This is a genomic window from Salinivibrio sp. HTSP (assembly GCF_003390965.1).
GTDB lineage: Bacteria > Pseudomonadota > Gammaproteobacteria > Enterobacterales > Vibrionaceae > Salinivibrio > Salinivibrio kushneri.
Genome location: NZ_PXUD01000010.1, coordinates 1 through 115,343, shown reverse-complemented (window position 1 = coordinate 115,343; position 115,343 = coordinate 1). Strand labels below are relative to the sequence as shown.

Annotated in this window: 94 protein-coding genes, 1 tRNA gene and 1 riboswitch (1 of these 96 running past the window's edge); of the genes, 44 read left to right on the top strand and 51 right to left on the bottom strand. The window is 52.3% G+C overall.

The features are described from left to right. Positions 1–1,180, top strand: the 3' portion of a protein-coding gene (locus C7A19_RS02185; RefSeq protein WP_069361652.1) for a methyl-accepting chemotaxis protein. Its footprint begins 452 nt before the window's first position; only the last 1,180 of its 1,632 coding nucleotides appear in the window; its start codon lies beyond the left edge, outside the window; it ends in the stop codon at positions 1,178–1,180. 52 nt (positions 1,181–1,232) lie between these two features. Here the strand turns inward: C7A19_RS02185 and C7A19_RS02180 are convergent, their stop codons facing one another. Together C7A19_RS02180 and C7A19_RS02175 are read right to left on the bottom strand one after the other, a co-directional pair. After that, positions 1,233–1,700, bottom strand: coding sequence for a GNAT family N-acetyltransferase (locus C7A19_RS02180; protein WP_116644036.1), 468 nt, complete (start codon positions 1,698–1,700; stop codon positions 1,233–1,235). A 79-nt stretch (positions 1,701–1,779) separates the two neighbouring features. After that, positions 1,780–3,744 carry a bifunctional 2',3'-cyclic-nucleotide 2'-phosphodiesterase/3'-nucleotidase gene (locus C7A19_RS02175; RefSeq protein WP_116644035.1) on the bottom strand — a complete coding sequence of 655 codons (1,965 nt, stop codon included), beginning with the start codon at positions 3,742–3,744 and terminating at the stop codon, positions 1,780–1,782. A gap of 282 nt (positions 3,745–4,026) precedes the next feature. Here C7A19_RS02175 and cysG point away from each other — a divergent pair, with 282 nt between their 5' ends. From cysG to cysC, 5 genes are read left to right on the top strand one after another with little or no spacing between them, the layout of a single operon-like run. Beyond that, a complete protein-coding gene (gene cysG / locus C7A19_RS02170; protein ID WP_077458102.1) occupies positions 4,027–5,454 on the top strand; it encodes a siroheme synthase CysG in 1,428 nt (475 codons plus the stop codon). A gap of 12 nt (positions 5,455–5,466) precedes the next feature. Continuing rightward, positions 5,467–6,375, top strand: a complete 909-nt coding sequence (cysD, locus tag C7A19_RS02165) for a sulfate adenylyltransferase subunit CysD (RefSeq protein WP_046074308.1) — start codon at positions 5,467–5,469, stop codon at positions 6,373–6,375. 9 nt (positions 6,376–6,384) lie between these two features. After that, entirely contained in the window at positions 6,385–7,809 is a 1,425-nt protein-coding gene (cysN, locus tag C7A19_RS02160) for a sulfate adenylyltransferase subunit CysN (RefSeq protein ID WP_116644034.1), read from the top strand. Between the two features lie 3 nt (positions 7,810–7,812). Further along, the gene (locus C7A19_RS02155) at positions 7,813–9,555 is read left to right on the top strand and encodes an SLC13 family permease (protein ID WP_116644033.1); all 1,743 of its coding nucleotides are present in this window, start codon (positions 7,813–7,815) and stop codon (positions 9,553–9,555) included. Between the two features lie 34 nt (positions 9,556–9,589). After that, positions 9,590–10,216 (top strand): adenylyl-sulfate kinase, encoded by a 627-nt coding sequence (gene cysC / locus C7A19_RS02150; protein ID WP_116644032.1) that lies wholly within the window; start codon positions 9,590–9,592, stop codon positions 10,214–10,216. Here the strand turns inward: cysC and C7A19_RS02145 are convergent. The 6 genes from C7A19_RS02145 to C7A19_RS02115 form a co-directional block, all read right to left on the bottom strand. Continuing rightward, entirely contained in the window at positions 10,213–11,115 is a 903-nt protein-coding gene (locus C7A19_RS02145; protein WP_077659302.1) for a TIGR03899 family protein, read from the bottom strand. The two genes, cysC and C7A19_RS02145, sit on opposite strands and share 4 nt — an antisense overlap. Before the next feature lie 238 nt (positions 11,116–11,353). Then, on the bottom strand, positions 11,354–11,851 hold the full coding sequence (locus tag C7A19_RS02140; RefSeq protein WP_077486432.1) for a DUF3299 domain-containing protein: 498 nt from the start codon (positions 11,849–11,851) through the stop codon (positions 11,354–11,356). Positions 11,852–11,854: 3 nt separating this feature from the next. Further along, a complete protein-coding gene (locus C7A19_RS02135) occupies positions 11,855–13,114 on the bottom strand; it encodes an ABC transporter permease (RefSeq protein WP_116644031.1) in 1,260 nt (419 codons plus the stop codon). After that, entirely contained in the window at positions 13,111–13,806 is a 696-nt protein-coding gene (locus C7A19_RS02130) for an ABC transporter ATP-binding protein (protein ID WP_077600466.1), read from the bottom strand. Before C7A19_RS02130 ends, C7A19_RS02135 begins: the two co-directional genes overlap by 4 nt. 40 nt (positions 13,807–13,846) lie before the next feature. Further along, a complete protein-coding gene (locus C7A19_RS02125) occupies positions 13,847–14,560 on the bottom strand; it encodes a DUF2796 domain-containing protein (protein WP_116644030.1) in 714 nt (237 codons plus the stop codon). Positions 14,561–14,972: 412 nt separating this feature from the next. Continuing rightward, positions 14,973–15,530 carry a YtfJ family protein gene (locus C7A19_RS02115; protein WP_077608634.1) on the bottom strand — a complete coding sequence of 186 codons (558 nt, stop codon included), beginning with the start codon at positions 15,528–15,530 and terminating at the stop codon, positions 14,973–14,975. Positions 15,531–15,902: 372 nt separating this feature from the next. Between C7A19_RS02115 and C7A19_RS02110 the strand changes: the two genes are divergently transcribed. After that, positions 15,903–16,109, top strand: a complete 207-nt coding sequence (locus C7A19_RS02110) for a DUF1107 domain-containing protein (protein ID WP_025673598.1) — start codon at positions 15,903–15,905, stop codon at positions 16,107–16,109. Positions 16,110–16,178: 69 nt separating this feature from the next. On the opposite strand, the gene msrA is transcribed toward C7A19_RS02110, so the two are convergent. Further along, positions 16,179–16,817: a peptide-methionine (S)-S-oxide reductase MsrA gene (gene msrA / locus C7A19_RS02105; protein ID WP_077659331.1), complete on the bottom strand. Its 639-nt coding sequence runs from the start codon at positions 16,815–16,817 to the stop codon at positions 16,179–16,181. 182 nt (positions 16,818–16,999) lie between these two features. Here msrA and C7A19_RS02100 point away from each other — a divergent pair, with 182 nt between their 5' ends. Together C7A19_RS02100 and C7A19_RS02095 are read left to right on the top strand one after the other, a co-directional pair. Then, positions 17,000–18,703, top strand: a complete 1,704-nt coding sequence (locus C7A19_RS02100) for an autotransporter assembly complex family protein (protein WP_235614243.1) — start codon at positions 17,000–17,002, stop codon at positions 18,701–18,703. After that, positions 18,700–22,470, top strand: a complete 3,771-nt coding sequence (locus C7A19_RS02095; RefSeq protein WP_116644028.1) for a translocation/assembly module TamB domain-containing protein — start codon at positions 18,700–18,702, stop codon at positions 22,468–22,470. Before C7A19_RS02100 ends, C7A19_RS02095 begins: the two co-directional genes overlap by 4 nt. A gap of 52 nt (positions 22,471–22,522) precedes the next feature. Here the strand turns inward: C7A19_RS02095 and ppa are convergent, their stop codons facing one another. Together ppa and fbp are read right to left on the bottom strand one after the other, a co-directional pair. After that, complete coding sequence (gene ppa / locus C7A19_RS02090) at positions 22,523–23,050, bottom strand: inorganic diphosphatase (RefSeq protein ID WP_046074295.1); 528 nt, start codon at positions 23,048–23,050, stop codon at positions 22,523–22,525. Between the two features lie 126 nt (positions 23,051–23,176). After that, positions 23,177–24,199 carry a class 1 fructose-bisphosphatase gene (fbp, locus tag C7A19_RS02085; RefSeq protein WP_116644027.1) on the bottom strand — a complete coding sequence of 341 codons (1,023 nt, stop codon included), beginning with the start codon at positions 24,197–24,199 and terminating at the stop codon, positions 23,177–23,179. 256 nt (positions 24,200–24,455) lie between these two features. Here fbp and mpl point away from each other — a divergent pair, with 256 nt between their 5' ends. Together mpl and C7A19_RS02075 are read left to right on the top strand one after the other, a co-directional pair. Continuing rightward, positions 24,456–25,829, top strand: coding sequence for a UDP-N-acetylmuramate:L-alanyl-gamma-D-glutamyl-meso-diaminopimelate ligase (gene mpl, locus C7A19_RS02080; RefSeq protein ID WP_116644026.1), 1,374 nt, complete (start codon positions 24,456–24,458; stop codon positions 25,827–25,829). Beyond that, entirely contained in the window at positions 25,819–26,439 is a 621-nt protein-coding gene (locus C7A19_RS02075) for a flavin prenyltransferase UbiX (protein WP_077608821.1), read from the top strand. Before mpl ends, C7A19_RS02075 begins: the two co-directional genes overlap by 11 nt. Positions 26,440–26,479: 40 nt before the next feature. On the opposite strand, the gene C7A19_RS02070 is transcribed toward C7A19_RS02075, so the two are convergent. The 3 genes from C7A19_RS02070 to argR form a co-directional block, all read right to left on the bottom strand. Beyond that, positions 26,480–26,911, bottom strand: a complete 432-nt coding sequence (locus C7A19_RS02070; RefSeq protein ID WP_077458122.1) for a universal stress protein — start codon at positions 26,909–26,911, stop codon at positions 26,480–26,482. 59 nt (positions 26,912–26,970) lie between these two features. After that, entirely contained in the window at positions 26,971–29,541 is a 2,571-nt protein-coding gene (locus tag C7A19_RS02065; protein WP_077486425.1) for a TRAP transporter permease, read from the bottom strand. A 292-nt stretch (positions 29,542–29,833) separates the two neighbouring features. Beyond that, entirely contained in the window at positions 29,834–30,304 is a 471-nt protein-coding gene (gene argR, locus C7A19_RS02060; protein ID WP_046074289.1) for a transcriptional regulator ArgR, read from the bottom strand. Positions 30,305–30,598: 294 nt separating this feature from the next. Here argR and mdh point away from each other — a divergent pair, with 294 nt between their 5' ends. Next, positions 30,599–31,537, top strand: a complete 939-nt coding sequence (gene mdh, locus C7A19_RS02055) for a malate dehydrogenase (RefSeq protein WP_069361673.1) — start codon at positions 30,599–30,601, stop codon at positions 31,535–31,537. A 74-nt stretch (positions 31,538–31,611) separates the two neighbouring features. Here the strand turns inward: mdh and ispB are convergent, their stop codons facing one another. Then, positions 31,612–32,583, bottom strand: a complete 972-nt coding sequence (ispB, locus tag C7A19_RS02050; RefSeq protein ID WP_116644025.1) for an octaprenyl diphosphate synthase — start codon at positions 32,581–32,583, stop codon at positions 31,612–31,614. A 367-nt stretch (positions 32,584–32,950) separates the two neighbouring features. Here ispB and rplU point away from each other — a divergent pair, with 367 nt between their 5' ends. From rplU to folA, 6 genes are all read left to right on the top strand, one after another. Beyond that, on the top strand, positions 32,951–33,262 hold the full coding sequence (gene rplU, locus C7A19_RS02045; RefSeq protein WP_046074286.1) for a 50S ribosomal protein L21: 312 nt from the start codon (positions 32,951–32,953) through the stop codon (positions 33,260–33,262). Between the two features lie 18 nt (positions 33,263–33,280). Next, entirely contained in the window at positions 33,281–33,538 is a 258-nt protein-coding gene (rpmA, locus tag C7A19_RS02040; RefSeq protein WP_069361675.1) for a 50S ribosomal protein L27, read from the top strand. A gap of 217 nt (positions 33,539–33,755) precedes the next feature. Further along, positions 33,756–34,916, top strand: coding sequence for an Obg family GTPase CgtA (gene cgtA / locus C7A19_RS02035; protein ID WP_069361676.1), 1,161 nt, complete (start codon positions 33,756–33,758; stop codon positions 34,914–34,916). 146 nt (positions 34,917–35,062) lie between these two features. Further along, entirely contained in the window at positions 35,063–35,842 is a 780-nt protein-coding gene (locus C7A19_RS02030) for a threonine/serine exporter family protein (protein ID WP_069361677.1), read from the top strand. Then, positions 35,839–36,303 (top strand): threonine/serine exporter family protein, encoded by a 465-nt coding sequence (locus tag C7A19_RS02025; RefSeq protein ID WP_069361678.1) that lies wholly within the window; start codon positions 35,839–35,841, stop codon positions 36,301–36,303. The genes C7A19_RS02030 and C7A19_RS02025 overlap by 4 nt, the downstream gene beginning before the upstream one ends. A gap of 17 nt (positions 36,304–36,320) precedes the next feature. Further along, on the top strand, positions 36,321–36,803 hold the full coding sequence (folA, locus tag C7A19_RS02020; RefSeq protein WP_069361679.1) for a type 3 dihydrofolate reductase: 483 nt from the start codon (positions 36,321–36,323) through the stop codon (positions 36,801–36,803). Here the strand turns inward: folA and apaH are convergent. Genes apaH through lptD form a run of 6 tightly spaced genes read right to left on the bottom strand, consistent with a single transcriptional unit; the run spans position 36,800 to position 43,494 of the window. Beyond that, a complete protein-coding gene (apaH, locus tag C7A19_RS02015; protein ID WP_116644024.1) occupies positions 36,800–37,627 on the bottom strand; it encodes a bis(5'-nucleosyl)-tetraphosphatase (symmetrical) ApaH in 828 nt (275 codons plus the stop codon). The genes folA and apaH overlap by 4 nt on opposite strands. Positions 37,628–37,644: 17 nt before the next feature. Continuing rightward, positions 37,645–38,028, bottom strand: a complete 384-nt coding sequence (gene apaG, locus C7A19_RS02010; protein WP_069361681.1) for a Co2+/Mg2+ efflux protein ApaG — start codon at positions 38,026–38,028, stop codon at positions 37,645–37,647. A 14-nt stretch (positions 38,029–38,042) separates the two neighbouring features. Then, complete coding sequence (gene rsmA / locus C7A19_RS02005) at positions 38,043–38,849, bottom strand: 16S rRNA (adenine(1518)-N(6)/adenine(1519)-N(6))-dimethyltransferase RsmA (protein WP_069361682.1); 807 nt, start codon at positions 38,847–38,849, stop codon at positions 38,043–38,045. Next, positions 38,839–39,831 (bottom strand): 4-hydroxythreonine-4-phosphate dehydrogenase PdxA, encoded by a 993-nt coding sequence (pdxA, locus tag C7A19_RS02000; RefSeq protein WP_116644023.1) that lies wholly within the window; start codon positions 39,829–39,831, stop codon positions 38,839–38,841. The genes rsmA and pdxA overlap by 11 nt, the downstream gene beginning before the upstream one ends. Continuing rightward, the gene (gene surA / locus C7A19_RS01995) at positions 39,821–41,116 is read right to left on the bottom strand and encodes a peptidylprolyl isomerase SurA (protein ID WP_077599738.1); all 1,296 of its coding nucleotides are present in this window, start codon (positions 41,114–41,116) and stop codon (positions 39,821–39,823) included. The genes pdxA and surA overlap by 11 nt, the downstream gene beginning before the upstream one ends. A 53-nt stretch (positions 41,117–41,169) precedes the next feature. Next, positions 41,170–43,494 carry an LPS assembly protein LptD gene (lptD, locus tag C7A19_RS01990; protein ID WP_069361685.1) on the bottom strand — a complete coding sequence of 775 codons (2,325 nt, stop codon included), beginning with the start codon at positions 43,492–43,494 and terminating at the stop codon, positions 41,170–41,172. A gap of 154 nt (positions 43,495–43,648) precedes the next feature. Between lptD and djlA the strand changes: the two genes are divergently transcribed. Then, a complete protein-coding gene (gene djlA / locus C7A19_RS01985; protein ID WP_069361686.1) occupies positions 43,649–44,470 on the top strand; it encodes a co-chaperone DjlA in 822 nt (273 codons plus the stop codon). A 12-nt stretch (positions 44,471–44,482) separates the two neighbouring features. Here djlA and C7A19_RS01980 read toward each other — a convergent pair whose 3' ends face one another. The 3 genes from C7A19_RS01980 to rapA all read right to left on the bottom strand — a co-directional run bounded on the left by C7A19_RS01980 (position 44,483) and on the right by rapA (position 49,214). Next, positions 44,483–45,454 (bottom strand): D-2-hydroxyacid dehydrogenase, encoded by a 972-nt coding sequence (locus C7A19_RS01980; protein ID WP_116644022.1) that lies wholly within the window; start codon positions 45,452–45,454, stop codon positions 44,483–44,485. A 68-nt stretch (positions 45,455–45,522) separates the two neighbouring features. After that, entirely contained in the window at positions 45,523–46,266 is a 744-nt protein-coding gene (gene rluA, locus C7A19_RS01975) for a bifunctional tRNA pseudouridine(32) synthase/23S rRNA pseudouridine(746) synthase RluA (RefSeq protein ID WP_116644021.1), read from the bottom strand. A gap of 38 nt (positions 46,267–46,304) precedes the next feature. Beyond that, entirely contained in the window at positions 46,305–49,214 is a 2,910-nt protein-coding gene (rapA, locus tag C7A19_RS01970) for an RNA polymerase-associated protein RapA (protein WP_116644020.1), read from the bottom strand. A gap of 316 nt (positions 49,215–49,530) precedes the next feature. Here rapA and C7A19_RS01965 point away from each other — a divergent pair, with 316 nt between their 5' ends. Further along, on the top strand, positions 49,531–50,904 hold the full coding sequence (locus C7A19_RS01965; protein ID WP_077521674.1) for a PhoH family protein: 1,374 nt from the start codon (positions 49,531–49,533) through the stop codon (positions 50,902–50,904). Positions 50,905–50,949: 45 nt separating this feature from the next. Here the strand turns inward: C7A19_RS01965 and C7A19_RS01960 are convergent, their stop codons facing one another. The 9 genes from C7A19_RS01960 to leuA all read right to left on the bottom strand — a co-directional run bounded on the left by C7A19_RS01960 (position 50,950) and on the right by leuA (position 61,146). Further along, complete coding sequence (locus C7A19_RS01960) at positions 50,950–51,954, bottom strand: GGDEF domain-containing protein (RefSeq protein ID WP_116644019.1); 1,005 nt, start codon at positions 51,952–51,954, stop codon at positions 50,950–50,952. 48 nt (positions 51,955–52,002) lie between these two features. Then, positions 52,003–52,725 (bottom strand): thiamine ABC transporter ATP-binding protein, encoded by a 723-nt coding sequence (gene thiQ, locus C7A19_RS01955; RefSeq protein ID WP_077599744.1) that lies wholly within the window; start codon positions 52,723–52,725, stop codon positions 52,003–52,005. Next, positions 52,719–54,308, bottom strand: a complete 1,590-nt coding sequence (gene thiP / locus C7A19_RS01950) for a thiamine/thiamine pyrophosphate ABC transporter permease (RefSeq protein ID WP_116644018.1) — start codon at positions 54,306–54,308, stop codon at positions 52,719–52,721. The genes thiQ and thiP overlap by 7 nt, the downstream gene beginning before the upstream one ends. 5 nt (positions 54,309–54,313) lie before the next feature. Continuing rightward, positions 54,314–55,309 (bottom strand): thiamine ABC transporter substrate binding subunit, encoded by a 996-nt coding sequence (thiB, locus tag C7A19_RS01945; RefSeq protein WP_069361694.1) that lies wholly within the window; start codon positions 55,307–55,309, stop codon positions 54,314–54,316. 43 nt (positions 55,310–55,352) lie between these two features. Then, positions 55,353–55,454, bottom strand: a riboswitch (TPP riboswitch). Between the two features lie 38 nt (positions 55,455–55,492). Then, entirely contained in the window at positions 55,493–56,284 is a 792-nt protein-coding gene (locus tag C7A19_RS01940; protein ID WP_116644017.1) for a DUF547 domain-containing protein, read from the bottom strand. Positions 56,285–56,431: 147 nt separating this feature from the next. After that, positions 56,432–57,034, bottom strand: a complete 603-nt coding sequence (gene leuD, locus C7A19_RS01935) for a 3-isopropylmalate dehydratase small subunit (RefSeq protein ID WP_069361696.1) — start codon at positions 57,032–57,034, stop codon at positions 56,432–56,434. Positions 57,035–57,043: 9 nt separating this feature from the next. After that, complete coding sequence (gene leuC, locus C7A19_RS01930) at positions 57,044–58,465, bottom strand: 3-isopropylmalate dehydratase large subunit (protein WP_116644016.1); 1,422 nt, start codon at positions 58,463–58,465, stop codon at positions 57,044–57,046. A gap of 21 nt (positions 58,466–58,486) precedes the next feature. Next, positions 58,487–59,581: a 3-isopropylmalate dehydrogenase gene (gene leuB, locus C7A19_RS01925; RefSeq protein ID WP_077486408.1), complete on the bottom strand. Its 1,095-nt coding sequence runs from the start codon at positions 59,579–59,581 to the stop codon at positions 58,487–58,489. Positions 59,582–59,583: 2 nt separating this feature from the next. After that, the gene (gene leuA, locus C7A19_RS01920) at positions 59,584–61,146 is read right to left on the bottom strand and encodes a 2-isopropylmalate synthase (protein ID WP_116644015.1); all 1,563 of its coding nucleotides are present in this window, start codon (positions 61,144–61,146) and stop codon (positions 59,584–59,586) included. Positions 61,147–61,669: 523 nt separating this feature from the next. On the opposite strand from leuA, the gene C7A19_RS01915 reads away from it, so the two are divergent. The 5 genes from C7A19_RS01915 to ilvN all read left to right on the top strand — a co-directional run bounded on the left by C7A19_RS01915 (position 61,670) and on the right by ilvN (position 67,927). Beyond that, entirely contained in the window at positions 61,670–62,206 is a 537-nt protein-coding gene (locus tag C7A19_RS01915) for a phosphatase PAP2 family protein (protein WP_077521680.1), read from the top strand. Further along, positions 62,206–63,333 (top strand): MJ1255/VC2487 family glycosyltransferase, encoded by a 1,128-nt coding sequence (locus tag C7A19_RS01910; protein WP_077650648.1) that lies wholly within the window; start codon positions 62,206–62,208, stop codon positions 63,331–63,333. The genes C7A19_RS01915 and C7A19_RS01910 overlap by 1 nt, the downstream gene beginning before the upstream one ends. Positions 63,334–63,486: 153 nt before the next feature. Continuing rightward, positions 63,487–65,295, top strand: a complete 1,809-nt coding sequence (locus C7A19_RS01905) for a long-chain fatty acid--CoA ligase (protein ID WP_116644040.1) — start codon at positions 63,487–63,489, stop codon at positions 65,293–65,295. A gap of 416 nt (positions 65,296–65,711) precedes the next feature. Continuing rightward, entirely contained in the window at positions 65,712–67,430 is a 1,719-nt protein-coding gene (locus tag C7A19_RS01900; protein WP_116644014.1) for an acetolactate synthase 3 large subunit, read from the top strand. Then, entirely contained in the window at positions 67,430–67,927 is a 498-nt protein-coding gene (gene ilvN / locus C7A19_RS01895; RefSeq protein WP_021023377.1) for an acetolactate synthase small subunit, read from the top strand. Before C7A19_RS01900 ends, ilvN begins: the two co-directional genes overlap by 1 nt. A gap of 58 nt (positions 67,928–67,985) precedes the next feature. Here ilvN and treC read toward each other — a convergent pair whose 3' ends face one another. The 5 genes from treC to pykF all read right to left on the bottom strand — a co-directional run bounded on the left by treC (position 67,986) and on the right by pykF (position 74,711). Next, positions 67,986–69,650, bottom strand: coding sequence for an alpha,alpha-phosphotrehalase (gene treC / locus C7A19_RS01890; protein ID WP_116644013.1), 1,665 nt, complete (start codon positions 69,648–69,650; stop codon positions 67,986–67,988). A 61-nt stretch (positions 69,651–69,711) separates the two neighbouring features. Continuing rightward, entirely contained in the window at positions 69,712–71,130 is a 1,419-nt protein-coding gene (gene treB / locus C7A19_RS01885; protein ID WP_077458159.1) for a PTS trehalose transporter subunit IIBC, read from the bottom strand. Positions 71,131–71,281: 151 nt separating this feature from the next. Continuing rightward, positions 71,282–72,238: a trehalose operon repressor TreR gene (gene treR, locus C7A19_RS01880; RefSeq protein WP_116644012.1), complete on the bottom strand. Its 957-nt coding sequence runs from the start codon at positions 72,236–72,238 to the stop codon at positions 71,282–71,284. A 283-nt stretch (positions 72,239–72,521) separates the two neighbouring features. Beyond that, on the bottom strand, positions 72,522–73,199 hold the full coding sequence (locus C7A19_RS01875) for a hypothetical protein (protein ID WP_116644011.1): 678 nt from the start codon (positions 73,197–73,199) through the stop codon (positions 72,522–72,524). 99 nt (positions 73,200–73,298) lie between these two features. Then, on the bottom strand, positions 73,299–74,711 hold the full coding sequence (gene pykF, locus C7A19_RS01870) for a pyruvate kinase PykF (protein WP_069361707.1): 1,413 nt from the start codon (positions 74,709–74,711) through the stop codon (positions 73,299–73,301). A gap of 631 nt (positions 74,712–75,342) precedes the next feature. Between pykF and C7A19_RS01865 the strand changes: the two genes are divergently transcribed. The 4 genes from C7A19_RS01865 (at position 75,343) to C7A19_RS01850 (ending at position 82,153) form a co-directional block, all read left to right on the top strand. Further along, the gene (locus C7A19_RS01865) at positions 75,343–76,734 is read left to right on the top strand and encodes a sensor domain-containing diguanylate cyclase (RefSeq protein WP_162300227.1); all 1,392 of its coding nucleotides are present in this window, start codon (positions 75,343–75,345) and stop codon (positions 76,732–76,734) included. 247 nt (positions 76,735–76,981) lie between these two features. After that, the gene (gene imuA, locus C7A19_RS01860; RefSeq protein WP_162300226.1) at positions 76,982–77,674 is read left to right on the top strand and encodes a translesion DNA synthesis-associated protein ImuA; all 693 of its coding nucleotides are present in this window, start codon (positions 76,982–76,984) and stop codon (positions 77,672–77,674) included. Further along, positions 77,674–79,077 (top strand): DNA polymerase Y family protein, encoded by a 1,404-nt coding sequence (locus C7A19_RS01855; RefSeq protein WP_077487074.1) that lies wholly within the window; start codon positions 77,674–77,676, stop codon positions 79,075–79,077. Before imuA ends, C7A19_RS01855 begins: the two co-directional genes overlap by 1 nt. Positions 79,078–79,087: 10 nt before the next feature. Next, on the top strand, positions 79,088–82,153 hold the full coding sequence (locus C7A19_RS01850; RefSeq protein WP_116644008.1) for an error-prone DNA polymerase: 3,066 nt from the start codon (positions 79,088–79,090) through the stop codon (positions 82,151–82,153). Here the strand turns inward: C7A19_RS01850 and C7A19_RS01845 are convergent. From C7A19_RS01845 to C7A19_RS01830, 4 genes are all read right to left on the bottom strand, one after another. Further along, positions 82,150–83,400: a multifunctional CCA addition/repair protein gene (locus C7A19_RS01845; RefSeq protein WP_116644007.1), complete on the bottom strand. Its 1,251-nt coding sequence runs from the start codon at positions 83,398–83,400 to the stop codon at positions 82,150–82,152. The two genes, C7A19_RS01850 and C7A19_RS01845, sit on opposite strands and share 4 nt — an antisense overlap. Before the next feature lie 153 nt (positions 83,401–83,553). After that, positions 83,554–84,186, bottom strand: coding sequence for a TIGR04211 family SH3 domain-containing protein (locus tag C7A19_RS01840; protein WP_176719640.1), 633 nt, complete (start codon positions 84,184–84,186; stop codon positions 83,554–83,556). Positions 84,187–84,296: 110 nt separating this feature from the next. Next, positions 84,297–85,553: an inorganic phosphate transporter gene (locus C7A19_RS01835; RefSeq protein WP_077458177.1), complete on the bottom strand. Its 1,257-nt coding sequence runs from the start codon at positions 85,551–85,553 to the stop codon at positions 84,297–84,299. Between the two features lie 28 nt (positions 85,554–85,581). Then, positions 85,582–86,262: a TIGR00153 family protein gene (locus tag C7A19_RS01830; RefSeq protein ID WP_116644006.1), complete on the bottom strand. Its 681-nt coding sequence runs from the start codon at positions 86,260–86,262 to the stop codon at positions 85,582–85,584. A 223-nt stretch (positions 86,263–86,485) separates the two neighbouring features. Here C7A19_RS01830 and C7A19_RS01825 point away from each other — a divergent pair, with 223 nt between their 5' ends. The 3 genes from C7A19_RS01825 to glnE all read left to right on the top strand — a co-directional run bounded on the left by C7A19_RS01825 (position 86,486) and on the right by glnE (position 92,897). After that, positions 86,486–88,009, top strand: coding sequence for an inorganic triphosphatase (locus C7A19_RS01825; protein WP_116644005.1), 1,524 nt, complete (start codon positions 86,486–86,488; stop codon positions 88,007–88,009). A gap of 341 nt (positions 88,010–88,350) precedes the next feature. Then, a complete protein-coding gene (locus C7A19_RS01820) occupies positions 88,351–89,952 on the top strand; it encodes a methyl-accepting chemotaxis protein (protein ID WP_116644004.1) in 1,602 nt (533 codons plus the stop codon). Positions 89,953–90,050: 98 nt separating this feature from the next. After that, the gene (glnE, locus tag C7A19_RS01815) at positions 90,051–92,897 is read left to right on the top strand and encodes a bifunctional [glutamate--ammonia ligase]-adenylyl-L-tyrosine phosphorylase/[glutamate--ammonia-ligase] adenylyltransferase (protein ID WP_116644003.1); all 2,847 of its coding nucleotides are present in this window, start codon (positions 90,051–90,053) and stop codon (positions 92,895–92,897) included. A 56-nt stretch (positions 92,898–92,953) separates the two neighbouring features. Here glnE and lpxL read toward each other — a convergent pair whose 3' ends face one another. Further along, on the bottom strand, positions 92,954–93,883 hold the full coding sequence (lpxL, locus tag C7A19_RS01810; RefSeq protein WP_116644002.1) for an LpxL/LpxP family Kdo(2)-lipid IV(A) lauroyl/palmitoleoyl acyltransferase: 930 nt from the start codon (positions 93,881–93,883) through the stop codon (positions 92,954–92,956). A gap of 195 nt (positions 93,884–94,078) precedes the next feature. On the opposite strand from lpxL, the gene hldE reads away from it, so the two are divergent. After that, positions 94,079–95,506, top strand: a complete 1,428-nt coding sequence (hldE, locus tag C7A19_RS01805) for a bifunctional D-glycero-beta-D-manno-heptose-7-phosphate kinase/D-glycero-beta-D-manno-heptose 1-phosphate adenylyltransferase HldE (protein WP_069361720.1) — start codon at positions 94,079–94,081, stop codon at positions 95,504–95,506. Positions 95,507–95,586: 80 nt separating this feature from the next. On the opposite strand, the gene tolC is transcribed toward hldE, so the two are convergent. Beyond that, entirely contained in the window at positions 95,587–96,900 is a 1,314-nt protein-coding gene (tolC, locus tag C7A19_RS01800) for an outer membrane channel protein TolC (RefSeq protein ID WP_116644001.1), read from the bottom strand. A gap of 273 nt (positions 96,901–97,173) precedes the next feature. On the opposite strand from tolC, the gene nudF reads away from it, so the two are divergent. The 8 genes from nudF to idi all read left to right on the top strand — a co-directional run bounded on the left by nudF (position 97,174) and on the right by idi (position 105,457). Next, positions 97,174–97,812 (top strand): ADP-ribose diphosphatase, encoded by a 639-nt coding sequence (gene nudF / locus C7A19_RS01795; protein WP_116644000.1) that lies wholly within the window; start codon positions 97,174–97,176, stop codon positions 97,810–97,812. Between the two features lie 13 nt (positions 97,813–97,825). Next, positions 97,826–98,272, top strand: coding sequence for a DUF1249 family protein (locus C7A19_RS01790; RefSeq protein ID WP_077459426.1), 447 nt, complete (start codon positions 97,826–97,828; stop codon positions 98,270–98,272). Between the two features lie 22 nt (positions 98,273–98,294). Next, positions 98,295–99,119: a 3',5'-cyclic-AMP phosphodiesterase gene (cpdA, locus tag C7A19_RS01785; protein WP_077650655.1), complete on the top strand. Its 825-nt coding sequence runs from the start codon at positions 98,295–98,297 to the stop codon at positions 99,117–99,119. Continuing rightward, positions 99,113–99,700 carry an esterase YqiA gene (gene yqiA / locus C7A19_RS01780; RefSeq protein WP_162300230.1) on the top strand — a complete coding sequence of 196 codons (588 nt, stop codon included), beginning with the start codon at positions 99,113–99,115 and terminating at the stop codon, positions 99,698–99,700. Before cpdA ends, yqiA begins: the two co-directional genes overlap by 7 nt. Before the next feature lie 194 nt (positions 99,701–99,894). Continuing rightward, the gene (parE, locus tag C7A19_RS01775) at positions 99,895–101,787 is read left to right on the top strand and encodes a DNA topoisomerase IV subunit B (protein WP_116644039.1); all 1,893 of its coding nucleotides are present in this window, start codon (positions 99,895–99,897) and stop codon (positions 101,785–101,787) included. A 25-nt stretch (positions 101,788–101,812) separates the two neighbouring features. After that, entirely contained in the window at positions 101,813–104,062 is a 2,250-nt protein-coding gene (gene parC / locus C7A19_RS01770) for a DNA topoisomerase IV subunit A (RefSeq protein ID WP_116643998.1), read from the top strand. Positions 104,063–104,159: 97 nt separating this feature from the next. After that, positions 104,160–104,894: a 1-acylglycerol-3-phosphate O-acyltransferase gene (locus C7A19_RS01765; protein WP_069361726.1), complete on the top strand. Its 735-nt coding sequence runs from the start codon at positions 104,160–104,162 to the stop codon at positions 104,892–104,894. Positions 104,895–104,908: 14 nt separating this feature from the next. Next, complete coding sequence (gene idi, locus C7A19_RS01760; RefSeq protein ID WP_069361727.1) at positions 104,909–105,457, top strand: isopentenyl-diphosphate Delta-isomerase; 549 nt, start codon at positions 104,909–104,911, stop codon at positions 105,455–105,457. Between the two features lie 120 nt (positions 105,458–105,577). On the opposite strand, the gene C7A19_RS01755 is transcribed toward idi, so the two are convergent. From C7A19_RS01755 to C7A19_RS01725, 7 genes are all read right to left on the bottom strand, one after another. Further along, on the bottom strand, positions 105,578–105,970 hold the full coding sequence (locus C7A19_RS01755) for a RidA family protein (protein WP_069361728.1): 393 nt from the start codon (positions 105,968–105,970) through the stop codon (positions 105,578–105,580). A gap of 68 nt (positions 105,971–106,038) precedes the next feature. Beyond that, positions 106,039–106,527 carry an arginine repressor gene (locus C7A19_RS01750; protein WP_077521713.1) on the bottom strand — a complete coding sequence of 163 codons (489 nt, stop codon included), beginning with the start codon at positions 106,525–106,527 and terminating at the stop codon, positions 106,039–106,041. A gap of 175 nt (positions 106,528–106,702) precedes the next feature. Continuing rightward, complete coding sequence (argF, locus tag C7A19_RS01745) at positions 106,703–107,707, bottom strand: ornithine carbamoyltransferase (RefSeq protein ID WP_077459420.1); 1,005 nt, start codon at positions 107,705–107,707, stop codon at positions 106,703–106,705. Positions 107,708–107,734: 27 nt separating this feature from the next. Beyond that, entirely contained in the window at positions 107,735–108,697 is a 963-nt protein-coding gene (arcC, locus tag C7A19_RS01740; protein WP_116643997.1) for a carbamate kinase, read from the bottom strand. A gap of 56 nt (positions 108,698–108,753) precedes the next feature. Next, positions 108,754–109,974 (bottom strand): arginine deiminase, encoded by a 1,221-nt coding sequence (gene arcA, locus C7A19_RS01735; RefSeq protein WP_116643996.1) that lies wholly within the window; start codon positions 109,972–109,974, stop codon positions 108,754–108,756. Positions 109,975–110,514: 540 nt separating this feature from the next. Continuing rightward, entirely contained in the window at positions 110,515–111,957 is a 1,443-nt protein-coding gene (locus tag C7A19_RS01730) for a YfcC family protein (RefSeq protein ID WP_116643995.1), read from the bottom strand. Positions 111,958–112,467: 510 nt separating this feature from the next. Further along, positions 112,468–112,959, bottom strand: coding sequence for an RDD family protein (locus tag C7A19_RS01725; protein WP_077459654.1), 492 nt, complete (start codon positions 112,957–112,959; stop codon positions 112,468–112,470). Positions 112,960–113,176: 217 nt separating this feature from the next. Between C7A19_RS01725 and C7A19_RS01720 the strand changes: the two genes are divergently transcribed. From C7A19_RS01720 to C7A19_RS01710, 3 genes are all read left to right on the top strand, one after another. Next, a tRNA-Leu gene (locus tag C7A19_RS01720) sits at positions 113,177–113,263 on the top strand. Between the two features lie 158 nt (positions 113,264–113,421). Beyond that, entirely contained in the window at positions 113,422–114,879 is a 1,458-nt protein-coding gene (locus tag C7A19_RS01715; protein WP_235614244.1) for a PLP-dependent aminotransferase family protein, read from the top strand. Positions 114,880–114,950: 71 nt separating this feature from the next. Continuing rightward, entirely contained in the window at positions 114,951–115,169 is a 219-nt protein-coding gene (locus C7A19_RS01710; protein WP_069361744.1) for a hypothetical protein, read from the top strand. Positions 115,170–115,343: the final 174 nt, after the last annotated feature.

The window sequence follows — 115,343 nt, the reverse complement described above, 5'->3', positions numbered from 1 at the left end:
TGGCACCTTTGGCCAGTTGGATAAATCGCTTAAAGAAATGTCTGAGCTGACCCAAGGTTTTATTACCTCAAACCGCACCTCCATGCTGAATCAAGTGTCGACAGTGAGCATGACCATTATCGGGGTACTGCTTGCGGTGATCGCCTTTATGATTGTGGTAGCGGTGGTCTTCACCCGCGCGATCATTAATCCGCTACGTATGGTGATGGAGCAATCGTCTGCGATTGCCAAGGGCGACCTGACTTACCAGTTAGATCGTAGCCAGATTGGCAATGATGAAATGGGTAAATTGGCCGATTCCAGTATCGCTATGCAAGACAGCCTGCGCAGCTTAATCGAAGAAGTAATTGCCGCGGTAACCCAGCTAAGCAGTGCGGTCGAAGAAGTGAGTGCGGTATCGAGCCAAACCTCGACGGGGATGCAAAATCAGCAACATGAAGTGTCGCAAGTGGCGACCGCGATGGCGCAAATGAAAGCCACCGTGGCGGATGTGGCGCAGAACACCGAGAGCTCATCCACCGCGGCCAATGAAGCGAGTGAGCAGTCTCGCATGGGCGCACAAGACATTGACGGTATGGTAGCTTCGATTCGTAAAGTTGCCGAGGATATGCGTCAAACCGGCGATACCGTGAGTGAGCTCGATCAGCAGTCGAAACAAATCAACATGGTGGTGGATGTGATTCGTGATATCGCAGAGCAAACCAACTTGTTGGCCTTGAACGCGGCAATTGAGGCGGCGCGTGCGGGTGAGTCTGGTCGTGGCTTTGCGGTGGTCGCGGATGAAGTGCGCACCCTGGCGGGCCGGACGCAAGACTCGACCGGTGAAATCACCACCATCATTGAGAAACTGCAGCAGTTTGCAACTCAGGCTAGCAATGCTACCACCCAAAGTTGTGAGAGCATCGAGCAATGTGTGGAGCAGGGCGATCAGGCGCAGCAATTGGTGCGTGGGATTGAAACCTCAGTGGAAAATATTGCTGATATGGGCATGCAGATCGCCAGTGCTTGTGGTGAGCAAGACTCGGTAGCGGATGAGCTAAGCCGCAATATCGAGCGCATCAATGACTCAGCCCAAGAAGTGGCGGGTGGCGCCGATCAAACCGCGCAAGCCTGTAGCGAACTGAGCCAATTGGCGCAATCACTGCAAAGCACTATGCAGCGTTTCCGTCTAACTAAATAGGTCGAACCGCCAATAGATGAAAAAATCCCGCTGATTCAGCGGGATTTTTTGCTTAAACGGCAGACGTCTCACTGACCGCTAAACGCATATCGATATGGGGGATACCATCTTCTAAGTAAACGTCGGAAAACGCGACAAAACCGTGTTTTTGGTAAAAGCGTTGTAAGTGTGCTTGAGCGCCTATTTCGATATTCTGCTCGGGCCATTGTTGTTGGCATACTTGAATGGCTTGGCGGACCAGCTGATGACCCCATTGCCCGTTGCGATGAGTGGGCGCAATAATCACGCGACCAATACTGCTCCCTAAGTAACTTACCCCAGGGGCGAGAATGCGGGCATAGGCGGCAAGCTCGCCGTTTAGCCAGCCCATTAAATGCACAGTATCTGACGCGGTATCGTGCGTGTCCAGCTCTGGATAGGCGCAGGCTTGCTCGACCACAAACACATCGACACGCAATTTCATCAGTGTGAATAAGGTGCGGGTATCCAGCGCATCAAAGGTTGCCTGTTGCCATTCCATGTCATTTCCTCTTGATTGAACATAAAAAATACCGCAGACAGGCTGCGGTATTCAAAGGCTATTTATCTTTCTGTGTTAATTACTGGCGAGGTTGGCCTAAATCAACATGATAAACGGCAAATCCGACCGCATCTTTCCCTTCTCGCGTCATCGACCAGTGGCCTTTTTGCTCGATAAACTGCGCCGCTTGCGCACTCGGGGAGGTTTCAAAGCGCACCACGGCCTCTCCCTTAATCGGGGCAATCGACCAGTTATTGTCAGCGCTAACGGTCACCTCACCTTCCTCTTCACTCACGCGACTGATGTAGTTAGCGACCACGGTACGGTTTTCATCCGGCGCGGCAAAGGCAATATGATCGCTGCCGGTGCCAGGGAACTTACCACTGTAGGCACGGTAGTTATTTGTCGCCACCAAGAAGGTTTGCTCGGGGTCAACCGGCTCGCCTTGATAGGTGAGGTTGACGATCCGTGATGCGTCTGGGTTCACTTCATTACAATCGCCGTCGTAACGCGCGGGCTGGGTGATATCAATTTGGTATTCCACCCCATCAATCACATCAAAGTTATAGGTGCGGAAACCGTCCCAGTTGATCAGCGATTGCGGCTGCGCTGCGTTTGGTTCGATTTGATTAAACTGGCCGGCGCTACACTCCAGCCATTGGGTGAGTTCGGCGCCAGAGACTTTCAGCGCCACCAAGGTATTGGGGTACAAATACAAGTCGGCGGCGTTGCGGAAGGTGAGCTGACCGGCTTCTACTTCGGTAAAGTTGGTCGGATCGTTCTTGCGTCCACCGGCCTTAAAGGGCGCAGCGGCAGAGACAACCGGAAGATCAGCCAAATCCGGATCGCCTTGGATCATGCGCTCGACATAGTCTTGCTGAGCAAGGTTAACAATCTGCACGGTCGGATCATCTTGGAGCAATGCTAAGTAGGAGTACATCACATCATTGGCTTTGCCGATCGGTTGATTCACAAAATCTTGTGTCGCTTTATGATCGGCCTCTACCGCGTCAAGCATCGCCTCATCGGCTTCAATCAATGCTTTATTGTTGGCGCGGTCAAAAATCGGCCGCGCATGTGCGTTGCTATCAGTGACTTGCCATTGGCCGTCCACTTGCTCGAGGGCGAGATCAATCACCCCCACGTGGCTCCCCCAGCGGCCGGCCATTACACTGGCCACACCGTTGATGGTGCCTTTTTCAATATCGGCACCAGGAATATTGGCAAAGTCGTCACTTGGGAATACGGCGTGTGAGTGACCAAAGGCAATGGCATCAATGCCATCGACATCGGTGAGGTAATACACGGAATCTTCGGCCATTGCTTTATACGGCGCTTGGGAGATACCAGAGTGTGGGATAGCCACCACCACGTCTGCCCCCTTAGCTTTCATCTCTGGGACGAGTTTTTCAGCAGTTTGTTTAATGTCTTTGGCGATGACCTTACCTTCAAGGTTGGCTTTATCCCAAGTCATGATCTGTGGCGGGACAAAGCCAATGTAACCGACTTTGATGGTGTGGGCATCACCGTCTTCGTCTTTGAGTTGGTATTCTTTAATTAAATACGGGTCAAAGTAGTGTGCGCCAGTTTCCGCATCAAATACGTTGGCGTTGATATACGGGAAGTTGGCGTCGTTAATCGACTCTTTTAAGAACGCTAAGCCGTAGTTGAACTCATGGTTACCGATGTTACCTACTTCATAATTGAGCAAGTTCATCGCTTTGTACACTGGGTGTACTTCGCCAGGCTTGATGCCTTTGCTGGCCATATAATCGCCCATTGGGCTGCCTTGAATAAGGTCACCGTTATCCACCAATAGCGCGTTTTGTGCTTCATCGCGGGCTTGTTTGACCACGGTGGCGGCGCGAACCAAGCCGATTTTTTGTGACGGTTTGTTTTTGTAGTAGTCGTAATCCATCACATTAGTGTGAATGTCGGTAGTTTCAATCACACGCAGGTTAATGGTGTCGGCAAACGCCGTACCAGAGGCGGCAAACAGGCCGGCAACCACCGCGGTGGCAACAGCAGAAGGCAGTAAACGCATAACAGAGTCTCCAGTGAAAAGTGTGCGTTAGTTATCAGGCAGATGAATTATGCCGTTTCTCATACCTGAAAAGCTGTGCGATTGATCGGCTTATCAGTCTTGATTGCTGCCTAACATAAGGATCTTGCACGCTTTGCGATCTCAGTCATCGTTAATCCTTTCCGTTATCGTGGCGCTCACTCTATTAAGCACAAAAAAGAATAAAAAATGAATTTATAGAATTTCAAGTAATAGATATGGGGCGATATAGTGGCTGCATTGTCATCAAGGGAATGCGCGATCATGGATTATCTTCCCCTCTTTGCTCAGCTTAAACATCGTCCTTGCCTCGTCGTTGGCGGCGGCGAAGTGGCATGGCGCAAAACGCGCATGTTGCTCAAGGTAGGCGCAGCGGTCACTGTGGTTGCCCCTGACGTCGACCATGAACTTGCGGAGGCACACGCGCAAGGAAAGCTGACGGTGTTGCGCGAGGCGTTTCGTCCCGATCATCTGGACGGAAACATGTTGGCGATTGCGGCGACCGATAATGCTTTAGTCAACGAGCTGGTCTCCACTGCCGCTGATAGCCGCAATATCTTGGTCAATGTCGTCGATGACACCCCCAAATGCAGCTTTATTGTCCCCTCATTAGTGGATCGCTCTCCCATTATTATTGCCATCTCATCGGGCGGCAAAGCGCCGGTATTGGCGCGGATGCTCCGTGAGAAGATTGAAACCCTAGTGCCCCAGCATATCGGCAAGATGGCAGCGATGGCGGGTGCGTTTCGCGACAAACTGAAAGCGCGCATTCCGACTTTGACCGGCCGGCGCAAATTCTGGGAGGCCGCCTTTAGTGGTCGGTTTGCCGATTTAGTCGCGGCAGGCAAACACCAGCAAGCCGAGCAGGCGCTGGAGCAGCTGAGTGGACAAATCACCACCCAAGGCGAAGTGGCCTTGATTGGCGCCGGTCCGGGAGATCCTGGGCTATTGACCTTGCGCGCGTTGCAATTGATGCAGCAAGCCGATGTGGTGCTTTATGACTACCTAGTGGCTGAGCCGATTATGGAGCTGTGCCGCCGAGACGCAGAGCTGATTTGTGTGGGTAAACGGGCGAGCTACCACAGTGTGAGCCAAGACGACATCAATCGCCTGTTGGTCGAGCATGCTCAAGCCGGAAAACGGGTGGTGCGCTTAAAAGGGGGCGATCCTTTCATGTTTGGCCGCGGTGGTGAGGAATTACAAACGCTTGCCAACGCTGGTGTTTCTTTTCAAGTGGTACCCGGGATCACCGCTGCTGCTGGGGCGACGGCCTATGCCGGTATTCCGCTCACCCATCGCGATCACGCCCAGACCGCGCTGTTTATTACCGGTCATTTGAAAAAAGAACAAGACACCTTGGAGTGGGCGACGTTAGCGCGCCCACGTCAGACCTTGGTGATTTATATGGGATTGATGAAATCGGCCCATATTCAAAGCCAACTGATGGCTCACGGTCGATCGCCGGATACGCCTGTGGCGGTGATTGAAAACGGCACGCGTCCGGAGCAGAAAGTGTTTACCGGTCAACTCAATAACTTACCGTCGCTGGCGGAGCAAGCTGCGTCGCCCGCGCTTATCGTGGTGGGTGAAGTGGCGGCACTCGCCGGTCAGCTGACATGGTTTGGCGAGGGGCGCGCGGTAAGCGATGCCGACCCCACGCAAGCCCCCACCGCTGTGGTTAACTTCGCTTAAAGGATAGTTAGGATGGATGCAAAAACACTCACACACCTCCAGCAGTTAGAAGCCGAGAGCATTCATATACTGCGGGAAGTCGCGGCGGAGTTTGATAACCCCGTGATGCTGTATTCGATTGGCAAAGACTCGTCAGTGATGCTGCATTTGGCGCGCAAAGCTTTTTACCCCGGAAAGATCCCGTTTCCGCTGCTGCATGTCGATACCGACTGGAAGTTTCGCGACATGATTGCCTTTCGCGATCGTACTGCCAAGGAGCTCGGGCTGGATCTGATCGTGCACAAAAACCCAGAAGGGATGGCTCAGGGGATCAATCCTTTTGATCACGGCTCCGACAAGCACACCGATATCATGAAAACCCAAGCGCTGAAGCAGGCGCTGGATCAGCATAAGTTTGATGCGGCGTTTGGCGGCGCGCGTCGGGACGAAGAAAAATCCCGCGCCAAAGAGCGTGTCTATTCGTTCCGCGATAAGAACCATCGCTGGGATCCGAAAAACCAACGGCCAGAGCTGTGGCGCAACTATAACGGGCAAGTGAACCCAGGCGAGAGTATTCGCGTGTTTCCGCTCTCTAACTGGACTGAGCTCGATATTTGGCAATATATCTATCTGGAAAACATCGACATTGTTCCGCTTTATTTAGCGGCCGAGCGCCCAGTGGTAGAGCGCGATGGCACCTTGTACATGGTGGATGATGCGCGGATGCCGATTGGGCCCGACGAAACCGTGACCCATAAATCGGTGCGTTTTCGCACCCTGGGCTGCTACCCATTGACCGGGGCAGTCGAGTCACACGCCAATACCTTGCCAGAGATCATCGAAGAGATGTTGGTCGCCACCTCGAGTGAGCGTCAAGGGCGGGCGATCGACCACGATCAGTCCGGATCCATGGAGCGCAAGAAGCGTCAGGGTTATTTCTAAGGAGCAGTCATGAATCCAGCAATTCAACAACAGGTAGCCGATCTGGGTATTGAGGGTTATCTGCAACAGCACCAACACAAAAGTTTATTGCGCTTTTTGACCTGTGGCTCGGTCGATGACGGTAAATCGACCTTGATAGGCCGTTTGCTGCATGACTCGCAGCAGATTTATGAAGATCAGCTTGCGGCCGTCCATGCCGATAGCCAGCGTGTTGGCACCACGGGCGAGAAACCGGATCTGGCGCTACTGGTAGACGGCCTGCAAGCCGAGCGCGAGCAGGGGATCACCATTGATGTGGCGTACCGGTATTTCTCCACCTCTAAACGCAAGTTTATCATTGCCGATACCCCCGGCCATGAGCAGTACACCCGTAATATGGCCACCGGTGCGTCGACCTGTGATGTGGCGGTGATCTTAATCGACGCGCGTCACGGCATCTTGGATCAGACCCGTCGTCATTCATACATCGCTAACTTGCTGGGTATTCAGCATTTTGTGGTAGCGGTGAACAAGATGGATTTGGTGGAATATAGCCAAGCTCGGTTTGATGAAATCCAAGAACAATATTTGGCGTTTGCCGATCAGCTCAACCCCGGCTTGTCAGTGTCTATGGTGCCTTTGTCGGCACTGGAAGGCGACAATGTGGTCAATGCCAGTGACGCGATGGCGTGGTATCAAGGCGAGCCGCTGCTCAGCCAGCTAGAAGCCATCGACATTGAAAAATCGCGCGGAACGGGTGCGTTCCGTTTTCCGGTGCAGTATGTCAATCGACCGGATCTGAACTTTCGCGGCTACGCGGGCACCCTTGCCAGTGGCGAGTTGCATGTGGGTGATGAGGTTAAGGTACTCCCCTCTGGGCTTACCGCGAAGGTCGCGCGCATCGTCACCTTTGACGGCGACCGAGAATTTGCCTTTAGTGGTCAAGCGGTTACCCTCACTCTGGATAAAGAAATTGATATTTCGCGTGGCGATCTCTTGGTGCGAGCGGATGATGACGTCGCGGTGGGTCAACGGTTTGACGCCGACGTGGTGTGGATGACACAAACCCCACTGGCACCGGGGCGCGAATACGAGATTAAGTTGGCCAGCAAGAAAACCTCGGCACAGGTTGAGGCGCTGTCCTATGGGGTGGATGTGAATACGCTTAACACCCATGACGCAGACACCTTGCCGCTCAATGGCATTGGTCGTTGCACCTTGACCCTGAGCGAAGCGGTGCCGCTGGATACCTATCACGATAGCCCGAATACCGGTGGCTTTATCCTGATTGATCGCCTCACCAATGTGACGGTCGGCGCGGGGATGATCCGTCATGTGGCTGAGACGCAGCCGCAAACTACCTCGTCGTTCTCAGCGTTTGAGCTTGAGTTAAACCAGCTGATCCGCAAGCACTTTCCGCATTGGCAAGCGCGGGATCTGCGTCAACTGGGATAGACCATGAGTTGGCAGGAAACCACGGTACTCACCTTGCTGGTGGCGATTGTCGCCGGCTTGGTGCTCACTCGATTAAAGCCTGCGCTCTTGTTTGCGGGGGCCGCGTTTGTGGCGTTCCAAACTGGGCTGACCTCGGTTGAAGCGCTGACGGCGAACTTTACCGCGCCATCACTGCTGACCTTGGTATTGCTGATTTTGGTTTCTTGTGCGCTAGAGAAAACCCATCTGACCAGCTGGGTCGCGCGACAGGCGTCGCACGGCGCACTCCCCACTGTGATTGCTAAATTAGGCATCTCAAGTGCGCTGCTGTCGGCGCTGGTCAATAACACTGCGGTGGTGGTGTCCATGATTGGCGCGATCAAGCGCAACCGACGTCACTCACCCTCGCAGCTTTTGATCCCATTGTCATACAGCGCCATTCTCGGCGGCACCCTGACGCTGATTGGCACGTCCACCAACCTCATTGTGAACAGCTTTGTTGAGCGGGCGGGATTACCCAGTTTGGGATTTTTCACCCCAACGGTCATTGGTGCCGCCGCACTGGTGGCAGGATTGTTGGTGTTAATTCCGTTCAGCTACCGGTTGCCACGCCAGGATGGTGAACAAGAAGAGAGCTTGCCGTATGTGCTCGAAGCGCGGCTAGCCGCCGACTCGCCCTTATGTGGGCAAAGCGTGGCAGACAATGGCTTGCGAGCACTACGGCGTTTGTACTTGGCCGAAATTCATCGTCAAGACGGCGTCATTGCGCCCGTGTGTCCGGAGACGCCGTTATTGGCTGGTGACAAGTTGCAGTTTGCCGGCGATGTGGAAAGTGTTGCGACCTTACAAGAGATCCCAGGCTTGACCTTGTTCGGCCAGCATCACATTGATGGGCAAAATTTGATTGAGGTGGTGGTGAGCCACAGCGCCAGCATTTGTGGCAAAACCCTCAAAGCCGCCCGGTTTCGCGAGACCTTTGATGCGGTGGTGGTCGCCATTCGTCGCGGCCATGAAAAACTCGATGGGGGACTGGGCAACATTCCTTTGCATGCCGGCGATACGCTGGTGTTGGTGCCGGGCAAAACCTTTCGCCAAGACAGCCAAGCGCTGCGGCGTGAATTCGTGCTCTTTAATGGTTTGGAAGCCAGTACCCGTCTTTCCGAGCGGAAAAGCGTTGCGGTACTGGCAGGATTTGTCGCGGTGATTGGCGGGGCCTTGCTCACCCCGATGCCACTGCTCAATGGCTTAGCCGCGTATTTGGTGGTGTTGCTGGTCACCGGCATTATTTCCTTGCACGACTTACAACGCCGCTTTCCCGTTGAGGTGGTGGTGATTGTCGGCGCGGCGCTGACATTGGCACAACTGATGTTGGCGTCAGGGCTGTCGGCACGCTTTAGTGATTGGTTTATGGCGACCTTTAGCGCAGGGGGCGCGATAGGGGCGCTGGTGGCCGTGTACTTGCTGACTTTGTTGCTAACCGAGCTTATCACCAACAATGCCGCAGCAGCACTGGCTTTCCCGCTGGGCTATAGCTTGGCGCTAGGGTATGGCGTTGATCCTATGCCCTTTGTGATGGCGGTGCTGTTTGGCGCCAGTGCCAGTTTTATTTCCCCTTACGGGTATCAAACCAATTTATTGGTATACAGCGTGGGCAATTACCAGCTACGTGATTATTTGCGTCTGGGGCTGCCATTATCTGTGGTGTATTCCGCAGTAGTGCTCACCCTGTTACCGATTGTTTTTCCTTTAACGGCGGTCGCCCCTTAATCATGGCGTGGCCAACGAAATAGCGGAGACTTTCATGACTGACACTGTATCTGCGTCAACCGATCCCAATGTGATCTGGCATCAGCATCATGTTGACCAAGCCCAGCGCAGTGAACAAAAACAGCAACAACCCGTGGTGCTTTGGTTTACCGGCTTGTCTGGCTCGGGCAAATCGACCATCGCCGGCGCGCTGGAGGCGGCCTTGGTGGCCGAAGGGCACCATACCTATTTGCTGGATGGCGATAATATTCGCCATGGCTTATGTCGCGACCTGGGTTTTTCCGATCAGGACAGAGCCGAGAACATTCGCCGAATTGGCGAGGTGGCTAAGTTGATGACTGATGCTGGCCTGATTGTCTTGAGTGCCTTTATTTCACCGTTCCGCGCGGAGCGAGAGCGGGTGCGCGAGCGTTTGTCTGAGGGGCAGTTTATTGAAGTCTTTGTCGATACGCCGCTGGCGGTATGTGAACAGCGCGACCCCAAAGGGCTGTACAAAAAGGCACGTGCCGGCGAGATCCCGGCGTTTACCGGCATATCTTCCGACTATGAGCCACCGCGAACACCGGCGATCCATTTAAGCGGTGATCTCAGCGTCGCCGAGCATGTGGCGACCTGTCTTCACGTACTGCGTGAGCGCGGGGTGTTGCGCTCGTCAGATTAAGCGTGAGTGTTGACCGTATCACCCACATCGCTGTGCATCTCAAAGCCTTCGGCGAGTAATTCACAAATGGCGTGGTGATAATCGGGATGCACGCGTTTACCGACCAGTTTTGCTAGCTCATGGCCAGTGGGGCTAAAGCGGTAATAATAAAGACGCATCCCTTTGTGGAGCGGGGTGAGCATGTATTGGGTGTCTTGCAGTTTAAACGGCATCGCTGGCTGCATTTCAATCACACCAGATTCAAGCTCAGTGCGCAGGATCAGCCCCAAGTCCATCAACAGCATTAAATCGGTATAAGACAGTTGATAGTGACCCAGCGAAAGCTTATGAGGAGGCTCTGGGCGTAGCAGTTGCACCAAGCCTTGACGGCGGCGAAAACCAGTGACTAGCTTTTTGGTGCTGTCTTGCCCAAAGGTGCTGGACAATGCACAGGCGCGTTGCAGTGCTTGCGCTTCGCGCTGGGTCATAGTCTCGAGAATGGTCAGTGCTTTAATTGAGGTGCTGCCGGGGCGGAGCATTTCTTGTTTGAGAATCTTCGCCCACAACTGCTGCATTGCATGGCCGTGAATATTGCGGGCTAAATCGAAAAAACGAACCAGCCAATCTGGGTCCGGGGTCTGAGCGGTTTCGCTGTGACACTGGTCGTAGGTCAGAGCAATGATGGCTTCGAGGTTAGCCTGCTGCTTTTGCATCACATGACGCTGGCGGGTGGCACTGCGATGGGCGAGATCTTCCTGCTCAACCTCCTGCAGGCGCGCATCGACATAATATTCACTGGCAATGGCTTTTAGCCGCCCTTTACTGCCACGCAGATCTGCGTCTTCTTTATTCTTGTGATCCTGATGTTGTCGTTTATCGGGGTGGACGTCGACGACCTCGGGTTTGTCTTGCTCTGCCATGCGATTCTCACACTGATTGTCAGCAAATTTAGTGCTGGCAAATATGTTAATTAAAGATTAAATTTGTTAACATTATGAGCGTTAACAATCAAGCATAGGGATGCGTGTGCGCAAGCAAAAGCTCAACCCCATCAATCTGCTACTGATTGCCGTGTACATTGGCGCACTGGCGATCTTGTCTCATTATATTGTCTGACAACATCGGGTGCGCCGATCAGGCTCACTGATTGATAGGGACTTATCCGTCGTCGTAGTCCGTTAAGTCGGTGCCTTGTAGCACATAACCCACCTCTGCCAAGTCATGGCTCACATGTTCGGTTTTCAGCGTGCCTTCGACATAGACCACATCCCATAACTGTTGAATCGGCGCGCCGCCGGCAAACTTTACATAAACAATTTGATTGGGTGGCGGGGGTGGAACATGAATACAGGCGCCAAGAAAGGGCACCAGTAGGAATTCCGTGACCACTTTATCGTCGCCTTCCAGTGGGATCACGAAGCCAGGGATTTTGACTTGGCTGTTGTTGAGCTCTGGGCGAACAGAGCCGACCAGGCTTTGTGGATTCTCACTGTCGTGGCTGATTTCCGGCATCCCGCGGCTATCAAATTGAGCACGTTCATGCTCAGGCACCAAATCAATCCAATCCAGCGTGAGTGGTTCGCTATTTGCCCAAGCCTGAGAGCCAAAAAGACTGCTAAGCAAGGCGATAAGTCCGAGCATTATCCGTTTTTTCATCTGTTATACCTTAATTGTCATGCCATCAGCGAGCGCCTGTCGATAGGCGCGCCAAGCCGGGAGCAAGCCCACGATAAAGCCAGCGACCAACACACCGGCCATCAGTGAAAGCTCATAAGAAGACGGCCAGTCGAGTGGCAAGAACAAGCCAAATTCACTGAGAATATAGGGCTGAGCCAGCGCGAGTCCACCATAAAGCAGGAGCACGCCAAAGACGATCCCCGCGAGAGTAATCGCGACCGCCTCACTGACCAAAAGCAAAATAATATGCAAAGGCCGCGCGCCCATTGCACGTAAGATCGCCATTTCTCGTCGACGTTCGTTCAAGCTGGTGAGCAGGCTTGAGAGCATGCCCAAAAGCCCGGCGACGGCGACAAAGCCAGAGATCACCAGCAGGGCTTGTTCGCCAACCCGCATCATGCCCCACAGCTCGTGCAAGGCAATGCCGGGCATAATCGCGGTTAATGGTTCGCGTGGATAGGTGTTGACCCAACGTTGGACAGCGAAGGTTTTGATTTTGCTTTTCAAGCCCACCATCACCGCGGTCAGTTGCTCCGGTTGCAACTCGCGCTGTTGCGCTTGCGCTTGGGTCAGGCCTTGGCCGAGTCGTGCGCCACTTTCCCAGCCGACATGAATCGCTTCGATGGCCTCGAGCGATACATGCACGCTACGGTCGACGGGGGTGCCAGTGGGGGCCAAGATCCCAGTGACCGTAAAGGGCAAGTTGTCATGCTGATTAAAGCCTTTGTCGGCCAGTCCATGGGCAATGACCAGACTATCGCCCATCTTGTATCCCAACTCTTTGGCCACTTGGGCGCCAATCACGGTATCGAATAAGCCGGAAAATGGGCCGCCTTGGCGAAAGGCGAGTGGTTGTTTTTGACCATATTGATAATGGGCAAAGTAATCATTGGTGGTGCCGACTACGCGAAAGCCGCGGTGAGAGTCCCCCAGTGAAATGGGAATGGTCCAATTTACATCCGAGTGCTCACCAAGGCGCTGATAACTGTCCCAGCCGATATTGTTGGTGGCGTTACCAATACGAAACACCGAGTAGAGCAGTAAATTAATGGGGCCGGAGCGGGCACCGACAATTAAATCGGTATTGGAGAGGGTATTGGCAAAGCTGGCTTTAGCTTGGGTGCGCACCTTCTCTACCCCGAGCAAGAGCACCACGGCAATGGTGACGGTCAGTAAAGAAAGCAGTGCGGTGGCGCGGCGATTCTTCAAGCTTTGCCCCGCCAATCCTAACAGTGAAATCATAGGTTGGCCTCCTCGCGATGTATGGCGCGATTAAGCGCGGGAAGCGAGACATCGCGGTCAAACAAGGGCGCTAATTGGCTGTCATGGCTGACAAACAATAAGCTGCTGTTGGCTTCTCGGCATCGGTCTTGCAGCAACCGAATAAAGGTATTCCGCGTGTCCGTGTCGAGCGCAGAAGTGGGCTCGTCAGCGATGATTAACGCTGGTGCCCCAATTAATGCGCGTGCCGCTGCGACCCGCTGTTGCTGGCCGATACTCAGCGCAGTGACTGGCTGATGGTAGCAGCTAGCCGGTAAGCCTAATCGATCGAGTAAGGTGCCGGCTTCTTGGTGCGGGGAGTGGTGAAGTGCTTGACGTCGCGCGTGAGAAAAGCGCAGCGGCACAGTGACATTATCAAGCACAGATAAGTACGGTAGCAGGTTAAATTGCTGAAAAATATAACCAATATGGTTGGCGCGAAACTGATCCCGCTGGCGATCATTCAGTTCTGTCAGCGCTTGGTGATTGACTGTCAACACACCCGATTGTGGGGTATGAATACCTGCAATCAGGCTCAGTAGCGTGGATTTCCCGCTGCCGCTGGGGCCTTTTAAAAATACATGCTCGCCCTCACCGACCGCAAAGCTATCGATGTCTAAGATCGGTTGCGACTGATCTGGCCACGTAAAACGCAGTTGTTCGATGGTAATCATGCCTGACAGGGGCGCTTAACGCGCCCCGCCTCCTTTTTCCCTACCACTGGATGTGCGACTTGGCACGATTCAAGGTGTCTACCCAGACCTTATCATTAGTAAAGGCCTGAATTTTGATGGTTTCTGTGTTGGGAAACAGGCTAAACCAATCAGTTTTCAATTCGGTGAAGGCTTGTGGGTTTTGGCAAACGAATTGATAGTTCGCGGACAAGGTATTGTGGTTACCGTGATCATGTCCATGATGGTCGTCATGGTGAGCATCATGTTCATCGTGGCCGTGGTGCTCGTCGTGATCATGGTGCTCGTCGTGGTCATGGTGCTCATCGTGGCCGTGGTGCTCGTCGTGGTCATGGTGCTCATCGTGGCCGTGATGTTCGTCGTGGTTATGATGCTCGTCGTGGCCGTGATGCTCGTCGTGGTCGTTAAAACTGCTGGTGACTTTGGTCTCGGCGAGCTGGCAATTCGCCGCTTCGGCAAGTTGGAAGCGTTTCCCACCATCACGCAGCAGCGCATAGGCATCTTCGAGCGTTTGCTGATCGGCGGCATTTTTCGGGTGATGCTCAAACCCAACCACATCATGGCCGGGCGCGGTCAGCTCAATCAGCACACGCTCACCGTCTTGGGCGAGGCTAGCGGCCACTTCACCGTGCACGTGGGCGTCAAACGATTGGTAATTGGCTTCTTCGGCGAGTGCCGACGTCGCAGCCATCGTAACGGCCATGGCGATAATACTGGGTAAAAAACGTGTTTTCATTGGGTTCTCCTAGTGAATAAATGGGTTAAATCATGAGGGAATTTATTCGACTAGGTGGATCGCGAGCTGAAAAGGCAATGGCGGTGTGGTAAGCACGTGGTGGCTTTGAAAGGGTAACAATTGCGTTGACCACATAGGTGGGCACAGGTGCTGAGACCGCATAAGCTAAGAGGGCTGGCGGCACCAAATGGCAGGCGCTGCAGTGCTCACTATGATGCGTTGGGGTGAAAGTATCGAGATGATGCTCTCCCCACAGCCCAGCTTGGCTGAGCATCAAAACAAATAGCAGATGGACGATCAATCGCCGAGACATGCCAATTTCCGTGCCACATAAGTAATGTGATAACATAACAATTATCATCATCAACGCCAAGTGTTGAATGACAGCGCGGGCTGTCCCCGCGCGTGGTTGTTATCGGTTGACTAACTGGGTGACCAAGCTGACGACTTGATTCACTTCGTCGGCACTTAATTTGCCTTCTTTGACAAAGCGTACCGAGCCTTGGTCATCCAATACGGCAATTAACGAGCTTTCTTCTTTTAGGCGCCATGCCTCTGCGACATTGCCGTTTTCGTCGAGCACAATCGATGACCAGCTAAACTCACGTTTACTGTCTTCGGCTGATGATTTGACAAAGCCACCGGTGCCCCACATGGCATCATCTTGGTTAATGATGGTGGTGGTTTGGTAGCGAGCATCGTCAAAGTCTGCGGCGGTGATGGCTTCCATCAAGGGTGCATTCATTTCCTTGGCACTGCTGCGTCCGGCGATGGCCTGGATCACGCGTACTTTGCCCGGCAATTGTTCGGTTTGCCAAGTTTGATAAACGATATCGTCGCCATCCAGCGTCAATTCGCCGTGCTCGGCGACCTTGGCTGGCGGTAAGGGTGCACCATTTTGGAGCGTGTGCGCCATACTCGTGCCGGAGAATAACGCAAAGGTGAGAGCAAGTAGGGTGGTTTTTTTCATTATTGATCATCCATGTTTGTGGGTACTATTTGGCATCAGGTGCCAAGTTATCTATGGTTACGTCACACGGTGATTTGTGCCAAGTATCTAGGGTGATTCCGTGCGCAAGATCGGACTTTTCTGTGTCGATCGAACTTGTGCCGCAAAACGTATTTCTCTAAAGCGGGAACTTCTGTTCGCAAGTAGGCTCTAATGCTGTGATTGCCATCTTATTGAGATGGCACTTTGCTTGCTTAGCTTTTTACGCGGAGATTGCCAGATAATATTTGGCGCTCCAAGGTGGCAATATCACACGGTCATCGTGACGGTGAAAGAAATGAATTGCCGTTTCGGTCTGCTTAGACAGACTTTGAGAACAAGAAAGGGATCCTTATGCTTCGCATCTTTCGTCAATATCGACCAACCCAGATTGCGCGGTATGTGAAACGATTTTTTAAGGGCCGACTCTACATCGAAGGTGTAGGCGCGTTTGAGTTTGATGGTGGCCGTTTACTGCCGCCGGGGCACAGTGACAAACGAGCGTTATCGGTAATGACTGAGGTGAATAAAGAAATTAAAGCCATGGCCATTACTGCATAAACATCGCCACACTCAAAAAAACACGTCCAAGCGGACGTGTTTTTTTATGCCTCGCCATTGAGCAAAGGCTTATTGCGGTGGGAAACAAACCCCTGTGCCACCCAGGCCGCAGTAGCCTTGCGGGTTTTTGTGCAAGTACTGCTGGTGATCAGTTTCTGCGAAGTAGTACGCGCCGGCCGGTGCGATCTCGGTGGTCACCGCATCTGGCTTGCCGGCGTCTCTCAATGCCGCTTGATAAGTGGCCAGGCTCGCTTCGACACTGGCTTGATCCGCGGGATCACAATAGTAAATCGCGGAGCGATACTGCGAGCCGACGTCATTGCCTTGACGCATACCTTGGGTCGGGTCGTGGTTTTCCCAGAATACCGCCAGTAGGGTGTCTAAACTCACTACGGACGGGTCAAAAATCACGTTAACCACTTCGGCATGGCCGGTTTGTCCTGTGCAGACGTCTTGATAGCGCGGATGTTGGGTAACACCGCCACTGTATCCCACCGATGTCATCACCACACCCGGCTGTTGCCACCACTTTCGCTCGGCCCCCCAAAAACAGCCCATACCAAAAATGACCTGTTTTTGACCAGCCGCTGGCATGGCCGTGATAGGCTGATTAAATACCGCGTGCGGTTCGGCTGGAATAATCGGATCGGGTCGATCCGCTATCGCATTGTCAGGTTGGGTAAAGGAAGATTGCATCGACATAGGCATCCTTTGACTGCTGTGATGAAAAAGCGCAATGCGTGCTGCTATGCGCGTTAATGGTTGGCATTCAGGCATGGATCCCGCACCTTATGAACAACATGGTGCTGGCCTCCTGCCCCGCTCAACACGTAATATGGCAAGATATCATCAATTTAGCCGGGCGACACCCGGGTAATGGATCTCACTGCATGAATATACGGTTATTCCCCCTATTCGCGATCGCTATCAGCTTGATGTCTAGTATGGCTCGTGCGGATGTCGACATAGATATTGAAGGGCTAGATGGCATTGCACAAGATAACGTCGAGACCTATCTTGCGGCGATTGCCCCAGAAGAGCGGGATGGCTCCTACCGATTTATTGCTCGCGTCGAAAAAGATGTGCGCAAAGCGCTGCAAGCGGTGGGGTTTTATCAACCCAAGATTACCACTCACATGGACGGTGATGCCACGCTTAACGTCAAGGTTGACCCCGGTGATCCTGTGCGCTTGGCGCAAGTGGATGTGGTGTTTAGCGGTGAAGCGGGCATGGATGACGATTTTCATGCTCTCAAGGCTGACGGGCCGCAGCCGGGCGCGAGGCTCAATCACAATGATTACGAGACGCTAAAAAGCCAGATTCAAAGCTTGGCGGTGAAAAAGGGATACTTTGATGGTCGCTTTACGCAAACGCGATTAGAGGTCGCGCCTGATCGTCAGCAGGCCTTTATTCGGCTTCACTTTGCCAGTGGCAAGCGTTATCACTTTGGTGCGATTCGCTACCAAGGCGCGCAAATTCAGTTGCAGCGTCTGGACACCCTACGTGATTTTTCCCCGGGTGAGCCGTATCGTGTGTCGGTACTGGGAGAGTTTAACCAAGCGCTCGCGAATACCGGTTGGTTCTCCAGTGCCTTGGTGCAAGCGGACATGGAGCAAGCGGAAGATAATGAAGTCCCCATCAAGGTGACGCTGACCCCGGAAGCGCGCAATAAGTTTGAAACTGGGGTTGGGTATTCCACTGACATTGGTCCACGGTTCAAGTTTAACTGGCGCAAGCCTTGGTATAACTCACGCGGCCACAGTATCACCACATCACTCGCGATTTCTGAACCTGAGCAGACGTTGACCTCGACCTACAAGGTCCCTTTGGAGGATGTTTCCCGCGAGTATTATCAAGTGCAGTTAGGGTTACAAAACACCGAACAACGCGACACCTCCAGCCTTGAGGTGTCGACGTCGGTTTCTAGACATTGGCTGTATGATACCGGCTGGCAACGCAGTGTCTCGTTACGCTGGCTTTATGAAGACTACACCCAAGGGCAAGATGAAGATAGCGTCAGCGTGGTGCTGCCTGGGATCAATTTCACTCGCACGCGTGCACGCGGTGGATTAATGCCGCATTGGGGAGATAAACAATCGATTACATTGGAAGCGGCCGATCCGATTTGGTTGTCAGATATTAGTTTGGTGCGCTTGCAAGGGCGGAGTGCGTGGATTCGTAGCCTGAACAAAAACCATCGCGGTTTATTACGCGTCGATGGTGGCGCTCTGATTTCTGAAGAATTTAGTGAAGCGCCGCCATCGTTGCGTTTTTTCGCCGGGGGGGACAACAGTATTCGCGGCTATGGCTACGAGACCGTTTCTCCGCGTGATGAAAGCGGCCAGCTGAGCGGTGCGCGCTATATGTTGACCGGGACGTTAGAGTATCAATATCGCCTTGGCGGCAACTGGTGGTGGGCGCTATTTGCCGATGGCGGTGACGCGTGGACCAGTCGTTTATCGTGGAAGCGTGCGGCTGGTACCGGTATTCGCTGGTCATCGCCGGTCGGCCCGATTCGCCTTGATGTCGCACATGGTTTTGATAATGACGATGATGATTTTCGTGTACACCTTACCTTAGGGCCTGAATTATGAGTCGTTGGTTGGTCAGACTAACGTTTATGACGTTAATCAGTCTTTTTTCTGTGGTGGGGCTGGTAGCGGCCGCACTTTTTACGCCTGTGGGCTTGCAGGTAGGGGTGTGGGGCGCGCAGAAAGCGCTGCCTGCTTTATCGATTGATGAGGCCGACGGCAGCCTACTTTCCGGGTTTGTACTGCAAGGGGTGCGCTATGATGATGCGCAGCTGCAACTGAACGCCGAACATCTCAGGCTTGTTATCCAAGGTAAGTGCTTACTGACGCCTGCGATTTGTATTGACCAATTGGCCGTCGAAGGAGTCACCCTTGATATTCATTTGCCCGCGAGTGAGGAGGAAACATCATCGGAAGACGTCTCCACACCGGCTATCCAAGCGCCGCTGCCGATCCATGTTAATGCCTTTGCCTTTAACGATGTGGCTATTCAGGTTGCCGAGCAGTCGGTGAGTTGGCATCAGCTGCAAGGGGGCGTGCACTTTGTTGGCGACACTTTAACCCTATCGCCGACCGATTGGCAGCAGCTGGTGGTGAGCCTGCCGAGCGACACTGAGCCTCAAGAAAATACCGACCAAGCAGTCGGCAAACCGAATAGCGCGGTGGCAAGCACGCCATGGCATTATCCGGGGTTGGAATTACCCACGGTAGAGCTGCCGCTGGCTATCGAGGTGGAGCAGCTCCGTCTGCAAGATGGGCGGATTGAAGCAGGCACAGTACAAACCCTTTCTGCGTTATCTCTGGCGGGCAGCGTTCGAGGTAGTGCGGTAACCATTGATAGCTTCTCAGTGACCGCTCCGCAAGGCACCGCGAGCCTTACGGGTGATATTTCACTTGAAGGTGAGTACCCACTGACCGTGCAAACCCAGTTGACCAGTAACCTTTCCCCTCTTCAAGGCCAAGCTTTATCACTGTCGGCCGAAGGAAGCCTGGCCGCGCTTGAGCTAAGCGCGAACGCGCGCGGTCAGGTGACGGCGACGCTTGAGGGAGAGGCGAACGTGCTGGCGGCAAACTTACCTTTTGCCGTGCAGTTAGATAGCCAAGTATTGGCGTGGCCGATGACAGGGGACACGATCGCGGCATTACGCGACCTGCACTTTCACGCCGATGGGGATTTGTCCGACTATCAGCTCGGCTTACAAACCGGTGTCGAGGGCCCAGAGGTGCCGACCACTCAACTGAATGTAACCGGCCAAGGCAATCTCTCGGCGCTGACCTTCTCGCAGCTGGAGGCCAATACACTGGGTGGCAAGGTGGCCGGTCGTGCCAGCGTCGATTGGTCTAGCGTGCCTTTTTGGCAAGCAGAGTTAGGGTTTGCCAACATTCAACCTCAGCAGCAATGGCCAGAGGTCACGGGGGATTTAACCGGTGCAATCAGCCATCGTGGCCGCTTAACGAGCCAAGGCGGATGGGATGTGTCTGTGCCCACGTTGGTGGTGCATGGTCAACTGCAAGAACTGCCACTGGCAGTCGCGGGCGCACTCAATGCGCATGACCGGGATGGCGATGGCCAGCCGAGCGTGTCGACACCGGGACTGACGCTGTCGCATGGCCCCAACCAAGTCACGGCGCAAGGGCAAGTGCGTGATGAGTGGCAAATGGGACTGTCGGTCGATATTGCCGATTTATCGCAATCCTTGCCGATGCTCGCTGGCGTGATCCGCGGCGATGTGAAACTGAGCGGACCGTTTGCGCAGCCAGCGGCAAAACTGGCGCTTCATGCTAAGCAGTTGCGTTGGCAAGATGTGCGCATTAATCAGCTGACGGTAGACGGCAATCTTGCCGTGAAAGACCGCTTGGGTGGTGATTTGACGGTATCGGTATTGGGCGGGCGCTATCAAACCGCGCGTTTAGATAACCTCGATTTAATCTTTCGTGGTGATGAAGCAGCCCATCAGCTGGATTTGCGCTGGCAAGGTGCCCCAGCGTCTGGCGCGTTACGTATTGAAGGTGCGCTGGCGCGAGAGACAGGCTGGAAAGGGAGATTGCTCGATACATCGGTGAACGTGGACGATCTTGGCGACATTGTCCAACAAAGCGTGGCACCGATTGCGCTCAGCTTCGCCGATATGCAAACCGAGATTGGCGAGCATTGTTGGCAGTGGCAAGCGACATCTTTGTGCTTATCGCAATCGGCGACAGTCGGCGCGCGAGGTGACGTGGCCGCCAAGATTGAAGGCTTTGAAGCTGCGCAAATCGCCGCCTTCTTACCGCCGGAATGGCAACTTGATACACGTGCCAATGCCGCGGTTCACGCACGCTGGCAGCCTGACGCCTCACCGGATGTGCAAGCATCGATTGATATTGCGGATGGCGATGTACGCGAGCAGGCCGATACGCCGCTGGTGATTGGCTGGCAACATGCCAATCTCAATGCGCGTTGGCATCAGGATAAATTGCAGGGCGCGCTGGCGCTGACCTTGTCCGAAGGGGGAACCCTCGCCTCGGCCTTTACTTTGAGCGATTTGTTGGCGCCAAATCGCTCCTTGACGGGGGAGGTGACGGTCAATGACGTTCAGCTGGCTAAACTCGAACCATTGCTAGGCAGCGATCAACAAGCGGATATTAATGGCGAAGTAAATGCTAACTTACGCGTGGAAGGGCCGTTGACCCTGCCTGATGTGTATGGCGGGCTGACCATTGATGCATTGCGAGTCAAAGGCTTGGCGTCACCTGTTGATGTAAACGATGGGCAGCTAGCGCTCACGTTGGATGGCAAGCAAGGCAAGGTGGAAGGCGAGCTGGTGACGCCGGATGGTGTGCTGGCACTTAGTGGCGATGGGCAATGGCCTAGCATCGACGATTGGCGCTTTGGCTTAAATGTGGCGGGTGACACCTTACGCGTCAACGTGCCGCCGATGGTGCGGCTGGATGTGGCACCTGATCTTACGGTATCGGCAACACCGCATGATATGACTATTAAGGGCGACATTCGTGTGCCATGGGGACGGATTGAAGTCGAAAATCTCCCCGAATCTGCCATCACGGTGTCGGACGACACCGTAATGCTGAAAGAGAACTATGTGCCAGAGAATATTGAGCAAAGTGAATCCGTGCCCTTTAACTTACAGACTGATGTGCAACTCGTTCTGGGAGAAGATGTACAGTTAGCGGCGTTTGGACTGAAATCTCGTTTGGCAGGTGAGCTTAATATTAAAAACAATCAGCAAGGCGCCTTGATTGTGGGGAATGTGAGCTTGCTTGATGGTACTTACCGCTCCTTTGGTCAAGACTTGCTGATTAAAAAGGGCGAGATCTTATTCAATGGCCCTGCCGATCAGCCGTACTTGCAAGTGGAAGCGATTCGAAATCCTGAACGCATCGAAGGGGATGTCACAGCGGGGATCCGTTTAACCGGGCCCGCTGATGATCCGGTTGCCGATGTATTTATGGATCCAGCTGGCTCGCAGGCCAACGCCCTGTCCTATTTGTTACGTGGCCGCGCGCTTGATGCTGGTGCCGGTGATGCCAATATGACCTCGATGCTGATTGGTTTGGGCTTAGCGCAAAGTGGCAAGTTGGTCGGGGAGATTGGTCAGGCGTTTGGGGTCGAGGATCTGACTCTCGATACCTCAGGCGCTGGTGATGAGCAAAAAGTGGAAGTGTCCGGTTATATTCTGCCCGATCTAGAGGTGAAATACGGCGTGGGGATCTTCGATGCGATAGGGGTGTTTACGGTGCGCTATCGACTGATGCAAGACCTCTATCTTGAAGCGGTATCCGGTGTCGATCAGGCGGTGGATCTGCTCTATCAGTTTGAGATCAAATAGAGACAAAAAAGCCCGCGAGTTCACGCGGGCTGTGTTTCATTGAAGCGGCTGATTACTGTTTTGCGCGCTCAAATGAAGACAAGATTTCGTCTTTCGCCGCTTGGGCATCTTCCCAACCGTCAACTTTCACCCACTTGCCGGCTTCTAGCTCTTTATAGCGCTCGAAGAAGTGAGTGATTTGCGCTTTTAGCAGCTCAGGCAGGTCGTTCACGTCTTTGACGTGATCGTACTCTTTGGTTAGCTTGCTGTGCGGTACCGCGATCACTTTCGCGTCCTCACCTGACTCATCGGTCATTTTCAGCACGCCAACAGGGCGGCAGCGGATCACTGAGCCAGGCACCAATGGGAATGGGGTTGGAACCAGCACGTCAACAGGGTCACCATCCAAAGACAAGGTGTGGTTCACATAACCATAGTTACATGGATAGAACATAGGCGTTGCCATGAAACGGTCAACGAAAACGGCGCCGCTGTCTTTATCAACTTCATATTTAATCGGATCGGCGTTGGCTGGGATCTCAATCACCACATAAATATCTTCAGGCAGCTCTTTGCCCGCAGGGACCTGGTTCAGGCTCATGGGATGTCCTTTTGTTTAATGAAAAAGTGTGTGCCAATTATAACCGCCAAGCGTGAAAATAACAGAGGCGACCGTATTGGCCGCCTCTTTATCATGGAAGACTGTCGCTAGGCGTCTATTTTGCGCTTATTCGTCGTCATGATCCGGATAAGCGTCGAGGTATTCTTCGACTTTATCGACCATATTGCTTGAGCCAACAAAGAAAGGCACGCGTTGATGAAGTTCATTCGGAGCAATGTCCATGATGCGCTGGGTGCCATCGGTTGCTTTGCCGCCAGCTTGCTCAATAATAAAGGCCATCGGGTTGCACTCATACAGCAAGCGCAGTTTGCCATTGGGGTAGGCGAGCGTGCTGGGGTAAAGGTAAATACCGCCTTTAAGCAGGTTGCGGTGAAAGTCGGCGACCAAAGAGCCAATATAACGCGACGTGTAAGGGCGCTTTTCGTTAGGGACGTTTTCTTGACAGTATTTGATGTATTTTTTGACGCCCTGCGGGAACTTAATATAGTTACCCTCGTTAATGGAATAAATGCTGCCGTCTTTAGGAATGGTCATGTTTTCGTGAGACAGGCAGAACAGGCCGAGTGACGGGTCATAGGTAAAACCGTGCACACCATCCCCCGTGGTGTAAACCAACATGGTGGATGAGCCGTAGATGATATAGCCGGCGGCGACTTGGCGGTGACCGGGTTGAAGGAAGTCTTCTTCGGTGGGCGGTGTCCCCACCGGTGATACGCGGTGATAGATGGAGAAAATGGTGCCAACAGACACATTGACATCAATGTTAGAGGAGCCATCAAGCGGGTCAATCAACACCACATATTTAGCATTGCGGTTGAGCTGTTTATTAAAAATAACCGCATCATCTTCTTCTTCACTGGCGACGCCGCAAACCTGATCGCGAGCCTCCATCGCGGCTTTAAATTTTTCGTTGGCATAGACGTCGAGTTTTTGCTGCTCTTCACCTTGCGCGTTTTCCGTGCCAATCGCGCCAGCAATGTCGACCAAGCCGGCTTTGTTGATTTCACGGTTAACAATCTTGGCGGCCAGACGGATGGAGGCGAGAAGAGAAGATAAATCACCGCTGGCGTGCGGGAACGCGTGTTGCTTCTCAACAATGTACTCGCCGAGGGTTTTAATGTCGGGCATTCTCAATCCTTAATGATGATGAACTGTCTTTCTGGTGCAATCGGATACATGGGCAGTGGGCTGCCTCTTGAAATCGCCGCTATTCTAGCTTTCGTGACTTTTTAATCGTACTGAAGAAATGAATCAGGCGAGGGAAGTGTGATCGCGACATAAAAACCATGTCAGATGCGCGCAAGCGATAAGACCCAAGCGTTAATCCGAGGCATAATAACCGCCTGCGCCAAATGGCAGGGCAATCAACAATACAGTGAAGGCTATGCATATTCATATTTTAGGCATCTGCGGGACTTTTATGGGTGGCGCAGCCATGCTGGCAAAACAATTGGGGCACAGGGTGACGGGCTCTGACAGCCATGTTTATCCCCCGATGAGCACGCTACTTGAGTCTCAGGGAATCGATATTATTGAAGGCTATGACCCGGCTCAGCTTTCTCCCACCCCAGACTTGGTGGTGATTGGCAATGCCATGAGCCGTGGTAACCCTTGTGTCGAGGCGGTCCTCAATCAAGGCTTGCCGTATACGTCAGGCCCGCAATGGCTGCATGATTTTCTCCTGCAAGACCGCTGGGTACTCGCGGTCTCTGGCACCCATGGAAAGACCACCACCGCGAGTATGCTAGCGTGGATTTTAGAAGACTGTGGCTACGCCCCCGGCTTTTTGATTGGCGGGGTGGCGAGTAACTTTAACGCGTCGGCGCGATTAGGTGATAGCCCGTTTTTTGTGGTGGAGGCGGATGAATATGACAGTGCGTTTTTCGATAAGCGCTCTAAGTTTATCCACTACCAACCGAAAACCTTGGTGATCAACAACCTTGAGTTCGATCACGCCGATATTTTTGATGATCTGGCGGCGATCAAGAAACAATTTCACCATGTGGTGCGTACCGTGCCGGGGATTGGGCAAATTATTGCGCCCTCAGACGATACCAATGTCACGGACACGTTGGCGATGGGCTGTTGGAGTGAGTGTGTGTACGCCGGGCCGGATGGCCAGTGGCAGAGCATGAAAAAAGACCCGGCTGGCAGTCAATTTGACGTGTACTTTGCCGGTGAACTCGTGGGGACGGTGAGCTGGGATTTAGTCGGTGATCACAACGTGCGTAATGCGTTGATGGCCATCGCGGCAGCGCGTCATGTGGGGGTGACACCTGATTTGGCCTGCCAATCGCTCGAGACATTTATCAATACCAAGCGACGTCTAGAGTGGCGAGGGGAGCAAGCCGGTGTCACTGTGTATGACGATTTTGCCCACCACCCGACGGCGATTCGCCTGACCCTTGAGGGGTTGCGCGCGAAAGTGGGTAATGGCCGCATTGTCGCTGTGCTCGAGCCACGCTCTAATACCATGAAGCAAGGGGTTCACAAGGATACACTAGCGGCGTCGTTGGCCCGTGCGGACACGGTGTTCTTATATCAACCGCAAGGGCTAGATTGGTCGCTTGAAGCGGTGGTGGACAACTGCACGCAGCCGGCGCATAGACATGACGATATTGATGCACTGGTAACTGCCCTGACTGAGCACGCCCAAGCAGGCGATACCGTGTTGGTGATGAGCAACGGCGGCTTTGGTGGTATTCATGACAAGCTGCTAACAGCTCTGGCGAGTAAGGAGGCGGTTTATGGCGGATAAACGAATAACCTTGGCGTGGACAGGCGCGTCCGGTGCGCCCTACGGCCTACGTTTGCTCGAGTGCCTGCTCGCACAAAATTATCAGGTTTTCTTATTGATCTCGTCGGCCGCACGTGTGGTGTTAGCGACCGAGCATGGGCTGAAACTTCCGTCAGGCCCGCAAGCGGCACAGAAAATATTAGCCGAACATCTGCAATGTGATAGCAACAAACTGATCGTTTGTGGTAAAGAAGATTGGTTTTCGCCGGTCGCCTCGGGATCGGCAGCGCCCAAGCAAATGGTGGTGTGCCCCTGCTCGGCAGGTTCGTTATCGTCCATTGCCCATGGTTTGTCCGATAACCTTATCGAACGCGCGGCGGATGTGGTACTTAAAGAGCGCGGACAGTTGCTCTTGGTGGTGCGCGAGACCCCGTTTTCAACGCTGCATTTAGAAAACATGCACAAGCTGTCGCAGATGGGTGTCACCATTATGCCTGCCGCGCCAGGCTTTTATCACCAGCCCCAGTCGATCGATGATTTAGTGGACTTTATGGTGGCACGCATTTTAGATCACTTGGGGGCCGAACAAACCTTGGTGCCTCGCTGGGGCTATGATCAACGCCAGCGGTGAACAATGCTCAGGCACGCATCGACGTGCCTGAACCGTATGGTTAAGGTTTTAACACCATTACATGGACACTCGCGCCCTCGAGCACTTTGGCGGCGACCGAACCCAGCATCATTTTATTGACGCGTGAACGCTTATGGCTTGGCATCACAATCAGATCGCAGCCGATGCGCTCTGCCGTTTTAATGATCCCCTTGTAGGGCTTACCTTCTTCAACCGACACCTGACAGGCCACGCCCTTGGGGACATATTTATCCGCAAATCCTTGTAAATTGCGCTTCATGTCGCGTTTCATTTTATTGGCGGCTTCTTCAGGGAAGTAAGAGGCGACCATCGAATTATGAATGCCGGGCAATACAGTGAGCAGGTGGATTTTGGCACCTGACTGGCTGGCGAGCCAAACAGCGTGATCGACCGCGGTATCTGCAAAGCTTTCGTCGTTCAAATCGACCGGAACCAAGATATGTTTATACATAGCGATATCCTTTGCACTTATAAAAAAAAGGGGCACGTGTCACACACGTCCCCCTGTTATTAGGCTTGGCGAATACGGCGGCGTTGATTCCACCCCAACAATGCTAAGAGCAAGAGAGTAGGGACAAACACCCACTCTTTCCATGGCCGGACATTATCGATAGTCACTGTTTTGATTTGCCAATCAAAATCAATCCCTGCTTTGTCAGCGTCACTGCCAAATTGGATCATATCCACCAACAACTTGTCGTCTTCCTCGCGAAGCATTAAGCCTGTGTCGTTAATGCGGGCTTTTCCGCTTTCAAGGCTATGATCCACGGGCAATACCACGTGCTTGGAGACTTGCTCACCAAAGAAGTTTTCTCCTTCCACTTCAAGCTGCAGCGGCTTCCCGTCTGGTAGCTGCTCCGCCACACGGGTGATCTCTGTGCCTGGGAAGCTGGTCGTCGGCGGATACACTTCGTCCCACCAAAACCCTGGACGGAAAAGGGAGAAGGTAATCAATAACAATAAGGCGGTTTCCCACCATTTGTTTCTAGTCATCCACCAACCTTGTGTTGCGGCAGAGAACGCCAGCATCGCTATGGTCGCCGACACAATGGTCAAAATCAGGTGGAAGGGGCCATCGAGATCGAGCAACAACAACTGGGTATTGAAGATAAACATAAATGGTAGAATGGCGGTGCGGATGTCGTAAGTAAAACCTTGCACACCGGTGCGGATGGGATCGGACTTAGCAATGGCCGCCGCGGCAAAGGCGGCCAAGCCGACCGGTGGCGTGTCATCGGCAAGAATACCGAAATAGAACACAAATAAGTGCACCGCGATCAGTGGAATAATCAGCCCCTGCTGTGCGCCTAAAGTAACAATCACTGGCGCCATCAGGGTAGAGACCACGATATAGTTGGCGGTGGTCGGTAGTCCCATCCCCAACAATAAGCTGATCACCGCGGTAAACAGCAACATCAGGAAGATGTTGCCGCCGGAGATAAACTCGACGAAGTCTGTCATCACCAAGCCGATACCGGTGAGTGTCACCGTACCTACCACGATCCCGGCCGCTGCAGTGGCGACACCGATACCGATCATGTTGCGCGCACCGGTCACAAAGGCTTCGAGCAGATCAACGCCCCCGTCACGAATTTCTTCTTTAAAGTTAGTGCGCTGGTTGAAGTAGGCAATGAGTGGACGCTGGGTGAGAATGATAAAAATCATAAACACCGTCGCCCAAAATGCAGAGAGGCCTGGCGAGAAGCGCTCCACGGTCAAACACCATACCAGCACGCCGATTGGCAGCAGGTAGTACAAGCCCGAACGCACGGTGGGGCCGGGCTCGGGGACCTCGGATAAATCGGCGGCCGCGGGGTCTTCCGCTGCTTGCGATTTATACTGGGCGGAGTAACGCACCAACAGCACATAGGCAATCAGCGTGAGGATACCGATGACCACGGTTGCCATGGCACCAAATACGTCTTTGGTCCAGCCAATGCCGTAGTAGACCGCCGCGCTGAGCACCAACAAGCCAACAAACACCGTCATAAACGAGAACAGTTTTTGCAGTACCGTGCTGGTATGACGGCGCGGTAAGCCTTCCATACCAGCTTTACAGGCTTCTAGGTGCACGATGTAAATCAGCGCAATATAAGAGATCAGTGCGGGAAGTAGCGCGGCTTTAATCACTTCTACGTAGGAAATGCCCACGTATTCCACCATCAAGAATGCCGCCGCCCCCATAATCGGTGGGGTGAGCTGGCCATTAGTCGAGGCGGCCACTTCCACCGCCCCGGCTTTATGACTTGGGAAGCCCACGCGTTTCATCAAGGGAATGGTAAAGGTGCCGGTGGTCACCACGTTGGCAATCGAAGAACCCGAGACCAAACCGGACAGGCCGGACGCGACCACCGCGGCTTTGGCGGGGCCACCGCGCATGTGACCGAGTAGTGAGAAGGCCACTTTAATGAAGTAGCCGCCGGCACCGGCGCGGTCGAGCAAGGCACCGAACAGGACAAACAGGAATACAAACGAGGTAGAGACGCCCAGTGCCACCCCGAAGACGCCTTCAGTAGTCAGCCACAAGTGTGACATGGCTTTGTTCAAGCTCGCGCCTTTGTGAGCGATGACGTCCGGCATGTAAGGGCCGGCAAAGGTATAGAGTAAGAACACACCTGCCACCACCATTAGCGGTGGGCCAAGGGCGCGGCGTGTTGCCTCAAGCATCAGAATCATACCGATGGCGGCAACCGTAATATCAAACGAGGTATAAGCGCCAGCACGGTCTGCAAGCTGGTTATAAAAAAGGAAGAGGTAACCGGCGGCCAAACTACCCGCTAGTGCAAATACCCAATCGAGCAATGGCACCCGATCTCGGGGTGAGGTCTTACGCGCGGGGTAGGCGGTGTAGGCCAAAAACATCGCGAACGCCAAATGGAGCGAGCGAGCTTCGGTATTATTGAGTACGCCAAAGTCGAGCGCGAAAGGTAGCGGCGACGCATACCAAAGCTGAAACAGGGACCAGCAAAGTGGTACCAGCCAAAGAATACGTCCTGATAGTCCATCCGGTGAGCGTGCGCCAGTATCTGCTTGCGCCACCATGTCTTGCACATCAGGAGACGATTGATGTGTCTTCGTCATGCAGTTTGTCCTTATTATCATATGCACCGCTGATGCGGCTACAGTGTCCCGAGAAATGCATACCCGGCTGCGTCACTATCTATGAGCGACTCGCCTGTCTGCAGCCCACTGCTACGCTCGCAGTCTCACTGACGTTTAACGAAAACGTGAACAGTGTGTGGCCGCTAAAAGCAGATAGTAACAGAGGGGTATCAAAAAATTAAAACGATGTTATCGCTTTTACTTTCGTTGCAGTGACTCAAAAGTGAGATAAGGCAGGTAGGCAGCGGCTTCGCGCTGCCTGATAGGGTAATCAATAATGATATTCAAACAGATCGCATACCGCCTCAAATAAGGCTTCTGTGCTGGTACCGCGGGTGGGCGTGATAAAGATGGTATCGTCTCCGGCCACGGCACCCAGGATGCCTTCGGCCTTGCCCAATGAGTCGAGAAGCCGTGCGATAAGCTGCGCGGCCCCTGGCCCGGTATGGATCACCACAACAGCCTCATTATAGTCGATCTCCATCACCAGCTCGCGCAAGGCGCTGCCGGTGGTGGGGACACCGAGTTCGATCGGTAAGCAATAGACCATTTCCATTTTGGCGTTGCGGGTACGCACTGCGCCGAATTTGGTCAACATGCGTGATACTTTCGACTGGTTGATGCCCTCAAATCCTTGAGCACGTAGGGCTTCGACAATCTCACCCTGAGAACTGAACTTTTCTTCTTTGAGGATCGCTTTAAACGCTCGAACCAATTGGTCTTGTTTTTCTGAGTTACGCATGACGGCAGACTCGCAATGACAAACGAGTGGCTATTTTGCATATACATGCAACGAGGGGCAATCACTGAGGGTATAAAATGGCGACAATATCACTGTTGCTGACCAGACGCTCCGCGACAAACAAAGGGAGAGCGAAAAAATGAGAGCTTAGGCTGATCATCACCGCCTGAGGCTTGAGTGGGGGTAGGGGCGGGCATATGATGAAGCAACAGTTCGCAACATTGATGGGCGACTTGTGCCCGAACAGAAGCCGGACCGGATCCGGACTATAAGAAATATCGAAAGGAGAACGACATGAAAGTTGCTGTGATTGGCGCCGCGGGAGGCATTGGTCAGGCTCTAGCCCTACTGCTAAAAAACAATTTACCAGCCGGTTCCGACCTGGCCTTGTACGATATCGCTCCTGTTACGCCAGGTGTAGCGGTTGACTTGAGTCACATCCCCACGCCGGTCACCATCAAAGGCTATAGCGGCGAAGATCCAACGCCAGCACTTGATGGGGCTGATGTGGTGTTAATCTCTGCAGGGGTGGCTCGTAAGCCGGGTATGGATCGCTCTGATTTGTTCAATGTGAACGCGGGCATTGTGAAATCATTGGCGGAAAAGATTGCTGATGTGTGTCCAAAAGCCTGCGTAGGTATTATCACTAACCCGGTTAATACCACGGTGGCGATTGCCGCCGATGTGCTGAAAGCTAAGGGCGTTTACGATAAAAATAAACTGTTTGGCGTGACCACGCTGGATGTGATTCGCTCAGAAGCCTTTATCGGTGAGCTGAAAGGGATGGATCCACGCGAAGTGTCTATTCCTGTTGTCGGTGGCCACTCAGGCGTGACGATTCTGCCGCTATTGTCGCAAGTAAAAGGCGTGACATTTAGCCAAGAAGAGGTTGAAGCCTTGACGCCGCGCATTCAAAACGCTGGCACTGAAGTGGTTGAAGCTAAAGCCGGTGGTGGCTCCGCAACCTTGTCAATGGGTCAGGCAGCATGTCGCTTTGGCCTCTCGCTGGTGCGCGCCCTGCAAGGTGAATCAAACGTGGTGGAATGTGCGTATGTTGAAGGCGACGGTCAGCACGCCCGCTTCTTCGCTCAACCTGTACGTCTGGGTAAAGAGGGAGTCGACGAGATCCTCAGCATCGGTGAGCTAAGTGCCTATGAGCAACAAGCGATGGACAAGATGCTGGAAACGCTGCGTAAAGATATCAAAATGGGCGAAGAGTTCGCGGCCAAATAGTAGGCATTCGACTCTCGCGAGGAAAGCGGCGCAATAGCGCCGCTTTTTAGTTTGGCTGAGGGGCTTAAATTGCGTTAGGTGTTGCGGTCAACCGCTAAATGCGCCAATGCCACTAAGGCGTGTTTATACGGGGTTTCTGGCAATATATCGAGCGCACGGATGGCTTTTTCTGATTCCTGCTCGGCACGCTCTCGGGTATACGCCAGTGAGCCGCAGGCGTCCATACAGGCCAAAATCGCCTCGAGTTTATCGCGGCCATTGCCTTTTTCGATGGCGGTACGAATCATCGCCGCTTCTTCCTCAGAGCCGTGTTGCATCGCGTGCAGCAAAGGTAGCGTCGGTTTGCCTTCTGCCAAATCATCACCCGTTTGCTTGCCCATTTCATTGTCAGCACTGGTGTAGTCAATCACATCATCAATTAACTGGAACGCCGTTCCAAGATATCGGCCATAGTCTTGGAGGGCTTTCTCCGTGTCTGCGTCTGCCTCGTTAAGAATCGCGCCAATCTGGGTGGCTGACTCAAACAAACGCGCGGTTTTAGAGTAGATGACCTGCATATAACTGTTTTCTGTGGTATCAGGGTCGTTACAATTCATCAATTGCAGCACTTCCCCTTCAGCAATCACATTGGTAGCCTCACTCATTAAATCCAGAATGCGTAACGAGCGTAGGCTGGTCATCATTTGAAACGAGCGAGTGTAAATGTAATCACCGACTAACACACTGGCCGCATTACCAAACAAGGCATTGGCGGTTGCATTGCCACGGCGCAAGTCCGATTCATCGACCACGTCATCATGGAGCAAGGTGGCGGTATGAATGAATTCAATAAACGCGGCGGCGGTGGTGTGTTTGTCACCGTGATAACCAAGTGCACGCGCCGCTAATACAGCGAGCATCGGGCGCAGTCGTTTGCCACCGCTGTTAACGATGTAAAAGCCGAGCTGATTGATTAGCGCGACATCAGAGTTTAACTGGGCGAGGATCTTTTGGTCGACCTGCGCCATGTCATCACTAATTAAGGCTTGGATTGATTTGAAATCCATGAATATATCCGGGCGTTGTCCTAGTTACTTGCCTGCCGAGCTAACGAAATAAATCACAACTCACTAGCAGCAAGAGGCGAAATATTGCACGTTAATACGTTCAGAATGGCGTGAAACATTCGTCAGTATCGGCACCAGAGCGGGTATTTAGCTTGGCATAGTACACCAGATGACAGGCGACGAGATAGCGCTCGCACAGGGAAAATGTGTGGGAATTAATGCTGAGCACCTTTTCACCAATTTTCTTGCTTTCCCCTCTTGCCTCAAATCAATTTCTGCCGTAGAATTCGCGCCCTATTGATGAATTATATGCGCACCCCTTGTTGCTCAATATTGCAGCAGGCCGTGCGGAAATGCGGAGTAAAACATGTACGCAGTTTTCCAAAGTGGTGGTAAGCAACACCGAGTAAGCGAAGGCCAGACTATTCGCTTGGAAAAGCTAGACGTTGAAACTGGCGCAAGTGTAGAACTTGACAAAGTATTGCTAGTGGCAAACGGCGAAGACGTTAAAGTTGGCGCGCCTTTTGTTAGCGGTGCAAAAGTAACAGCAGAAGTTGTTACTCACGGTCGCGGCGATAAAGTGAATATCGTTAAGTTCCGTCGTCGTAAACATTCTCGCAAGCACATGGGCCACCGTCAGTGGTTCACTGAAGTCAAAATCACTGGCATCAGCGCTTAAGAGTAGGAGAGAGAAGAGATGGCACACAAAAAAGCTGGCGGTTCTACTAAAAACGGCCGCGATTCAGAAAGTAAACGCCTAGGTGTTAAACGCTTCGGTGGTGAGTCTGTACTAGCAGGTAACATCATCGTTCGTCAACGTGGTACTAAATTCCACGCAGGCACTAACGTAGGTTGCGGTAAAGACCACACTCTATTCGCTCTGTCTGATGGCAAAGTGAAATTTGAGACCAAAGGTCGTCATAACCGTAAATTCGTTACTATCGAAGCTGAATAAGCTTCAACGCCAAGCGAATTTCTGAAGCCCTGCCTTTTGGCGGGGCTTTTTATTGTGTCTGGTGATCACCGGTCAATGAGCGTTTGATCAGAGAGGCGCGGAAAGTCGGTCAAAGCAGAAAAATGATCCTAAGATCGATAAGATCGCCATTCACTAATCTGGGATAAGGCTAGTTGCAATAAACGTGCGTTTTAGCAATTGGTGCGGAGAAGTTAGCATGAAGTTTGTAGATGAAGCGATTATTCGCGTCGATGCCGGGGACGGGGGCAATGGGACCGTCAGCTTCCGGCGGGAAAAATATGTCCCTAAAGGGGGCCCAGATGGCGGTGATGGCGGTGATGGTGGTGATGTCTATCTGCTAGCCGACGAAAACCTCAATACCCTGATCGATTATCAGTTTGAGCGCTTTCACTCTGCAGCGCGTGGTGAAAACGGTCGCGGGGGTAACTGTACCGGTAAACGCGGTGAAGACTTGGTACTCAATGTGCCTGTTGGTACCCGGGCTGTGGATGAAGACACGGGTGAGGTGATTGCCGACTTAACCCAACATGGCATGAAAGTGATGGTAGCCAAAGGTGGGTTTCACGGCCTTGGCAATACGCGTTTCAAATCGTCCGTCAACCGCGCCCCACGACAAAAAACCATGGGAACTAAAGGCGAAGTCCGTCAGCTGCGTTTGGAGCTGTTGTTGTTGGCCGATGTGGGGATGCTAGGTTTGCCGAATGCGGGCAAATCGACCTTTATTCGTGCGGTGTCGGCGGCAAAGCCGAAAGTGGCTGATTATCCCTTTACCACGTTAGTGCCTAGCCTTGGCGTGGTTCGTGTCGCGGCTGACAAGAGCTTTGTGGTGGCCGATATTCCTGGTCTGATTGAAGGTGCGGCTGATGGCGCGGGACTGGGGATTCGCTTCTTGAAACACCTGGAACGCTGTCGTGTGTTGTTACATATGATTGATTTGCTGCCCGTTGATGGTACCGATCCGGTCGATAACGCGTTCACCATTATTGATGAATTGAATCAATACAGCGAAAAGCTGGCGGATAAACCGCGTTGGTTGGTATTTAACAAAGTGGATTTGATGCCAGAAGACGAGGCACAGGCGCAAATTGAGCGTGTGTTAGAAGCTCTGGCGTGGGATGACAAATACTACGCGATATCCGCGATTAACAAAGCGAACGTCCAACCGCTTATTTACGATCTGATGGCATCGATCGAGGCGCTACCTGCGCCGAAACCTGAGGTTGAGCCGGAAGATGAGACGGTGGCGTTCAAGTGGGATGATCACCACGAACAGCAGCTCAATCAAAGCGATGACGACGATGATTGGGATGATTGGAACGAAGACGACTACGACGTCGAGATCATCTACAAGCCTTAATCCTAAAAAGCCGTTACGTCTGTAGCGGCTTTTTTTATGTCCGATTTGGCGATAATCTGATCGCAACTTTATTTGCATCAAAGACCGTGGCGAGTCGGTGGTGAATACTGCGAGCAGATAGGCGCAATGTAAGAGGGATTTTTAAGGTGGGAAAGCGGTTAACCGAGCCAGAGCAACGTGCCATATCGCGTTTAGTGATTGAAGTCGGGCAGCGACTGTTACAGCATGGCGCGGAAAGTAAGCTGGTTAGTGATGTAAGCATTCGCTTAGGACGTGCACTAGGGCTCGATAGCGTTGAGCTGGCGTTATCGGCGAGTTCTTTGGTAGTCACCACGCTCAGTCAAGGTCATTGTATCACCACCGCCAGACGTTGCCCCGATCGCGGGATCAACATGAAAGTGGTGACCGATATCCAACGCACGGTCATTTTGGCCGAGAAAGGGATCCTCGATGCTTTGGCGGTGCGCAAGCGCTTAAGTCGGATCGAGCCCTTTCGCTATCCACCTTGGCTGGTGGTGGGGATGATAGGCTTGTCATGTGCGGCTTTCAGTCGATTAGCGGGCGGCGATGCCGTGGTGTTTGCACTCACGTTTATCGCGTCTGCCACCGGCATGCGAGTGCGCCAACTGATTGCCCACCGTCACTTTAATCCGCTTCTCACTTTCGCGGTCACCGCGATGGTCACCACCTTGATATCCAGCGTGGGCACGATAATGGATTGGGGTAACGAACCCTTCCTTATCATGGCCTCATCAGTCTTAATGCTCGTCCCCGGCTATCCGTTGATAAACGCGGTATCAGATATGGTCAAAGGCTTTGTCGATATGGGGATCGCTCGTTGGACGATGGCATCCTTGCTCACCTTGGCAACAGCGCTGGGTATTGTTGGTGCCATGAGTCTTGTGGGGGCATGGGGATGGTTATGAGTTTATTGCTCGCCTTACTGGAAGATATGTTCTTTGCCATGATCCCCGCGGTGGGGTTTGCATTAGTGTTTAATGTACCGGTTAAGGCGCTCAAATACTGTGCCTATGGCGGTGCGGTCGGCCATGGTTTGCGCTTTGTGCTGATGGAATCCGGGGTCGCCATTGAATGGGCCACGCTGGCAGGCGCGACCACGATTGGCTTTTTAGGTGTGTACTGGTCGCAGCGCTTTTTGGCGCATCCTAAGGTGTTTACCGTGGCGGCAATTATCCCGATGATCCCCGGCGTTTACGCGTTTAAAGCGATGATTGCGTTGGTAACCATCAACAATCAAGGCTATAGCCCTGCTTTATGGGCGAGCCTTATTGAAAACCTGACCACCGCGGGGTTCATTCTCTCGGCACTGGCCATTGGCCTTGCGATGCCAGGGTTATTGTTTTATCGTCGCCGACCAGTGATTTGAAGAAAAGGGTACCTGTAATGCGCGTCAGTTTAGTGGCTGCGATGGCAAACGATCGAGTGATTGGCAAGAATAACCAAATGCCGTGGCATTTGCCGGCAGACTTAGCGTGGTTTAAACGTACTACTCTTGGTCATCCTGTGGTGATGGGGCGCAAAACCTTTGAGTCAATTGGTCGTCCGCTGCCCAAACGACCGAACATTGTGATCAGTCGCGACCCGGACTATCAGCCAGAGGGTGTCACTGTCGTGCGCTCGCCAGAACAAGCGCTTAAAACCGTGGCCGAGTATGAGGAGGTCATGGTGATTGGTGGCGGTACCATTTATCAGGCATTTTTGCCCCGTGCTGACCGCTTGTATCTTACCTTTATTGATCTTGACGTCGACGGCGATACCCGCTTCCCGCAGTGGGGAGAAGGGTGGAAGAAAACAGAGGTCGGCTCACATCCAGTGGATGATAAAAACGCCCACCCCATCACTTTTACTGTCTGGGATCGTGCCTAAGTAGCGCTATTTTCTGCCGCTAACGTAAAGCAGGCTTTATCTTCCCAACGAAGGAGCGTGAGCTTGCCGCCCCATACGCACCCAGTATCTAGCCCATAAAGCTTGGGCTGGATGGTGCCATTTAACGCCGCCCAATGGCCAAACACCACCGACTGATCAAGCGGCTGGCGCGCTGGCACCTCAAACCAAGGCAATAAACCGCTGTCAGCCGCTTGGCTAGGTGGCAGCTTGCATTGCATGTCCAGGCGACCATCTGGGAAACAAAAACGCATGCGGGTAAAGCTATTGATGATATAGCGATAACGGTCAAGGCCGCTCAGTGATGGATCCCACTGATCGGGGCTGTCGGCATACATGTTTTCCAGCAACCAGCGCTGCTCGTTACTGCGCAGTATCGCTTCTACCTCATTGGCACAGGTGACAGCGGTCTTTTTGTCCCACTGCGGGCTGATGCCTGCATGGGCCAGCAAAAAGCCTCCGTCTGGCGCGGCGACATCCATCAGGAGCGGCTGCTGAGACAACCAGCCGAGGAGTTGATCCCGATCTGGCGCATCAAGAATAGGCTGAGTATTGTCTTTGCCTTTAACGGGTTTTATGCCATGGGCAACGGCCAGCAAGTGCAAGTCGTGGTTACCCAAGACGACGCGCGCCGCGTCCCCGAGCTGATAAAAGAAACGTAACACGTTGAGGGAGTCGGGGCCGCGTGCGACCAAATCCCCAACCGAGTACAAGATGTCTTTATCTGGGGAAAAATCGACCTGAGTGAGAAGCGCACGTAATGTGCGCTCACAACCATGGATATCCCCGACAAGATAGGTCGCCATATGCCTCCCTGTTGGGATTAGTGGAGAATGTTTGGCAGCGCGAGACGAAACGGTGCAATATCGACCTTAAACGACTGATCGTCTTGATCTTGCATGGTATAAAAACCTTGCATTACACCCACAGGCGTCTCGATGATGGTGCCACTGGTGTAGGTGTATTTTTCTCCCGCGGCAATCTTGGGTTGCTCGCCGACAACGCCTTCTCCTTCTATTTCTAGCTCTTTACCATTGGCATCGGTAATGAGCCATTTTCTGCGCATAAGTTGCGCAGGGGCATCGCCGCGGTTTTCAATGGTGACCGTGTATGAGAAGACAAAGCGCTCATTGTCAGGCTCAGATTGGTCTTCCACATATTGTGTCGCGACGTGAATCTCGAATTGCGATTGTTCGGTGGCTTGCAAATCAAGGCTCCTGTTTATGATGAGTGATTGGCATCTAACCAGTTGGCCAAGCTGGAGAACTGCGCCAAGGTCATGTGCTCAGGACGTAAGCTAGGGTCGATACCAAGCTCGGTCAATGTATCGACACTAACCAATGACTTAAAACAGTTACGTATGGTTTTACGGCGTTGATTAAAACCTTCACGACACACGCGCTCTAACCATGACAAATTGGTGACTGGATGTGGCAAGGTTTTGTGTGGCACTAAGCGCACAACCGCGGAGTCCACTTTCGGTGCCGGCTTAAAGGCACTCGGTGGCACCTCCAATACCGGGATCACTTGGCAGTAGTATTGTGCCATGACGGTAAGACGCCCATAGGCTTTGGTGCCAGGACCTGCGGCGAGACGATTCACCACTTCTTTTTGCAACATAAAGTGCATATCTTGCACTTGGTCGGCAAAAGAGAACAAATGGAACATTAACGGCGTAGAGACATTGTATGGCAGGTTACCAAAAATCCGTAGCGGGCCTTGCTTGGCAAGCTCGGCAAAATCAAAGGCCATCGCATCGGCTTCATGCACCGTGAGTTTACGGCCCATGAAAGGATGACTGCGCAAGCGCGCGGCAAGATCCCGGTCAAGCTCTACCACGTTTAGGTGGTCGACCTGCTCTGTGACTGGCTCGGTGAGCGCGCCCAGGCCTGGGCCAATCTCGACTAAGTTCTCGCCGGATTGGGGGTTAATGGCTGATACAATGCCGTCAATGATGTAAGGATCATTGAGGAAGTTTTGCCCGAAACGTTTTCTGGCACGGTGGCCTTGATGGACTTTATCGCTCATGCTTGCTATCTACTAATTCAATGGCGTGGGAGATGGCCGTCCGCAGGCTTCCTGTATCCGCCGTACCGGTACCCGCTAAATCCAGTGCGGTACCATGATCTACTGATGTTCTGACAAAGGGCAGGCCCAAGGTAATATTCACTGAGCGCCCAAATCCTTTGAATTTTAACACAGGTAAGCCCTGGTCGTGATACATCGCCAGTACAGCATCGGCATCTTGCAGGTACTTTTCTTGGAAAAGCGTATCCGCGGGTAGGGGACCGACTAAATCCATCCCTTGTTGGCGTAAATCATCGAGGGCCGGTTCAATGGTGTCGATTTCCTCTGTGCCTAAACAGCCTCCCTCTCCGGCATGAGGATTCAGGCCGCAGACATAAATACGAGGGTTTGCAATCGCAAACTTCTCGCGTAAGTCTTGATGCAAAATGCCGATAACATCGTGCAAGCGCTCACGGGTGATGGCCTTGGAGACATAGGCCAAGGGAATGTGGGTGGTGACCAAGGCGACACGTAACCCTTCAGTGGCGAGCATCATCACCACTTGATTGACATTGGCGTGCTGGGCAAAAAACTCCGTATGGCCGCTAAAAGACACCCCTGCACGGTTGATAATCCCTTTGTGAACTGGGCCGGTGACAATCGCGGCAAACTCACCGCTCATGTTTCCTTCCGCGGCGCGAGTCAGGGTATCGAGCACATAGCGGCCGTTGGCTTCATCTAATTGACCAGGGGTCACCGCCGCACCAATCGGCGTCTCTGCGACGATAAGCTCGCCCGCCTGGTGTGCTTGCGGCTCAGTGCTGGGATCATAGTCTCGCAAGCTGATAGCCAGTCCTAATTGCTTGGCGCGCTCAGCCAGCATTTGCTTGTTCGCGACCGCGACAAGCTGATGAGGCCAAGCATGAAGCGCCATGGCCAAGACAAGATCAGGCCCGATGCCCGCAGGCTCTCCGGGCGTAATCGCGATACGCTCAGCTGTCATCGGTGATCACCTCGACGTAAGCCCCTGCGCGTAGCTCTTGCAGCCAGGCCTGCGCTTCTTCGTTGAACTTTCTATTGAATAGCATGCGGTAAGCGCGATTTTTCACAGCCGCATCGGTTTTATCCACTTCACGACGATCAGTGACTTCGACGATATGCCAGCCATGTACGGTTTTAAACGGTTCGCTGACTTGGCCTTCTGGCAGGGCATCAACTTTCGCCTTAAAGGCGGGTACATAGGCATCGGTGGTGGACCAACCTAGGTCGCCACCATTGACTGCCGAGCCTGGATCGTCGCTGTACTGCTTGGCGAGATCAGCAAAACTTTGCTCACCACGTCGGATTTGATCTGTTAATTGGTTGAGCTCTTTCTGCGCGCCTTTATCACTCAGCACGATCGATGGTTTGATCAGGATATGACGCGCTTTCACTTCGGTGACGGCGACAGTTTCTAGTCCTTGTACATCGTCAATTTTGAGAATATGGAAGCCAACCCCGCTTCTAAACGGCCCGATGATCGCCCCTTTACCTTGGTTGGTGATCTGGTCGGCGAAAATAGTCGGCATTTCCTCTCGGCGCAACCAGCCCCAATCACCGCCGTCTAGCGCTTTAGGGCCTTTGGAGTATTCCATCGCCAGCTCGGCGATATGACCGTCATGGCGCAGGGTATCAACGAGACGGTGAGCTTGTTTTTTGACGCTTTCACGCTCAGCTTTGCTGGCATCGTCGTCTAATTTGAGCTGAATATGCGAAAGTTTGTATTTTACCTTTTGCATCTTTTGCTCATTTAACTGGCTGGCAAGCGTTTCGACTTCTTGCGGTAAAATACTGATTCGGCGGCGTACTTGCGCGTTACGTGCTTCGGAAATGGTAAGTTCACGACGCACTTGTTCACGGTATTGTGCCCATGCGACACCTTGCTCGGCCATTTTTTCTCGCAGGGCTTGCACACTGACAGACTGCTCCTTAGCAATGTTTTCGATTGCTTGTTGCAACTGGCTATCGTCTATCTGGATCCCTAAACGTTTGGCCTCTTGCAGTTGTAGCTCCTCGATAACCAGCCGCTCACGCATTTGCTCTTCAAGCACATCTTGTGGCGGTAATTCGCGATCGCTGTTGGCGGCATTAAGGGTAACGGTGCGACGCATCGCCGCCATATCACTTTGTAATACCACGCCGTCATTGACCACTGCGATCACGCGATCCAGCTCTTGAGGTGCCGCTTGCGTTAAGGGGGTCAGCAACACTAAAACGCCAGTGATGAGGGCGTGACTCCATTTGTTCATGCTTTGTCCACTTCTTTTCATAGGTTCAACAGTCCAGACCACAATAAAGCGGGTTAGTTCTTCAGCGCAAAAGGATTGCGATAACCCAAGGCGTTGCCTGAGTCTGTGCTGAAGTTAAAGCCGCTATCAGCCCCTAGCCCTAGGAGGCTAAATGAGAGGGTGACGTTATTGTCGTATTCTGGGTCTGTATTAATATCAGAGCGTGAGAGTAAGTACTCGTTATAGCTCAAGCCGACCACCCAACAATCAGAGCGATAGGTCAGGCTAAACTGGTTTTCTAGCATCACGTCTTGAGTGAGATCGCGCCAGTATTGGCCTTTAAAACTGAGGCCTCCCCATAGCGGGAAGCCCGTGACCACCCCGGCTTGGGACAGGCCATCATCGGTGAGTGCGCTGATATCTCGGTTCGGCAAGGTAGACTCAATATATTCTTGTGCCACATAGCGATAACTGGTTTGTGCGTAGAATTGTTGGTGGCGATACTCGGCAATCGCGTTACCAAACTGCATTTCACTGAGGTTGCTGTCATATTGCATGGATGCCCGTAAAAACAGGTAGTCATCAATATTGGCTTCCCCTTCGAGGGCCCAAGACGAATAATCGAAGGTTTCTGCATCTTGGTTGGAGGGCTGATCAAAGTAATAAATTTGCCCGAACGACAGGTTGAGTCGCTCTTTATAACCACCGTCGTAAAAACGGGTGGTCGCCCCGTAGGTTAGCTGATTAGCCGGGTTAATATAATCAATGCTGCTAAATTGATTGCCGCGGAATAACCCATAGTAGTCGGTTTGTAAGCGTGCGGTATCGTAACCGCCGCCACTGAAGTTGACCGGGTTATAAATATCCCCTTGTTCCACGTCTTTGATGTACAAATATTGCACTTGAGGCTCAATGGTTTGGCTAAAGTGCCCCCCCATCGCCCAAAAGTTACGCTCTAGTACCACGCCGGAATGCAATCTTACGGTTGGGATTTTACGCTCCACCGATTTACTCAAGGTCGCTGTGGACTCGGCATCTGGCATGGCGTTGTCAAAGCGTTGATCGTAATGGGTGTAGAGCATGCTCGCTTCGGCCGTGGCATTAAACCAAGGACGCGTGAAGGGCATGGTCAAGGTCGGCGCCAGGTGCGTGCGCGTCGCTTCAGGTTTATTGGGGTCGTCATTAGCAAATACACTAAATTGTGCGGGGACGCTGATGTCCAACCATGGCATCACTTGCGGCGCGTAGTAGTTAAAATCCACTTGCGGCATCAAACGATACACACTGGTGTTTTCTGTGAGCGGTTGAAAGTCCCGCACACGCACAGTGCTGTTCCAATCTAAGCCGCGGTAGCTGATTTCACCGGTTTGCAGCAAGGTATTGTCTTCTCGTTTACCCACGTCCGAGTCAATGTTTTGGAAGTAGGTAATGTCACTGACCTTGCTGTAATCGGCTTGATAGCGCCAGTGGCCCTGTACGCCGCTGTGTGTCCAGTTAAAGCCCCAGCGTGCGTCAAGGTCTGGGTTACGCTGGTCATCAGGCATATATTCTGAGTACAACGAGCCTGATCCGAGTGGGGTAAGGTAACGAACATTGGTATTGAGTTGTACGCCGCGTTCCGACATATATTTGGGCGTGATCGTGGCGTCAAGTTGCGGATGGATATTCCAATAAAATGGCGTTTCCATCTCGATACCGTCGCGATCACTCCAAGAGACCGAGGGGTATAAAAAGCCCGTCAGTCGACCGTCTTCGACCGGCACCCGCAGGTATGGCAGATAAAAAACCGGCACATTCATCACCTCAAACCGTGGATGATAAAGGTCAGCAAACAGGCTGCTATCTTCTTTTTCTATCTTAGAAGCAGAAAAACGCCAGCTTTTGTCTTCGTCCGGGCAAGTGGTATAGGTGCCATCTTCCAGTTCGTAGAAGGTGGTACCGTTTTTAAATACCCGCTTAGCTTCCCCTCGCCCTGGCGTACATAGCATCTTGTACTGCGCATTATTGAGCGTGGTGTCTTCGTTTTCTAAATTGGCTTGTAAATAGTCAGACGTCACCATCATTTGGCCGTCATTGAACACCACATCTCCTTGTGCGGTGACGATCCGTTCTGGATCGCGCAAGGTCGCGGTATCCGCGGTCATTTTACGATGGCCTTGGGTCACCTCGACATTGCCGTTGTAGATGGCTTTTTCATTGGTTTGCGCTTCAGCGCGATCGGCCACCACGCGAATGGGTGCATTGTTCACATCTTGGGTTTGCTCACTCGCTGGAATACAGCGCGCCTCGCTATCGGGGCAAGGTTCGCTGGATGTTTCCGCATTCGCAAAAACAAGGGCTGGGCCATAAAGGGCCAGGCTAATCATGGTGGCTAAAAAGCTGCGTGCAGTCGGTGACATTGAAGAAGACATTCCTGTTTTATCTGATTGCGTGGTGTACACGAAGGCAACGCATCAGTATGCTTTGGCTGCAAAATGCGATTATCATAAATCAATTTACGCCCGGCATCACCTGTAAATGTTCAGGGTGTGAAACTAGCAATGAGACCATGGCATGCGACTAAATGGCAAGGTAATTGGTGCAATTCTCGGCACATTGTTGGGAGGCCCAATCGGTTTTCTTCTCGGCCTTTTCTTAGGTCATCAGTTTGATAAAGCGAAACAGCGCGCGCGTTTCGGCGGTTTTGGTGCCCAAGGCCCGCAAGCGCAACGTGTTTTTTTCCACGGTACCTTTGCGGTGATGGGGCATATCGCCAAAGCTAAAGGGCAAGTCACTCAGGACGAAATACGTCTCGCCAGCTTATTTATGGACCGAATGCAGCTGCAAGGTGAAGCCAGGCAGTTGGCCCAGCAGGCGTTCCGTGAGGGCAAAGACAGTGACTTTCCGCTTGATGAGACTCTCAGTAGTATTCGCACCTTAAGTCAGGGGCAGCGTGATTTGTCGCGTGTCTTTTTGGAAATGCAGATACAAGCGGCGTTTGCCGATGGCGAGTTGCACCCTAAAGAGCGGGAACTACTCTATGTGATTGCTGAGAAACTGGGCTTTTCGCCGCAGCAACTGGAGCAACGGTTACGGATGCAAGAAGCCGCGTTTCGCTTCAGCCAAGGTTATCAAGGCGGCTGGCAGCATCAAACCGATGGCCCGGGCGCACCACCACGGCAAAGTGAGATTGATGATGCCTATGATGTGCTAGGGGTTGATGCCAATGCATCCTCTCAAGAAGTGAAAAAAGCGTATCGCAAGCTGATGAATGAGCACCATCCCGACAAATTGATGGCAAAAGGCTTGCCACCAGAAATGATGGAACTGGCCAAAGAAAAAGCGCAAGAGATCCAACAAGCCTACGATGTGGTGAAAAAAGCCCGCGATATGTAGCGGGCTTGTGCGCTAGTCAATCAGAGTGTGTTGCGGCGAGCCGCTTAAAAAACCATCAATGTTATCCATCAGTTGGTTGGCGAGATGGTTAACCGCTTCATCTGCGCCCCATGCGATATGGGGGGTGACCAGCAGGTTAGGCAATGATGCGGCGATCAGCGGGTGAGTATCAGGGGCCGGCTCTTTACTCAGCACATCCAATCCAGCACCGCCAATTTGTCCGCTTTCCAGTGCTTGTAGCAGAGCTTTCTCGTTGACTAAGCCACCACGTCCGGTATTGATCAATATGGCATGCGCTGGCATCAACGCCAGCGTGTCTTGGTCGATAAGATGACGGGTGTTATCGGTGAGTGGGCAATGTAAGGAGAGCACATCGGCTTGGCGTAACACGTGTTCGAAAGGCAGATAGCCAGGCCGGCATGCCTGCGCCCCTCGGTGCTCAGCAAAAACCACCTTCATGCCGACGGCGCGCGCCAGTTGTGCGACGGCCTCGCCTAATGCGCCTTTGCCAATGATCCCCAATGTACTGCCGGCCACACTGCCAATAGGATGAGTGAAAAAGCAAAACTGTCCTTGCTTTTGCCATTCACCGTTTTGTACGTCCCGATGGTATCCGAGCAGTTGTCGCTTAAGGGCAAAAATCATGGCGACGACATGCTCAGGTACCGACTGAGTGGCGTAACCTTGTACGTTGCACACCTGTACCCCACGGGCTTGGCAGGCGGCTAAGTCGACATTGTTTACCCCAGTGGCAGCCACCGCAATCAGTTTGAGATTCGGACAGGCGGCAAGCACCGTCTCATCGATCACCACTTTGTTGGTTATGGCGATATCAGCGTGTTGTAAGCGCGCGATCACATCGCTGGGTTGCGTTTCACCGTAGGCTTGCCAGCGATGCGGATGCTGGGGCGCAGGCAGGACAATATGCGCTGGGATAGTATTGCGGTCGAGAAAGACGATATTGACGGGGTGGTGCTGAGCCATGTTGATCTCCGTGTCTCAATCCATGGCTCTAGGGTGCGAGATATCGCGAGTTTGTGCAATGGTTTCAGCTAGCTGGTTTGTGCGTCCGCCGTTGTGGCTGTATGCGGTGCGGCCAATTGATAGTCACTCGCCAAGCGGTTATTGGGCATCTGGGGATAAAAATCACAAGGAGCTTGGAAATGCATGGCTTCTCCGGTCGCTGGATGCAGAAGGCTAAGCTCGGCAGCATGAAGATGCAGTCGATGGGTATAGGCGAGCGCGTCTGGGCAAGCATAAAACTCATCGCCGACAATGCTATGCCCCAAAGACTGCATGTGGACACGAAGCTGGTGAGAGCGCCCAGTCAGTGGGTACAGAGCCATCAAACTGGTCTGGGAGAAGGTGTGTAAGCAGCGATAGTGCGTTTGCGAGGGCTTACCATGCTCAAAACACACTTTTTGGCGCGGGCGGTTGGGCCAGTCACAAATCAACGGCAGGTCGATAATGCCTTCATGGCTTTCTGGTTGTCCCCATACTTCCGCATAATACAACTTGGTGGGGATGCGGTCGCGAAACTGCGCTTTAAGATTGCGCTCTGCTTCCTTATGGGCAGCAAAGGCCATCACGCCTGAGGTGGACATGTCTAAGCGGTGAACCAGCTCGGCGGAGGGAAATTCGGCTTTCACCCGCGACCATGCGCTGTCGTAATGCTCTGGATTGCGACCAGGATTGGCCAGCAAGCCACTGGGTTTATTGATCACCACCAGATCCGTGTCTTGATAGAGGATATCTAACCAAGGATCCGTCGGTGGATGGTATTCAGTCATTGCCATAGGGTTATCGGGGCCATCAGGCCCCGTCTCACTTTGGTTTATTGGTGGCTAACCACAACAAGGCGCAGCGCATCAAGCTCAATTTGAGCGTGCTGAATATGGTGCGACAAGGTGCTTATCTGCTCGCGTAATGCGTCTAGCTCATCATCACGAATATTCGGATTGACCGTTTTGAGTGCTTCTAAACGCGCTAAGGCTTGTTGGAGCTCGGTTTCCATTTCTTGGTGCGCCCGGGTTTGGATCTCGCCGAGGGCTTTCTCTGCCAGTGGTTCGCTTTTCTCAATCAGGTTGTGGATCTGGCTTTGTACCGAGTTAACCATTTTACTGCCGAGGTGGCGATTTACCGGACTGAGCTGGCGATGGAAGCTTTCGAACTCGACATTGGTGGACAGATCATTGCCGTTGGCATCAAGCAGCAATCGCACGGGCGTTTGCGGTAAAAAGCGGTGGATACCGCTCGATTTCGGCGCCTGGGCGTCAATGGTGTAGATAAGCTCGACAAACAGCGTGCCTACCGGCAGTGACTTGTTTTTGAGCAGTGATACCGCGGTAGTGCCGATGTTTTCGCTCAGCAGCAAATCAATGCCGCCTCGAACAATCGGGTGCTCCCAAGATACAAACTGAACATCTTCGCGACTCAATGCGGTATCGCGGTCAAAGGTAATGGTGCAGCCATCGGCAGGCAGTCCTGGATAGCTGGGTACCATCATGTGTTCAGACGGTTTGACCACCAAGGCATTCTCGCCTTTGTCATCTTGGTTAACACCGATGGTATCAAACAGCCCCAAGGTGAAAGTGACCAAGTTAGTGTCGCCATCCTGCTCGGCAATGGTGTTTGCCAGTTGGTTAGCGGCTTCCCCACCGTGGGAGTGCATTTCGAGGAGCTTATCTCGGCCTTCTTCCATTTCTGCTTTTAAGCGCTGATTCATTACTGCACTGTCACTGATCAGCGCCGACAGCGCGTCATCCTGTTGATTGGCCGCGAGCAGCGTTAACAAGGTCTCGCCATATTGCTCAAACACCGCGCGGCCGGTGGGGCAGGTATCTTCAAACGCGTCTAAGCCTTCGTGATACCAGCGCGCCAAAATGGTCTGAGCGGTACCTTCAAGATACGGCACATGAATGGCAATATCTTGCGTCTGGCCAATACGGTCAAGACGGCCGATACGCTGCTCAAGTAAATCGGGGTTCATCGGTAAGTCGAACATCACTAGCTGATGGGCGAATTGGAAGTTGCGCCCCTCCGATCCAATTTCCGAGCAGATCAAGACCTGCGCGCCCCCCTCTTCTTGGGCAAAGTAAGCCGCGGCTTTGTCACGCTCAACAATCGACATCCCTTCATGGAATACAGTCCCGCGAATACCTTCGCGCTCACGCAGCGCTTGCTCTAGGGTCAGTGCGGTTTGCGCCCGCGAGCAAATAATCAGCACCTTCTCGCTGCGGTGGGCTTTTAGGTAATCCAACAGCCAATCAATACGTGGATCAAAGCACCACCAGCTCGCGCTATCCCCTTCAAACTGTTGATAGATATCTTCTGGGTATAGGTTTTGTACCGCCTTTTGTTCACTCGAACCTGTGCTGCCCATCATGCCGGCGACCCGCATGGCGGTTTGGTATTGACTGGGTAGCGCGAGTGGATGCATATGCAGGCGGCGGCTGGGGAAGCCGCTAATGGCCGCTCGGGTGTTACGGAACAAGACGCGTCCAGTGCCGTGGCGATCCATCAGATCATCAATCAGCTGTTGGCGCGCCTGGGCGTTTTCTTCTGCGTCGTCACTGTGCACTTGGGCCAAACGTGCTGACAGATCTTCGTGTTGCAATAGCTGACGTATCCCAGCTTGTGCCGCGTCGGTCAGTGGCGTATCGTCCAGCAGCGCTTCCACCGCCTCAGCCACGGGCGCGTATTGTTGGGCTTCTTCAACAAAGGCGTCGTAATCATAGAAGCGATCGGGGTCGAGCAGGCGCAAGCGGGCAAAATGGCTTTGCTGGCCCAATTGCTCTGGTGTCGCGGTGAGCAGCAATACGCCAGGGGTGTGCTCAGCGATGCTTTCAATAATTTGATATTCGCGGCTCGGCGCATCAGGTGCCCACGTGAGGTGATGGGCTTCGTCGACCACCAATAAATCCCAATGGGTATCACACACTTGTTCCACCCGGCGGCGGTTTTTGCGCAGAAACTCCAGTGAGCACAACACCAATTGTTGGGTATCAAAGGGGTTGGGGGCGTCGGCGAAAGCCTCCACACAGCGCTCTTCATCGAAAATCGAGAAATGCAGATTAAAGCGGCGCATCATCTCCACCAGCCATTGATGCTGTAAGGTTTCGGGCACCACAATCAGTACACGTTCCGCGCGACCCGCTAGCACTTGCTGGTGGATGATCATCCCTGCCTCAATGGTTTTCCCCAACCCCACTTCATCGGCGAGCAGTACGCGCGGTGCATGACGACGACCGACTTCATGGGCAATGTAAAGCTGATGGGGGATCAGGCCAGCACGCATGCCGGTTAAACCGCGTAATGGGCTGCGCAGTTGCTGGTGCTGATTGGTCAGCGCGCGATAACGCAGGGCAAAACGGTCCATACGATCGAGCTGGCCAGCAAACAGTTTGTCTTGCGGCTTGTTGAAGCGAATTTGGTGGCTGAGTAAGATCTCACGCAGTGCGACCTCATCTTCCCCTGTGTCGGTACGCTGGCCGTAATAGGTCAACACCCCATCGTTTTCTTCAATGCGCGAGACGGTCATGGTCCAGCCCTCGTGACTTTCTACCTCATCGCCGGGGTTGAACATCACCCGGGTCACGGGCGCATCATGGCTGGCGTACAGCCGTGTTTCATCACTAGCAGGAAACATTAGGGTCACGGTACGGCCATCAACGGACACCACGGTGCCGAGTCCAAGATCATGCTCCGTATCACTGATCCAACGTTGTCCAAGCGCAAATGACATAAGGGAAAACCTCTGAATTAACTCGATTGTCGAAAGACGCGGCGCCGTTGACGACGGCACCGTTTAAATACTCTGCTATTCAGTGTGGCACTGAAAAAATTGGCCGCCAATAGTACTCGAACTTGTGAGGAGGGTCACGATGAAACTCAATCAATAGTGGCAAAGAGGTAGATTGACATACAAACGTCATCAAGTGACGGCAAAGATAAAAGCGTGAGCTGGCGCAGTAAAACAAGTTGGGCGCATCCCAACGGCCAGGTCTACGCTTATTTTAAGCGCTGTCACCGACAGTGAACTGCCGACACAGGAGGTGCCTATGGGCGACGCCGACCGGAAGCTGTTTGTACTTGATACTAATATTCTCCTCCACGAGCCTTTCTCGATTTACTCTTTCCAAGAACACGATGTCGTGATCCCCATGACCGTCCTCGAAGAACTTGACCGGATTAAAGATAGCAAACGCGATGTTTCACGGGATGCGCGTGTGGCGATCCGTGCGCTGGAAGATATTTTTAAAGAGGCCACTCCTGACGAAATTGGCGAGGGCATTGCCGTTGGCAAAGGCGATGCGACAGGGACGGTGTCGATCCTCGCTGATTTTGAGATCAAAGAAACCGTCCATGCCTTTGCCGATAAAGCGGGTGATAACCGCATACTCAATGCGGTGTTGTATCTGCAAACTAAGCGCTCACCCCGCAAAGTGGTATTGGTGACCAAAGACATCAATATGCGCCTGCGCGCCAAAGGGGCGGGAGTGATGTATGTGGAGGACTACCGCACCGATCAGCTGATTGATGATGTGCGATTGCTAACCAAAGGCTTCCATCAATTTGCAGGCAGCTTTTGGGATAAAGTGGGAGAATGTAATAGTCAAGCCTATGGCACAGAGACCCTACATACGTTGCCGTCAGAGCTTCTCGATACGCCGTTTGTTAACCAATACCTGTTAGATGACAGTGACGATTTTGCCGCGCGTGTGCAAGCCATTGATGGCGATAAAGCGGTGATTAAAGATCTGAGCCGAGAGCGATTGATGCATCGCGCTGCGTGGGATGTGAAACCGAAAAATATCTACCAAGGGATGGCGATGGATGCGTTGCTCGATCCGAGTATCGACTTGGCGATCCTCACCGGTCCGGCAGGTTGTGGTAAAACCATTCTGGCGATGGCCGCCGCGCTGGAGCAGGTGGTAGAAAAAGGGATGTACGATAAAATCATCGTAACCCGCAATACCCCAGATATTGGCGAGTCAATTGGCTTTTTGCCGGGCTCCGAAGAAGAGAAAATGTTGCCTTGGCTAGGAGCCGTGACCGATACGCTAGAAGCCTTGCACATGCACGATGAGTGCACCGATGGCTCGATGCGTTACATTATGGAGAAAGCGAATCTGCAGTTTAAATCGATTAACTTTATGCGTGGCCGCTCGATTCAAAACGCGTTCGTGATTTTGGATGAGTGCCAAAACCTCACCGCCTCTCAGCTTAAAACCATTATTACTCGGTGTGGGGAGGGGACCAAGTTGGTGTGCTCGGGGAACTTGGCGCAAATCGATTCTTCGTATTTGACCCCAGTGACATCTGGGCTGACCTATATTGTTGAGCGGTTTAAAAACTTTGAAGGCAGTGCGTGTGTGTACCTCAATGGCGTGGTGCGCAGTCGCTTGGCTGAGTTTGCCGAAGAGAATCTATAGCTGATATCAGGTGGCGGTTATCAGGCCGCCACCTTCATCCATTGCCTAAAACAATTCAACATCGTCCTCGGCGACAAAGGTTTTGACCACCCCAGACTGCAGTAAATCATCATAAAAAGCGACTTGGTTACGGCCATTTTGTTTGGCGTGATAAAGCGCCTGATCGGCATAGCCTAAGATGACGCTGGTGCTCAGCTGTCCATGTTCAATCCGTGTCGCGCCCATGGAAATGGTCACGGTTTGGGCGGCACCAAAGTCTCGCGCGTTGACATTGGCAATAAAGGCATTGGCCTTTTGTTCGGCCATGGCCCGCGAGCAGGGCTGAAATAGCACTACAAATTCATCGCCGCCATACCGGAACAAGGTGTCTTGTGAAGAGAAGCTCTGGCGCATTAGTGAAGCCAGTAACAAGATGACCTCGTCACCAAACACATGACCAAAATTGTCATTGACCTGCTTAAAGTGGTCGACATCGAAAATGCACACCCAAGGTGAGAGAGCGCTGTCAGCGTCACTGTCTGGCGTCGCCTCGCTTTGCGCTAAGCGATCACATATCAGATCCAGCTTTTTAGATAAGACTTTACGATTAAATAAGCTGGTAAAGCTGTCACGTTCGCTCGCCATAATAATCTGCTGGTAGTTCTCATAAATGCGCGTGAGTCCGGCCACCAAAGCACGTTGATCCTGGCTAAGGCTTTTGGCGCGGCCGCACAAAATACTGCTGACCCCATCTTCTTTCTCATAATAGATGGGAACGGCAATCAATACATGATCATGAGTGTGGTGTTGAATAACCGCTTGGGACGCAAGGCACTCTGCCAAAAGTGCGTCAATTTGATGGATATTCTCTTGCTGAAACGCACTGTTGTCGTTGGTGCCGAGTACGGTAAAGGCAGGCTGCATATCATCGCAGTAATCAAGCAGTACGACTTCGCCTACCGGAGTAAGCTCGGTAATCGAGGTCAGCAAGCTCTTAGTAATCGCGTCGACTTCCGTTTTAGCGGTAAAGTCGACGATCGAGTCGAGAATCTGGATACTGCTGGCGGCCACAGGACGCCTCCTTGGAATCTACCGTGTTTTCCTTAGTATAGAAGCCTATCAGGGGGATGCCACCCAAAACGAATCGTCAGCGGTGCCCATGTAAGCTTGCATCATTTCTGGCGGATGATTGAGCGCCTCAATCGGACGATGAAGACGAACTTGTCCCTCATCGAGATAAAGAAATTGAGAGGCAATGGCTTGGGCATCTTCGGGATGGTGAGTGACCATCACCACCGTCGTGCCTTGTGCTTGGGCGGTACGCTTGACCAATGCCAGCATATCCTTTTTTAGCGCAGGGTCGAGCGCTGAAAAGGGCTCATCGAGCAGCAATAAAGGCTGGTTACGTGCGATGCTTCTACCCAAGGCGATGCGTTGGCGTTGGCCGCCTGATAGTTGACCGGGCAGACGTGGCAGATAGTCATTTAAACCCACGGCGTGGGCCGCCTGGTGAATGCTGTCACGCTGGGAAGCGGTGAGTTTCAGTGATGGTGACAAGCCAATGGCCATATTGTCGAATACCGACAAGTGAGTAAAGACGTTGTGCTCTTGAAACAAGATAGACAATGGCCGCTGGTGGGCGGGCGTCGTGGTGACGGGCTTGCCATCAATGGTGATCTCGCCACTATCTGGCGCGATCAGCCCGGCAATCAAGGATAACAAGGTGCTCTTTCCCGCCCCGCTTGGGCCGAGCACAGCCACAATCTCCCCCGGCGCTATCTTGGCATCAAAGATCATCCAATCTTGCTGGTAACGGTAATGGACATTGGAAAGCGTTAACATGCGTGTCTCCATTGGATAAGGCGCGTAAGCAGGGCATAACATCCCAAGCTGGTGAGCAGTAACAGCATCGCTGCAGCAGCACCGGCTTCCATTTGGTAACTGCCCATTAAGCGAAATAAATACAGGGGCAGGGTTTGAAAGTTTTGGCTGCCAAATAGGGCTATCGCACTAAGATCGCCCATCGATAACACAAAACTGACCGCGACACCGCGTGCAATCGGTGCACGTAAACAGTCCCACTCAATCAGACGTAAACGCGTGATGCCTCTTACGCCTAAGGTGGCGCACAGATTATGGTAAGACTGGGCAACCTGAAACGCGGGAGCACTTAATACTTTTATGAGATAAGGCAGCGCCATCAGGGCGTTCACCGCCATCACTAGCCACAGCGCTAAACTGAATACGTCGCTAAACTGGCGAAACAGCAAAAAAAGCCCGGTACTGAGCACGATGCTCGGGACCACCAGGATAATGGCTCCTAGCGTTTCTATCCCATCCGCCTGTTTTTTGCGTCCATGTAAGCGCCAGTGGCGGCTAGCGAGGATCACTGCGGCTGCAAGCACAAAGGCAAAGCTGGTTGCCCCTGAGGCAATGGCGAGGGAGTGCAGTGTTGCCTGCCACAGTGCGCCATCGCCGAGTACCGCTAATGCGCTGGGGTTGAGCCCACGTGCAATCACCACGCCCAGTGGCGGTAACACCAGTATCAAAACGAGGCCAATCCATAGACTGTCCCAGCATTTGGCGGCACGGCTATCCAAAGAGGCGGGAAGAGGCAGCACTTCACTGGGTGTACTCGGCAGCGGGCGCGTCAAGGTTTGCACGGTAAATGCGATGGCGCCACACAAGAGCATTTGCCAAAGCGCAAGGACAGCACCCGTTTGTAAATCGAAATCAAAATGAATGGCTTGGTAAATGGCTAGCTCTATCGTGGTGGCTTTAGGTCCGCCACCCAGTGCCATCACGGTGGCGAAGCTGGTAAAGCACAACATAAACACCAGCCCGACGATATGAGGCAAGCTTTGGCGTAAATACGGCCATTCTAAATGCTTAAAGCGCTGCCAGCCTTTCAGCCCTAGCTGGGTAGCAAGACGACGTTGATCAGCGGGGATCCCCTCTAACGCTTGCACCATGAGTTGGGCGGAAAATGGCAGATTAAAAAACACATGCGCGAGCAAAATGCCACTTAAACCATAAATAGAAAATGGCATCGACGCATCAATGTGCGCGAAGGCTTGCGCAATCCAGCCGCTGCGGCCATAGATGGCAACCAGTCCAAATACGCCCACCAATACCGGTAGCACCAAGGTCATGGCGAATAGCTTAAGCAGCCATGCCTTGGCTGGAAACTGCCGGCGATACAGGGCGTGGGCGACGGGTATCGCAAGCCCAACGCTGAGCACCACAGATAAGGTCGCCTGCTTAAAGCTAAAGTAGGTGACATGGCGCAGGTAGGTATCTTGCCACAACGCGGTGAGCACTAGGTCGTGGCTGTGAGAGAACAGCGCCCAGAGTGCGCTGCCAATCAAAACCACGACTAAGCTGGCCGCCATACTGCCCGGCCAGGTTCGAGAAGGGTTGAGCATCTTGGCTATTCAACCAGCGCGGTTTGCCAGTCACGCACCCATTGCTGGCGATTGCCCATCACTTCATCAGGCTGATACAGCAGGCTTTCCTCCGGCTTGTCTAAAGTGTAGAAGGCATCAGGCAGGTTGACATCGGTTACCGGATACATCCACTGCGTGGTTGGGAGCACAGACTGAGCTGCATCACTGAGCATAAATTGTAAAAACGCGTCTGCACGTTCCGGTTGATCCGTGTAGGCTGATTTTGCCACCACTTCGATTTGCATGTAGTGGCCTTCTTCAAACATGGCAGCGGCAAAGCGGTCGTCCTCATCGGCAACCCGGTGATAGGCCGGTGAAGTGGTGTAAGAAAGCACCATGTCGGCTTCTTTGTTAAGAAACATATTATAGGCCTCGGTCCAGCCTTTGGTCACGGTAATGGTGTTATCAGCCAGTTCGCGCCATGCTTGTTGGTTGTCATCGCCATACACTTTTTGGATCCAGAGCATTAAGCCTTGGCCTACCGTTGATACGCGCGGATCTTGGTAAATCACACTGATATCGTCGCGCTCTTCAATCAAGGCTTTGAGGCTTTTGGGCGGGTCGAGCAAGCGGGTAGTGTCGTACACAAAGGCAAAATAGCCGTAATCGTAAGGGATAAAGTAGTTGTTGTCCCACCCGCCAGGCACTTGCAGGCGCTCAGTATTGACTGCATGCTCAGCAACAATGCCGCTGCGCTCGGCTTCTTTCATTAAATTGGTATCCATACCCAGCACGATATCGGCTTGGGTGGTTTCCCCTTCAATGCGTAAACGATTGAGCAAAGCGGCGCCATCATCGAGAGACACGAATTCCAGTTGGCAATCGCACTGTTTTTCAAATTCGGCTTTGATTTTGGGCCCTGCGCCCCATTCGGCGATAAAGGAGTCATAGGTATACACGGTGAGTGGGTCCGCGGCGCGGGCACTGAGTGATAACAGCGACAGAGAAATCAGAGTGAGAACAGAGGTAAAAACTTTCACAGCACGCTCCTAAGTTGGGCGTGGGTGTTGAGGCAAGTTGATGGCAACATCAAGTCTCAATCCCTACGCCAGTGTTAGCTGGATCAGGTTCGATGGGTCTAGCGCAGTGCGCAATCTCAGCCATGAGGCTCCCCAATGAGTACCAAGCCATTGTACTGATTGGCTTAGGGTTAACCAAGCCTTTTAGTCAGCGAGTTGGTTAAGGTCCCAGTTGTAGTCGTGTTCCAATGTTGCCTCTTGTGGCAATGGAATATCGCGATACTGGTTTATGTGAGCGATCACGCCTTGCTTATCGCCACCAAAATCAGCCTCAAACCACTCATAGATAGAAGAAAGCTGCCATTGATCGCCTTGCTGACTTACCCCTTTGTCGCTATTAATAAAACCATAGGCCGCTTGTTCGAGCTGTGCCTCAAGCGCGTTTGCTTGGAAGGCCTTAGGTTGCAGGTTTGGACAACCCAAACTGGCACAGTTAACCGCATAGTGGGTACGCGGATCTTGCCATAGTGGGCGCAGAATGCGGTGCTCAATATCATTCAAGGTAAGGGGTTCACCTGCCACCGTGACCACCTCATCATCCCAAGGTCCAAAGCTAAATAGCCCACCGAGTTTGGTGATGGAACTGACCGGATAGGCCTCCAAAATCAGCGTCACCGTGACCGCATTGTAAAGGTTGACCCAATACGCGTATTGCTCGTTTTTGGTCAGGGTACGCGGGTCGCGCGCGGTGAGCATGCGGATATAATGATCGAGGGCTTTCTTGTCAGCGTCGGTGACCGCCGCATAGTTAAATAAGGTGTGCTGCCCCTGAGGCTGCAAATACTTATCGAGCAATACTTGCCAAGTGTGATGAGTGAAGGTTGCCTGGCTGTCAGGGTTATGGGCATCCCACATCGCCCAATACTCTGCTTTGGGGGCCGCTTGGCTAAACAGCGGAAAAACCAAACAGAATAGAAGTATCAAACGTTTTTGCATTGCCCGTCCTTATTTTCAGCAAGCCTTCTTTTCAGACTAGACCAAGCAAATGCGTTGTTGGTTTCATGGTGAATGGAAAAAAGTGGGGCTTGACCAATAAGCGCGGCGAGGATCGCGCTTATTGGTGGAGTGGGCTAAAGCGGGGATTTATGACAAAAAGTCCGGGATGCGCTGCTCAAAGCGCGAGATCTCAGCATCGTGCTGTAGGGTTAGGCCAATGCTATCTAAGCCTTCCAACAGGCAATGACGACGAAAATCATCCATTTGGAAGCTAAAGCAGTGCTCACCGGCTCGAATGGTTTGGGCGGGCAAATCCAGGGTTACCGTCGCGCCTTCATTTTCGGCTACATACGCAAATAAAGCATCGATTTGGGCTTCTTCAAGGGTCACCGGTACCATTTGGTTGTTGATACAGTTGCCATAGAAAATATCGGCAAAACTGGGGGCGATAATCACTTTAAAGCCGTAATCATCCAGCGCCCAGGGGGCATGTTCGCGTGACGAGCCACAGCCAAAATTCTCGCGGGTGAGTAGCACGCTTGCCTCTTGGTAGCGCGCTTGGTTAAGCACAAACTCGGGGTTCGGTTGCTTGCCCGCATCGTCTAAAAAGCGCCAATCGTGAAACAGGTGCTGACCAAAGCCAGTACGGGTGACTTTTTGCAAAAACTGTTTGGGAATGATCGCATCGGTATCGACGTTCGCCGCATCCAATGGAGCAACAATGCCGGTGTGAGTGTGTATGCCTGACATAAGGCCTCCTTATAATTGGTTAACGTCGACAAAATGACCCGCGATAGCAGCAGCGGCGGCCATCGCCGGGCTGACCAAGTGGGTGCGGCCTTCACGGCCTTGGCGGCCTTCAAAGTTACGGTTGCTGGTGGACGCGCAGCGCTCTTTGGGGCCCAAGCGATCGTTGTTCATCGCCAAACACATTGAGCAGCCGGGTAAGCGCCACTCAAAGCCCGCCTCGCGGAAAATCACATCCAGCCCCTCTTGCTCTGCTTGGGCGCGCACTTGCTCGGACCCAGGCACCACCATGGCATGGACGCTATCTGCCACGCGTCGTCCTTTGGCGACCGCGGCGGCCGCGCGCATGTCTTCAATCCGTGAGTTGGTGCAAGAGCCGATAAAGACCTTATCAATGCTGATTTGGTTGATAGCTTGTCCCGGTGTCAGTCCCATGTATTTTAGCGCGCGCTCTGCTGAGTGGCGTTCAATCGGATCGGTCATTGTCTCAGGGGCAGGCACGGTATCATGCACACTGACCACTTGGCCGGGGTTAGTGCCCCAAGTGACTTGATGATGGATTTGACTGCCATCGAGGGTGACCACGCGATCAAACTGTGCATCGGCGTCCGAGTGCAAAGTTTGCCAGTGAGCGACCGCTTGCTGCCATTGCTCGCCTTTAGGAGCAAATTTCTTGTCTTTTAAATAGGCAAAGGTGGTGTCATCCGGCGCGATCAGGCCAGCTTTGGCGCCTAATTCGATGGCCATGTTGCAGACCGTCATGCGTCCTTCCATCGACAAGGCGGTGATCGCGTCCCCACAAAACTCCACCACATGTCCGGTGCCGCCTGCGTGGCCGACTTTACCAATAATCGCTAGAACAATATCTTTGGCGGTGATCCCGGGGGCAGTTTTGCCCGTGACTTCAATTTTCATCGTGCGGGCGCGGGATTGCTTAAGCGTTTGGGTGGCGAGTACGTGTTCGACTTCTGAGGTGCCAATGCCAAAGGCCAGAGAGCCGAAGGCACCATGCGTCGCGGTGTGCGAATCACCACAGACGATGGTGGTGCCGGGCAGGGTAATGCCAAGCTCGGGGCCCATCACATGGACAATGCCTTGGTAAGGATGATTTAAGTCGTACAGGGTGACACCGAACTCTTCGCAGTTTTTGGCTAGCGTCTCCATTTGGATGCGCGCCATTTCTCCTGACGCGTGAATGTCTTTGGTTTCGGTGGAGACATTGTGATCCATGGTAGCGAAGGTTTTGCTCACTTGGCGCACCGGACGCCCTTTTTCCCGCAGGCCATCAAAGGCTTGTGGGGAGGTCACTTCGTGTACCAAATGACGATCGATATACAGCAGTGGCGCTTCGCCCGGCTGCTCGGTGACCACATGGGCTTGATAGATTTTTTCATACAAGGTCTTGGCGCCTTGCTGAGTGTTTGCATTCGACATAGCTCGTATCCTTACGGGTAATTATTCTGCGCCTTGGCGGATATAGGCGGCGATACGATCGCCCATTTGTTCAGTACTCAATGCAGGATGGTTGCCTGCCAGGTCGGCGGTCAGCTCACCGGCCGCCAGTGCTTGGCTGACTGCATGCTCAATCGCACAGGCTGCGTCTTCTTCGCCTAACGAGTAGCGCAACATCAACGCGGCGGAGAGAATTTGTGCGACCGGGTTGGCGATATTTTTCCCCGCGATATCGGGGGCAGAGCCGCCGGCGGGCTCATACAAACCAAATTTACTCGCGTTCAAACTCGCGGATGGCAGCATGCCCATTGAGCCGGTGATCATGGCGCATTCATCCGAAATAATGTCGCCGAAAATATTCGAGCACAGCATCACATCAAATTGCGATGGGTCTTTAATCAGCTGCATGGTGGCGTTGTCGATATACATATGGCTTAAGTGGACATCTGGATAGTCCTTGGCCACCTCTTCCACGACTTCACGCCACAGCATCGAGCTTTGCAACACATTGGCTTTATCGATTGAGCACACTTGCTTGTTACGCAACTGAGCCGACTGGAAGGCGATACGGGCGATACGCTCAATTTCATAGCGATGATAAACCTCGGTATCAAACGCTTTTTCCTCGCGGCCTTCGCCTTCGCGCCCTTTGGGCTCACCAAAATAAATCCCGCCGGTCAGCTCTCGCACCACCACGATGTTAAAGCCTTGGTCGGCAATATCGGCGCGCAGTGGGCAAAAGCCTTCGAGACCGGTATGGATTTGCGCCGGACGCAAATTACAAAAAAGACCAAAGTGCTTGCGTAACGGCAGCAAGGCACCGCGCTCCGGTTGCTCAGTGGGCGGTAAATGCTCCCACTTTGGGCCGCCCACTGAACCAAATAAAATCGCATCGGCTTTTTCACATCCCGCCAAGGTCTGCTCGGGCAGCGGCGAGCCATGGGCGTCAATCGCGGCTCCCCCCACCGGATAATGCTGACGCTCCAAAGTGAGTGAGAATCGCTCGCTAACTGCATCAAGCACCTTCTCGGCTTGCGTCATGACTTCGGGGCCGATACCGTCGCCGGGTAAGAGTGCAATCTGGTGTGCGCTGGCCATGGTTATACTGTCTCCTGTTTCAAGTGGGATTGTTCCTTAATCTGAGAGATTTTGTCGGCGCGATAGATGGCATTGATCACATGCAATAACGCTTCGCCTGAGGCCTCGATGATGTCGGTTGACACCCCGGTGCCGTGATATTTACGACCCTTGTAGTTGGCAATGATGTCAGCTTGGCCGAGGCCATCTTCCCCTTCCCCTTTGGCGGTCAGATCAAATTTATCCAGCTCAATATCATAATCGGTAATGCGGTAAATACACTGATACAGCGCATCGACGGGGCCGTTGCCAGTGGCTGCTTCGTGCTTCTCTTCATCGCCACATTGCAACTTGATGCTGGTGGTTGCCATTAAGCTGCCCGATTGCACGCCCAAATAGTTCAGCTTATAAAAGTCGTCCTCTTCTTTAAGATTATTGAAGAACATCAAGGCTTCTAAATCGTAATCGAATACCTGACCTTTGCGATCCGCCAGCTGTAAGAATGACTGATACAAGGTGTCTAAATCGTAGTCTTGTTCGCTGTAGCCAAGGTTATCCATATGGCTTTTCACCGCGGCACGGCCGGAGCGACTGGTCAGGTTAAGCGCTTTTTTGCCCAAACCAATCGACTCTGGCGTCATAATTTCGTAGGTGTTTTTGTTTTTCAGCATGCCATCTTGGTGGATACCGGAGGAGTGGCTAAAGGCATTGGCGCCGACGACGGCTTTATTGGGCTGAATAGGCATGTTGCAAAGCTGGCTAACCAACTTGCTGGTGCGGGTAATTTCGGTGTGGTTCAACCCTGTTTCTACACCTAACAAGTCGGCGCGGGTTTTTAAAATCATCGCAATTTCTTCCAGCGCGCAGTTCCCCGCACGTTCACCGATGCCATTGATAGTGCCTTCCACTTGGCGGGCGCCAGCTTGCACCGCGGCAATAGAGTTGGCGACCGACATCCCCAAATCATCATGGCAATGGACAGAAATCACCGCTTTGTCGATATTAGGCACGCGGTTAAACAAGGTCGCAATGATATCGCCGAATTCACTGGGAACCGTGTAGCCGACGGTATCGGGAATATTGACTGTGGTCGCGCCGGCATCGATCGCCGCTTCGACCATACGGCATAAATTATCAATCGGGGTGCGCCCGGCATCTTCGCAGGAAAACTCTACATCGTCGGTGTATTGGCGCGCATGTTTGACGGCGCGTACCCCCATCTCGACCACGTCATCATAGCTGCGGCGAAGCTTGTCTTTTACATGGATGGTTGAGGTGGATAAAAAGGTGTGGATACGAAAGGCGTCAGCGGCTTTGAGGGACTCGGCGGCCACATCGATGTCTTTGGGGACCGCGCGAGACAAGGCACAAACGCGCGCATGTTGCATATGCTCGGCGATAGTGCGCACGGATTCAAAATCGCCCGGTGAGGAGACAGGAAAACCGGCTTCAATAATGTCTATCTTCATGCGGTCCAAGGCTTGGGCGATCTGCAATTTCTCTTTGACGGTTAAACTGGCTGACAGCGCCTGCTCGCCGTCGCGTAAGGTGGTATCAAACAGAATGACTTGGCTGTTCTCGCTCATGGGTGACTCCCTGTTGTGTTTGCTGGCCGCTTTGAAGGGCTCTTTAATTGGCGCTTGATGTTATTTTGGCGACGTTAGATACAAAAAAACCCGCGTCTGGCGCGGGTTTTTGAGATTTGGCATTCACTGTTTTCTGCCCAAAACCTACCCGCGCGACTGGGTCACGATAAGAAGGAGGATGAGGCGTAGGTGAAACAGTGTCATGCTGATGTCCGTCAGTAAATATTCTGTTACCAGAAATAACAGAGCGATGGGGAAAGCGTCAATCTGAAAAAAACAAAACCCGTTTTCTGCGCAATGCAAAGGTAAAAAACTGGTTAATTAAACTGGATTTAAAACTAAAAGTTAGATTTTTGTGCTGTGCTCTGGCGCGGCTTTATCCAGTCTTCATTATTTTTACTTGTCCCAACGTCCCTGAGATCAAGCGGCGACGTAAATTCATCGAGATGACCCAATAACGTCACCGACCTGTCATACCGGCTGACTAGAGTTTAACCATCAGCTCGCCGCATTGGGAGGCAGGATGAGAAGCTTTACCGCGATTCAACGCTTCGATCACACGGTGTCGACCTTTTGTCTATCGCATCGCTTTAGCGCTGGCACAGCAAAAATAGCCCGTGCCGTTTCCCGTTCCGGTGACGGCCCCCTCTATTTGGTGATTGGCTTCACGGCTTGGTGGCTTCATGAGGCGGTCGGGCTCTGGTTTTTGCTCACCGGACTGACGGCTTTTGCCATCGAGCTGCCGATTTACTGGGTACTTAAACGCAGCTTTCGGCGCGCACGCCCTTCGCAGTTGCCCGCCTTTATCACGCCTTCCGATCTTTACAGTATGCCATCAGGCCATACGGCCGCCGCTTTTCTCATGGCCTCATTGCTGAGCACCTTCTTCCCTTCGTTAACCCTTTTGGTGTTCATTTGGGCCAGCCTAATCGGTATTTCGCGCGTGCTACTGGGCGTGCACTTTGTGAGCGATATCGTGGTGGGCGCTGGATTAGGGCTGATGTGCGCGACGTTGGCACACAGTATCACTTTCGATCTTTACGGAATAACAGGTATTTAATGAAGCTTTTATACGGTGTTCAGGGAACCGGTAATGGGCATATATCGCGTGCCCGTGCGATGGCGCGTGCCTTGGCCGGATACGATGTCGACGTCGATTTTGTTTTTTCCGGGCGGCCTGCCGAGCGCTATTTTGATATGGCGCCATTTGGCGATTATCGCACATTTACTGGGATGAGCTTTGTCAGCCGTGATGGCAAAATTGATATGCTCGCCACCGCGCGACACAATCACTTGGCGCAGCTACGACGCGATATTCGCCAGCTTGATGTATCAGGCTACGACAAGGTCATCTCTGATTTTGAACCCATCAGTGCGTGGGCGGCGCGCCGGCAAGGGGTACCATCGGTGGCGATCAGCCACCAAGCGGCGTTTTCTCACGCGGTGCCCAAACATGGAGAAACGCTGATCAATCGCATGATCATGCGTTATTTTGCTCCAACAGACTATGCCATTGGCTTGCACTGGTATCACTTTAACCAACCGATCTTACCTCCGATTATTGATACCACTCCGGTAGATAAAGCGGTGACACCGCCGGCTGCGGAGAGGGCGGTGCTGGTGTATCTTCCCTTTGAATCTTTATCTGCGGTGAGTGAGTTGTTGTTGCGCTTTAGCCAACCTTTTATCTGCTTTCACCCCGAGGTTAATGCGCCCTATCAGCGTGAAAACCTAACGCTCATGCCCTTAGGCAAAGAAAGCTTTCACACAGCGCTACACCAGTGCCAGGGCGTGATTGCCAATGGGGGATTTGAACTCCCTTCCGAGGCGTTAAGCCTAGGGAAAAAGCTCCTTTTAAAGCCATTGTCTGGTCAGTTTGAACAGTTGAGTAATGTCGCCACACTTTCTCAGCTTGGGCTAGCACATAGTATGGATAGCTTGGATGCGAGTGCGGTACGCGAATGGTTGCAGGCACCGAAGGTGGGCGCGATTGGCTACCCGGATGTTGCTCAAGCATTGGCGGAATGGCTGGTGAAAGGCGAGCTAAGTCAGACACGCAGCCTGTTTCACCATCTATGGGCTCAGGTGGATTACCCAGAAACGGTTGAGGAGTCGATTTTGGACTTTAATCGCTCCTCAATACGTATGGATCCACACCCACTTAGGTTGCAACGCTTGATTCGGTAGCGCGCTGTGCGGTACGTGCGTCGATCAGCCGCTTCCACAAGGTTGAATCACGTTTTTACACTTTCGCTAGAGCATTCACTCAATTTTTCTTGAGTTTGGTCGTGCGCTCGGTACACTCGCTGTCATTATTGAGCGTACATGTGTTCGCCAAAAATGCGAACCAAGAGAGAGACAGTGAACACCCAAAACCATATCGTTACTCGCATCCGCGAGCAGATTCGCGCCCAAGGTGAACGCGAAGCCATTCGTTTTCAGCAACAGTCACAGTGGGCAAGCCTCAGCTGGCGTCAAATGGGCGAGCGAATCGATCAGCTGTCACGCTGTTTGTTAAATGCCGGGTGTGAGATTCAACAAACCATCGCTATCTTTGCGCCGAACAGCGAAAAGTGGGCAATGTTAGATTACGCCGCATTGCAAATTCGCGCCGTACCTGTGCCGATTTACGCCACCAGCACCGCTCAGCAAGCGGCACACATTATCAATGATGCGGACGTGCAATGGGTTTTCGTCGGTGACGAACAACGAGAGATCGCGGTGGCTGCTCTCGAACACTGTCCTAATGTCAAAGGGGTGATTGCCCTAAGCCAAGAGACGACGGCTCCAACGCACCCCAAGGTGTGGGATTGGGCCAGTTGGTTATTGCAAGACGACCGTGGCTACCAAGCCGAATTAGAGGCGCGCATTGACGCACGATGCATGGACGATCTGACCACCTTGATTTATACCTCCGGCACCACGGGCGATCCGAAAGGAGTGATGCTGGATTATGCCAATATCGCGGCGCAGTTGGAGGTGCATGATCAAGTCTTGGCATTAAGACCGGATGACGTGTCCTTGGCCTTTTTGCCGCTTTCCCATGTGTTTGAGCGCGCATGGAGCTATTACGTGCTTCACCGCGGGGCGGTCAATTGCTACCTCTCCAACCCGCTTCAGGTGCGTGAGGCATTGGCCGAGGTCAAACCGACGGTGATGTGTGCAGTGCCGCGTTTTTACGAAAAAATCCATGGTGCTATTCACGACAAACTCAGTCGGGCCACTGGCGTTAAACCGCATTTATTCTGTTGGGCCCTGCGCCAAGGCGAACGTCATGCTGCGCAATTACGCGCTGACCAACCACTGTCGCGGCGTCAGCAATGGCAATTGGCGTTGGCCGACAAGCTGGTGCTCAGTAAGTTACGTGCGCTATTGGGTGGCAAGATGCGCTTGATGCCATGCGGTGGGGCGCGTCTTGACCCTGACATCGGCGCGTTTTTCCATGCAATCGGCATTAACGTCAAGCTCGGTTATGGCATGACCGAAACCACCGCCACGGTTTCTTGCTGGGACGATACCTGCTTTGACCCTCAATCGATTGGCCATCCGATGCCGGGCGCAGAAGTACGGATTGGGGCGGATAATGAAATTCAAGTGCGTGGGCCGATGGTGATGCGGGGTTACTTTAATCAACCCGATGCGACGGCGGCGACCTTTACCGAGGATGGCTTTTTGAAAACCGGCGATGCGGGGTATCTCGATACCAAGGGAAGCGTGTTTATCACCGACCGAATCAAAGAGCTAATGAAAACCTCTGGCGGTAAGTATATCGCGCCTCAACGGGTAGAGGGCGCTTTGGTACGTGATCACTTTATCGACCAGATTGCGGTGGTGGCTGAGGCGCGTCATTTTGTCTCTGCCTTGATTGTACCTTGCTTCGATGCCTTGGAAGAGTGGGCGCGGGCGGCCAATATCGAATATCAAAACCGTAAAGAGCTGCTAAAACACGCTGATGTGGTGGCCTTGTTTGAAAAGCGTTTGCAGAGCTTGCAACATGAATTGGCCAAATTTGAGCAAGTCAAACGCTTTACCTTGTTGCCGCAGGGCTTTTGCATGCACAGTGGCGAACTCACGCCGACTATGAAACTGCGCCGCAAAGTGATCCTTTCACGTTACCAAGATCACATTAATACGATGTATCAGCGTTAGTTTGGTGTACCAAAGCGAGGAAGATTTCTCATGGCTGAGAATCTTCCTTTTTTCCTGCTATTTTTATGCCTTTTCCCCCTCTTTTCTCCTCATGTCTGGATAGCAAATCTGGCAAAGTGGCGATTTTATAGTGGATGTTTCCAATTTCATCCCCCTTGGTCAGCGTAAACCAGCAACATTCACTCAACATTTAGATTAAAAATGTAAATACTGATTAGCTAATAGACAGTTTTGCAAATAAAACGTTACATTGATTGCAGCTTCATTCGAAGCAGGCCAAATGACAATCTAACGCCGCCTTACCGCCAGTATTTGGTTTAGATGTCCGCGTGGTGAGTGACCATCAGTACATCCAAGCGTAAGGGGCAAGATTAGGCTAAAAGTAAGTCCTAACTATGCAGACAGGGAGGCGTAGAGTGGAAATGTTATCCGGTGCCGAGATGATCGTGCGCTCCATGATCGATCAAGGCGTAAAACATATTTTTGGCTATCCAGGCGGGTCGGTGCTGGATATTTACGACGCATTACACGAAAAGAGTGATATTGACCATGTGTTGGTGCGTCATGAACAAGCCGCTGTGCATATGGCCGATGGTTACGCACGGGCCACGGGTGAAGTGGGCGTGGTGCTGGTCACCTCAGGCCCAGGGGCAACCAATGCGATTACCGGTATTGCCACCGCGTACATGGACTCGATCCCCATGGTGGTCTTTTCTGGCCAGGTCATGAGCGGCCTGATTGGCAATGATGCCTTCCAAGAATGTGACATGGTGGGGATTTCCCGCCCGGTGGTCAAACACAGCTTTTTAGTTCAACGCGCCGAAGATATTCCCAACATTGTAAAAAAAGCCTTTTATCTTGCCGCGACGGGACGTCCTGGCCCTGTGGTGGTCGATATTCCCAAAGACATGCTGAACCCGGCACAAAAGCATCCATATCAGTACCCTGACAGTGTGCGCATGCGCTCTTATAATCCGACTACTTCGGGACATAAAGGGCAGATAAAACGTGGCTTAAAAGCACTACTGGCGGCGAAAAAACCAGTATTGTATGTCGGTGGTGGCTCAATCATGGCCGATTGCGGCGAACAAATCCGCCAACTATCAGAAAGCCTTAACATCCCCGTCGTCAGCACCTTGATGGGGCTGGGGGCGTTTCCCGGCACCCATGAACACTCGCTGGGCATGCTGGGCATGCATGGCACCTACGAAGCGAACATGGCGATGCACCAAGCCGATCTAATTTTTGGTATTGGTGTCCGTTTTGACGATCGCACTACCAATAATTTAGAAAAATACTGCCCCGATGCCACCATCATGCACATTGATGTGGACCCTTCCACCATCTCCAAAACCGTCGCCGCGGATATTCCCATCGTTGGCTCGGCGGATGCGGTATTAAATAGCATGGTCAAGCTGCTGGTGGAGCAAGGTGGCAGCAATGACAGCGATGCGATCAGCACCTGGTGGCACAATATTCAGATTTGGCGTGAGCGTCAGTGTTTGCAGTATGTCGCCGATCCTGAGCGAATTAAACCACAGCAGGTGATTGAAACCTTGTACCGCCTCACTCATGGCGAGGCCTATGTGACGTCAGACGTCGGCCAACATCAAATGTTTGCCGCGCTTTATTATCCGTTTGATAAACCACGCCGTTGGATTAACTCCGGCGGCTTGGGCACTATGGGCTTTGGGCTTCCCGCCGCCATGGGGGTGAAGTTTGCGCTACCGGACGCGCAGGTGGTGTGTGTCACCGGTGATGGCAGTATTCAAATGAATATTCAGGAGCTGTCGACAGCGTTGCAATACGACATTCCGGTAGTGATCGTCAACCTTAACAACCGTTTCCTCGGGATGGTGAAACAATGGCAGGATATGATTTATCAAGGTCGCCACTCGCACTCTTATATGGACTCGGTGCCGGACTTTGCGGCGATCACTGAGGCCTATGGTCATGTGGGGATGCGCATTAATCATCCGTCTGAGCTGGAAGCCGGCCTAGAAAAGGCACTGGCAATGAAAGATCGCTTAGTTTTTGTCGATATTAATGTCGATGAAACTGAGCACGTGTATCCGATGCAGGTACGCGGTGGGGCGATGAATGAAATGTGGTTGAGCAAAACGGAGAGAACCTAATGCGCAGTATTGTATCGGTTTTAATGGAAAACGAGCCGGGAGCTTTATCGCGGGTAGTGGGATTATTCTCTCAGCGTGGCTACAACATTGAGTCGCTCACGGTGTCACCGACGGATGACGCGACCTTATCGCGCTTGAATATCACCACCTCGGTGGTGAGCGACGCGGACCGCGAGCAAATCGAAAAGCACCTGCACAAGCTGATTGATGTGCTGAAAGTGAGCAATGTCACCGAGAGCGATCACATTGAGCGTGAACTGGCGTTGGTGAAAGTGAAAGCCAGCGGCTTTGCCCGCGCGGAGGTAAAACGCACCGCCGATATTTTCCGCGGGCAGATTGTCGATGTCACGAACTCGCTTTACACCGTGCAGTTGACGGGTGACAGTGACAAGTTAGATGCCTTTATTCGCGCGGTGGGTGAAATTACCGAGATCATTGAAGTCGCACGCAGTGGTGTGGTGGGCATTGCACGCGGCGAGCGAGCGCTGCGCCAGTAATCAAAGCCACTCATTGTGGTAGAAAAATGGCACGCCAAGGCGTGCCATTTTTTGTCGGTTAAGCGGGATTAATCAAATACACCAAGGCTTCATAGGGGGCCAGTTGCATTTCTGGCATTAAGGGCTTGGCTTCTGGGTAATTATGGCTGACCAAGTCTGCGGTCGGGGCAGGGGCGAGAGGCAAGGTCGCCGTGACCGGTTCGCCATAAAAATTACACACCACCACCAGTTGGCTATCGCCATTGTCGCGACGATAGGCGAGCAGTTGTGGGTGATCAGGCAACAAGTCCTGATAATCGCCTTCACGGATCACGGGTAAGGTTTTACGCAGGGAAATCAGCTTTTTGTAGTGATAGAACACCGAGTCTTTATCCGCCAGTGCGGTGTCGACATTGACGTCAGCATAGTTAGGCGCAGGCTTTAGCCAGGGGGTGCCTTGAGTAAAACCGGCGTTTGCTGAGCTGTCCCATTGCATGGGGGTACGCGAATTGTCGCGTGAGCGTGCAGCCAGAATGGCTAACACTTCCCCTTCAGGCATGCCTTGGTCGCACAGTAGACGGTGCATGTTGCGGCTTTCGACGTCTTGATAGTCATCAATACGCTGATAGCCAGGGTTGGTCATGCCAATTTCTTCCCCTTGATACACGTAAGGCGTGCCTTGCTGCATATGAATCGCGGTGGCGAGCATTTTGGCGGAGGCAACGCGATGGTGGCGATCATCACCAAAGCGGCTGACCACACGCGGTTGGTCGTGGTTACACCAAAACAGTGCGCCCCAACCTTGATTGTGCAGGCCGTGCTGCCAAGTGCGGAAAAGCTGTTTTAGGGCCAAGAAGTCAAACGGTGCCAGTCGCCACTTTTCACCACCGGGATAATCGACTTTTAAGTGGTGGAAGTTAAACACCATGGAGAGCTCTTTGCCATCTGGCGCGGAGTATTGCTGACAATGCTCCAAGGTGGTCGAAGACATCTCGCCTACAGTGACGCTGCCGTAACGCTGGAAAATGTCGCGGCTAATTTCTTGCAAGTAGTCGTGAACGCGGGGACCGTCGGTATAAAAGCGGCGACCATCGCCTTGATGATCATCAGGGAACGACTGATCTTTGGAGATCAAATTGATCACATCGAGGCGAAAGCCATCCACGCCTTTTTCGGCCCAAAACGCCATCACCTCTTTGACGGCCTCCCGCACCGCTGGATTTTCCCAGTTAAGATCGGCTTGTTCGGTGGCAAATAAGTGGAGGTAATACTGGCCGGTTGGTTCATGCCATTGCCACGCGCTACCGCCAAATTTTGATTGCCAGTTGTTTGGAACGCCGCCGTTAACCGGATCTTTCCAGATGTAATAATCGCGATAGGGGCTGTCCTTGCTGGCAAGCGCTGATTGAAACCAAGGATGCTCGGTTGAGGTGTGATTAATCACAATATCCATGATGATGCGGATATCTCGTTTATGCGCTTCGGCCAGCAGGGTATCGAAGTCGTCCATGGTGCCTAGGCTAGGATCAATCGCGTAATAATCGGCAATGTCGTAGCCGTTATCGACTTGTGGCGATACATAAATGGGGGTTAGCCACAACGCGTCGATGCCCAAGGTCGAAAAGTAGTCCAGCTTTTCGATAATGCCTGGCAGATCACCTGTCCCTGTTTGTGTGGTATCACGGAAGCTCTTTGGATAAATCTGATAAATGGTGGCCGTTTTCCACCAGGGATGTGCGTGCATAATGTCTCTCTTAACGCTAAAAAAAGCGGGGAGCGTTCCCTCCCCGCAGACGGAATGGGAATTAGGCGACCGCCAATTTGCCTTTGCTGGCCTGGCGGCGGTACATAAAGGCGGTGAGTGCGATTGGCACTAAGATGGCGATTAACATCGCGACCACGTAAACACCCCAGAATTGTGGCTGAATAGATAAGATGCCTGGTAGACCCCCGACACCAATACCGTTGGCCATCACACCGGAAAGACCACACACAATCGCCGCTAGCGCCGAGCCAACCATGGCGCAGAGCATCGGGAATTTGTAGCGCAGGTTAATCCCGTACATGGCCGGCTCTGTCACGCCAAGGTAGGCGGAAATCGCCGCGGGCACCGAAATTTCGCGCTCGTTTTCTTTCTTGCTGACCCAAATAATACCGACTACCGCCGAGGCTTGAGCAATGTTGGACAGGGCAATCAGCGGCCAAATAGGTGTGCCGCCCATTTCCTGCATTAGCTGCAAGTCCACCGCGTTGGTGGTGTGGTGAACCCCGGTGATCACCAAAGGTGCATAGAGGAAGCCAAACAGCGCTGCCCCGATAAAGGCGAAATCACCGGTCATCGCCGTGCGAGCTAAGAAGGCGACGCCGTTGCCGATTTCACGCCCAAATGGACCAATCAGGGTATGCGCCAAGATCACGGAAGTCAGCAGCGCAACAAACGGCACCACCACAAGATAGAGGTAATCTGGAATAATCCGTTTTAACTGGGTTTCGATAAATGCCAGCGCCATACCGGCAAACATCGCTGGGATCACCTGTGCTTGATAGCCGACTTTTTCAATTGAGAACCAGCCAAAGTCCCACACTTCAGGCATTTCTTTACCGATAAGGTACGCGTTCATCAATTGGGGGGATACCAGGGTAATACCCAGAACAATACCCAAAATGGGGGTGCCGCCCATTTTTCTCACCGTCGCCCAACACACACCGACAGGGAGGAAGTGGAAGATAGCTTCACCAAGCAGCCACAAAAAGCCGTGAGCAGTGGCCCAAAACTCGCTGATCTCGGTCAGAGTTTTGCCATCGAACATGCGGATATCGCCGATCACATTACGGAAGCCGAGGATCAGACCACCGGTGATAATCGCGGGCAAAAGGGGCACAAAGATTTCCGCGAGGTGTGAGATAGCACGCTCAGTTAGGCTCATATTTTGGCGCGCGGCTTGTTTGGCCTCATCTTTTGACTGGCCTTCCACGCCGGTTTGCGCTTCCAATAGGGCATACACTTGATCAACATTGGTGCCGATCACGACTTGAAATTGGCCGGCACTGGTAAAGCAGCCTTTGACCATGGGGATCGCTTCAATCGCGGCCACGTCCGCTTTTTCTGGATCATTTAGTACGAAACGTAAACGCGTGAGGCAGTGGCTAACGGTTGCGATGTTGTCTTTGCCGCCAATATGAGTGACCAATTGGTCGATGGCTTTTTTATCTATCTGGCTCATAAGCAATCCTGTATTGCTGTAGGGTATTCATTGGTAACGTTCCCACTAATTATGGATCCTACTATCGAATTTATCAGTGGAATCGTTCCCATTATTTGAAAACCATCACAGAGAAATCTGTAACTGCCTGATTATTGGTGTGAGCCGCCGCTTAGGGAGTGACTAGGTGGCAAGGTTGTGTCCAGTGGCTAACCACGGGAGAGTCGTCATCCAGCTGCTTGAGCAGCAAGTCAGCCGCATGTTGCCCTGCTTGATGGTAACCTAGCTCCACACTCACGGCGCGCGGGAACATGAAACGAAGCATGTCATGGTTACCGATGCCACCAATGGCGATATCTTCACGATTTAGGGTTTGTAGCCGTTTGGCAACCCCTAGCGCCAGGGTGTCTGACGCACAAACAATCGCATCAGTATGTGAGTTCATGAGGGCATCGGTGGCGTCATAGGCGGCATGTAAGCTCATCTCACAGCGGTGTAGTCGTGGTGAGATCTGGTGGAGTTGGCAAAAATGCTGGTAGGCATCAGAGCGGGCGAGACCTGTGGTTTCATCTCGCTCATCAATCCCTAAGAAAGCAATATGTCGACACCCTTGATGATAAAAGTGATCCATCACTTGTGCGACCGCGCCTTGGTTGTCGTAGCTGACGCTAATGTATTGATCACTATCAACGGCCAGAACGACACAGTTGGGAGCGAAAGGCGCGAGCGCGTTGAGATCACAGCCAGAAAAACCAAAAAAGATAATCCCATCAACATTACGGCGTTTTAGCACATCCAGATGCGCTTGGGCTTTTTGTTGTGAGAACTGACTTTCCATAATGGCGGCGTCATAGCCTTTGGCATACAAGGTATTGAGCAGGCCCGTCAACGCGGTGTTTTCAGAATTAGAGCTGAGCTTTGCCACAATCACACCCACGACGCCACTGCGTTGTGCGCGCATCGCACGTGCAGATTTGGAGGGCATAAAGCCGTGTTGGTCAATCACGGCTTGTATTTTCTCGCGCGTACTGTCTTTGACCCGTGGATCATCGTTTAACACACGAGATACGGTCGATTTTCCCACCCCGGCTAAGCGGGCGATATCCAAAATCGTCAATGCTTTTGTCATCTTGTTCTCTGTCGTCACACTAAATCAGCAGCTTAGTCGCCGCCTGTTGGAGTGTGATGATAACAGGCGTGATTGGCGCTTGCGATTTATTGATTAATTTGTAAACTAACGCCTGATTTTTGAACAGACATCCCGCTTTAGACTGAAATGATGATGAGTCACCCTTTACTACAAACAATCAATAAGTGCTTAGTACGTCTCACCACCTTGACGTTGGCAGTGATGGCCGTCGAGTTTAGTGCCATCTATTTGGTACCGTTAGCGGTCTTGATAAAAACCCACTTCAAAGAAATTGTCCACTGGTAAAGGTGCTGAGCCTTTCTCCGATCGCAGTATTAAGCTCCAGCCAGTAGTGTTGATAAGCGTGACTATGAGCCTGCGGTCGCGCAGAGACTAGCCCGCGCAATACTGGCATTAAGCGCTGCCAACTGGATGCGAATTCAAAGCCGATATCGGGATGCGTGAGGTAGCGTAAATGCTGGGCGACAAGCGGCTGTATCGCGTCTGCAAGATACGGATTGATGCCGGCAAAGAGCGTGTAATGAAGCTGCTGATGCCAATGCGCCAAGGCAGCGAGGTCACGATAATCCTTGGCAGGCAGATGCTGTAGGCTGTGCAGTAAGCCCAGTAGGGTCAATGAGGTCGGCTCATCCAACCGAGGCGGCAGCCTATCCATGAAAGCGCCAACCATCGCCTGTATGCCAGCCGCGAGAGGTTGCCAGTCTGGCTGACTTAAGGGCATTAACTGGTATCCAAGGTGGGGTTGGTAGCTGATGCGTCCGGCCATGGCGAGTAAATGCAAGCCATCACGCGCCGTTGCTGTGGTTAAATCAAGCTGCTCGCACAAGTTGGCGACGGTGAGTGAATAATGGCCATGCGCATTCGGTGTCACTGTGAGCTGGCGGGTTAATATAGCTCCCCAAATATGTGCCATGGCTTCTTGTGCTTTGGTTGGTTTCATTGCGCTTCCTGCTGTCCCTTTTTTATCATGCCACTAAACGGGGGATAAAAAAACGCCCCGACAGTGTCGAGGCGCAGGTGTTGCTTATCGGTGCTTAAATTACAGCACGTGCACAGAGGCCGTGTTAGTCGTACCAGATGGCACGAGCGCACCTGACACCATGACGACGATATCGCCTTTGTTCGCTAAGCCTGACTCTAGCGCGATGGTTTTACCACGACGGTAGAACTCATCGGTGCTATCGATGCTTTCGATCATCACTGGTGTCACCCCTTTAGTCAGACACAGATGAGCGGCTGTTTTCGGGTTCGTGGTGACCGCGACAATGTTGGCGGTTGGGAAGTATTTACGCACTGAGCGCGCTGACTTACCCGCTTCAGTCGCCACCACAATTAACGGGGCACTGAGTTTTTGAGAGGTATCAACCGCGCCTTTACAGACCGCTTCGGTGATACGCAGACGATCGCTATCAAGGCGAGAGCCGAGGGCTGGAGACATTTGACGGTCTGTGCGCTCACAGATTTGTGCCATGATGCTCACCGCTTCTAATGGATATTTCCCTTTTGCCGATTCACCTGACAGCATCACTGCATCCGTGCCATCCATGATGGCATTGGCCACGTCACCGGCTTCTGCGCGGGTTGGGCGTGGGTTTTTGATCATTGAATCCAGCATTTGTGTTGCTGTGATAACCATCTTGCGTGCACGGTTACACTTTTCGATCATCATCTTCTGGGCGAAGATCACTTCTTCAACGGGGATCTCTACCCCTAGGTCACCACGAGCAACCATGATGCCGTCAGACGCTTCCAAGATAGCGTCAAAGTTGTCGACACCTTCTTGGTTCTCAATTTTAGAGATGATCTTGATGTCGCTACCGCCGTTTTGCGCCAATAGCTCGCGGATTTCTTCTACGTCTTCTTTCTTACGAATAAATGAGGCAGCAACAAAGTCAACGCCTTGCTCGCAACCAAACTTCAGGTCTGATTTATCTTTTTCAGCCAGCGCTGGCAGGCTGACAGAAACGCCTGGCAGGTTAACGCCTTTGTTTTCACCCAGCTCACCGTTGTTGAGTACTTTACAAACCACTTCTTTTTCAGTCGTTTCTAGTACTTCCATCTCAAGCAGGCCATCATCAACCAGTACTGTATCACCCGCTTTTAAATCTTGCGGCAGACCGGCATAGGTCACGGCAACGCGCTCTTTATTGCCCACAACAGAGGTATCTGTGGTGAAGGTAAAGGTTTGACCGGCTTTTAGTAGCACATCATCGCCACCTTCCAGTTTTACCGTACGGATCTCAGGACCTTTGGTATCCAACAAGATAGCGGCTTGTTTGCCAGTTTGCTTCATCACATTACGCAAGTTGGCGATACGCGTACCATGCTCTTGGTAATCGCCGTGTGAGAAGTTAAGGCGCATGACGTTCATGCCAGCTTCAACAAGCTGAGTAAGCATCTCTTCAGATTCGGTTTTTGGGCCAATCGTACATACGATTTTGGTCTTTTTCATCGACACATTTCTCCGGTCAAAAATTGAAACATAAGCCTGATGCTTTCTCACAACACACCAAAAGTGTAATTTTACCACGCACTTTTACGACTTAAGTGGCTGTGAAAGCGAATTTTTTGCATTTTTCAATGACGTTACCGCAGCCAGGATGGCTGTGGTGACGTCACTGTTTATCGAATGTGAGTATAGATTGTCTGCCGTAATCTGTGTTGATCACGGGCAATAAAGGCTTCATTGACAATAAAGCACTCAATAGTGCACCTGTCTCATCAGTCTTCCCTCCCTTTGGGGCGTGTAAATTTACCACAGCTGATGATTTAAATCATTACAACCTGGTGACAGCGCACCAGCGAATCAAGATATTTTTATCATGATTACGCTATCTGTTGATGTTGCTATCTTTACCATACGACGTATTCCGTTTTGCTGCTTTTATCAGCCATTAGTGGCCATTTGCACGCTTTATGATGTGATCTAGCTTCCAATTTGAACTGGATCATGCTTTTTTATTAAGTCTTTTGCGTTCCCTTAGAATTTATCTACCATCAAGACTCTTTGAATGGACTGCCTAATAATGTTTGCGCGCACTTTTCGACTTTTGACAGGGATGCTGCTTCTAGCCTGCACGTATATGAGTACGTTTGCATGGGCTGACGACGCCTATCTGTCAGAAGAAAAAGACATTTTAGTTATTGCGCACTCATCTGAATGGAAACCCTACAGCTACATACCTGGCAACGGGCAACCCAAAGGGTTATTGATTGACTTTTGGCAGGCCTACGCGAAATACAATCACACGTCGATTCAGTTTATGTTGGCCGACTGGTCGGATTCTCTGGCCTATATGAAAGAAGGCGGTGATCGCATTCATGCGGGGCTACTCAAGTCCGCCGAACGTGAAGCCTATTTAGACTATGTGGCCCCCATTTTTAATACTAATGGCTCACTCTATGTAGAAAATCAGTCGGGGCAAGTCAGTAAGGATCCTTTAGCCGCAGGCAAAGTGGTGGGCGTGGTTGATGGCAGTTACGAATCTTGGTTTTTAGCCGAGCACTATCCTGATGTGGAGCAAAAACGCTTTCGGCGGAATGAAACGCTATTTAGTGCCGCGCTCGATGGCGAAATCAGTGCGCTTGTTGCCGATACCCAAACGGCAAACTTTTACTTTTTGACCCAAGGTAACCCGCTTGCGTTTGTCGCAGAGCAAATCCTTTACACACGCCCGATTTATGCGGCCGTGCCCAAAGGCAATCAAGCGCTACTAAAAGAGGTACGCGAAGGCATAGATAATATCCCTGCGGCAGAGCTGTTACGCATCAAGCAAAAGTGGATCAATACCGAGCGCGTTGAGGCTTACCCAGCTTGGCTTATTCCTAGCATTGTACTGGTGATGCTGTTAGGCGCGGTGACCTATATCTTTATTCTTAAACGTATGGTGTATAAACGCACGGTCGCATTGCGCCGAGCCAATGCCCGTTTGCTAGAGTTCGCCAATACCGATCCTTTGACACAGCTGTTAAATCGCCGTGGACTTGAAACCTATTTTACCCGTTTAAAACCTAAGCTGAGCCGTCAACAGGAAATGGGGTTGATTTTGATTGATCTTGACCATTTCAAGCAGGTCAACGATACCTACGGGCATATGCAAGGCGATAAAGTGCTAGTACACCTGGCAAGTTACCTGAAGCGGTTTGTTAAAAAAGGGGCAGCGGCGCGTTTAGGCGGAGAAGAGTTTTGCATCTTATGCCCGACCCAAGATTTAGATGCTTTAATTGAAATGGCCAATCACATTCGCTGTGATATTGCGGAGACGGTGTTTGAATTTGGCGGCGCGGATATTCGTGTCACCGTGAGTATCGGCGCGATTGTTTCTAGCGATGTGGTGGAGGAGATAAAGCAACTAGAGTTAGATGCGTTGATCCATGCCGCTGATCTTCTCATGTATCGCGCGAAAGACAGTGGACGTAACCAAGTGATGCTCGCTTCTTCGCAATCCGTCAATACCCCCATCGCCGAAATATAATACCGTTTGCTGTCGGGTAAAAGCTGTCTTGCTAACCCCCTCGTCTTTTAATTTCCTATTGCTCTCCAGCCTGTCTAACCTGTTTCACTGTATAATAAAACTTATTAAACAACACCTTAGCGACTGTGTGGTCCTACACCCTTTGGGGGCGTTGTGATGGCAAACTCTCTGTTTCGCTTCTGTGCTGTTTTCTTTTCTTGCAGCGATGCCTTCATTAAATATACTGTATATATATACAGGTATATTGATGATGAAAACACTCGACCAATTAGCCCAACAACACGGCCTATGGCGCGCCAGTCAGCGGCCGTTAATGGCGGAATTACCCGATAAACAAGCGACCGGTTACACTGCCTTTGATCAGCGCCTCGGCGGCCTCCCGTCTCCAGGGGTGACGGATATCATCAGTGATTTTGGCGTTGGTGAGCTGCGGCTAGTATTGCCTGCGCTGTATCGCGCTACCGGTAAAGAGATCGCCTGGATCCGTCCTCCGGTCGGCATTAATGCGGCAATGTTGCATCAGCAAGGTTATCCAACAGAAAACACCTTGCTAGTGTATCCCGACAGCGATCAACATGCGCTGTGGGCAGCCGAGCAAGCGGCGCGCAGTGGTGCGTGTCAGGCGGTAGCGCTATGGCCATCTTCGCTCACGGTGGGGCAAGTGAAGCGTCTAAAACTGGCGGCCGAACATGGCCAATGTGCGGTGGTACTGTTGCGCCGCCAGCAGACGTACTCATTGACCTTGCCGGTTGATTTAAGCGTGGCGCTGGCGCCCTCTGCATGTGGCGTGACGGTCACGGTGCGTTATTGTCGCGGCCGATGGCCGCCGGCCCCGTTTACCCTCGATTGGCGCGAGCAATGGCCCTCGTTGGTGACCTGGCCGAGCAATGCTGAGAATTTGCTTGCCTTTCCCTCACGGCAACAGCGGGAGCAAGCGTGATGTCATTGTGGCTGTATCTGCATTGCCCAAGCTTGCTGTTAGATAGTCTTTATGCGCCGTCATCGGCGCAAGCGGTGGGGCTGGTTAGCGAGCAAGAAGGCCGTTTAGTGCAGCTCTCTGTGGCGGCGAACACGCACGGCCTGAATGTCGGTATGGGATTAGGGGCCGCAGCGCTTATGTGTCATCAGCTCGCGGTCTATCCTTATTGCGCGGTGAAAGAGCAGTCTGCGCTTGAGCAGCTTGCCGCACAGCTTTATCCGCTGGTCGCGGAAATCAGCCTTAATCCCCCTAACGGTTTATGGCTACACGTGTCACCGATGTTGGCACTATATCAAGGGTTTACCCCGCTATGGCAGACGGTGACTCAAACGCTGGTTGAAAGTGGTATCCGTTATCAGGCTGGGATGGGCCAAACGCCGCGTGCCGCCGAGCTGATGGCGTATGGCCACGCGGGCAAGATCAGCACCGCCCCCGAACATTTGCAGGCAGCGTTGCAGCAATTGCCGTTGGCTGCTGCCCCTTTACCGGAGACGGTGAAAACCCAGTTTACGCGTCTAGGCTTATCTCAGTTAGGTGAGCTTATCGCCTTGCCCACCGCTTCGCTCACGCGACGTTTTCCCCGCTCGGTGGTGGATTATCTTGCCGAAGTGCGTGGCGATAAGCCGACGCCGCTGAATTATTTTCAGCCACCGCTGCAATTTTTTCAGCAACGGGTTTTATTGTTTGAGCTTAGTGAGCAAGCCCATTTATTGCCCATTATCGAGAACCTCGTCTCGGCATTGTGCCGTTTTCTTGAGCAGCGTAGTGCCTGCACGCCTGCGCTGACGTTGGGCTTTAGCTTGCGTGATGGATGTGAAGAAACCCTGCCGGTAATGGCCGCGCATGGCGAGAAAGCTCTCGAGCGCTGGATGGCGTTGGTGCGTTTACGGCTGGCGTCATGGCAAGTGAGCCAGCCGGTGACTGCGGTCAGTGTGGCGGCTTCGCAAATCGATTGTCACCAGCCCGGACAAACCGATCTTTTTAGCGCCCAGCAAGGTGAGCAAAATCGCGATGAGTTGGTCGCGACACTGGCTGCCCGACTAGGGGAGGAGGCGGTTATGCGGTTAGCGTATGTGAATCATCACCGTCCTGAGGCGGCCAGCCAACATGTCCCTCATCACCATCGAGCCACACCGACGGCCTCGGCCCCCACGCGTCCACGCCCAAGCTTACTACTGCCGCAACCCACGCCACTGGTTGGCAAGGTCACCTTACGCGAGGGGCCAGAGCGGATTGTCTCCGGCTGGTGGGAAGGTATGCCTATCCAGCGCGATTACTTTATTGCCCAAAATGCCCAGCAGCAATGGTTGTGGGTGTTTCGCACGCCAGAGCAAACTTGGTTTTTACACGGCTGGTTTAGTTAGGGGTGAAGCGATGAGTACGTATGCCGAGCTGGTATGTTGCAGCAACTTTTCCTTTCTTGAGGGCGCCTCACACCCAGAAGAGCTGGTGGCGCAAGCGGCAACATTGGGCTATCAAGCGCTCGCGATCACCGATGAATGCTCGGTCGCAGGGGTGGTGCGTGCGTATCAAGCTCAGCGTGATTATCCGCAGCTTTCGCTGATCATTGGCAGTCGCTTTCGTCTGCACGCGTTAGATGTTGTTCTACTGTGTCCCACCCAAGCGGCTTATCAAGAGCTGTGTCGGATTATCACCAATGCGCGGCGGCGCAGTCACAAAGGCGATTACCAGCTGAGCGAATGGGATCTGATGTCGGTGCGTCATGGCTTGGTGCTATGGCTCCCCAGTGGCGCGGAGAGCGATCATCATTGGGCGACGTGGCTGTTACGTTATCATGCTGAGCGCTTGTATCTGGCGGTGCGGCGCGATCTAGCGGATAACGACCATCCGTATCTGGCGCACTGTCGCATGCTGGCAAGCCAGTATGAACTTCGCGTGACCGCGTGTGGTGATGTACTGATGCATCATCCTGAGCGACTGGCGTTACATCATACCTTAACCGCGATTCGGCATCGTCAGCCGGTGGCGGCGTTGGGGCGGACGTTATTGCCCAATGCAGAGCGCGCCTTACGCCCGTTACCCAAATTACACGCTTTGTTTCCCCCCGGGTGGCTGGCGGAAAGTGCCAAGATTGCTGCTCAGTGTCAGTTTTCCTTAGCAAGCCTCAAATACAGCTATCCCAAAGAAGTGGTGCCAACCGGTGAGCCTGCGATGGCCTATCTGCGTGAGGCGGTCAAGCAAGGGGCACAGCAACGCTTCCCAAAGGGCGTGCCCCATGACGTGGGAGCTACCATTGAAAAAGAGCTCGCGCTTATCGAGGCAATGGATTACCCGTATTACTTTTTGACCATTTACGATCTGGTGCGCTTTGCCCAATCGCGTGGGATCTTATACCAAGGGCGCGGCTCGGCGGCGAACTCGGTGGTGTGTTATTGCTTAGGGATCACTGCGGTGGATCCGTGCAAAGTCGATGTGCTGTTTGAGCGCTTTATTAGCAAAGAGCGCGACGAGCCGCCGGATATTGATGTCGACTTTGAGCACCAGCGCCGAGAAGAAGTGATCCAGTATTTGTACCAAAAATATGGCCGTGAGCGGACCGCCTTAGCGGCAACCGTGATCCGTTATCGGCTTAAAAGCGCATTGCGCGATGTGGGCAAAGCGTTGGCGATCCCCGCCAGCCAGATTGATTTTTTTATTCAAAACCTCAACCGGCGCGATAAAACCCAGCCTTGGGTACAGCAACTTCAGCAGTTGGGCCTGGATCCTAAAAGCACGAAAAGCCAACAATGGCTGTCGCTTACCCAGACATTGATCGGCTTTCCACGCCATCTTTCTCAGCATGTCGGCGGCTTTGTGATTGCAGATGGACCTTTGTATGAGTTGGTGCCGGTGGAAAATGCGGCGATGGCAGAGCGCACGGTGATCCAGTGGGATAAAGACGATCTGGAAACGCTGCATCTGATGAAAGTCGACGTACTGGCACTGGGTATGCTCACCGCGATTCGCCGCACCTTTGATTTGATTGCCCAAACCGGTGGTCATCGCTTGAGTTTGGCGGCGATCACCCAACAAGGCGACGATCCGGCGGTGTTTGCCCGCATTCAGCACGCCGATACCGTGGGGGTATTTCAAATTGAGTCACGGGCACAAATGAGTATGCTGCCGCGGCTCAAACCGGCTTGTTATTACGATTTGGTGATCCAAATTGCCATTGTCCGCCCCGGTCCGATTCAAGGTGACATGGTGCATCCGTATCTAAAGCGCCGCGACGGGGAAGACGCGGTGAGCTACCCGTCCAAAGCGGTTGAGCAAGTGCTGGCGCGCACGCTTGGGGTGCCCATTTTTCAAGAGCAGGTGATCAAGCTGGCAATGGTGGCGGCCGGTTTTTCTGGTGGCGAAGCGGATCAGCTGCGTCGTGCGATGGCCGCATGGAAGAAAAAGGGTGGACTAGCGCCGTTTCGCGACAAATTGATTACTGGGATGACCGCGCGTGGCTATCGCGCCGACTTTGCCGAGCAGCTTTACCGGCAAATCTGTGGGTTTGGTGATTATGGTTTCCCAGAAAGCCACTCGGCGTCGTTTGCGGTCTTGGCCTATATATCGGCATGGCTGAAGCATTATTATCCCGCCGCGTTTTATACCGCTTTGCTTAATAGCCAGCCGATGGGGTTTTACTCACCATCACAACTGATGCAAGACGCCACGCGCCATCAGGTGTCTGTGTTGCCGGTTTGTGTGCAGCACTCGGGGGCGGATCATTGCTTAGAAAAGGTCGGCGATCAGTGGGGCGTGCGGCTGGGATTGCGATTAGTCAAAGGATTGAGCGTGGCAGCGATAGACCGGTTGCTGGCGCATCGCCCAGAGTCGGGGTTTGCGTCTTTGTCGGCATTGCAAGCAATTAACCTTGACCGCGATGCCTATCAAGCCCTAGCCAGTAGTGGCGCATTGGCGGCGCTGGCTGGCAATCGCTATCAGGCGCGCTGGGCACTGATGGATCAGCAGCGGCAACTGCCGCTACTGGCTGCCAGTGATGATGCCGTCGAGCTGCCTCATTCGCCTTCCCAATGGCAGAACGTGATTGAAGATTATGCGGCCATGGGACTGTCGCTCACCGATCATCCTATTCGTTTGATGGCGCAAGCCGGCACGCTGGGCCGTTTTACTCGTGGTGTTGAGTTATCACAGTGTGCGCCGCAAAGTTGGGTCGCGGTGGCAGGTGTGGTGACGGGCAAGCAATCCCCCGGTACGGCCAGTGGCGTAACCTTTGTCACCTTGGAAGACGATACGGGCAATATCAATGTGGTGGTCTGGGCGGGGACGGCACGGGCGCAATCCCGTGCTTTTATGCAAGCCAAGGTGTTGAAAGTGCACGGCATTGTCGAGCGACAGGGCGAAGTGGTGCATGTGATTGCCGGTAAGTTGATTGACCTGACCCCGACGCTCACTACCTTGTCGGTCGCCGCGCGTGAATTCCGTTAACGCGACGCGCTGACTGCGTCGGGATTGACGGGTGCCGGACACGCAGCCACCGCTTGAATACGTTGGCGATGCAGCTCATCACGAATCGCCGCGCCTTTAAAGCCTGCGTCGACAATGGGTTTAACCTCCACCTGTTGCGCGCAAGCAAAGCGCTCGCGTAAGGCATCGGCTTGTGGATAGTGATAGTTTTCACGTCCCTTGCGGCCACGCACATCGGCCAAACACGCCAAGGCCAATTGCTCAATTCGCTCGGGTTTGCGCCACGCGTCGATTTGATTAAACAGCGCCACCCAATGCTCAGGGCTGAGTTGATCGCATTTATGGATCTTAGAGTGATGTGCACTGACTACCAAGGCTAAATCTCTGCATTGATTGGGGATTTTAAGCCGCTCGCACAGCTCTTTTATCACGGGTAGCCCGCGATCGCCATGGCCGCGATGGCCGGGCAAGATGGAGGAAGGGGTGAGGGCTTTACCGAGATCATGGACTTGTGCAGCAAAGCGAATGCATTTGTCATCGGTCAACGAGGCGGCATAACGGCTGACCATTTCAGTGTGGATGCCGGTATCGATCTCAGGGTGCCAGTTGGCAGGATTCGGCACGCCGTACAGGGCGTCGATTTCAGGAATCACTACCGCAAGTGCACCACAATCGCGCAGCACAGCAAGAAACACATCGGGACGATCACTGCCAAGCGCTTTCTCCCACTCCCGCCAAACTCGCTCTGGGGTGAGGTGGGCAAGTTCGCCGTTGGCGATCATCGTTTTCATCAGCGCGAGGGTATCGTCGGCAAGGGTAAAGCCGAGCGGGGCAAAACGGGCGGCAAATCGTGCCACACGTAGCACGCGCAATGGATCTTCGCTAAAGGCGGGCGAGACATGACGTAACATCCGGTTGTGCAAATCTTGCTGACCGCCATAAGGGTCAATCAAGCTGCCATCTTCATCTTGGGCAATGGCGTTTATAGTGAGATCACGCCGCTGAAGATCGGCTTCCAGAGAAATATCTGGCGAGAAGTCGCAAATAAACCCCGTGTAGCCTTGGCCAGACTTACGCTCGGTACGGGCGAGGGCAAACTCTTCGTGTGTAGTCGGGTGTAAAAAAACTGGGAAGTCTTGGCCGACTTGCTGGTAGCCGGCCGCTTGCATTTGTTTGACGGTGGCACCGACGACCACCCAATCTTTATCTGTGACCGGCAAGCCTAATAGCGCATCACGTACAGCACCGCCGACAAGATAATGTTTCACACCTGACTCCTTAATGACACAGAGAAGAGACAATCACGTTTCCGTGAATGATTGAAGTATACATACAGCCTAGCAGCACGCCTACCGTGTGCTTAAAAGGACGCTATAAGGATCGCAATAAAAAAGGCTGCCAATGCAGCCTTTCATAAACGATTATGCCCAGCCGTCGCGGCGACGTTTTTTGCGTGGGATAAGGTGTGGGAGAATCAGGCCAAACAGTAAGCCTCCGCCAGCCACCATGCCGCCGTAGGTGAACCAACGCATCAGAAGATCATCTTTTTGGGTGTCTATTTTGGCGCGTAAGGCACGGATTTCGCTTTGCGCATCAATCAATTTTTTATTGAGTTCGCTGCTGTGTGCTTCGAGCTTCTCGATCTGCGCGTTACGCTGTTTAAGCGACTCAGCCAAGCCTTTTTGCTGTGCTTTGGCATCATCTTTTGCACTGGCCAAGGCGGATTTAACCTCTTTCAGTTCAGCTTCTAAGGCAGGCACTCGTTCTTTTAAGCCCGGCTGCGTGGTGACGTAGTCACTTTTTACCCAGCCTTTGCGGCCACGGCTATCAACCAGTTGGGTATAGCCCTCATCGCGATTACGTTTTAGCACAGTGACTTTATCACCCGCATCAACACTGCCGATAATGCGATATTGTGTGCCCGGGCCAGCGTGCATATAAGTAAACAAATCATCAGAAATATAGTTTTCTGCCATCGCTCGAGGCGCGGCAACGAGAACGAACAGCAATACGAGAGCAGAATACAGGTGTTTCACGTCTGGGGTCCTTTGCATAATTTCAGTGTGGGACACATCGGCTTTGCTGGGCATAGTGCCATAGGCGTAAAAGAAAGGGGAGCCATGCCCCCCTTTTTTTGACTGTGATTTGACATCATTGGCGCTTGTTACGCAAACAGCGAGGTCATCACTTGGTAAAAGATCACAGCCAACAAGGCTCCCGCGGGTAGAGTGATCAGCCACGAGGCAACAATATTCCGTACCACGCCCAAATTGAGTGCGGCAATACCGCGAGCAAAGCCCACGCCTAAGACGCCGCCGACTAAGGTTTGGGTGGTCGAAATAGGGAGGCCAGTGCCTGAGGCGAGCACAACCGTGCTTGCGGTCGCCAGTTGCGCGGCAAAACCACGACTTGGGGTAAGCTCAGTAATGCCCGAGCCCACGGTCGCCATGACTCTATGTCCCATGGTGGCAAGGCCGAGTACAATCCCCGCGCCACCCATCGGTAAAATCCACCAGGCGATTTGTGCTTTTTCCGCTACGGCACCGAGGTTTTGCACCGTGGCCACAATGGCCGATAGTGGACCAATGGCATTGGCCACATCGTTTGAGCCATGAGCAAAGGCCATGGCACAGGCAGTGACGACCATCAAGAGGCTAAATATCCGCTCAACGCCCTGAAATCCTTGATTTTCATCGCCGCGATACTTTCTAGAAATGTAATAAACACCAAAAAACATCACCAGTGCAGACAAGACAATTGAGGCACTTACCGACTCTAGCGTGCTCAAGTGTAAACCAACATGTTTGAGCCCTTTTTTAATGGTGACCATCGCGATAATAAACGCGGTGAGGAACATATAAAGCGGGACGAAACGTTTGGCATTTAGGACAGGACGGTCGGTATCAAAAATCAGTCGTTGTGCACTTAAGAATATAAAGTAAGCGAACAAGCCAGAGATAAAAGGGGTGATAATCCAACTGCCAACGATACCTTGCACCGTGTGCCAATCGACGGCATCTGCGCCAACCGATAGGCAGGCGAAGCCAATAATGGCACCAATGATGGAATGGGTAGTGGAGACGGGCCAACCCATGAATGAAGCAAGTAATAGCCAAGAGCCTGCCGCCAATAACGCGGACATCATGCCAAAGACGAGTTCTAGTGGTTGGTCAGCATACAAGCTGGTGTCAATCACGCCTTTGCGAATGGTGTTTGTGACCTCGCCACCGGCTAAATACGCGCCGGCGAATTCAAATATCATCGCCACAATAATGGCTTGCTTCACGGTAAGTGCTTTTGAGCCCACGGAGGTGCCCATCGCGTTCGCGACGTCATTGGCACCAATACCAATTGCCATTAAAAAACCAAAAGCCGCGGCGACCATGATCAGTATGGTCCCGTGATTCATCAGGATTTCCATTGTAATACCTTGTTGTTACATCACTCGGTTAGGAACGGGAAAGCATGACCTCTAAGCGCGCACCCACACGTTGCGCCTGGTCAGCAATTTCACCGACCCACTCGAGGATTTTGTACAAGAACATGACGTCAACAGGGTTGTACTCCTGCTCAACGGCCATTAATGCTTGGCGAAGTTGGATTTGCATAGAATCGGTATCGTCTTCAATCACATCCAACTGATGAATCATTTCGGCGACTAAGGTGACTTCGCGCCCTTTAAAGCCCGTTTCAAGCAGCTCTTCAAGCTCGTTGATCACGCGGCGTGCTTGCGCGGCAGCATCTAAGCATCGCTGCACATAGGTGATAAAAGCATCATTCATGGAGGGGGGCATACGCAGCTGACGGCCTATCACACGGCCGGCAATATCCTTGGCTAAATTTGCCAGCTTGTCTTGCTGGGTGAGGAGCTCGAGCATGTCCGTACGATCAACGGGCATAAAGAGGCCTCGAGGTAACTTAAGCCGAATATTGCGTTTCAGGGTATCAGCATCTTTCTCTATCTCAGAGATTTGATGGCGGAGTTGGTTTGCTTTGTCCCAATCTTGTTGCTCGCAAGCATGAAAGAAGGGGACCAGTAGTTCACAACAATCGTTTACACGATTGACGTGACGCTGCAGTGGTTTAATGGGGCTCTTCGCAAAGAGCCCGACAATTGTATTGACTGGCATAGCCGTAATCTACCTGGTTGCCTCGAGCCCAGTGGGCAAAAAAGAGAGGCCAAACGTTCAACGATGGTATATCGGAGCGGCGATGGTAGCGCAGAACATAGGCTAAAGAAATAGCTTTTGTGATCTCTGCCTCAGTGCGCATGATCAAGCCTGGTAGTGATAGCGCTTGCCGACAGGATCAATTGTTCATATCCTTGTCAGGCAATTGGCTATAGGTACCCGTATGGACACTGAGATAGAGCTCAAATTTTTTGTCTCTTCTGACTTTTCTCATCGCATTCGCGATAAAATTGTCAGTATAAAACAGCTACAGCAAAGCCAGCGTGAGCTGGGAAACATCTACTTCGATACGCCAGATTTTACCCTACGTAAACACGATATCGGTTTGCGGGTGCGTCGTTTTGATGGTGTGTACATTCAAACCCTCAAAACGGCAGGTCGGGTCGTGGCGGGGCTGCATCAGCGCCCAGAGTACAATGCCGAGCTTAACGGACCTGAACCTGATCTTTCTTTGATCCCAGTCGATGCATGGCCCGATGATCTGGATGTTGATGCACTCAGCCAAGCTCTCCAGCCGTTGTTTTCCACCGATTTTGTGCGTCAGCAATGGCTGTTAGCAACGGATGACGGTAGCCAAATCGAATTGGCGAGCGATCAAGGCGAGGTCTCTACCGAAGCCGGCGATAAGGACGTGATTTCTGAGGTGGAGCTGGAGCTGATTTCCGGGCAAACCGATGCCTTGTTCTCGCTGGCACGCAGTCTGGCGGATGAAGGCGGCCTGCGCCTCGGTAATTTGAGCAAGGCGGCGCGTGGCTATCGTTTAGCGACAGGCTATCAGGGCGATCCGGTGAAAGCCTTATCCATCGTTAAACTCGGCGCGGATGATAGCCAAGAAAAAGCCCTGATTCGGATCCTCGAACACGCACTGAGCCACTGGCACTATCATGAGCAGATTTATATTGAACGCGAATCACTCGAGGCGTTGCAAGAAATTCGCTATGCCGTCTTGTTGATCCGACAAGCGTTTGTCTTATTCGGCGGTGTGGTGCCGCGCCGAGCAAGCAGTCTACTCCGTCAAGAGCTGCAATGGTTTGAAGGTGAGCTGGCGTGGCTCGATGACGCGCGGACCAATGCCCGGCTGTGTGAAGACAAAGGCCAATATCTGCGTAAATTAAATGCGCGAAAAACCTTGGTGAAAAGCTTGAAGGCTGAACAAGCCCGGTTGCCTGAGCGTGAGGACATTGTCTCGCTGCTACATACATCGCGCTATTGTAACTTACTGCTCGATTTAAGTCGTTGGATCCTCTCGAAAGGTTGGCAACCGTTTTTAGATGATAAAGCGGCGGATAAGCTTGCCCAACCGATTCAACGTTTGGCCGATAAAGCGCTCCCTGAGTCTTGGCATGAATTGCTTGACGTATTTGATGAAACGAAGCCGCTGACGCGGCATGATTACTTTGACCAATACCCGCGCTTGCAACGCAATTTGTTACTTGGCACCTGCTTGGCCTCTTTGTATGACAAAAGTCGACGAAAAGCCTTCCGCTTGCCTTGGCTCGATATGTTGCAAGGCATTGAGGCGCTACGCTTGCTCGAACCGGTACGTGAGCGCGTGGTCGAGATTGACGATGAAGAGGACAAAAAACAGGCAGAGAAATGGTTGGCCCGCAAAGAAGAGTCACTGTTTCATGCCATGACGCAAAGCCGTCAAACAGGATTACGTCTCACCCCGTATTGGCAAGAGTAAGCGAACGAGAGTGATAAAAAGCAACCTGGAGGTTGCTTTTTTTATGCGTGCCTTTATGCGGTTACCTTGCTTGAGTACCCAGTCGCACTGCCTGAGTCGATCCGGTAAAACCGCCTTTGGGATCAATATTTCTGGCGCTTTTTTACGTTATAAACAGGCAAGGCGCATGATGATAATTTGATTAACTTATCATTATGGGCATTGTTTATGGGCAAATTTCACAAATACGGTAAACAAGGATTCAGTGAGGATGAGGTTTGCCGATATAACATCACTCAGTATTAATAACCGCCCGTTTTGCAGTCAGTTGGCTTGATAACGGACATGGAGCTTTCAGGATTATGGCTAAACATACCTTCTATGCGTGGGAAAAACCCGTTACCAATCTGCGCTTGGTTCCAAAACTCGTGATTCTCATGGTCTTTAGTACCATTATTCTGGTCGGTAAGCAGATGTGGGATGCGAACACGTTTCGCCAGTCCGTGATTGATTTTACTCTGAGTCAGACCCAAGAGCTTGCACAATCGAGTGCGGCCATGACCGGCACCCTCATCGATCAGCCGGATGGGGAACGCTTGATGCGAGAGGCGGTAGATACCATGAACGCCGAATTCAGCGAAGGGGCGTATTTATATTTGGTCAATGGCACCACTCGCCAAGTCTGGTCTCACCCTTCAATGCGCCAGTTTGACGCGTTACGCGTGCCGGATGAAAGCACTGGCACCGATGTCGCTGACTTATTTCTCAATCAGTCAGGTGCGTTTAGCTATACCGTTTATGACGGTGGCCGTCATGGCTATGCCGTGCCCGTCGGCGGCAGTGATTGGTGGCTCGTAGCATCACAACCGACGTCTGAGGCGCAGGCGTATTACCAAGATTATATGATTCAGGTCGCGTGGCAAACCGCGCTGATGATTGTCTGTTTCATGGTTATTTTGCTGGGCGGCTCTAATATTATGCTACGGCAAATCAACTATTTGACCGATAGGATTCGTTCGTTGGCGAATCGCGATTTGAGTGAGCCGATTGAAATGAATAGCCAAGACGAGTTCGGTGATTTAGCCCGTGAGCTGGAAAGATCGCGTCAGCAATTGGTGGATGTGATTAACGCGCAGCGCCAAGCGTCGGATGATCTTTCTTCTCTGGCTGAGATTATGACGATCAGCATGTCGGAAACCAAAGAGTCATCGCAAGAGCAGTTCTCTGAGATGGATCAGCTCGCCTCAGCGATGAGTGAGATGAGTGCAACCGTGCAAACCGTCGCTGAGCACACGCGAGAGGCGGCTAAAGCGACGGAAACCTCTAGCCAACAGGCTAACAGTGGCCAAGCGCACGTGAGCAGTACCATCCAAACCATCAATGAGCTGTCCAACGACATCAGCGAGTCATCTCAGGTCGTGGGGCAAGTCGATGCCCAGGTGGAGAAAATCGGTACTGTCGTGGTCACCATTCAAGGAATTTCAGAGCAAACCAACCTTCTGGCACTCAATGCCGCGATAGAAGCCGCACGAGCCGGTGATACGGGGCGTGGTTTTGCGGTGGTGGCTGATGAAGTACGCAAGCTGGCGCAACACACCCAAGAAGCCACGGTGGAAATTCAAGACATGATCACCCAGTTGCAGCAAAGTGCGCAAAAAGCGGTGGGCTTGATGGATCGCAGTGTTTCCGAGGCCAAGACAGGCGTCGAGTCAGTGAGCCAGGCTGGCGGAGAGCTTGAGCAAATCGTCACGCAAATCCAATCGCTCAATGACATGAATTTCCAAATCGCGTCATCGGCAGAACAACAAGCGTCAGTGGCCGGTGAGATGAACCAAAACCTCACCAACGTCAAAGATTTGGTCCAGGCATCGGTGACGGTGACGGGCGAGCTGCATGAAACGGCAGAGATGGTTGAACAAAGTGCGCAATCACTTAAAGATAAAATTGAGGCCTTTAAAGTCTAACCACGTTTGAGGTTTTATTCCGTAATCAACAACGGCTCGCTGCATCGGCGAGCCGTTTTTGTTAATGTCGAGACAGGACGATAGCAAAAGGACTGCCCATGGTACTCTCTGACTCGCTTGCCGCTTGCTTGCATCAGCACTGGACACGATTAAACGAATTTGCCCCGGAGGCCGTGCCGCAGTGGCAAGGCACGGCGCGTGAGCAACTCGAGCAGGCTTTAGCGTGTAGCGAGTTTATCGCCAAGGCATTAACCCAAACCTCTGGACTTCTCGACTGGCTGTATCAGCATCACCAGCAAGCCTCGCGTGAGCAGACATACCAAGCGGAGTTGAGCCAGGCGTTGGACGCGGTAACGGATGAGAGCGAGTTTCACCGTCAACTCCGTCGGCATCGCCAGCGTGAGCTCGTATGGATAGCGTGGCAAGAGATCCACAATCAATGGCCGGTTGAGCAAGGTTTACAGCATCTATCAGCCCTTGCGGAAGCGCAAATCTTATCGGCTTATCAATGGCTCTATCAGCGCGCCTGTCACGACTGGGGGACCCCTATGAGCCCTGAGGGTGAGCCGCAGCCGATGCTGATTTTGGGCATGGGTAAACTCGGTGGCGGCGAGCTTAACTTCTCTTCAGATATCGACCTGATCTTTACCTACCCTGAGGCGGGAGAAACCCAGGGCGCGAGAAAAAGCATCGCCAATGCGCAATTCTTTACTCGGCTTGGACAGCGCTTGATCAAAGCACTTGATCAACCCACGGTGGACGGTTTTTGTTATCGGGTTGATATGCGCCTGCGTCCCTTTGGCGATAGTGGCCCTTTGGTGATGAGCTTTTCCGCACTCGAAGATTACTACCAAGAACAAGGGCGTGATTGGGAGCGCTATGCGATGGTGAAAGCGCGCGTGATGGGTAAAGAGCAGTATGACTGCTATCAAACCTTACGCCAGATGCTACGCCCGTTTGTCTTCCGTCGTTATATCGACTTTAGTGCCATTCAAGCGTTGCGGCGGATGAAACAGTTAATCCAACGAGAGGTACGCCGGCGTGGCTTAACCGACAATATTAAGCTGGGTGCAGGAGGCATTCGGGAGATTGAGTTTATTGCTCAGTCGTTTCAGCTTATTCGTGGCGGCCGAGAGCCCAGTTTGCGCCAGCGCGGCTTACTCGACACCTTAGATGCGATTGCGGAACTGGAATTATTGCCCACCGCTGAGGTAAGCCAATTAAAGGCCGCGTATTGCTATTTGCGCCGGGTAGAAAACCTCCTACAAGCGATTGATGACAACCAAACGCAGACCCTGCCCGATAACGACCTTGATCGTGAGCGGCTTTGTCACGCCATGGGGGTCAATGATTGGACGCGCTTACAGGCCGACATCACCCAGCATATGCAAGCGGTTAATCAGGTATTTTCCGGCTTGATTGGCGAAGATGAGCAAGAAACAGAGACGGATGTCGACACTGAGTATCATGATCTATGGGCGATGGCGCGCGATGTAGAAAACGCCCACTTGATCTTAGCGGGCTTAGATCTACCGGACACCAATATTGCTGAGCAGTTATTGGCGTTTAAACAAGAGCTGGCTAAGCGCACAGTGGGGCCGCGAGGACGTGAGGTGCTCAACCGTCTGATGCCGGTGATGTTAAGCAAGCTACTGACGTTACCGCAACCGCAGCAGGTGTTGCCACATATCACCCACCTATTACTCAATATCTCGACACGGACGACCTACTTAGAGCTGTTGGATGAGCACCCCGGGGCGATCGATCAGCTGTTGCGGCTTTGTACGGCCAGCCCGATGGTAGCAGAGAAGTTAGCACGTTATCCTTTGCTACTGGATGAGCTGCTCGATTTAACCCATTTGTATCAACCTTTAGCGCCCGATGCCTATCGCAGCGAATTACGCGATTATCTTGCCCGTATCCCGGTTGAGGATATGGAGCAACAAATGGAAGCGGTGCGTCAGTTTAAGCAAGTTCAGTTATTAAAAATTGCCGCGGCGGATATCGCGGGTGTGCTGCCCGTGATGCGTGTCAGTGATCATTTGACTTACTTGGCCGAAGCGATTGTGGAGGCGGTGGTTAATCAGGCCTGGCACCAAATGGTGGAAAAATATGGCCAACCGACACACTTAGGCGAGCGAGAGGGGCGTGGTTTTGCGGTGATTGGCTACGGCAAGTTAGGCGGATGGGAGCTGGGTTATAATTCCGATCTCGACGTGGTTTTTCTCCACGATTGCCCCGCGGATGTTGAGACTGACGGACGCAAAGTGATTGATGGTCGGCAGTTTTATCTGCGTCTGGCCCAGCGCATCGTCCATCTTTTCTCTACGCGTACACCTTCTGGGGTACTCTATGAAATAGACACGCGCCTTCGCCCTTCTGGCACCTCTGGAATGCTAGTCAGTACACTGGACGCTTACGCGGATTACCAGCAAAACGAAGCCTGGACATGGGAGCACCAAGCGTTGGTGCGTGCGCGCATGATATATGGTGATCCTCAGCTTGAGTCGGCGTTTACCCAGGTGCGCCATCATATTCTCGCTGCGCCGCGAGACACACAGACATTACGAGAGCAAGTCAGTGGCATGCGAGAAAAAATGCGTCAGTATAAAGCGACAGGACAAAAAGAGACCTTCTCCATCAAACAAGACGCCGGTGGGATCACTGATATCGAGTTCTTAGCCCAGTACCTGGTACTCGGCAACAGTGCCACACAACCTGCGTTAACCCGTTACAGCGATAATGCGCGCATTTTTGAGCAAGCCGGAGACCTGGAGGTGATGCCACTGGCGCAGGCGGCGGGGTTAAAGTCGGCCTATACGCGGATGCGCAATGCGCTTCATCGCAGCCATTTGGCGGGTGAGAGTGGCAAGGTGGAGGCTGATGCCTTTATCGATGAGCGCGAAGCCGTGCAACAAGCTTGGCAACAGTGGTTTGATGGGTAAGTGAAGTAGCGCGCCTTGCCTCAACCATCAGGCCGCGATTGGCGGCCTGTATGGGACTATATTCCCTCATATAAGGAATGTTCACCCTCTGGGCGAGTTTTAAAACGGCGATGCAACCACATGTATTGCTCAGGGGCTTGTAAGATTAATTGCTCAACCGCGCGATTGGTCACAGCGGCAGCCGCATCGGCGTCGTTGGGAAAATCTTGCAGCGGAGAATGAATGGTTATCCGGTACTGGCCACCGCGTCGATCTCTCACAATCGAAAACGGGACCACAGTGGCGTGACCGGCATGCGCGAGCAAGTGTGTCCCTGTGGTCGTACACGCTTTATTAACGGCGAATAATGGCGCAAAGGTTGAGCGGCGTCGTCCATAGTCATGATCCGGTGCATACCACATCCTATCGCCTTGTTTGAGGTGATGAATCATGGTTTTAACGTCTTTTCGGTCGATAGCGCCATTGTGTCGCGTCCGGCCACGGTACTGGAACCAATCATAAACAGGATTATTGTTAGGGCGGTACACACCCACGCCCGGCGTGACCTCTCCTAAGGCACGCGCGCCGAGTTCTAAATTCATCGAGTGGACAGCGATTAAGAGCACACCTTGCGCCTGACTTTCTAAGTGTTTTAGTTGGTCTAGGCCTTCATAGACCATATGTTTTTTGATGCGCCAAGAAGGCCAAAACCATGCCATACAGGTTTCAAAAAGGGCCAAGCCGGAGTTGGCGAAGTTCTCTTTCACCATCGCTTGACGCGAGGCTGGACTCATTTCAGGGAAACACAACGCCAGATTACGCTCGGCAATTTTAACGCGGCGTTTCATTAGTGTATGCATCAAGTGGCCCAAGCTGCGGCCCATATAAAATTGGACGCGATAAGGCAGCCAGCTAGCCATATACATTAACCCGACGCCGAGCCAGGTATGAAGATAGCGAGGGTGAAGAAATCCAAGGCGAAAAGTGGGGGCTGAAAAATCGCTCATAGCGTTAATGACTCATGAAAACCAAACCAGAAAGAGCCGTAAGGCCCGCGCCATTGTAGAGTAAATTCTTGGCGCTGTCCTGCGCGAGTGTGCGCAGTGAGTGTTGAGATTGTGCGCAGCACACGACTGAGAGCGCCCCATTTAGCCTATGGCTATGCTACTATCGCTCGGTAACGACAGTATTCGGAGATCCAGATGAAACTCAGCCTTCCTGACTACAGCCAAGCCAATGTTCTGGTCGTCGGCGATGTAATGCTCGATCGCTATTGGTATGGACCGACTGGACGCATTTCCCCAGAAGCGCCTGTCCCCGTAGTGAAAATCAACCAAACGGAAGAACGCCCTGGTGGCGCGGCAAACGTGGCGATGAATATCGCAGCCTTGGGTGGACAGACTCAGCTGATTGGTCTGACGGGCAAGGATGAACAGGCTGACGCGCTCACGCAAACCCTCGACTCGTTAAATGTTAACTGTGATTTTGTGGCGCTGGACTCGCATCCCACCATTACTAAGCTTCGAGTCATGAGCCGTAACCAGCAGTTGATTCGTCTGGATTTTGAAGAGGGATTTGCGGGGGTGGATGTGGCACCCATGCTGGCCAAAGTCGAAGCGGCACTGCCCAAGACGCAGGCGATGATCTTATCGGACTATGCCAAGGGCGCGCTGGCCGAGGTACAAACATTGATTCAGGCCGCCAAACAAGCGGGTGTCACCACCTTAGTGGATCCTAAAGGCACGGACTTTGAACGCTACCGTGGCGCCAGTCTGCTGACGCCAAACCTAACTGAATTTGAAGCCGTAGCAGGCACAGTGACGGACGATCAAAGCTTGGAAGAAAAAGGCCTGGCGCTGATTAAGCAGTACGAGCTTGGTGCCTTGTTGGTCACCCGTAGTGAACATGGGATGACATTGCTGCGCCCGGATGCCGCGCCGCTGAACTTGCCGACACTTGCTAAAGAAGTGTACGACGTCACAGGGGCTGGCGATACCGTGATATCGGTACTGGCAGCATCTTTGGCCGCGGGCAAACCGATAGAGCAAGCCTGTGCACTGGCTAATGCCGCTGCCGGTGTGGTGGTGGGCAAGTTGGGTACTTCAACCCTCTCCACTATCGAGCTAACCGAAGCGGTACACGGATCGCACGAGTCTGGTTTTGGCGTCACCACCGAAGCGCAGCTGATTGATGCGGTGCATGTCGCTCAAGGGCGAGGTGAGAAAGTGGTGATGACCAATGGCTGCTTTGATATTTTGCATGCAGGCCATGTCGCGTACCTTAATGAGGCCGCCAAACTGGGCGATCGCTTGATTGTGGCGGTGAACACCGACGCATCGGTACAGGCTTTGAAAGGGCCTGGCCGCCCGGTTAATCCAACCGATCGACGGATGGCAGTGCTAGCAGGGCTGGGCGCGGTCGATTGGGTGGTCCCTTTTGGTGAAGAAACCCCCGCGCGCCTGATTGGCGAAGTCTTGCCCGATATGCTGGTTAAAGGCGGTGATTATCAGGTTAACGAGATTGCCGGTGCCGAGGCGGTGCTCGCCAACGGGGGAGAGGTCAAGGTGCTTAACTTTGAAGATGGCTGCTCCACCACAGAAATCATTGAGTCAATTCGGCGTGGTCAATAGCGCCTCTTGCCCTATCAATTGAAAACAATAAAAAAGGTGCCCGTCGGCACCTTTTTGCGTTCTCGAGCCTTAAGCGTGAATCACTCTTGTTTCACCAGCCCTTGGTTAATGTCGAGCAAGTCTTGCTCAGACAAGGTGCCCATCGCTTGGTGTAAGCGTAAACGGCTTAGGATATAGTCATAGCGCGCATTGGAAAGGTTACGGTTGGCATCGTAAAGGCGACGCGTGGCATCCAAAACATCGACAATGGTACGTGTACCCACTTCAAAGCCGGCTTCTGTCGCTTCTAACGCAGAGCGCGCAGAAACCACGGTTTGCTCATAGGCACGCAGGGCACCAATTGAGGCATTGATGTCGTTATAGAAGGCGCGCACATCTTTTACCGTGCTGCGGTATTTGGCTTCCAGACTTTGTGACGCGGCCACATACTCATGCTGCGCCTTTTCCACATTGGCCGAGGTGCTGCCGCCAGTGAACAGTGGCAAGCTAAAATCGAGGCTGGCAGTGCCTTGGTTGGAATCACTAGAAAAAGCATCGTTGTGCTGATTATCCCTATCCGTCATCCCGTATTGTGCGCTGAAGGTCAGCGTGGGCAGGTGGCCGGTTTTGGCCAGCTTAATCTGCTCTTTGGCGGTATCACGGGCAATGCGGTTGGCGAGCAACTCGAGGTTTTTCTCTTCGGCGATTTTGACCAACGCGGCCGGTTGCTGCTGCGGGTTACTGGCACTAAAGCGGTCAGTGTCCAGTACGCGCAAGTCTCTCGGGGCTTGGCCGGTGATCTCTCGCAAGCCTTCATAGCTGTTGGTGAGCGCATTTTCGGCCAAGATTTCATCGGCGAGCACAGCGTCATACTGCGCTTGAGCGTCGTGCACGTCGGTAATCGCCGAAAGGCCCACTTCAAAACGTTGCTTGGTTTGCTCAAGCTGACGGCCCACGGCCGCTTTTTCTGCCTGAATAAACTCAAGCTTGTCCATGGCGCGGAGCACGTCAAAATAGGCTTGTGCCACGCGTAGCATTAATCCTTGCTGCTGGGCAGCATAGGTCGCATCTAGCTGGCGCGCCTGCATTTCGCTGATATCCAGGTTGATCCAGCTATCACGTTTGAAAAGCTGTTGGCTTAAGCTGATATCGGCACTGGTGACATCGTTATCACTTTTGTTATCCGTATCATTACGGGTAATGGCGTATCCCGCATTTAATGCGATTTGTGGTAGCAAGGTGCCACGGGTCGCATCGACGGCAGAAAACGCTGCGTCGCGCTCGGCGGCCGCTTGATTAAGAGTGGGATCGCTTTGCTTCGCTTGTTGATAAATTTGGGCGAGATCATCGGCAAGGGCTGCACTGCTTACGCTGCCGAGTGCCAAGCTTAACGCCAAAGGGAGCAATTTTTTCATAGATGGAATCCCTGAATCTGTGCGATTGGATAAATAAACGTCCACTAGCTTACCGCAATTATGCTTGCGTGAAACTGACAATTTGTTAGGACATTGAGTGTAAACTATCCAATTTGCAAATGGGACTGAAAAATAGTTGTAACTTTTATCAAAAAAGTTAAGTTTGTGGGGTGCGAGAAAGACGCGCGTTGCCGATCGGCACAGGCCAGCGGGTCTAGGCGTGACTCAGCACTTCAGTTCGTCAGCTCGTGTCAGCGAGGATAAGGAGCCCGCATGTCAGACTATCCGCCCGGACAATTCGATCGCGACGATATTGTGATCGAGGATATTTCGCCGCTTTATCAAGGTTTCTTTTCCATTCAGCGCTATCAGTTTCGCCATCGTTTGTTTGAAGGCGGCTGGAGTGGCTCTGTGGTGCGGGAGTTGTTTGAACGTGGCCACGCGGTGGCTGTTTTGCCGTATGATCCCGTACGTGATGAAGTGGTGATGCTTGAGCAAATCCGTGTGGGGGCGATGGCAGCAGGCGCGACACCATGGCAACTGGAAATTGTGGCTGGGATGATAGACAAAGACCAATCCCCCGAGCAGGTTGCCCACCGTGAAGCGCGAGAAGAAGCGGGGCTATTACTGCATCAAATGGAGCGTGTTACCCGTTATTTATCCAGCTCTGGTGGCTGCTCTGAACAGTTGGATGTGTTTGTCGCGATTGTTGATGCCTCGGAAGCTGAAGGCGTACACGGCCTCGACAGTGAAAACGAAGACATTTTGGTGCATCGATTGTCTCGCCAGCACGCCTATCAAAAAGTGGTTGATGGCGAGATTGAAAACGCCGCCTCAATCATTGCGTTGCAATGGTTGGAACTCAATGTCAGTCGGTTACGTCAAAGCTATAATGAACAAAACAGTAAATAGACAGTAGGTGCGTGTGAAAACAGAATATCGCGTCGACTTGCCAGCGATGATGCGCTTGTATGAAACCAACTATGCCAAACTTGTCCGTTTGATGCCCAAGCGTGACGAGGTGGGACAGGTGTGTCGATACGATATCCAAGGGCAGGAATATGCCTTGGTCGTGCGTGAGTCAACCCGCTATACCACCTTACTGGATATTGCGCAGTTGAGCCCAGGCGCCGCACCCGATTACTTACGTGCTAACCTGACAGTGCGCTTGTATCACGATGCACGGGTCGCGGAAGTGTGTACCACGCAGCAGATTTCACGCTTAAAACCACGTTATGATTACCCGAATCCGCGTATGCATCAGCGCGACGAAAAACATCAGGTTAATGCATTTTTATCGGATTGGCTTGGCCACTGCTTACGTCGTGGCGTGGTGGCGTCTGATCCTATGTATAAATCATCGTTAAACTAAACCAGCAAAGGTATTTTCAACGTTGCAGTCTTGCCAGATAGATAACGCCGACGGCGATTGTATTCGTCTTTTGCAAATCACCGACACACACCTGTTTGCGAGTGAGCAGGGTAGCTTGCTGGGTATTAATACGCTTCGCAGCTACCATGCGGTGCTGGATGCCATCAGTGCCACTGACCCGACTTTTGACGCTATTATTGCCACGGGGGATCTGTCCCAAGATCACTCTGCCTTATCGTATCGTCGTTTTGTCGACGGTATCGCCCGGTGGTCACAGCCTTGCTTTTGGCTTCCGGGAAATCATGATTATCAGCCAGAAATGAGCGCGGTATTACAGTCAAATACCCTTCGCTCTTGCTCGCAAGTCCTGTTGGGAGAGCACTGGCAAATGGTGCTGCTCGACAGTCAGGTGGCCGGAGTGCCGCACGGTGAGTTATCACAAGCGCAACTGAACCTTTTGGATACACACTTAAGCGCGCACCCTGAACGTCATGCGTTGGTGTTGCTGCACCACCATCCGCTGGATGCAGGAAGCACCTGGTTAGATCAGCACAAACTGGCTAATCGAGAGGCATTCTGGCAAGTGATGGCGCGTCACCCTCAAGCGAAAATTGTGGTGTGTGGGCATATTCATCAGGCATTGGATGTGGGTTATCAAGGCACTCGTGTGATGGCGGCGCCCTCCACCTGTATCCAGTTTATGCCGGACTCACACGACTTTGCGCTCGACAACCAGAACCCAGGTTGGCGCTGGCTTGAGCTGTATGACGACGGACGCGTAGACACGCAAGTGGTGCGTATAACCGGTCAGCATTTTCGGCCAGACTTCGATTCCAGCGGATATTAATCATGCCATCAGCGTTGCTTTATCTTCATGGCTTTAACAGCTCGCCGCAATCGTTAAAGGCGAGACAGATGCAAGCCTATTGCGCCCAACATCGTAGTGATATTGAGGTGTTGGTGCCACAACTGCCCAGTCACCCTGAGCCCACCGTGCAGTTGCTGACAGAACTGATCACGCGCTTTAGCGAAACCCATCGACTGGGTTTGGTGGGAAGTTCGTTGGGGGGCTTTTTGGCTACCTGGCTGAGTGAGCGTTATCAACTACCCGCTGTACTGGTTAACCCCGCGGTTCGCCCTTACGATCTCTTGCAAGATTATGTTGGGGAACAAGTTAATCCTTACACCCAAGAACGCTACACCCTCGAGGCCGCCGATATCCACGCCCTGCGTGAGATTGATGTGCCTGTCTTATCTCATCCTGAGCGATTTTGGTTATTGCAACAGGAAGGTGATGAGGTGCTGGACTATCGCCAAGCAGTGGAAAAATTCAGTGCCAGTCAACAAACGGTTGAGCCGGGAGGCGACCATAGCTTTGTGGGCTTTGAACGTTACTGTGGGGATATCCTCCAGTTTCTTGGTATCTAGCGCACTATCACGCCAGAGGCATTGAAACAGAGGCATTGAAACAGAGGCACGCAGACGCAGGCTCGTGCTATCTTAGCCTTTACTTCCCAGCAGACGGATAGCAGCTCACAGAAACTTGTGGCAATCTGGCACCGCGCTTGACAAGCGGATCCCCCTTGCTGACCATGTCATCACATTTATTAAGCCAATCGATTATGACAGAACAAAATTATAACGCAGGATCGATAGAAGTCCTCAATGGGCTCGAGCCCGTGCGCCGACGCCCCGGTATGTATACAGATACCAGTCGCCCTAACCACCTTGGGCAGGAAGTCATCGACAATAGTGTTGATGAAGCGTTAGCCGGCCATGCCAGCAAGATTGATGTGATTCTCCATGCCGACCAATCACTGGAAGTGATTGATGATGGTCGTGGTATGCCGGTTGATATTCACCCCGAAGAGGGCGTCTCTGGGGTTGAGCTGATTCTATGCAAACTGCATGCGGGCGGTAAGTTCTCCAACAAAAGCTACCAATTTAGCGGTGGTTTACACGGGGTGGGGATCTCCGTAGTCAATGCGCTGTCTCATCGGGTAGAGATTACCGTTAAGCGCGATGGTCAAGTCTACGACATTGCCTTTGAAAACGGCGACAAAGTACAAGATTTAACCGTGACCGGTACCTGTGGTCGTCGCAACCGTGGCACGCGCGTTCACTTTTGGCCAGATGGCCAATTTTTTGATTCTGACAAGTTTTCACTGGCCCGTCTTAAAACCATCTTAAAAGCCAAGGCGGTGCTGTGCCCGGGATTGACGGTAAACCTCAATGATAAAAACACCGACGAGACCACGTCCTGGTGTTACCAAGATGGATTGAAAGACTACCTGGCTGACAGTGTTAAAGGTTATGAAGTCCTGCCAGAAACACCTTTTATCGGCGAATTCAGTGGTCAGACCGAAGCGGCGGATTGGGCCGTCATTTGGCTACCTGAAGGGGGCGAGCTAACCACAGAAAGCTATGTCAACCTGATCCCAACGGCACAAGGTGGCACGCATGTGAATGGCTTGCGCCAAGGGATGCTGGAAGCGATGCGCGAATTCTGTGAGTTCCGTAACCTCCTCCCTCGCGGCGTTAAGCTGACCGCCGACGATATCTGGGAGCGTTGTGCCTACGTGCTCTCGGTTAAAATTCAAGACCCTCAGTTTGCGGGGCAAACCAAAGAGCGCTTGTCCTCTCGTCAATGTGCGGCGTTTGTGTCTGGGGTGGTCAAAGATGCCTTTAGTTTGTGGCTCAATGAGCGTCCCCACCTTGCTGAGCGTTTGGCGGAAGTGTGTATTGCCAGTGCCCATCGTCGTATGCGTGCCGCGAAAAAGGTGGTGCGTAAGAAGGTGGCATCAGGCCCCGCGCTACCCGGAAAGCTCACAGATTGTGCGATGCAAGACTCGAGTCGCACCGAGCTATTTTTGGTCGAGGGGGACTCGGCAGGTGGGTCAGCTAAGCAGGCTCGGGATCGCGAATTTCAAGCGGTGATGCCGCTTCGAGGCAAGATCCTCAATACGTGGGAAGTCTCCGCCGATCAAGTGCTGGCCTCCCAAGAAGTACACGATATTTCAGTGGCGTTGGGCATTGATCCTGACTCCGGGGACTTGGGCAATCTTCGTTACGATAAAATCTGCATCCTCGCCGATGCGGACTCCGATGGCCTACATATTGCGACCTTGCTATGTGCACTCTTTGTGCAGCACTTTAGATCCTTGGTTCAGGCTGGCCATGTGTACGTGGCGATGCCGCCGCTTTACCGCATTGATTGTGGCAAAGAGGTTTTTTATGCCTTGGATGAAGATGAAAAAGCAGGGATCCTTGAGCGTTTGAGCAATAAACGCGGCAAAATCAATGTGCAACGCTTTAAAGGCTTGGGGGAAATGAACCCATTACAGCTGCGTGAAACCACTATGGATCCCAATACCCGTCGCCTGGTTCAGCTCACCATTGATGATGATGAGCAGACGCAGCAACTGATGGACATGCTGCTGGGTAAAAAACGGGCAGAGGACCGCCGTCATTGGTTGCAGCAAAAAGGCGATATGGCCGAGCTTATCGATATCTAAATTACTATAACGGGATCTAATTCGCATGACAGAGGTGACTTATGATGGGGTAGAGCAGCTTGCTCTGCGCCAGTTCACTGAGGACGCATACCTCAATTACTCGATGTACGTCATCATGGATCGCGCACTGCCGTTTATCGGCGATGGTTTAAAGCCAGTGCAGCGCCGGATCATTTACGCGATGTCAGAGCTGGGGCTATCGGCCACGGCAAAATATAAAAAATCGGCGCGTACTGTCGGGGATGTATTGGGTAAATACCATCCTCATGGCGATTCGGCGTGTTACGAGGCCATGGTATTGATGGCCCAGCCGTTTTCCTATCGTTATCCGCTGGTGGACGGTCAGGGTAACTGGGGGGCGCCTGACGATCCTAAATCGTTTGCGGCGATGCGTTACACGGAATCACGCTTATCACGCTTCTCTGAAGTGTTGCTGCAAGAACTCGGGCAAGGGACGGTTGAATGGGGGCCAAATTTTGATGGCACCATGAAAGAGCCTAAAACCTTGCCGGCACGCTTACCGCATATTCTCCTTAATGGGATCACCGGGATTGCGGTCGGGATGGCGACAGATATTCCGCCACATAATGCGCGTGAACTTGCCAATGCCTTGGCCGCAATGATCGATAAGCCGAGCCTGGACTTAGACGGTGTACTGGAGCATGTGCAGGGGCCTGACTACCCCACCGAAGCGGAAGTGATCACGCCGAAGTCAGATTTGAAAAAGCTCTATGCGAGCGGCCGTGGCTCTATCAAAATGCGCGCGCTGTGGCATAAAGAAAGCAATGAAATCGTGATCACTGCGCTGCCTCATCAAGTGTCGGGCGCTAAGCTGCTAGAGCAAATCGCCAATCAAATGCGGGCGAAAAAGCTGCCGATGGTGGACGATCTCCGTGATGAGTCGGATCATGAAAACCCTACCCGGATTGTGATTGTGCCGCGCTCTAACCGTGTCGATTGTGATCAACTGATGGATCACTTGTTCGCCTCGACCGATCTAGAGAAGAACTACCGCGTTAACCTCAATATGATTGGCCTGGATGGACGCCCGCAAGTTAAAGGCTTACAGGGCATCTTATCTGAGTGGTTAACGTTCCGCCGCCAGACGGTGAGACGTCGCCTTGAACATCGGCTGGAAAAAGTCCTCGCTCGCCTGCATATTCTAGAGGGCTTACTCGCCGCTTACCTGAACATTGATGAGGTGATTGAAATCATCCGCAGTGAGGATGAGCCAAAAGCCGAGCTGATTGCACGTTTTGGTTTGAGCGAGAAACAGGCAGAGGCGATCCTTGAGATCAAATTACGCCAGTTAGCCAAGCTTGAGGAAATCAAGATCCGTGGTGAGCAAGATGAATTGAGCAAAGAGCGCGATAAGCTCGAGAAACTGCTTGGCTCCGATCGTCGCTTGAATACCTTAATCAAAAAAGAAATCCTCGCGGATGCGGAAAAATACGGGGACGACCGCCGTTCCCCGCTGGTTGAGCGAGCAGAGGCCAAAGCGTTAACCGAGCGTGACTTGGTCCCCAGCGAACCCATCACTGTGGTGCTCTCAGATAAAGGGTGGATCCGCCACGCCAAAGGGCATGATGTGGATGCCTCTGGCCTTAACTACAAAGCAGGCGATAAGTTCCTCGACGCAGCACCGGGCAAAAGTAATCAACCCGCGGTTTTCCTGGGTTCTGATGGTCGCAGTTATGCCATAGAGTCGCACACCTTGCCATCAGCACGCAGCCAAGGTGAGCCGATTACCGGGCGAATTAATATCACCCCAGGCTCGTCGATTCGTCATGTACTAATGGCCGATGAGGGACAGTTCACCTTAGTGGCCTCGGATGCCGGTTATGGGTTTGTCTGTAAGCAAGCGGATATGTTATCCAAAAACCGCAGCGGTAAGGCCTTACTGACCGTGCCTGATCAGGCTGAAGTGATGCCGCCACGCCAGGTTGTGGATTTGGAAAGCGATTTGATTGTCGCGATTTCCAATGAAGGCCGCATGCTAGTGTTCCCGGTCCATGAGCTTCCGCAACTGAGTAAAGGGAAAGGGAATAAGATCATTAATATTCCTGGCGCACGTGCCAAATCACGTGAAGAAGTGTTAAGCCAACTGTATGTGGTGCCGGCCAATGCCGGGGTGACCTTGCATGCTGGGAAACGCAAACTGACCTTAAAACCGGATGATCTCACGCCTTATCGTGGCGAGCGAGGTCGACGAGGTAGTATGCTGCCGCGTGGTCTTCAGCGTGTTGATCACATCGAGATCCTGCCCGAACGCTAAGTCGCTACCGCCCCTGAATCCAGGGGCGGAGCGGGTGCATTTTTGCGCTGAATCGGTATACTGACTCGCCTTTCACGCCTGCTCTTTGGAGAGAGAAATGATTTTTGTCGTGCGACTGCTGGCTTTATTGATTGTCGCTGTTTTACTGTTTGTTTTTGGTGGGTTGTATTGCTTGTTAAGCCCTCGCAATCCTCGTAATTGCTACCATATCAGTAAGTGGTTTGGACGCCTCTCTGTTTTGTTTGGGATTCGCCTTGAACTGCGCTTCGCGGAAGGGGCCCCGCGTGAGCCTGGCGCTAGCGTGTGTATTGCCAACCACCAAAGTAATTGGGATATGGTGACCTTATCGAATGCGTTGATGCCTGGCGCGGTCACCGTGGGTAAGAAAAGCCTGTTATGGATCCCCATTTTTGGCCAGCTGTATTGGCTCACGGGCAACGTGTTGATTGATCGCGCCAATCGCAGTAAAGCTATGGGCACCATTGCACAGGTGACAGAGAAAATCCGAGCCAAACAATTGAGCGTATGGTTATTTCCTGAAGGGACACGCTCACGTGGACGTGGTTTGTTACCTTTCAAAACCGGCGCATTTCATGCTGCTATTGGCGCGAACGTCCCCTTGATTCCAATCGTATGTAGCTCGACACATCACCTAAAAGCGAACCGTTGGAACAACGGCCATGTGATTGTTGAAGTGATGGCGCCGATTTCGTCAACGGGCTACGATAAAGACAATGTCCGTGACCTCGCTAAGCATTGCCATCAGGTGATGAAAAACAAGCTCGAACAGCTTGATGCAGAAGTGGCGGAGCGCAACCAAGGCGTTCGCTAATTGAGGATAGGTTTATGACTTCAACCCAGCGCCACCATGTGGTTTTGGTCTCACCGAGCGGTGAACCTCAAGGGATCGCTGAAAAGTTGGAGGCCCATCAGCAAGGATGGCTGCACCTGGCCTTCTCAGTGATGTTGTTTCGTTGCAACGAACAGGGTGAGCGTGAGTACTTGCTGCAGCGTCGCGCGTTGGACAAGTATCACAGTGGCGGGCTGTGGACCAATACGTGCTGCTCGCACCCCAAACAAGATGAGCCGGTTGCAGCGGCGGCGAAACGGCGTTTATACGAAGAGCTAGGCATTGCGCGCCCGCTTGATTTTACCCTGGGCCCGTGTTTTGAATACCGTGCCGAGTTGGATAACGGGTTGATAGAGCATGAATGGGACCAAGTCATCGCCTGTGAAGTCAGCCATGTCGACATGATCCCTAACCCAGATGAAGTAGCAGACTGCCGCTGGTGGTCTGAAGGGGAAGTCAAGCAGGCGATGGTGGATGCTCCCGAGCGCTTCACCGCTTGGTTTGCTGACGTTTTATCACGTATCGATGTGATGGCGCGCTGTTGATAAGCGTGCGCTATGCAACCACGAGATAAAAAAGCGGCGCCTGGAGGCGCCGGTTTTGCATTAGCTTTTGGTTGAAGTAGCTTTTCGCTGAAATAGCTTTTCGTTGCCGTCGCTTACCAATTAGGCTTGGCGCACCGCAATCGCTTCAATTTCGATATCAACATCCTTGGGCAAGCGTGCGACTTCAACGCATGAACGAGCAGGATAGCTTTCCACACCGTGCTCATCGAAGAACGCACCATACACTTTGTTGACATCGGCAAAGTCTTCCATATTTTTGACAAACACAGTGAGCTTAACAATATCATTCACTTTAAGCCCAGCAGCTTCAACCACTGCTTTAACGTTGTCGAGAGACTGACGTGTTTGTGCGGTGATTTCAGGCGAGATCTGGCCAGTCACTGGGTTGACGGGAATTTGACCTGAGGTCAGCACCATGTTGCCAAGGTCAACGCCTTGCGAATACGGACCAATAGCTTCTGGTGCCTGCTCGGTTTGCAGTACTTGGGTCATTGTTAGTTCCTTTGTTATAAAAAGCGACACCTATAGTCTGCAACGGTTAGCTTGCCACGTAAAGCCGTTTACTCAGGGGCGAGGCGGTCTCGAACCACTTGTTCGCAGGCAGCAAGCTCATTGAGCTGGCGGGGGGCCACCAGGACAGTATCGTTCCCGCCAACCGTTCCTAAGATCAAAGGATGTCGGTGCAAGTCGAGTAAGCGAGCGATCAACTGTGCGCCGCCTGGATGCGTTTTCACGACCACCATGGCTTGGCTACAGGTGATGTCATCGATTTGCGAGCCGACAGAAGATACCGCGTAGACAGGCTCCATCTCTCCACTGAGCGCGTAAACCTTTTGCCCATGTGCATTGGGCACTTTGGCGACGCCGAGCTTGGATAGTAGGCGTGAAACGGTCGACTGGCTGACATCAAGATAGCCAAGTTGAACCAATTGCTGGCGCACGGCGTCTTGGGTGGTAAAGCTTTGCGTTTGCAGCAGGTGTCGACACGCAGAGAGGATATCGTCCTCCGGTGTGGCGGTTTCTACCGATAGAATTGCATCATTAACCACGGGCAACCCCTTATAATAAACGGCATTTCACGTCGATATCAGTGTATAAAGCTGATAATGCGTGATTCAATCGCATATGCTATCAGTTGCTTTTAAAGGAAACTTTGATGGGTGTCACTGGGTGGTATCAATATTGAGAAATAGGGCGCCGAGCGGCGCCCAGAGTCAGATGGCGTTAATCGCCAAGGGTGGCAACCATCACCGCTTTGATGGTGTGGAGGCGGTTTTCTGCTTCGTCAAACACAATCGAGCAGTCTGACTCAAACACATCTTCGGTGACTTCTAGGCCTTTTAACCCATACTTTTCTTCGATTTCTGCCCCTACTGTGGTCTCGTTATTATGGAAGGCAGGGAGACAGTGCATGAATTTCACGTGCGGGTTCCCCGTGGCTTTCACCACATCCTTATTAACTTGATAGGGTTTCATCATCGCGACGCGCTCGTCCCACGCTTCTTTAGACTCTCCCATCGACACCCAGACATCGGTGTACAAGAAGTCACAATCTTTCACGCCTTCTTGTACGTCTTCGGTGAGCGTAATGCGTGCGCCGGTTTGCTCTGCGATTTCGCGGCATTGTGCGACGAGATCTTCTTCCGGCCAGAATGCTTTCGGAGCCACTAAGCGAATATCCATTCCCATTTTCGCGGCACCGACCATCAGGGAGTTTCCCATGTTGTTGCGGGCATCGCCGAGGTATGCAAAGCGCATTTCGTGTAACTGCTTGCCGCGGCCATGTTCGAGCATGGTCATTAAGTCAGCCAAAATTTGGGTGGGGTGGAACTCAGTGGTTAACCCATTCCACACTGGCACGCCGGCAAATTCACCCAGCTCTTCGACAATATCCTGGCCAAAGCCACGGTACTCAATGCCGTCATACATCCGCCCCAATACGCGAGCGGTGTCCTTCATCGACTCTTTATGGCCAATTTGTGAGCCTGTTGGGCCGATGTAGCTCACTTGGCCGCCTTGATCAAACACAGCGGTTTCAAAGGCACAACGGGTGCGTGTTGACGACTTTTCAAAGATCAGAGCAATGTTCTTACCTTTCAGACGCGGTGTTTCATAACCGTTGTATTTGGCTTTTTTGAGTTCAATCGCCATGTCGATAAAGTGTTGGATCTCACGAGGTGTGAAGTCCAGCAGTTTTAAGAAGTTACGGTTGCGTAGGTTAAAAGCCATAATGGGCAATCCTCTTTGTTATGGGTCTCAGGCTTGTGCAGGCGCAGGTTGGCCGTGAGAAATATTGTTGTTATTGACTGAATGTGGACGAATACGTGTGCCGGCTTGGCCTGCCAAAATCGCAAGGCCATCTTCGAGGGCACCAATCCCTACTAGCTTGCCGCCTTGGCGAATAAACTCGCAGGAGGCATCGATTTTTGGCCCCATAGAGCCGGCATCGAAGGTATATTGGCTGAGAGCGTCGGGCGTTGTGTCGGCGAGTGCGCGTTGATTGGGCTCACCATAATTTAGGTAAACCGCGTCGGCATCGGTCAAAATAAGCAGCGCATCGGCATTGATTTGACGGGCGAGAAACGCAGCAGACATATCTTTATCTATGACCGCTTCAATACCTTTGAGTTGCCCCTCCTCTTGAATGACTGGGATACCGCCACCGCCGGTACAAATCACTAAATGCCCCTGTTTGATCAAACTGGCAATGGCATCATCCTCAATAATGCCAGTGGGTTGCGGGCTAGGTACCACCCGACGGAAATATTGGCCGTCCGGTTTAATATCCCAGCCATACTTTTCGGCCAATTGGGCGGCCTCTTGTTGGTCATATACCGGGCCTATTGGCTTGGTGGGATTCGCAAACGCAGGATCGTTAGGATCGACCGTCATCTGGGTCAGCATGCAAGACACGTGTTGGTCTGGCGCTAAGTTATGTAGCTCTTGCATCAGCATATAGCCAATCATGCCTTGGGTTTCTGAACCTAGCACGTCCAAAGGATAAGGTGTCACGGATTTGTATTCGAGCCCCTGCAGGGCCAGTAAACCAACTTGAGGGCCATTACCGTGGACGAGCACTACATTGTATTGCTCACCAATTGCCGCGATGGTTTTCGCCGCTTTGGCAATGTTGGCGCGTTGAATGTCGGCTTCTAAAGGCTCGCCTCGACGCAGGAGGGCGTTGCCACCTAATGCAACGACGACAGTGGGTTTATTCATAATCATACTCTCTACAGTCGGTGGGGGCTGAGCCAGGCGCTCAGCCCATGCGAGGATTAAATACCATCACGATGAATCGGGCAGCTCATGCAGCGTGCGCCGCCGCGCCCGCGACCCAGCTCATCACCCGGAATGGATAGAACAGTGATCCCGGCTTTGTCGTATTTTTCGTTGGTATAAGTGTTGCGCTCGTAGCCGACGACCACACCTGGGCGAACGGTCAAGACGTTGTTGGCGTCATTCCACTGTTCACGTTCCGCTTCAAAGCTATCGCCGCCCGTGGTGATCAGGTTCAGTGGGCCGACATCGAGGGCTTTTTCGATGGCGGTGAGGAAGTAGTCTTCTTCGCGCACATTGAGGTGGCCGCTACGGTCACCGGTCAGACTCCAACATTGGATGTCTTTGCGAATCACTTCGGGGTACACCGAGAAGGTGTCTTCACGCATGTGAGTCATCACGGTATCCAGATGCATGCAGGAGCGATGTTTTGGCAGCTCCATGGCAATCACTTGCTTGGCTTGGCCGTGTTTGAACAGGCTGGATGCGAGATTTTCCACCCCTTGTGGCGTAGTGCGTTCAGACATGCCAATCAATACCACGCCTTTCCCTAAGACAGTGACATCGCCGCCTTCAATGGTGGCATTGTCATAATCAATGTTCTCGCCACCGAAGTAGGTAATAAAGTCGCCGTTCGCAAAGCGAGGGTGCCATTTGTAGATGGCACGCAAGTGGTTCGTTTCACGCTTACGTGCGGGCTTGGCCATGGGGTTAATCGACACACCACCATATAACCAGCACGAGGTGTCACGTGTGAATAAGTGGTTAGGCAAGGGGTCAATGATAAAGTCCGATGGGGCATGCATCGCTTGTAACATGGAGGTGGTGGTAATCGGTAGCTCGGAGTACGCTAGCCCCCCTAAGAACATCGATGCGAGCTCCTGGTGGGGGAGATCATTGAGGTAGCAGCGAATATCGTTCGCAAACGAAGGGCCAAAGGTATAGTCCGAGATCTTAAGGTTCATTAACCAAGCTTTGGCTTCGGGGACATCCAGGGTTTCGGCAAGCAGGTTTTGCAGCAATAGCACCTCAACGCCCTGATCGCGTAGGGTTTGAGCGAATTTGTCATGCTCTTCACCCGCACGTTCCACTGACAGAACATCGTCGAAAAGTAAATCATGACAATTTGAGGGGGTCAGGTGGGTTAAAGCACGCTCGGGGCGGTGCAACATCACGGTGCGTAATTGACCAATTTCAGAGCCGACATAGAAGTTGTTCATCTTTCTTTCTCCGTATATCTCTGCTTGGCTTTTTATCGGAAGGGAAATAAAAAGTGCAGGTTTATTATTGGGTACAGATTTATTCTAACGCGGTTAGCCGGTTGAACTTGAAGCTAGATCACATTGAAACCATTGCCTCCGTTTCGGGGTTTTTACCCTGTGTTAATGGTATTTATGGCAGTATTAAAAAATGATTTTTAATACTTAGTCACTTTTACTGAGTGCTTAGTGGTATTATTTTTAAAGTGCTAGGTTTTTAGCGGTGGGTTTATACTTTTTATGCCTTTTGTATTTTGTTCTCTTTTCACCTTATGCGGATCAAATGAATGATTATCTTTAGTGGTTTTTATATTTAACAAATGCCGACCGATTTTTGTTTTTATTTGTGATGACGATCGGTATTAAATCGCTTTGTGTTAATAATGTAATCTCAGTGTGAACGAAGTGGGGAAGGGGGGTGCGGGTAGCAGGGGACGTGATAGATATAAAAAAGCGCACTGCTTGATAGCAGTGCGCGCTACGCTAAGTTGATGACTGATATTATAACATGACGCCAAGGCTAAGCATGGCCATGATCATAATGGTAAGAATGCCAAGCAAGGGGGCGATCCATTTTATCCATTTCGCATAAGGCACGCGGGCAATGGCCAAACCCCCCATGACTACGCCGGAGGTAGGTGTAACGAGATTGACGATCCCCGAAGCCGATTGATAGGCGGTTACCACCAATTCACGCCCGACGTTCGCAAAGTCGGCCAATGGCGCCATAATTGGCATGGTGAGCACTGCCAAGCCAGATGAGGAAGGCACCAAGAATGACAGTAATACTTCCAGCCAATACATCACGTTAATAAAGACGAAAGAAGATAAACCGCTGACTAAGCTCTCGGCACTATTAAGGATGGTGTCGGTAATCATGCCTTTATCCATAATCACCACGATCCCACGGGCAATGCCGATGATCAGCGCTACACCGAGTAGGTCTCTTGCCCCATCAATAAAGCTGGTGGTGATTTCTTCTTCGCTCATGCGTGCAATCAAGCCAATGATGATCGCAGCCCCCAGGAAGACGGCGGAGATCTCTGCCATCCACCACCCGAGCGAGGAGACGCCATAAATCATGACCGCGAATGCACCGGCAAAAATGGTAAGGATGACCTTACGTGTGGCGGTGAAGTCTAAGTTTTGATTATCATCGTGCTCGCCAAGGAAATGTTTTTTATTACTTTCATACTGGTCATAAACAATGGATTGGCTTTGGTCAGCCCGCACTTTACGTGCATAGCGCATGACATAAGCGACGCAGATAAACCAGCCAATGACGAGGATGGCAAGGCGAAGCAGAATACCATCAGTAAAAGGGATCCCAGCTGCATTGGCGGCAATGACGGTCGCAAAGGGATTAATGGTTGAGCCTAACGTACCTATCCCTGCCCCAAGCAGTACCGTTGCCGCTGCCACCACAGGGTCAAAACGCGCGGCCATCATCACTGGCACGAGTAGCGTATAAAAAGGCAATGACTCTTCCGCCATACCATAAATTGTGCCCCCGGCGGCAAATAAGCCCATCAAAATGGGGATCATCCACTCTTCGCGTCCCTCTAGGCGTTTAGTGACGCGTTCAATCCCCGCATCAATGGCACCGGTTTTGGTGACCAGCCCTAAAAAGCCACCAATGATCAGAATGAACAGCGAGACATCAATGGCGGCGGCTTCATACGTTTGGTGGTTATAAAAGCCATCAATGGGGGCCAAAAGGACATCAACGATACCTTGCGGATTACTTTCAACTTGCTGATAAGTACCTGATATTGGCACTTGTTGACCCAGTTCTTCGTTAAGAGTGCGGTCGTATTGCCCGGCGGGCACCACCCAACTTAGGGCGGCGACGACGGCGATAAGAATGAATAGAATGGTATAGGCAGACGGGAACTTTAAGTTCGAGAGCCAGCCTTTTTTTTCGGGAACACTGTGAGTACTCATACTTTCTCCTCATACCTCTTATTAGCATCTATAGTGCGCTACACGTGTTGAGGTAATTCCGTTAATTTCACGTTATTTATTATTCTTATGCCGTGGTACATGGCTTTGTATTCATTGTAAAAGTGGTTCCCTTTTTACTTCTTAGTGATATCTCACAAAAGACGAGGTGGTTAATAAGCAACCAAACAGATGTTTTTAATAAAAATGAATGCAGCACTGTTATTTATGCGTAGCTATCACTTTCTTTTTTTGTGCTGCTTGGATTTTTATGGGTTAAATAACCTTGGGTGCACTTCTTTTACGGTGCTGAAGGTTGATTTAAAGATGAGTTTATGTGCAAGTTGTGATTATTTAGTCAATTAGCTGCTTTGCATGTGGTGAATAAAACTCAAAATATAGCGGATAGATGAATAGGTAAAAATCAACCTATTTATTGTCTTATATCAATTTATAACGGTGAGCCGGTAGGTAGGGCAGGGCACGCAGCAGGTGCCCAATCGAAAGAGGTGATTAGTTTTTTTTGTTCTTAACCGGCTTGGGGAGCACAATCATGTCGCATTCGGCGAAGTGGTCTTGAAAGGCACGGTTATTAATATCAAAGATGACAACCAGATTACCGAGACCAAAGCAGGCAGTGGCCAAACGAATTACCGCTTGGGTAGGGCGGATATTGCTGCCATCGGTGTTCTGTAGCTTGAGTCGCCACGCGCGCATACCCAGCGTCTGTCCGGCCTTGCACCAAAAGTAGCCATAAAAACCACCGATGACACAGGCCAGATACGCGGTATAAAGCGGATTGACAATTGGATGATGGGTTAAGAAGTCACTGATGTCTTGGTAAGGCGCAATCGACATGCCTAGCACCTGTGCCAGTGCGAGTACTGCCATCATTCCCCCTCCCGCGAGCATGAGCAAAGCTGCCACGACGAGGAGATCATAAAGCCAAGCGGCTAAACGCCGAAAAAAGCCTGCGGTTGGGCAAGCGATAGAAGAAGTTTGCATTTGATTGTTCACATCCCAGTCCTCAATTCGCTGCTAGCCTAGCATAGACTGGTTGACAGTGAGTAAGCTTCTACCTCGGTTTTGCGATGTCTTTTGGGGACAAATTCAGCATCAATGTGGCTGAATGACTTGAATTGGTTAAAAATAGTGCGAACGAACGGATTTTTATTTTTATTGCTTGCACTCCAAAGGCCGGTACGTATAATTGCCCCCACTTGCCGAGATGGCGGAATTGGTAGACGCAGCGGATTCAAAATCCGCCGCCTTAACGGGTGTGAGGGTTCAAGTCCCTCTCTCGGCACCAAATCCCAAGAAAGCCCCAGTCGAAAGACTGGGGCTTTTTTCGTTGTGGGTAAAGATTAGCGCTGATCAGGTCACACTCCGCTACATTCCATCCCGTCAATTGTTACTTGCCAAGGTATGATCGCCGTCAGGGCAATAACAGGGAGTAGCAGTGTGCAAATGCGTTATCGAGACATTGCCAGCTGGATAGAAACACAAATTCAGCAGCGTGTTTGGCAAGTCGGTGATCGGATCCCTTCGGTGAGGGAGATGAGTCGGCTTCAACATGTCAGCCCAATGACGGTAATGAGAGCTTATGAGCAATTAGAAGCCGATGGATGGGTTGAGGCGCGCCCGCGCTCTGGCTTTTTTGTCCGCCCTCATTATAACAAGCTCGCGGTAGATGCATTGGCGCGGCCACAAGCGCAATCTCAATGGCTTGACACCCATCAAGATGTGTTTGATGTGATCAGTGCTAGCCATAAAGGCGCGTATTATCCATTTGGCTCCGCTTTTCCTGATCCTCAACTATTTCCTATGCAAGCGCTGGGTCGTGCGATGGCGCGCGTGCTGCGTCAATCCTCTCATCCCGATCACTTTACCATTTTACCGCCGGGCGATAGTGGTTTACGTCGACTGATTGCACAGCGCTATCTTCGTCAGGGAATAAAAGTCAGTATTGATGAAATCATTATTACTAATGGGGCGATAGAGGCATTGAGTCTGTCTTTGGCGGCAGTGACCGAGCCAGGTGATAAAGTGATTATTGAAGCCCCCGCCTTCTACGGAGTGTTACAGACACTCGAACGTTTACAGCTTGAAGCCGTTCCCGTCACGGTTGACCCTGAAACAGGGGTCGATATCCATGCACTGGAACATGCGCTTGCGTCTCACTCGATCAGTGCGTGTTGGTTGATGAGCAACTTCCATAACCCCACCGGTGCATCGATACCTGCTCCACGTAGGCCTGATGTCGTCAACTTATTGGTGACGTATCAAGTACCGTTAATAGAAGATGACGTCTATGGGGAGCTTTTCTTCGCCGAAGCCAGACCGATGCCGCTTAAAGCGTATGATACACAGGGCGGCGTACTGCACTGTGGCTCGTTTTCGAAACAGCTGGCCCCCGGATTCCGTGTTGGTTGGATAGCGGCAGGGTGTTATGCGATGCAAATAGAGAAGCGTCAGTCTGTCTCGAGCTTGGCTGTGGGCGCGCCCAACCAGTTGGCGATTGCCGATTATTTAAAGCAAGGTGGTTATGATTCGCATCTACGGCGATTGCGCGAAACCTTGTTTGCCCGTCAAGCGTTGATTCGAACAGAACTTAAGGCATTACTACCGGCCTCTACACGGATTAGTCAGCCTAAAGGGGGTTACTTTTTATGGGTTGAGCTCGATAAGCGCGTCGATACGCATGTACTTTTTCAAGCTTTGAGGCCATATGGCGTGACTATCGCACCGGGGGCACTGTTTGCCAGTGACGGACGCTTCAATCACTGCTTTCGACTCAATGTGTCGGTTGTGGGTAGGCAAAACACAGGGGCGCTAAATAATCCTCAAAGCTTGGAGGGGCTCAAACAGATTGCGACGTCGCTCTCAGCTTTATCTGTGCAATCAACTGTCACAGCTGAATACTGAACTATCTGTACTAATCCTCAGCGTGTCTCCCTCGATAGACTCAATGCGTGCACAACATTAAGGGGGAAAGGATGAAATCAGAACTCAGTATGATGGTCGTTGCGATAATTTGCGCGGCTTTATTGATCCTTGGCCATGTCATCATCATAGAAACACTTGCCTACTATACTTGGGCACAATGGACAGCTGGAGCGATCCCTTTTGTTCTTTTGCTGATGGCGTGGGGCTCAGTACGCTACTGCCGGGCTAAAGAGCGCGCGGAAGAAAGACGGCAATCACACTCGCACTAACGATTGAGCACACAAGGGCGCGTGAGGACCAGCCACCTTATGCGCTCGCCACCAAGAAAAGCGCCTTTTGGCTACCTTTGCTTGTTTTGTGAGCAAACAGGTAGCGAGGCGCTTTTTTTTTATATTTGGGGGTTGCGGGAAAAACTGAGATCTCTATACTGCGCTTCCTGTTGA

Coding starts and splice junctions, on each gene's coding strand:
- C7A19_RS02180 (WP_116644036.1), bottom strand. CDS start 1,700: ATGGAATGGCAACAGGCAACCTTTGATGCGCTGGATACCCGCACCTTA.
- C7A19_RS02175 (WP_116644035.1), bottom strand. CDS start 3,744: ATGCGTTTACTGCCTTCTGCTGTTGCCACCGCGGTGGTTGCCGGCCTG.
- cysG (WP_077458102.1), top strand. CDS start 4,027: ATGGATTATCTTCCCCTCTTTGCTCAGCTTAAACATCGTCCTTGCCTC.
- cysD (WP_046074308.1), top strand. CDS start 5,467: ATGGATGCAAAAACACTCACACACCTCCAGCAGTTAGAAGCCGAGAGC.
- cysN (WP_116644034.1), top strand. CDS start 6,385: ATGAATCCAGCAATTCAACAACAGGTAGCCGATCTGGGTATTGAGGGT.
- C7A19_RS02155 (WP_116644033.1), top strand. CDS start 7,813: ATGAGTTGGCAGGAAACCACGGTACTCACCTTGCTGGTGGCGATTGTC.
- cysC (WP_116644032.1), top strand. CDS start 9,590: ATGACTGACACTGTATCTGCGTCAACCGATCCCAATGTGATCTGGCAT.
- C7A19_RS02145 (WP_077659302.1), bottom strand. CDS start 11,115: ATGGCAGAGCAAGACAAACCCGAGGTCGTCGACGTCCACCCCGATAAA.
- C7A19_RS02140 (WP_077486432.1), bottom strand. CDS start 11,851: ATGAAAAAACGGATAATGCTCGGACTTATCGCCTTGCTTAGCAGTCTT.
- C7A19_RS02135 (WP_116644031.1), bottom strand. CDS start 13,114: ATGATTTCACTGTTAGGATTGGCGGGGCAAAGCTTGAAGAATCGCCGC.
- C7A19_RS02130 (WP_077600466.1), bottom strand. CDS start 13,806: ATGATTACCATCGAACAACTGCGTTTTACGTGGCCAGATCAGTCGCAA.
- C7A19_RS02125 (WP_116644030.1), bottom strand. CDS start 14,560: ATGAAAACACGTTTTTTACCCAGTATTATCGCCATGGCCGTTACGATG.
- C7A19_RS02115 (WP_077608634.1), bottom strand. CDS start 15,530: ATGAAAAAAACCACCCTACTTGCTCTCACCTTTGCGTTATTCTCCGGC.
- C7A19_RS02110 (WP_025673598.1), top strand. CDS start 15,903: ATGCTTCGCATCTTTCGTCAATATCGACCAACCCAGATTGCGCGGTAT.
- msrA (WP_077659331.1), bottom strand. CDS start 16,817: ATGCCTATGTCGATGCAATCTTCCTTTACCCAACCTGACAATGCGATA.
- C7A19_RS02100 (WP_235614243.1), top strand. CDS start 17,000: ATGAATATACGGTTATTCCCCCTATTCGCGATCGCTATCAGCTTGATG.
- C7A19_RS02095 (WP_116644028.1), top strand. CDS start 18,700: ATGAGTCGTTGGTTGGTCAGACTAACGTTTATGACGTTAATCAGTCTT.
- ppa (WP_046074295.1), bottom strand. CDS start 23,050: ATGAGCCTGAACCAGGTCCCTGCGGGCAAAGAGCTGCCTGAAGATATT.
- fbp (WP_116644027.1), bottom strand. CDS start 24,199: ATGCCCGACATTAAAACCCTCGGCGAGTACATTGTTGAGAAGCAACAC.
- mpl (WP_116644026.1), top strand. CDS start 24,456: ATGCATATTCATATTTTAGGCATCTGCGGGACTTTTATGGGTGGCGCA.
- C7A19_RS02075 (WP_077608821.1), top strand. CDS start 25,819: ATGGCGGATAAACGAATAACCTTGGCGTGGACAGGCGCGTCCGGTGCG.
- C7A19_RS02070 (WP_077458122.1), bottom strand. CDS start 26,911: ATGTATAAACATATCTTGGTTCCGGTCGATTTGAACGACGAAAGCTTT.
- C7A19_RS02065 (WP_077486425.1), bottom strand. CDS start 29,541: ATGACGAAGACACATCAATCGTCTCCTGATGTGCAAGACATGGTGGCG.
- argR (WP_046074289.1), bottom strand. CDS start 30,304: ATGCGTAACTCAGAAAAACAAGACCAATTGGTTCGAGCGTTTAAAGCG.
- mdh (WP_069361673.1), top strand. CDS start 30,599: ATGAAAGTTGCTGTGATTGGCGCCGCGGGAGGCATTGGTCAGGCTCTA.
- ispB (WP_116644025.1), bottom strand. CDS start 32,583: ATGGATTTCAAATCAATCCAAGCCTTAATTAGTGATGACATGGCGCAG.
- rplU (WP_046074286.1), top strand. CDS start 32,951: ATGTACGCAGTTTTCCAAAGTGGTGGTAAGCAACACCGAGTAAGCGAA.
- rpmA (WP_069361675.1), top strand. CDS start 33,281: ATGGCACACAAAAAAGCTGGCGGTTCTACTAAAAACGGCCGCGATTCA.
- cgtA (WP_069361676.1), top strand. CDS start 33,756: ATGAAGTTTGTAGATGAAGCGATTATTCGCGTCGATGCCGGGGACGGG.
- C7A19_RS02025 (WP_069361678.1), top strand. CDS start 35,839: ATGAGTTTATTGCTCGCCTTACTGGAAGATATGTTCTTTGCCATGATC.
- folA (WP_069361679.1), top strand. CDS start 36,321: ATGCGCGTCAGTTTAGTGGCTGCGATGGCAAACGATCGAGTGATTGGC.
- apaH (WP_116644024.1), bottom strand. CDS start 37,627: ATGGCGACCTATCTTGTCGGGGATATCCATGGTTGTGAGCGCACATTA.
- rsmA (WP_069361682.1), bottom strand. CDS start 38,849: ATGAGCGATAAAGTCCATCAAGGCCACCGTGCCAGAAAACGTTTCGGG.
- pdxA (WP_116644023.1), bottom strand. CDS start 39,831: ATGACAGCTGAGCGTATCGCGATTACGCCCGGAGAGCCTGCGGGCATC.
- surA (WP_077599738.1), bottom strand. CDS start 41,116: ATGAACAAATGGAGTCACGCCCTCATCACTGGCGTTTTAGTGTTGCTG.
- lptD (WP_069361685.1), bottom strand. CDS start 43,494: ATGTCACCGACTGCACGCAGCTTTTTAGCCACCATGATTAGCCTGGCC.
- djlA (WP_069361686.1), top strand. CDS start 43,649: ATGCGACTAAATGGCAAGGTAATTGGTGCAATTCTCGGCACATTGTTG.
- C7A19_RS01980 (WP_116644022.1), bottom strand. CDS start 45,454: ATGGCTCAGCACCACCCCGTCAATATCGTCTTTCTCGACCGCAATACT.
- rluA (WP_116644021.1), bottom strand. CDS start 46,266: ATGGCAATGACTGAATACCATCCACCGACGGATCCTTGGTTAGATATC.
- rapA (WP_116644020.1), bottom strand. CDS start 49,214: ATGTCATTTGCGCTTGGACAACGTTGGATCAGTGATACGGAGCATGAT.
- C7A19_RS01965 (WP_077521674.1), top strand. CDS start 49,531: ATGGGCGACGCCGACCGGAAGCTGTTTGTACTTGATACTAATATTCTC.
- thiQ (WP_077599744.1), bottom strand. CDS start 52,725: ATGTTAACGCTTTCCAATGTCCATTACCGTTACCAGCAAGATTGGATG.
- thiP (WP_116644018.1), bottom strand. CDS start 54,308: ATGCTCAACCCTTCTCGAACCTGGCCGGGCAGTATGGCGGCCAGCTTA.
- C7A19_RS01940 (WP_116644017.1), bottom strand. CDS start 56,284: ATGCAAAAACGTTTGATACTTCTATTCTGTTTGGTTTTTCCGCTGTTT.
- leuD (WP_069361696.1), bottom strand. CDS start 57,034: ATGTCAGGCATACACACTCACACCGGCATTGTTGCTCCATTGGATGCG.
- leuC (WP_116644016.1), bottom strand. CDS start 58,465: ATGTCGAATGCAAACACTCAGCAAGGCGCCAAGACCTTGTATGAAAAA.
- leuB (WP_077486408.1), bottom strand. CDS start 59,581: ATGGCCAGCGCACACCAGATTGCACTCTTACCCGGCGACGGTATCGGC.
- leuA (WP_116644015.1), bottom strand. CDS start 61,146: ATGAGCGAGAACAGCCAAGTCATTCTGTTTGATACCACCTTACGCGAC.
- C7A19_RS01915 (WP_077521680.1), top strand. CDS start 61,670: ATGAGAAGCTTTACCGCGATTCAACGCTTCGATCACACGGTGTCGACC.
- C7A19_RS01910 (WP_077650648.1), top strand. CDS start 62,206: ATGAAGCTTTTATACGGTGTTCAGGGAACCGGTAATGGGCATATATCG.
- C7A19_RS01905 (WP_116644040.1), top strand. CDS start 63,487: ATGCGAACCAAGAGAGAGACAGTGAACACCCAAAACCATATCGTTACT.
- ilvN (WP_021023377.1), top strand. CDS start 67,430: ATGCGCAGTATTGTATCGGTTTTAATGGAAAACGAGCCGGGAGCTTTA.
- treC (WP_116644013.1), bottom strand. CDS start 69,650: ATGCACGCACATCCCTGGTGGAAAACGGCCACCATTTATCAGATTTAT.
- treB (WP_077458159.1), bottom strand. CDS start 71,130: ATGAGCCAGATAGATAAAAAAGCCATCGACCAATTGGTCACTCATATT.
- treR (WP_116644012.1), bottom strand. CDS start 72,238: ATGACAAAAGCATTGACGATTTTGGATATCGCCCGCTTAGCCGGGGTG.
- C7A19_RS01875 (WP_116644011.1), bottom strand. CDS start 73,199: ATGAAACCAACCAAAGCACAAGAAGCCATGGCACATATTTGGGGAGCT.
- pykF (WP_069361707.1), bottom strand. CDS start 74,711: ATGAAAAAGACCAAAATCGTATGTACGATTGGCCCAAAAACCGAATCT.
- C7A19_RS01865 (WP_162300227.1), top strand. CDS start 75,343: ATGAGTACGTTTGCATGGGCTGACGACGCCTATCTGTCAGAAGAAAAA.
- imuA (WP_162300226.1), top strand. CDS start 76,982: ATGATGAAAACACTCGACCAATTAGCCCAACAACACGGCCTATGGCGC.
- C7A19_RS01855 (WP_077487074.1), top strand. CDS start 77,674: ATGTCATTGTGGCTGTATCTGCATTGCCCAAGCTTGCTGTTAGATAGT.
- C7A19_RS01850 (WP_116644008.1), top strand. CDS start 79,088: ATGAGTACGTATGCCGAGCTGGTATGTTGCAGCAACTTTTCCTTTCTT.
- C7A19_RS01840 (WP_176719640.1), bottom strand. CDS start 84,186: ATGCAAAGGACCCCAGACGTGAAACACCTGTATTCTGCTCTCGTATTG.
- C7A19_RS01835 (WP_077458177.1), bottom strand. CDS start 85,553: ATGGAAATCCTGATGAATCACGGGACCATACTGATCATGGTCGCCGCG.
- C7A19_RS01830 (WP_116644006.1), bottom strand. CDS start 86,262: ATGCCAGTCAATACAATTGTCGGGCTCTTTGCGAAGAGCCCCATTAAA.
- C7A19_RS01825 (WP_116644005.1), top strand. CDS start 86,486: ATGGACACTGAGATAGAGCTCAAATTTTTTGTCTCTTCTGACTTTTCT.
- C7A19_RS01820 (WP_116644004.1), top strand. CDS start 88,351: ATGGCTAAACATACCTTCTATGCGTGGGAAAAACCCGTTACCAATCTG.
- glnE (WP_116644003.1), top strand. CDS start 90,051: ATGGTACTCTCTGACTCGCTTGCCGCTTGCTTGCATCAGCACTGGACA.
- lpxL (WP_116644002.1), bottom strand. CDS start 93,883: ATGAGCGATTTTTCAGCCCCCACTTTTCGCCTTGGATTTCTTCACCCT.
- hldE (WP_069361720.1), top strand. CDS start 94,079: ATGAAACTCAGCCTTCCTGACTACAGCCAAGCCAATGTTCTGGTCGTC.
- tolC (WP_116644001.1), bottom strand. CDS start 96,900: ATGAAAAAATTGCTCCCTTTGGCGTTAAGCTTGGCACTCGGCAGCGTA.
- nudF (WP_116644000.1), top strand. CDS start 97,174: ATGTCAGACTATCCGCCCGGACAATTCGATCGCGACGATATTGTGATC.
- parE (WP_116644039.1), top strand. CDS start 99,895: ATGACAGAACAAAATTATAACGCAGGATCGATAGAAGTCCTCAATGGG.
- parC (WP_116643998.1), top strand. CDS start 101,813: ATGACAGAGGTGACTTATGATGGGGTAGAGCAGCTTGCTCTGCGCCAG.
- C7A19_RS01765 (WP_069361726.1), top strand. CDS start 104,160: ATGATTTTTGTCGTGCGACTGCTGGCTTTATTGATTGTCGCTGTTTTA.
- idi (WP_069361727.1), top strand. CDS start 104,909: ATGACTTCAACCCAGCGCCACCATGTGGTTTTGGTCTCACCGAGCGGT.
- C7A19_RS01755 (WP_069361728.1), bottom strand. CDS start 105,970: ATGACCCAAGTACTGCAAACCGAGCAGGCACCAGAAGCTATTGGTCCG.
- argF (WP_077459420.1), bottom strand. CDS start 107,707: ATGGCTTTTAACCTACGCAACCGTAACTTCTTAAAACTGCTGGACTTC.
- arcC (WP_116643997.1), bottom strand. CDS start 108,697: ATGAATAAACCCACTGTCGTCGTTGCATTAGGTGGCAACGCCCTCCTG.
- arcA (WP_116643996.1), bottom strand. CDS start 109,974: ATGAACAACTTCTATGTCGGCTCTGAAATTGGTCAATTACGCACCGTG.
- C7A19_RS01730 (WP_116643995.1), bottom strand. CDS start 111,957: ATGAGTACTCACAGTGTTCCCGAAAAAAAAGGCTGGCTCTCGAACTTA.
- C7A19_RS01725 (WP_077459654.1), bottom strand. CDS start 112,959: ATGCAAACTTCTTCTATCGCTTGCCCAACCGCAGGCTTTTTTCGGCGT.
- C7A19_RS01715 (WP_235614244.1), top strand. CDS start 113,422: ATGCGTTATCGAGACATTGCCAGCTGGATAGAAACACAAATTCAGCAG.
- C7A19_RS01710 (WP_069361744.1), top strand. CDS start 114,951: ATGAAATCAGAACTCAGTATGATGGTCGTTGCGATAATTTGCGCGGCT.